Source organism: Pseudomonas sp. SDO5215_S409 (genome assembly GCF_054071325.1).
The window spans coordinates 1-83685 of sequence record NZ_JBSVWN010000023.1 but is presented as its reverse complement, the minus strand read 5'-3'; the positions used below and the strand labels follow the sequence as shown (position 1 = coordinate 83685).

General features: G+C 63.6%; 72 protein-coding genes, 1 tRNA gene and 6 pseudogenes. 46 read left to right on the top strand and 33 right to left on the bottom strand.

The window, feature by feature from the left end; genetic code table 11:
- Positions 1-56: 56 nt before the first annotated feature.
- Positions 57-257, top strand: a pseudogene (locus ACW9H9_RS14180) (transposase domain-containing protein); the annotation flags it as partial.
- Between the two features lie 63 nt (positions 258-320).
- Here the strand turns inward: ACW9H9_RS14180 and mug are convergent.
- Together mug and ACW9H9_RS14170 are read right to left on the bottom strand one after the other, a co-directional pair.
- A complete protein-coding gene (mug, locus tag ACW9H9_RS14175; protein WP_457343824.1) occupies positions 321-830 on the bottom strand; it encodes a G/U mismatch-specific DNA glycosylase in 510 nt (169 codons plus the stop codon).
- A complete protein-coding gene (locus ACW9H9_RS14170) occupies positions 827-1450 on the bottom strand; it encodes a TetR/AcrR family transcriptional regulator (protein ID WP_457343823.1) in 624 nt (207 codons plus the stop codon). Before ACW9H9_RS14170 ends, mug begins: the two co-directional genes overlap by 4 nt.
- 104 nt (positions 1451-1554) lie before the next feature.
- Between ACW9H9_RS14170 and ACW9H9_RS14165 the strand changes: the two genes are divergently transcribed.
- The 5 genes and pseudogenes from ACW9H9_RS14165 (at position 1555) to ACW9H9_RS14145 (ending at position 7365) form a co-directional block, all read left to right on the top strand.
- Positions 1555-2592 (top strand): HlyD family secretion protein, encoded by a 1038-nt coding sequence (locus ACW9H9_RS14165; protein WP_457343822.1) that lies wholly within the window; start codon positions 1555-1557, stop codon positions 2590-2592.
- Positions 2589-4043: an MFS transporter gene (locus ACW9H9_RS14160; protein ID WP_457343821.1), complete on the top strand. Its 1455-nt coding sequence runs from the start codon at positions 2589-2591 to the stop codon at positions 4041-4043. The genes ACW9H9_RS14165 and ACW9H9_RS14160 overlap by 4 nt, the downstream gene beginning before the upstream one ends.
- A gap of 18 nt (positions 4044-4061) precedes the next feature.
- Positions 4062-5428, top strand: a pseudogene (locus ACW9H9_RS14155) (efflux transporter outer membrane subunit).
- A 34-nt stretch (positions 5429-5462) separates the two neighbouring features.
- Positions 5463-6404 carry an aldo/keto reductase gene (locus ACW9H9_RS14150; protein ID WP_457343820.1) on the top strand — a complete coding sequence of 314 codons (942 nt, stop codon included), beginning with the start codon at positions 5463-5465 and terminating at the stop codon, positions 6402-6404.
- 34 nt (positions 6405-6438) lie between these two features.
- Positions 6439-7365 (top strand): LysR substrate-binding domain-containing protein, encoded by a 927-nt coding sequence (locus ACW9H9_RS14145; RefSeq protein WP_457343818.1) that lies wholly within the window; start codon positions 6439-6441, stop codon positions 7363-7365.
- Here ACW9H9_RS14145 and ACW9H9_RS14140 read toward each other — a convergent pair whose 3' ends face one another.
- Positions 7366-7782: a MarR family winged helix-turn-helix transcriptional regulator gene (locus ACW9H9_RS14140; RefSeq protein ID WP_457343817.1), complete on the bottom strand. Its 417-nt coding sequence runs from the start codon at positions 7780-7782 to the stop codon at positions 7366-7368.
- 286 nt (positions 7783-8068) lie between these two features.
- Between ACW9H9_RS14140 and ACW9H9_RS14135 the strand changes: the two genes are divergently transcribed.
- The 4 genes from ACW9H9_RS14135 to yghU are packed head-to-tail and all read left to right on the top strand — an operon-like array spanning position 8069 to position 14703.
- Positions 8069-11248: an efflux RND transporter permease subunit gene (locus ACW9H9_RS14135; protein WP_457343816.1), complete on the top strand. Its 3180-nt coding sequence runs from the start codon at positions 8069-8071 to the stop codon at positions 11246-11248.
- 1 nt (position 11249) lies between these two features.
- Positions 11250-12431, top strand: a complete 1182-nt coding sequence (locus ACW9H9_RS14130; RefSeq protein ID WP_457343815.1) for an efflux RND transporter periplasmic adaptor subunit — start codon at positions 11250-11252, stop codon at positions 12429-12431.
- Positions 12424-13851 carry an efflux transporter outer membrane subunit gene (locus ACW9H9_RS14125; protein WP_457343814.1) on the top strand — a complete coding sequence of 476 codons (1428 nt, stop codon included), beginning with the start codon at positions 12424-12426 and terminating at the stop codon, positions 13849-13851. The genes ACW9H9_RS14130 and ACW9H9_RS14125 overlap by 8 nt, the downstream gene beginning before the upstream one ends.
- Positions 13852-13869: 18 nt before the next feature.
- Complete coding sequence (yghU, locus tag ACW9H9_RS14120; RefSeq protein WP_457343813.1) at positions 13870-14703, top strand: glutathione-dependent disulfide-bond oxidoreductase; 834 nt, start codon at positions 13870-13872, stop codon at positions 14701-14703.
- A 3-nt stretch (positions 14704-14706) separates the two neighbouring features.
- On the opposite strand, the gene ACW9H9_RS14115 is transcribed toward yghU, so the two are convergent.
- The 3 genes from ACW9H9_RS14115 to ACW9H9_RS14105 all read right to left on the bottom strand — a co-directional run bounded on the left by ACW9H9_RS14115 (position 14707) and on the right by ACW9H9_RS14105 (position 17961).
- Complete coding sequence (locus ACW9H9_RS14115; RefSeq protein ID WP_457343811.1) at positions 14707-15981, bottom strand: cation:dicarboxylate symporter family transporter; 1275 nt, start codon at positions 15979-15981, stop codon at positions 14707-14709.
- An 86-nt stretch (positions 15982-16067) separates the two neighbouring features.
- Positions 16068-17282, bottom strand: a complete 1215-nt coding sequence (locus ACW9H9_RS14110; RefSeq protein ID WP_457343810.1) for a pyridoxal phosphate-dependent aminotransferase — start codon at positions 17280-17282, stop codon at positions 16068-16070.
- Positions 17283-17295: 13 nt separating this feature from the next.
- Positions 17296-17961 carry an RraA family protein gene (locus ACW9H9_RS14105; protein WP_457343809.1) on the bottom strand — a complete coding sequence of 222 codons (666 nt, stop codon included), beginning with the start codon at positions 17959-17961 and terminating at the stop codon, positions 17296-17298.
- A 112-nt stretch (positions 17962-18073) separates the two neighbouring features.
- Between ACW9H9_RS14105 and ACW9H9_RS14100 the strand changes: the two genes are divergently transcribed.
- Positions 18074-18970: a LysR family transcriptional regulator gene (locus ACW9H9_RS14100; protein ID WP_457343826.1), complete on the top strand. Its 897-nt coding sequence runs from the start codon at positions 18074-18076 to the stop codon at positions 18968-18970.
- 8 nt (positions 18971-18978) lie between these two features.
- Here the strand turns inward: ACW9H9_RS14100 and ACW9H9_RS14095 are convergent, their stop codons facing one another.
- Positions 18979-19860: a LysR family transcriptional regulator gene (locus tag ACW9H9_RS14095; RefSeq protein ID WP_457343808.1), complete on the bottom strand. Its 882-nt coding sequence runs from the start codon at positions 19858-19860 to the stop codon at positions 18979-18981.
- On the bottom strand, positions 19857-20768 hold the full coding sequence (locus ACW9H9_RS14090) for a LysR family transcriptional regulator (RefSeq protein WP_457343807.1): 912 nt from the start codon (positions 20766-20768) through the stop codon (positions 19857-19859). The genes ACW9H9_RS14095 and ACW9H9_RS14090 overlap by 4 nt, the downstream gene beginning before the upstream one ends.
- 154 nt (positions 20769-20922) lie before the next feature.
- Between ACW9H9_RS14090 and ACW9H9_RS14085 the strand changes: the two genes are divergently transcribed.
- The gene (locus ACW9H9_RS14085; protein ID WP_457343806.1) at positions 20923-22233 is read left to right on the top strand and encodes an MFS transporter; all 1311 of its coding nucleotides are present in this window, start codon (positions 20923-20925) and stop codon (positions 22231-22233) included.
- A 28-nt stretch (positions 22234-22261) separates the two neighbouring features.
- The gene (locus ACW9H9_RS14080) at positions 22262-23305 is read left to right on the top strand and encodes a hydroxyacid dehydrogenase (RefSeq protein ID WP_457343805.1); all 1044 of its coding nucleotides are present in this window, start codon (positions 22262-22264) and stop codon (positions 23303-23305) included.
- 21 nt (positions 23306-23326) lie between these two features.
- On the opposite strand, the gene ACW9H9_RS14075 is transcribed toward ACW9H9_RS14080, so the two are convergent.
- Complete coding sequence (locus ACW9H9_RS14075; protein ID WP_457343804.1) at positions 23327-23914, bottom strand: TetR family transcriptional regulator C-terminal domain-containing protein; 588 nt, start codon at positions 23912-23914, stop codon at positions 23327-23329.
- 119 nt (positions 23915-24033) lie between these two features.
- Between ACW9H9_RS14075 and ACW9H9_RS14070 the strand changes: the two genes are divergently transcribed.
- The gene (locus tag ACW9H9_RS14070; protein WP_457343803.1) at positions 24034-24594 is read left to right on the top strand and encodes a flavodoxin family protein; all 561 of its coding nucleotides are present in this window, start codon (positions 24034-24036) and stop codon (positions 24592-24594) included.
- A 57-nt stretch (positions 24595-24651) separates the two neighbouring features.
- Here ACW9H9_RS14070 and ACW9H9_RS14065 read toward each other — a convergent pair whose 3' ends face one another.
- Positions 24652-25593: an enoyl-CoA hydratase/isomerase family protein gene (locus ACW9H9_RS14065; RefSeq protein WP_457343802.1), complete on the bottom strand. Its 942-nt coding sequence runs from the start codon at positions 25591-25593 to the stop codon at positions 24652-24654.
- A 117-nt stretch (positions 25594-25710) separates the two neighbouring features.
- On the opposite strand from ACW9H9_RS14065, the gene ACW9H9_RS14060 reads away from it, so the two are divergent.
- A complete protein-coding gene (locus tag ACW9H9_RS14060) occupies positions 25711-26634 on the top strand; it encodes a LysR family transcriptional regulator (protein ID WP_457343801.1) in 924 nt (307 codons plus the stop codon).
- Between the two features lie 16 nt (positions 26635-26650).
- On the opposite strand, the gene ACW9H9_RS14055 is transcribed toward ACW9H9_RS14060, so the two are convergent.
- Positions 26651-27523, bottom strand: coding sequence for a DNA/RNA non-specific endonuclease (locus ACW9H9_RS14055; RefSeq protein ID WP_457343800.1), 873 nt, complete (start codon positions 27521-27523; stop codon positions 26651-26653).
- A 212-nt stretch (positions 27524-27735) separates the two neighbouring features.
- Here ACW9H9_RS14055 and ACW9H9_RS14050 point away from each other — a divergent pair, with 212 nt between their 5' ends.
- Both ACW9H9_RS14050 and ACW9H9_RS14045 read left to right on the top strand, forming a co-directional pair.
- On the top strand, positions 27736-28014 hold the full coding sequence (locus ACW9H9_RS14050; RefSeq protein WP_457343799.1) for a hypothetical protein: 279 nt from the start codon (positions 27736-27738) through the stop codon (positions 28012-28014).
- Positions 28015-28072: 58 nt separating this feature from the next.
- Positions 28073-28240 carry a hypothetical protein gene (locus tag ACW9H9_RS14045; protein ID WP_457343798.1) on the top strand — a complete coding sequence of 56 codons (168 nt, stop codon included), beginning with the start codon at positions 28073-28075 and terminating at the stop codon, positions 28238-28240.
- 105 nt (positions 28241-28345) lie between these two features.
- Here ACW9H9_RS14045 and ACW9H9_RS14040 read toward each other — a convergent pair whose 3' ends face one another.
- On the bottom strand, positions 28346-29248 hold the full coding sequence (locus ACW9H9_RS14040) for a LysR family transcriptional regulator (RefSeq protein ID WP_457343797.1): 903 nt from the start codon (positions 29246-29248) through the stop codon (positions 28346-28348).
- 170 nt (positions 29249-29418) lie between these two features.
- Between ACW9H9_RS14040 and ACW9H9_RS14035 the strand changes: the two are divergent.
- Together ACW9H9_RS14035 and ACW9H9_RS14030 are read left to right on the top strand one after the other, a co-directional pair.
- Positions 29419-30506: pseudogene (locus tag ACW9H9_RS14035) on the top strand (alkene reductase).
- 127 nt (positions 30507-30633) lie between these two features.
- Positions 30634-30789: pseudogene (locus tag ACW9H9_RS14030) on the top strand (helix-turn-helix domain-containing protein); the annotation flags it as partial.
- A gap of 51 nt (positions 30790-30840) precedes the next feature.
- Here ACW9H9_RS14030 and ACW9H9_RS14025 read toward each other — a convergent pair.
- From ACW9H9_RS14025 to ACW9H9_RS14010, 4 genes are read right to left on the bottom strand one after another with little or no spacing between them, the layout of a single operon-like run.
- Complete coding sequence (locus tag ACW9H9_RS14025; RefSeq protein ID WP_457343795.1) at positions 30841-32079, bottom strand: pyridoxal phosphate-dependent aminotransferase; 1239 nt, start codon at positions 32077-32079, stop codon at positions 30841-30843.
- Complete coding sequence (locus tag ACW9H9_RS14020) at positions 32069-32698, bottom strand: RraA family protein (protein ID WP_457343794.1); 630 nt, start codon at positions 32696-32698, stop codon at positions 32069-32071. Before ACW9H9_RS14020 ends, ACW9H9_RS14025 begins: the two co-directional genes overlap by 11 nt.
- Before the next feature lie 2 nt (positions 32699-32700).
- On the bottom strand, positions 32701-33366 hold the full coding sequence (locus ACW9H9_RS14015) for an RraA family protein (RefSeq protein WP_457343793.1): 666 nt from the start codon (positions 33364-33366) through the stop codon (positions 32701-32703).
- Entirely contained in the window at positions 33363-34031 is a 669-nt protein-coding gene (locus ACW9H9_RS14010; RefSeq protein ID WP_457343792.1) for an RraA family protein, read from the bottom strand. The genes ACW9H9_RS14015 and ACW9H9_RS14010 overlap by 4 nt, the downstream gene beginning before the upstream one ends.
- 302 nt (positions 34032-34333) lie before the next feature.
- Between ACW9H9_RS14010 and ACW9H9_RS14005 the strand changes: the two genes are divergently transcribed.
- The 3 genes from ACW9H9_RS14005 to ACW9H9_RS13995 are packed head-to-tail and all read left to right on the top strand — an operon-like array spanning position 34334 to position 37108.
- Positions 34334-35020 carry an SDR family NAD(P)-dependent oxidoreductase gene (locus ACW9H9_RS14005; protein WP_457343791.1) on the top strand — a complete coding sequence of 229 codons (687 nt, stop codon included), beginning with the start codon at positions 34334-34336 and terminating at the stop codon, positions 35018-35020.
- 42 nt (positions 35021-35062) lie between these two features.
- Entirely contained in the window at positions 35063-35713 is a 651-nt protein-coding gene (locus tag ACW9H9_RS14000) for a GNAT family N-acetyltransferase (RefSeq protein WP_457343790.1), read from the top strand.
- A gap of 54 nt (positions 35714-35767) precedes the next feature.
- Positions 35768-37108, top strand: a complete 1341-nt coding sequence (locus ACW9H9_RS13995) for an amidohydrolase family protein (RefSeq protein ID WP_457343789.1) — start codon at positions 35768-35770, stop codon at positions 37106-37108.
- On the opposite strand, the gene ACW9H9_RS13990 is transcribed toward ACW9H9_RS13995, so the two are convergent.
- Complete coding sequence (locus ACW9H9_RS13990) at positions 37105-38010, bottom strand: LysR family transcriptional regulator (protein WP_457343788.1); 906 nt, start codon at positions 38008-38010, stop codon at positions 37105-37107. The two genes, ACW9H9_RS13995 and ACW9H9_RS13990, sit on opposite strands and share 4 nt — an antisense overlap.
- Positions 38011-38122: 112 nt before the next feature.
- Here ACW9H9_RS13990 and ACW9H9_RS13985 point away from each other — a divergent pair, with 112 nt between their 5' ends.
- Positions 38123-38971: an NmrA family NAD(P)-binding protein gene (locus ACW9H9_RS13985; RefSeq protein ID WP_457343787.1), complete on the top strand. Its 849-nt coding sequence runs from the start codon at positions 38123-38125 to the stop codon at positions 38969-38971.
- Between the two features lie 71 nt (positions 38972-39042).
- On the opposite strand, the gene ACW9H9_RS13980 is transcribed toward ACW9H9_RS13985, so the two are convergent.
- Positions 39043-39675: a TetR family transcriptional regulator gene (locus ACW9H9_RS13980; RefSeq protein WP_457343786.1), complete on the bottom strand. Its 633-nt coding sequence runs from the start codon at positions 39673-39675 to the stop codon at positions 39043-39045.
- A 129-nt stretch (positions 39676-39804) separates the two neighbouring features.
- On the opposite strand from ACW9H9_RS13980, the gene ACW9H9_RS13975 reads away from it, so the two are divergent.
- Positions 39805-40461, top strand: coding sequence for an O-methyltransferase (locus tag ACW9H9_RS13975; protein WP_457343785.1), 657 nt, complete (start codon positions 39805-39807; stop codon positions 40459-40461).
- A gap of 3 nt (positions 40462-40464) precedes the next feature.
- Here ACW9H9_RS13975 and ACW9H9_RS13970 read toward each other — a convergent pair whose 3' ends face one another.
- On the bottom strand, positions 40465-41703 hold the full coding sequence (locus tag ACW9H9_RS13970; RefSeq protein ID WP_457343784.1) for an acyl-CoA dehydrogenase family protein: 1239 nt from the start codon (positions 41701-41703) through the stop codon (positions 40465-40467).
- A 303-nt stretch (positions 41704-42006) separates the two neighbouring features.
- On the opposite strand from ACW9H9_RS13970, the gene ACW9H9_RS13965 reads away from it, so the two are divergent.
- Positions 42007-42930, top strand: coding sequence for an ABC transporter substrate-binding protein (locus ACW9H9_RS13965; RefSeq protein ID WP_457343783.1), 924 nt, complete (start codon positions 42007-42009; stop codon positions 42928-42930).
- 18 nt (positions 42931-42948) lie between these two features.
- On the top strand, positions 42949-44268 hold the full coding sequence (locus tag ACW9H9_RS13960) for an LLM class flavin-dependent oxidoreductase (protein ID WP_457343782.1): 1320 nt from the start codon (positions 42949-42951) through the stop codon (positions 44266-44268).
- A gap of 3 nt (positions 44269-44271) precedes the next feature.
- Here the strand turns inward: ACW9H9_RS13960 and ACW9H9_RS13955 are convergent, their stop codons facing one another.
- The gene (locus tag ACW9H9_RS13955) at positions 44272-44982 is read right to left on the bottom strand and encodes a CerR family C-terminal domain-containing protein (RefSeq protein WP_457343781.1); all 711 of its coding nucleotides are present in this window, start codon (positions 44980-44982) and stop codon (positions 44272-44274) included.
- A gap of 99 nt (positions 44983-45081) precedes the next feature.
- Here ACW9H9_RS13955 and ACW9H9_RS13950 point away from each other — a divergent pair, with 99 nt between their 5' ends.
- Genes ACW9H9_RS13950 through ACW9H9_RS13940 form a run of 3 tightly spaced genes read left to right on the top strand, consistent with a single transcriptional unit; the run spans position 45082 to position 49176 of the window.
- Complete coding sequence (locus ACW9H9_RS13950; protein ID WP_457343780.1) at positions 45082-46191, top strand: HlyD family secretion protein; 1110 nt, start codon at positions 45082-45084, stop codon at positions 46189-46191.
- Entirely contained in the window at positions 46184-47764 is a 1581-nt protein-coding gene (locus ACW9H9_RS13945) for a DHA2 family efflux MFS transporter permease subunit (RefSeq protein WP_457343779.1), read from the top strand. Before ACW9H9_RS13950 ends, ACW9H9_RS13945 begins: the two co-directional genes overlap by 8 nt.
- Entirely contained in the window at positions 47761-49176 is a 1416-nt protein-coding gene (locus ACW9H9_RS13940; RefSeq protein ID WP_457343778.1) for an efflux transporter outer membrane subunit, read from the top strand. The genes ACW9H9_RS13945 and ACW9H9_RS13940 overlap by 4 nt, the downstream gene beginning before the upstream one ends.
- Before the next feature lie 16 nt (positions 49177-49192).
- Here the strand turns inward: ACW9H9_RS13940 and grxB are convergent, their stop codons facing one another.
- Positions 49193-49840 (bottom strand): glutaredoxin 2, encoded by a 648-nt coding sequence (grxB, locus tag ACW9H9_RS13935; RefSeq protein ID WP_457343777.1) that lies wholly within the window; start codon positions 49838-49840, stop codon positions 49193-49195.
- A gap of 166 nt (positions 49841-50006) precedes the next feature.
- Complete coding sequence (locus ACW9H9_RS13930) at positions 50007-51035, bottom strand: alpha/beta hydrolase family protein (RefSeq protein WP_457343776.1); 1029 nt, start codon at positions 51033-51035, stop codon at positions 50007-50009.
- Between the two features lie 249 nt (positions 51036-51284).
- On the opposite strand from ACW9H9_RS13930, the gene ACW9H9_RS13925 reads away from it, so the two are divergent.
- Positions 51285-53429: a methyl-accepting chemotaxis protein gene (locus ACW9H9_RS13925; protein WP_457343775.1), complete on the top strand. Its 2145-nt coding sequence runs from the start codon at positions 51285-51287 to the stop codon at positions 53427-53429.
- A gap of 38 nt (positions 53430-53467) precedes the next feature.
- On the opposite strand, the gene ACW9H9_RS13920 is transcribed toward ACW9H9_RS13925, so the two are convergent.
- Entirely contained in the window at positions 53468-53743 is a 276-nt protein-coding gene (locus ACW9H9_RS13920; RefSeq protein ID WP_457343774.1) for a bacteriocin immunity protein, read from the bottom strand.
- Positions 53744-54163: 420 nt separating this feature from the next.
- Here ACW9H9_RS13920 and ACW9H9_RS13915 point away from each other — a divergent pair, with 420 nt between their 5' ends.
- Together ACW9H9_RS13915 and ACW9H9_RS13910 are read left to right on the top strand one after the other, a co-directional pair.
- Positions 54164-54418 carry a bacteriocin immunity protein gene (locus ACW9H9_RS13915; protein WP_457343773.1) on the top strand — a complete coding sequence of 85 codons (255 nt, stop codon included), beginning with the start codon at positions 54164-54166 and terminating at the stop codon, positions 54416-54418.
- A gap of 168 nt (positions 54419-54586) precedes the next feature.
- Positions 54587-54748 (top strand): hypothetical protein, encoded by a 162-nt coding sequence (locus tag ACW9H9_RS13910; protein ID WP_457343828.1) that lies wholly within the window; start codon positions 54587-54589, stop codon positions 54746-54748.
- On the opposite strand, the pseudogene ACW9H9_RS13905 reads toward ACW9H9_RS13910, so the two are convergent.
- A pseudogene (locus ACW9H9_RS13905) lies at positions 54736-55100 on the bottom strand (DUF7079 family protein). The gene ACW9H9_RS13910 and the pseudogene ACW9H9_RS13905 sit on opposite strands and share 13 nt — an antisense overlap.
- A gap of 330 nt (positions 55101-55430) precedes the next feature.
- Positions 55431-55676, bottom strand: a complete 246-nt coding sequence (locus tag ACW9H9_RS13900) for a DUF6124 family protein (RefSeq protein ID WP_457343772.1) — start codon at positions 55674-55676, stop codon at positions 55431-55433.
- A 575-nt stretch (positions 55677-56251) separates the two neighbouring features.
- Here ACW9H9_RS13900 and ACW9H9_RS13895 point away from each other — a divergent pair.
- Positions 56252-56452 (top strand): annotated as a pseudogene (locus ACW9H9_RS13895) (efflux transporter periplasmic adaptor subunit); the annotation flags it as partial.
- Positions 56453-56547: 95 nt separating this feature from the next.
- Here the strand turns inward: ACW9H9_RS13895 and ACW9H9_RS13890 are convergent.
- Complete coding sequence (locus ACW9H9_RS13890; protein ID WP_457343771.1) at positions 56548-57114, bottom strand: TetR/AcrR family transcriptional regulator; 567 nt, start codon at positions 57112-57114, stop codon at positions 56548-56550.
- A gap of 204 nt (positions 57115-57318) precedes the next feature.
- Here ACW9H9_RS13890 and ACW9H9_RS13885 point away from each other — a divergent pair, with 204 nt between their 5' ends.
- The 4 genes from ACW9H9_RS13885 to ACW9H9_RS13870 all read left to right on the top strand — a co-directional run bounded on the left by ACW9H9_RS13885 (position 57319) and on the right by ACW9H9_RS13870 (position 60444).
- Positions 57319-57750: a RidA family protein gene (locus ACW9H9_RS13885; protein WP_457343770.1), complete on the top strand. Its 432-nt coding sequence runs from the start codon at positions 57319-57321 to the stop codon at positions 57748-57750.
- A 98-nt stretch (positions 57751-57848) separates the two neighbouring features.
- Positions 57849-58109, top strand: a complete 261-nt coding sequence (locus ACW9H9_RS13880; protein ID WP_457343769.1) for a bacteriocin immunity protein — start codon at positions 57849-57851, stop codon at positions 58107-58109.
- A gap of 112 nt (positions 58110-58221) precedes the next feature.
- Positions 58222-59337 (top strand): threonine aldolase family protein, encoded by a 1116-nt coding sequence (locus ACW9H9_RS13875; protein ID WP_457343768.1) that lies wholly within the window; start codon positions 58222-58224, stop codon positions 59335-59337.
- A gap of 174 nt (positions 59338-59511) precedes the next feature.
- Positions 59512-60444, top strand: a complete 933-nt coding sequence (locus tag ACW9H9_RS13870; RefSeq protein ID WP_457343767.1) for a homocysteine S-methyltransferase family protein — start codon at positions 59512-59514, stop codon at positions 60442-60444.
- A gap of 9 nt (positions 60445-60453) precedes the next feature.
- Here ACW9H9_RS13870 and ACW9H9_RS13865 read toward each other — a convergent pair whose 3' ends face one another.
- A complete protein-coding gene (locus ACW9H9_RS13865) occupies positions 60454-61314 on the bottom strand; it encodes a bestrophin family protein (protein WP_457343825.1) in 861 nt (286 codons plus the stop codon).
- Between the two features lie 237 nt (positions 61315-61551).
- On the opposite strand from ACW9H9_RS13865, the gene ACW9H9_RS13860 reads away from it, so the two are divergent.
- Positions 61552-62433, top strand: coding sequence for an MBL fold metallo-hydrolase (locus ACW9H9_RS13860; RefSeq protein ID WP_457343766.1), 882 nt, complete (start codon positions 61552-61554; stop codon positions 62431-62433).
- Between the two features lie 293 nt (positions 62434-62726).
- On the opposite strand, the gene ACW9H9_RS13855 is transcribed toward ACW9H9_RS13860, so the two are convergent.
- Together ACW9H9_RS13855 and ACW9H9_RS13850 are read right to left on the bottom strand one after the other, a co-directional pair.
- Positions 62727-63188 (bottom strand): hypothetical protein, encoded by a 462-nt coding sequence (locus ACW9H9_RS13855; RefSeq protein WP_457343827.1) that lies wholly within the window; start codon positions 63186-63188, stop codon positions 62727-62729.
- A gap of 137 nt (positions 63189-63325) precedes the next feature.
- Positions 63326-64360, bottom strand: coding sequence for an SDR family oxidoreductase (locus ACW9H9_RS13850; protein ID WP_457343765.1), 1035 nt, complete (start codon positions 64358-64360; stop codon positions 63326-63328).
- Between the two features lie 108 nt (positions 64361-64468).
- Between ACW9H9_RS13850 and ACW9H9_RS13845 the strand changes: the two genes are divergently transcribed.
- From ACW9H9_RS13845 to ACW9H9_RS13830, 4 genes are all read left to right on the top strand, one after another.
- The gene (locus ACW9H9_RS13845; RefSeq protein ID WP_457343764.1) at positions 64469-65401 is read left to right on the top strand and encodes an AraC family transcriptional regulator; all 933 of its coding nucleotides are present in this window, start codon (positions 64469-64471) and stop codon (positions 65399-65401) included.
- A gap of 210 nt (positions 65402-65611) precedes the next feature.
- Positions 65612-66208 (top strand): isopentenyl-diphosphate Delta-isomerase, encoded by a 597-nt coding sequence (idi, locus tag ACW9H9_RS13840; RefSeq protein WP_457343762.1) that lies wholly within the window; start codon positions 65612-65614, stop codon positions 66206-66208.
- Positions 66209-66289: 81 nt separating this feature from the next.
- Positions 66290-67336: a terpene synthase family protein gene (locus ACW9H9_RS13835; RefSeq protein ID WP_457343761.1), complete on the top strand. Its 1047-nt coding sequence runs from the start codon at positions 66290-66292 to the stop codon at positions 67334-67336.
- A 118-nt stretch (positions 67337-67454) separates the two neighbouring features.
- On the top strand, positions 67455-74729 hold the full coding sequence (locus ACW9H9_RS13830; RefSeq protein ID WP_457343760.1) for an amino acid adenylation domain-containing protein: 7275 nt from the start codon (positions 67455-67457) through the stop codon (positions 74727-74729).
- A gap of 30 nt (positions 74730-74759) precedes the next feature.
- Here the strand turns inward: ACW9H9_RS13830 and ACW9H9_RS13825 are convergent, their stop codons facing one another.
- Positions 74760-76151 (bottom strand): aldehyde dehydrogenase family protein, encoded by a 1392-nt coding sequence (locus ACW9H9_RS13825; RefSeq protein ID WP_457343759.1) that lies wholly within the window; start codon positions 76149-76151, stop codon positions 74760-74762.
- Between the two features lie 103 nt (positions 76152-76254).
- Between ACW9H9_RS13825 and ptrR the strand changes: the two genes are divergently transcribed.
- Positions 76255-77139, top strand: a complete 885-nt coding sequence (gene ptrR, locus ACW9H9_RS13820) for a putrescine utilization regulator PtrR (RefSeq protein ID WP_457343758.1) — start codon at positions 76255-76257, stop codon at positions 77137-77139.
- On the opposite strand, the gene ACW9H9_RS13815 is transcribed toward ptrR, so the two are convergent.
- Both ACW9H9_RS13815 and ACW9H9_RS13810 read right to left on the bottom strand, forming a co-directional pair.
- Positions 77136-77342: a hypothetical protein gene (locus ACW9H9_RS13815; protein WP_457343757.1), complete on the bottom strand. Its 207-nt coding sequence runs from the start codon at positions 77340-77342 to the stop codon at positions 77136-77138. The two genes, ptrR and ACW9H9_RS13815, sit on opposite strands and share 4 nt — an antisense overlap.
- 181 nt (positions 77343-77523) lie before the next feature.
- Entirely contained in the window at positions 77524-78720 is a 1197-nt protein-coding gene (locus ACW9H9_RS13810) for an amino acid aminotransferase (protein WP_457343756.1), read from the bottom strand.
- A 341-nt stretch (positions 78721-79061) separates the two neighbouring features.
- Between ACW9H9_RS13810 and uvrB the strand changes: the two genes are divergently transcribed.
- Positions 79062-81077 (top strand): excinuclease ABC subunit UvrB, encoded by a 2016-nt coding sequence (gene uvrB, locus ACW9H9_RS13805; protein WP_457343755.1) that lies wholly within the window; start codon positions 79062-79064, stop codon positions 81075-81077.
- A 7-nt stretch (positions 81078-81084) separates the two neighbouring features.
- Here the strand turns inward: uvrB and ACW9H9_RS13800 are convergent, their stop codons facing one another.
- Positions 81085-81606: an ecotin family protein gene (locus ACW9H9_RS13800; protein ID WP_457343754.1), complete on the bottom strand. Its 522-nt coding sequence runs from the start codon at positions 81604-81606 to the stop codon at positions 81085-81087.
- Between the two features lie 243 nt (positions 81607-81849).
- Here ACW9H9_RS13800 and gltX point away from each other — a divergent pair, with 243 nt between their 5' ends.
- Both gltX and ACW9H9_RS13790 read left to right on the top strand, forming a co-directional pair.
- Entirely contained in the window at positions 81850-83331 is a 1482-nt protein-coding gene (gene gltX, locus ACW9H9_RS13795; RefSeq protein ID WP_457343753.1) for a glutamate--tRNA ligase, read from the top strand.
- Positions 83332-83478: 147 nt separating this feature from the next.
- Positions 83479-83554: transfer RNA gene (locus ACW9H9_RS13790), tRNA-Ala, on the top strand.
- The last annotated feature ends 131 nt before the right edge of the window (positions 83555-83685 follow it).

Sequence of the window (83685 nt, the reverse complement as noted above, 5' to 3'; positions counted from 1 at the left end):
GCCTGCCTGACGGCAGGCCGTTACCGGCCCGCACACAAAAAATCTGACAGTCCCTTAAGGCCTGGCTCTTCAGCGATACCGTCAACGGTGCCAGTGCTAGCGCGAAGATCTACAGCCTGGTCGAAACCGCCAAGGTCAACGGCCAGGAGCCTTATACGTGGCTGCGCCACGTACTGGAGCGACTGCCGCACGCCTCGTCAGTAACAGACTACGAAGCCCTGCTGCCGTGGAACTGCTCGCCAGAGATGCCACGGTAAACCGTTAGCCCACTGTTGGGTAGGTGGGGTTTATGGATCGCATACATCCATCCCACCCCCCCCTCAAACAAACACCCCCCGCCTAAGCCCGCCATACACCTCCACCAACCGCTCCAAACTAAACGCCAGGTTCCTGCCACTCGGATTCGGCAATACCCACACCGACGCACCGCCGATTGTCGAGTGCTGCTCCCCCCACGCAATCTCCCGTTTGCCCGACAAGCCCGCATACGCCGCCTTGCCCAGAAAGGCCACGCAGCGCGGTGCGTGCTGCGTGATTTTGCGCTCGAACCCCTCGGCCGCGGCGGTGAATTCGTCCGGCGATAACTGGTCCGCTCGCGCCGTGGGGCGTTCAACCACGGTGGTCAAGCCGCAGCCGTATTGCAAAATCACCCGGTCGTTCTGCGGGTTAATTTCGGCAGGGGTAAACCCGGCCAAATGCAACGTGCGCCAGAACCGGTTGCTGCGGCCCATGAAGTGATGCCCGCTCGCCGCAGCGGCGAGCCCCGGGTTGATTCCGCAAAAAATCACCGCCAGGCCCGGCGCCAGGATGTCTGGCAGGCCGTCACTCACGCGCACATCACCTTGACTGCGCTGTGTGCCAGGGCGGTCAGTTCATCGCGGGATTTCCCCGCCCGCGCGCGGATGGAAATGCTGTGCAGCAACGACGACGCGAGCACCGCAAGGGCTTCGGGGTCGGTGTTGCGTTTCAGGTCGCCTGCGTCGATGGCGGCGCGCAGTCGGGTGTGCAGGTGGGTATCGAGGGTGTCGAGACGCTTCAACAGCGCGGCCCGAATCTCGGCATCTTCGACGGCGGCGCTGGGTGCGGTGCCGATGATAAAGCAGCCACGCGGTTCGCCTTCGCCCGAAAAATAGATCGACAGCTGCCCTTCGTACAGGCGTATCAGCGCGTCCGCCAAGCTCAGGCCCGGCTCGGCGAGCGCCGCGTCGATGGCGGCGCTGGCCAGGTCCCAGTACTGCTCGATGGCCTTGAGGTAGATCGCGTGTTTGTCACCAAACGCGGCATACAGGCTGGGCCGGTTCATACCGGCGGCGGCGGCGATGCTGTCCAGGGAGGCGCCGGCGTAGCCGGTGTTCCAGAACACCTCCAGGGCTTTTTGCAGCGCCGTTTGAGGGTCGTAGGCGCGTGGGCGGCCACGGCCTTTTCCTTCGGGATTCTTTTTTTGTTCCATGTCGTACAAAAATCCTTGAGTCGCGGTGGGTGGGTAGATATTCTTACATCATCGCACAAAATTAAACCCCCGACATCCAACGCTTCAAACAGGTGAATTCGATCATGACGCAAGCCCCCAGCAACGCATCGGCTCCCCGTAAACCCTGGCGTTCATGGTTGATGCTGGGGGTGCCTGTGATCGGTGCGGTGATCGGGTATGCGGTGTACCGCAGCCAGGACGGTTTGGTGTCCACCGACAACGCTTATGCCCGCGTGGCCAAGGCGTCGATCAATGCGCGGGTGTCCGGGCAAGTGGTGGAAGTGGCGGTGGACGACAACGAGCCCGTGCATAAAGGCCAGGTGTTGTTTCGCCTCAACCCCGAGCCGTTCCAGGTGGCGGTCGACCGTGCGCAGGCGCAATTGAACGTGGCGCGTTTGCGCATCGACGGGCTCAAGGCCAGCTATCGCCAGCAACAGGCCGACGTGCAGGCCGCCAGGGAATCGGCGGGGTTTGACCAAAAGGAATTCGCGCGCAAGAAGGCCTTGCTGGCCACCGAGTTTGTCTCGCAGGCGGTGTATGAACGCGCCGACACCGACCTTAAAGTCGCGCGCCAACGCATTGCTGCCCTTGAGCAACAGGTTGCCACGACGGTGGTCGCGCTGAGCGGCAACCCCGCCATCGAGGTCGACCGCCACCCCGCCGTTCGTGAGGCCCAGGCTCAGCTCGACGAGGCGCGGCTGTACTTGTCGTACACCACGGTCTACGCGCCGCAAGACGGCATCGTCGCCAAGGTGGATGACGTGCAAGTGGGCAGCTACCTGAGCAGTGGCGCGGCGGCCTTTGCGCTGTTGTCGCCCGAGCACACCTGGATCGAGGCGAACTTCCGCGAAACCCAGCTGAGCCACATGCGCCCCGGGCAACGGGCGACCATCGAGCTGGACACCTACCCCCATCACCCCTTCAAGGCCCACGTCACCAGCATGAGCCCCGGGGCCGGTGCGGACTTTGCGGTGCTGGCGCCGGAAAACGCCACGGGCAACTGGGTCAAGGTGGTGCAGCGCGTGCCGGTGCGCCTGGCGCTGGACGATGCACAGGCCGACCTGCCGCTGTTTTCCGGCACCAGTGCCACGGTGACGGTGGATATCAGGAGCGGCCAATGAACGACGCCCGCACCCTGCGCTGGGTGGCGTTGCTGGTGACCTACCTGCAAGCGATGAACCTGTCGCTGCCCAACGCCGCGCTCAGGCTTATCCAAGGCAGCCTGTCGATGAGCGACGACGAGGCGGGTTGGATCTTCACCGCGTACCTGGCCGCCAGTGCGATCACCTTGCCGCTGGCGCCATGGCTCGCCGCGCGCGTGGGCCTCAAAACCCTCTACCAGGTGGCCATCGCGGGGTTTGCCCTGGGCCTGCTGTTGGCCACGTGTGCGAGTACGACGCTGCAGTTTATCGGTGCTCGTCTGGTTCAAGGCGTCGCCGCCGGGGTGCTCGCGCCGCTGTCGATGGCCATTGCCCTGGAAACGCTGGCGCCTGCCGCCCGCCCGAAGTTCGGCCCGTTGTGGACGGTGATCGGTTTGCTGGGCATCGTCAGTGGGCCGGGCATCGGCGGTTGGGTGTGCGAGCATTTCGGCTGGCGTGCGCTTTTCTACGCGAGCCTGCCATTGCTGGCACTGATCACCCTGGGCGTGGCGCTGCTGCTGCCCGCGAAAAAGCCCGGTGCCACGCCGCCGTTTGATTTCTTCGGTTTTGCCTGTTTCACCCTTGGCATGCTCGGCCTGCAAATGGTGCTCGACCGCGGCCAGCGCCTGGAGTGGTTCGACTCGCCGCAAATCTGGCTGGGCGCTGTCGCCAGCGGGGTGGGGTTCTACCTGTTTGGCGTGCACCGGTTCACGTGTGCCGAGCATTTCATCAGCAAGGCGTTGCTGCGTGACCGTAACTTTTTGCTGTCGACGCTGATCTTTTTTGCAGTGGGTTTTGTGCTGCTGTCGACCATGGCGTTGACGTCGCCGATGCTCGATGAATTGCTCGGCTACCCACCCGACACCACCGGCCTGCTGACCGTGCCCCGGGGCGTAGGCCTGCTCGCTGCATTCTGGTTGATGAACCGGGTGCCGGCTCACCTCGATGGGCGGGCGTTCGTGGCGGTGGGCATTGCCGTGGTGGTCTACGCCAACCATTCGATGCTCGGCTATTCGCCGCTGATGGACCGCTGGCCGGTGGCACTCGCCGGGGCGATCCAGGGCGCGGGCCTTGGCCTGTTGATGCCCGCGTTGTCCCGCGTGGCCTTCAGCACCCTGGACCCGGCCCTGCGGGCTGAAGGCACGGGGCTGTTCAACCTGGTCCGGGTGTATGGCAGCACCCTGGGGGTGGCGGTGGTGCAGTGGTTTTTCTTCAACAACACCCAAACCGTGCACGTGGCGCTCGCCAGCCAATTGACCGCCCATGGGCTGCCCGCATCGATGCCGCTGGCAGCGCTGGCCGGGCTCAATGAAGCCGTCACCGGCCAGGCGGCGTTCATCGCCGTGCTCGGTCAATTCAAGATCCTGATGTGGGCGATGCTGGCCGTGAGCCCGCTGGTCCTTTTGCTGCGCAAACCTTTAGCGACTCACTAGTGTTCTGGAGTGTGCCCCATGAAACCCCACGGGCTTGTCATCTCGGCCGTTATGTCCCTGTCCGCCTGTACCGTTGGCCCGGGCTTCAGTGCGCCGCCGGTCAACACCTCGGGTTATGACACCCAGGCAACTCCGCGTGTTGCGCTTGAGCAACCGGTCGCGGTTGACTGGTGGTCGACCTTTCATTCGCAAAAGCTCGACGGCGTGGTGCGTCAGGCGCTTGCCGGTAACCTTGAGCTGACGGCCGCCGACGCCACGTTGCGCCAGGCCACGGCGTTTATGGAGGCTTCGCAAGGCGCGCTGTGGCCCCAAGTGAGCTTTGCCGCCCAGGCCGGGCGTCAACGGGTGCGTAACGGGCCGCAGCCGTCTGTGCATAACGTGTATGAGGTGGGCCCCCAGGTCAGTTTTGACCTGGACGTGTTTGGCGCCAATCAGCGGCGTGTCGAGCAGCAAGCGGCGTTCGCCGACCTGCAACGGCATCGCTATGAAGCGGCGTACTTGAGCCTGACCGGCAACGTCGCACGCCAGGCGTTGTTGATGGCCTCGGCCAGCGCGCAAATGGAGGCGGTGCAACGCGTGCTCGCCACCGATGCGCGCAACCTGGAACTGGTGCGCGTGGCCCAGCGCAGCGGCGCCACCACGGAACTCGACGTCTCGTTGGCCCGCACGCGCCTGGAGCAGGACCGCACGCTGCTCCCACCGTTGGCGCAGCAGCGCGATGTGCGCTGGCGATCCTCACCGGCCAGGGCCCGGCGGATTGGCGCGCGCCAGACTTCAACCTGGACGACTTCGCCCTGCCCGGGGTGCTCCCGCTGAGCCTGCCTTCGACGCTTGCCCATGACCGTCCGGACGTGCTGCAAGCCGAAGCCCAGTTGCACGCCGCCAGCGCCGCCGTGGGCATCGCCACCGCCAACCTTTACCCGCGTGTCGAGTTGTCGGCCTCGCTGATGCAGGCGGCGTCCGGCAATGGTGGCGCGCTGTTGTGGGGATTGGCCGGGGGGCTGACCGCGCCGGTGTTCAACGGCGGCACGCTCAAGGCCGAACGCCGGGCGGCAGAGCAGGGCTACAACGCGTCACTGGCGGACTACCGGCAGACCGTCATTGCCGCCTTTGGCCAGGTCGCCGACATCCTGCAATCGATTAACCACCACGCCGAGCAATACCAGGCCCAGGCCGCCGCGCTGCAAGCGGCCGACACCAGCCTGCGCCTTAACCAGCACGCCTTCGCCAGTGGCGAAAACGGCGTGCTGCAAGTGCTGGAAGCCCAGCGCGCTTATCAGCAGGCCCTGCTCGGGCAGATCCAGACAAGAACCGCGCAGCACCTGGACACCGTGCAGCTGTTCGTGGCGCTGGGTGGCCGTTCGGTCAACGATTTCACACGCTGAAGGGGCCGACAGGCCCCGTAACGAGAGTAAAAACATGAGCTATTACGATGCACTGCGCGATACCCGCTTTCCCTTGCAGCACGGCAGCAAAGCGATGCCGGGCGTGGGGTTCGGCACCTTGTTCAAAGACCTGTCACTCACCACCCAGGCGGTGACGCAGGCGCTGGAGGCGGGCTTTCGGCATTTCGATTGCGCCGAACGCTATGGCAACGAAGCCCAGGTCGGCGTCGCTTTGCGGCAGGCCATCGAGGCCGGAACGGTCACGCGCGATGAGCTGTTCATCACCACCAAATTGTGGAACAACAACCACCGTCCCGAGCGGGTAGTGCCGGCCTTTGAAGCCAGTTGCCGCAGGCTCCAAGTGGACGTGATCGACTGCTACATGATCCACACGCCGCATGCGTTCCTGCCTGGCGATGACCTGTATCCCCGCGATGTCTACGGGCACGTGCGTTACGACGCGGGCGTGACCCTGATCGAAACCTGGCAAGTGCTGGAACGCCTGGTGGACGAGGGCCGCTGCACGTCCATCGGCCTGTCGGCGATCAGCCTGCCCGCCCTGCGCGAGCTGGTGGCTGTGGCCCGGATCAAACCGGCGGTGGTGCAAGTGGAGTCCCACCCGTACCTGCCCGAATGGGAACTGCTGGAGTACTGCAAGCAGCAAGGCATTGTGGTGCTGGCCTTCGCGCCGCTGGGCCATGGCATGAAACCGCGCGTGCTGGATGAACCGGTGATCAACAGCATCGCCCGTCGCGTGCAGAAAACCCCAGCGCAGGTGGCGTTGGCGTGGTCGGTGCAGCGTGGCGTGGCGTTTCTCACCTCGTCAGTCACCCCGGCGCACATCCGCGAAGACTCGGCCCTCAGCGCCTTGCCGCAGGCGGCCATGCGCGAAATCGAGCGCGACATCACGACCCGGGTGCGCTTCAACCCGGTGATGGACACCGGCGTGCTGGGGTTTATCTCCCGCGAAAAATAACCCCGGCCCAGATCCTCTCGAGGGGAGTCACCCTATGGATGTCTTGCGCACCCTGCGCGTCTTTACCGCCGTGGCGCAAAGCGGCAGTTTCACCGCTGCCGCGCGGCAACTGAACAGCACCACGGCGACGGTATCCAAGGCGGTTTCCAGCCTTGAGGCGCGGCTCAAGACGCGCCTGATCAACCGCACCACCCGCCGCCTGGCGCTGACCCAGGCCGGTGCTCGTTATTTGCAGCGCTGCGAGAAAATCCTCGACGAGGTGCGCGAGGCGGACGACGAGGCGGGCATCGCCCACGTGATCCCGTCCGGGCGTTTGAAAATCCACGCGCTGTCGGCGGTGGGCAATCACTATGTGATCGAAGCCATTGCGCGTTACCGGGACCTGTACCCTTCGGTGCAGTTTGACCTGACCTTGAGCAACCGGGTGCCGGACCTGTTGGAGGAGGGCTACGACATGTCCATCGTGCTTGCGCGGGAGCTGCCCGACTCCGGCTTTGTCGCGCAGCGGCTGGGCGTCACCTACAGCATCCTGTGCGCTTCGCCGCGCTACCTGGAAAAACGCGGCATGCCCGCCACGCCGTGCGCACTCAAGGCCCACGATTGCCTGCGGGTGGTCAATACGGTGATGCCGGTGGAGAACTGGTCGTTCGAGGGCCCAGAGGGAGCAGAAACGTTCAACGTGCCCCCATCCCCCTTTCAGATCAATACCGCCGACGGCATGACCATCGCCATCAAGCACGGCATGGGGATTGGTATCCAGCCCATCGCCTCTGCATGGGACGGCCTGCGCGACGGCACGTTGGTGCGGGTGTTGCCCGAGTACCATTTCAAGGCCCTGAGCCTGTTCGCCATCTACCCGTCACGCAAGTTCGTGGATGCCAAAACCCGCTCCTGGGTGCAGTTCTTGAAGGACTCGATGCCCCACGTGCTGGCCGAAGATGAAAAACGTGTCAGCGCCTAGTCAGGCGTCTTTACCCAGCAAGGTGCGGGCAAATTCATTGGACGCGATAAAGTCCATGGCCTTGCGCAGTTCGTCAGCCGCTTGGGCGCCAAAGGCGCCGTCAAACCGGGCCGCCATTTGCCGGGACACCACCTTGGCTTGCACAAAGAGCGCCTGGCCGGCCGGTGTCAGCGAAACGCGTCGGCTGCGGCGGTCGAACTCATCCACCTGCAACACCACCAAGCCGTCGCGCACCAGCGGCTTGAGCGTGTGGCCCAAGGCTGAAAGGTCCATGACCAGGGCATGGGACAGCTCGCTCATGGTCGGTGCGTCGGCCTGCGCGATGTGGTTCATCAAGGAAAACTGTGTGGCTTTAAGCCCAAACGCCGCGAATGCCTCGTCATAGATCTGCGCCATGCGACGGGACGCGCGACGCACCGCTCCGTTCGTGCAGGTGCTGGGGCTATACGGGGTAGGTGGTGCACATTTCACGGACGCTTCACTCGCTTTTAAGAAGAGGGGGGGTAGTCATTATGACTAAATATGAATACAGACATACCTTGCAATAATTTAGTTGCATATGCCACTAAAAGCGATAAGGTGGCATATGCCTCTATCTGACCGGATGTCAGTTCACCCCGCCCGGACCTGACCGGGGCGAGGCAGGAGAGCGACGTCACTGGGCGTCATCTTCGGTATTCAACTTCCTGTCTGGATCACACCTATGCTGAGCCTCGTGCGCACCGCATTGCGGCGCCCCTATACCTTCCTGGTATTGGCTATTTTCATCCTGATAGTGGGCCCGCTCGCGGCCTTGCGTACCCCGACCGACATCTTTCCCGAAATCCGCATTCCCGTGATTGCCGTGATCTGGCAATTCACCGGGCTTGCGCCCGACCAGATGGCGGGGCGTATCACATCGCCCTTCGAGCGCGTGCTGACCACCACGGTCAATGACATCCGCCACATCGAGGCGCAATCGCTCAATGGCTACGGCATCGTCAAGGTGTTCTTCCAGCCGGGTGTGAATATCAGTACCGCCAACGCGCAAATGACCGCCGTGTCCCAGGCCATCTTGCGGACCCTGCCGCCGGGCACCACGCCGCCGCTGATCCTCAATTACAGCGCCTCCACCGTGCCGATCGTGCAACTGGCCCTCTCGGGCCAGGGCCTGAGCGAACAGCGCCTGGGCGACCTGGGCCTCAACAGCGTGCGCCTGATGCTCACCACCGTGCCCGGCGCCGCGCTGCCGTACCCGTTCGGCGGCAAGAGCCGCCAGGTGCAGATCGACCTCGACTCGGCCAAGATGCAGGCCCTGGGGTTGTCGGCGCAAGACGTCGCCAACGCCCTGGCCACGCAAAACCAGATCACGCCGGTGGGCACCCAGAAAATCGGCAGCTACGAATTCAACCTGCAACTGAACAACTCCCCGACCGATTTCCACGACCTGGAAAACCTGCCGATCAAGGCTGCCGACGGCACCACCGTGTTGATCCGCGACGTCGCCACCGTGCGCGACGGCAACCCGCCGCAGACCAACATCGTGCACGTCAACGGCAACCGTTCGGTGCTCATCCCGGTGCTCAAGACCGGGTCGGCGTCGACCTTGGGCGTGATCGCCGGGGTCAAGGAAAAACTGGCGGACAACAAGGGCGCGCTGCCGCCCAACCTTAATATCGACCTGATCGGCGACCAGTCGCTGTTCGTGCGCTCGGCCATCAGCGGCGTGGCTCGCGAAGGTTTGATTGCGGCCGCGTTGACCAGCCTGATGATCCTGTTGTTCCTGGGCAGTTGGCGTTCGACGGTGATCATCGCCACCTCCATTCCCTTGGCGATTCTGGCGTCCATCGCGACCCTGTCGGCGCTGGGTGAAACCCTCAACATCATGACCCTGGGCGGCCTGGCGCTGGCCGTGGGGATCCTGGTGGACGACGCCACGGTGACCATCGAAAACATCAACTGGCACCTGGAACAGGGCAAGGCGGTTGAAACGGCGATCCTCGACGGCGCGGCGCAAATCGTGACCCCGGCGTTTGTGTCCCTGCTGTGTATCTGCATCGTGTTCGTGCCGATGTTCTTCCTGGAGGGCGTGGCGCGTTTCCTGTTCGTGCCGATGGCCGAAGCGGTGATCTTTGCAATGATCGCCTCGTTTATCTTGTCGCGTACCCTGGTGCCGACGCTGGCCAACTACCTGCTCAAACCTCACGTGCACCACGAAGGCGGGCCCGCGCCGTCGCGCAACCCGCTGGTGATGTTCCAGCGCGGGTTCGAGAAACGCTTCGAGGCCCTGCGCGCGGTGTATCACGCCGCGCTCGACAGCGCCTTGCAGCAGCGCCGTACCGTGGTAGTGGCCATGCTCGCGTTTGTCGCGTTGTCGTTTGCCCTGGTGCCCCTGCTCGGTCGCAACTTCTTCCCCACGGTGGACTCCGGGCAGATCCTGCTCCACGTACGGGCCCCGGTGGGCACGCGGGTTGAAAGCAGCGCGCACCTGATCGCCGACATCGAAAACACGATCCGCAAAATCGTGCCGCCCCAGGAACTCAAGACGCTGGTGGACAACATCGGCCTGTCCATCAGCGGCATCAACGTGGCGTACAACAACACCGGCACCGTGGGCTCCCAGGACGGTGATATCCAGATCAGCCTGAACGAGGACCACCGGCCGACCGCCGAGTACATGCGCGAACTGCGCGAAACACTGCCGCGCCAGTTCCCGAGTGCAGTGTTCTCGTTCCCGGCTTCGGACATCGTCGGGCAGATCCTCAACTTCGGCTCCTCGGCGCCGGTGGACGTGCAAGTCAGCGGCAACAACCTGGCGGCCAACTTCACCTATGCGGGGGCCTTGCTGCGGGACATCCGCCGGGTGCCGGGCGTGGTGGATGCGCGTCTGCAGCAGTCGCGGCAGTTGCCCACGCTCAAGGTCGATGTGGACCGCACCCGTGCGCAACTGGTGGGCTTGACCGAGCGCGACGTGACCAACAGCCTGGTGGTCAACCTGGCCGGTTCCAGCCAGGTGGCGCCGACGTTCTGGCTCAACAGTGCCAACGGCATTTCCTACCCGATCGTGATGCAAACCCCGCAATACGGCCTCGACAACCTGGCCGCGCTCCACAACCTGCCGCTGAGCGGCAGCGCTGGCGGTGCCACGGACCAGACCCTGGGCGGCCTGGCAAACATCGAGCGCACCCACAGCAACTCGGTGTTCACGCAGTCGGATATCCAGCCGGTGGTGGAAGTCCTCGCGTCTATCCAGGACCGTGACCTGGGCGCCGTCGCCGCCGACATCCAAAACGTCATCGCGGCCCATGCCAGCGGCCTGCCCACCGGGTCCAAGGTGCAACTGCAAGGGCAGGTGCAAACCATGAACGCGGCGTTCAGCGGCTTGCTGTTCGGCTTGCTGGGCGCGGTGGTGCTGATCTATCTGCTGATCGTGGTCAACTTCCAGTCCTGGATCGACCCGTTCGTGATCATCACCGCGTTGCCAGCCGCGCTAGCGGGCATCGTGTGGATGCTGTTTGTCACACACACGCCGCTGTCGGTGCCCGCGCTCACCGGGGCCATCATGTGCATGGGCGTCGCGACCGCCAACGCCATCCTGGTGGTGAGTTTCTGCCGCGAACGCCTGGCCGAGCATGGCAACGCGGTGCAAGCGGCGCTGGAAGCGGGCTTCACCCGTTTGCGCCCGGTCTTGATGACGGCGATTTCGATGATCATCGGCATGGCGCCCATGGCGCTGGGCATGGGCGAGGGCGGTGAGCAAAACGCCCCGCTGGGCCGCGCCGTGATCGGCGGCCTGACCTTTGCCACCATCGCCACGTTGTTCCTGGTCCCGCTGATTTTCAGTCTTGTGCACGGGCGTCGTCAGCACGCCACGTTTGCGACCACCGCCACTCAAGGGGTTTGACATGTCTGTTTCCGTTACCAATCCGGGTTCACCCCGCCGTTCTTCCCGTGGCTTGCTCTGGCTGGTGCTGGGGCTGGCGGTGTTGGTGGCTGTCGTGGTGTTCGGCGTGAGCGTGCGCGCCAGCGAATCGCGCGACCTGGCCACCTGGACCAACGCCCAGGCGCTGCCCAGCGTCATCCTGGTGAGCCCGACCGTGCAACCCCAGGGGCCGGTGCTGAACTTGCCGGGCCGCCTCGAGGCGTACTCGCGGGCGTCGATCTTCGCGCGGGTCAGCGGCTACCTGAAAAACTGGAACGTCGACATCGGCAGCCACGTCAAGGCGGGTCAACTGCTTGCCGAAATCGACACCCCCGAACTCGACCAGCAACTGCTGCAAGCCCGCGCCGTACTGGCTTCGGCCGAAGCCGACGCGCAGCTGGCGCAAACCACCGCCAAGCGCTGGCAGGCCATGCTGGCCTCCGATTCGGTGTCTCGCCAGGACGTGGATGAACGCACCGGTGACCTCACCGCCAAGCTGGCCAAAGTGGCGGCGGCCAAGGCCAATGTGGAGCAACTGGTGGCGACCAAAGGCTTCCAGCGCCTGACCGCACCGTTTGCCGGTACGGTCACTGCCCGCTCCACCGACGTGGGCGCGCTGATCACTGCGGGCGGCACCAGCGGCAAGGAGCTGTTCGCCATCTCTGACGTCAGCCGCCTGCGGGTGTACGTGCAAGTGCCGCAGAGCTCGGCGCCACAAATCAAGCAAGGCACGGTCGCGCGTTTGAGCGTGCCCGAATACCGCGGTGAAACCTTCAGTGCCAAAGTGGTCGCCACGGCGGATGCGGTCAATGCCGCTTCCGGCAGCACCCTGGTGCAATTGCTGGTCGACAACCCGCAGGGCCGTCTGCTGCCGGGTGCCTACACCAGCGTGCAGTTCGACTTGCCGGTGCAGACCAACGTGCTGCGCCTGCCTGCCAGTGCCCTGGTGTTCGATGACCACGGCATGCGCGTGGCCACCCTGGACGCGCAAAACCATGTGCGCTTCAAAACCATCACCCTGGCCCGTGACCTGGGCGACAGCGTGGAGGTGGGCAGCGGCCTGCTCGCCACCGACCGGGTGATCGACACCCCGCCGGACGGCCTGGCCGACGATGACGCGGTGCAACTGGCGGCCAACCCGGTGGAGGCCAAACCCCATGGCTAAGCACGCAGTATGGGGGCTGCTCGCCAGCCTGAGCCTGGGCGCCTGTTCCCTGGCGCCGCCGCTGGACGTGCCCAAAACCCCGCTGGCCGAGCAGTTCCATACCCAAGGGCCGTGGACGCAGGGTACGCCCAACGACCAGTCCAGCCGCGACGGTTGGTGGCACCTTTACAAAGACGCGCAACTGGACGCGATGGAGCAGCAATTGCTGCAAAACAACCCCGACCTGAGCGCCGCCCTGGCGCACTACCAGCAATCCCAGGCGTACCTGGCGCAGGCACAGTCGGGGCTGTTTCCGAAAATCTCCGGGTTTGCCAGCGGCCAGCGCCTGCGCCAGTCGGACACCCGGCCATTGCGCTCGGCCACCTCGCCCAGCATCTACAACGCCGGTACGGCCGGGATCGAAGTCGACTACGAAGTGGACCTGTGGGGCCGCGTGCGTGACACCCTCGCCGCAGGCAACAGCGATGCCCAGGCGGCCCAGGCTGACCTGGCGTCGGTACGCCTGAGCCTGCAGGCGCAACTGGCCGACAGCTACATTAGGTTGCGCGGCATAGACCGCCAGGACCAGTTGTTGCAGCAGACCCGCGACGCCTACGCCAAGGCCTTGAGCCTCACCGAAGGCCTGCACGGCGGCGGCATCGTGTCCGGCCTGGACGTGGCGCGGGCGCGCACGCAGTTGTCCACGGTCAAGTCGCAACTGAACCAGAACCTGGTGCAACGCGCGGTGCTGGAGCACTCGATTGCAGCGATGCTCGGCGAGTCGGCGTCCACCTATGCGCTGGCGCCGAGCGTGGCCGAAATCGGCTTGCCCGCGGTGCCCACTGGCGTGCCGTCGACCTTGCTGCAACGCCGTCCGGACATCGCCGCCGCAGAACGGCGCATTGCCTCGGCCACCGCCCGCATCGGTGTGGCGCGGGCCGCGTGGTTCCCGGCGATTACCTTGAGCGGGCAGGGCGGTTATCAAAGTGACGAGTTCGCGCATCTGTTGAGCGCGCCCAACCTGTTCTGGGCCATTGGCCCCTCGTTGGTGGGTACGCTTTTCGACGGCGGCGCCCGCCAGGCCGGTGTGGACAGCGCCAAGGCGGCCACTGATGAGGCGGCCGCCAAATACCGTGGCGTGGTGTTGACCGCGTTTGAACAGGTGGAAAACAACCTGTCGACGCTCGGCGGCCTCGCCAGCGCTCTGGATGACCAGCGCGACGCCGCCGCCGCCGCCCAAGAGGCCGAGGACTTGTCCATGGCCCGCTATCGCCAGGGCGCCGTGGCCTACCTGGACGTGGTGACGGCGCAGGTTGCCTCGTTGCAGGCACAGCGTTCGGTGCTGGATTTGCAGACACAACAGCTAAGCGCCAATGTGGGCCTGATCAAGGCCCTCGGCGGCGGTTGGAACGTGGCCCAACTGACCTCGGCCTCTCGATAACCCTCAGGAGAATCAAACGTGAGTGAATACGTACCCCCGAAAGTCTGGACCTGGCAAACCGAAAACGGAGGCCACTTTGCCAAAATCAACCGGCCCATTGCCGGCGCGACACACGACAAGGAGCTGCCCGTAGGCCGCCACCCGTTGCAGCTGTATTCCCTGGCCACGCCCAACGGGCAAAAGGTCACGATCCTGCTGGAAGAGTTGTTGGCCTTGGGGCATCAGGGCGCGGAGTACGACGCCTGGCTGATCCGCATTGGCGAGGGCGACCAGTTCGGCAGCGGCTTTGTGGGGGTCAACCCCAACTCCAAGATCCCCGCGTTGCTCGACCGCAGCGGCGACACGCCGATCCGCGTCTTTGAGTCCGGTGCGATCTTGCAGTACCTGGCCGAAAAGTTCGGCGCCTTCCTGCCCACCGAACCTGCGGCGCGGGCCGAGTGCCTGTCGTGGCTGTTCTGGCAGATGGGCAGCGCGCCGTACCTGGGCGGTGGCTTCGGGCATTTCTATGCCTATGCCCCGACCAAGATCGAGTACGCCATCGACCGGTTCACCATGGAAACCAAACGCCAACTGGACGTGCTGGACCAGCAATTGGCCCGCCACGCCTACATCGCGGACGATGAGTACACCATCGCTGATATCGCGATCTGGCCGTGGTACGGCGGCCTGGTGAAGGGGCGCTTGTATGGCGCCGCCGAGTTCCTGTCGGTGCAGGACTACCCGAACGTGCAACGCTGGGCCGACGCGATTGACGCCCGGCCAGCGGTACAGCGCGGGCGCCGGGTGAACCGGGTGTCTGGCGAGCCGGCCGAGCAGTTGGCGGAGCGGCACGCGGCGTCTGATCTGGACTGACCGTCAGGCCGGCGGGTGCGCGGCACCACAGGCCTGCGATGCATCAAGCGTGCGCCGCTCCCACTTGGCAATCACCAGGGGGGCGAGCGCATTGCCCAGCACGTTCAACGCCGTGCCCGGCATTTCTATCAGCCGGTACACCCCGGCGATAAACGCAATGCCCTCCAGCGGCAGCCCGGCACTGGCCAGCGTTGCCGACAGAATCACAAACATGAACCCCGGCACCCCCGCCGCGCCCTTGGAGGTGAGCACCATCGTCACCACCAGCAGCGCCTGGTCGCTCAGGCTCAGGTCGATGCCGTACAGCTGCGCGACAAACAAGGTGCCGACGCCCAGGAACAGCGAGGCGCCATCGAGGTTGAACGAGTACCCCACCGGCACCACAAAGCTGACCAGCGAGGGCGGTACGCCGTAGGTTTCCAGCTTGCGCATCAGTTGCGGCATCACCGCCGCGGAGCTGGCGGTGGAAAACGCCAGCACCAGTTCATCCTTGATATGGCGCATCAGGGCGAACAGGTTAATCCCGCACAAACGGGCCACCAGGTTGAGCACCACCAGTACAAAAAACGCGATGGACAAGTAGCTGACCAGAATCAGCTTGGCCATGGGCAACAGCGAGCCGAAGCCGAAACTGGCCACCGTCACCGAGATCATCGCGAACACGCCAATGGGGGCGTAGGCCATGATCATCGAAGTGACTTTGAACATGGCGTCCGACATGCCGCGCAACACGCTGATGACCGGGTCTTTGCGCTCGGCGGGCAAGCGCGACACGCCCAGGCCGAACATCACCGCAAAAAACAGCACCGACAGCAGGCTGCCCTGGGCCATGGCGCTGATGATGTTGTCGGGGATGATGCCCACGATAATCTGCCCCAGGCTGTGACTGGCGCCACTGGCGGCAGGCAGGCTGATGGCAGCGGCGTGCAGGCTGGCCAGTTCAGTGCCGGCACCGGGTTTGAGCAGGTTGCCAAACACCAGGCCCACAACGATCGCCAGGCTGGTGATGCAAAAGAAATAGCCCAGCGTCTTGACGCCGATGCGCCCCAGGGATTGGCCGCTGCCGTGGCCCGCAATGCTCACCACCATGCAGGCGAACACAATGGGCACGACGATCATTTTCATCAGCTTGATAAAGATATCGCCCGCCGGTTGCAGCACGTTGTCTATCAGCCACGGGCGCGAGTCAGGAAAGTGGTGCAGCAGGGCGCCAACGGCGATGCCTGCGAGCAGGCCGATCAGGATTTGCCAGACCAGCGCGATGCGGGGTGTGTGCATGGGAATGCCTCATTGTTTATCAATGCTTATGAGTGTTGTTCTAGGCAGTCAAAAGGCAGCCATCCATGGCCGCCGGGCGGCGCGGGTCAGGCTCGGCGCAGGTGTTGGCAGGCTTCTTTGAGGCGTCGGCAGCCTTCTTCGATCACGCTCAGGGAGCTGGCGAACGAGAGGCGTACATACGGCGACATGCCGTAGGCCTCACCACTGACCGTGGCCAGGCCGTAGTCGCGCAGCAGGTACTCGGTCAGCTGGGTATCGGTGTTTATCCGGTCCCCTTTGCCGGTGACGGTGCCCATCAGCCCGCTCACGTTGGCGAACACGTAAAAGGCGCCCTCGGGTGGGGTAAAACTCAAGCCGGGCACCTGCGTCAGCAGCTCGCACATGCGGGTGCTGCGCTGGCGGTACACCTCGCGCATCCAGGCAATGGGCGCCTGGTCGCCGGCAAAGGCTGCGACGGCGGCGGCCTGGCTGACGGAGCTTGGGCAGGTGGTGGTCTGCGAGAGCAGCTTGGCGATGGCGCCGATCAACCAGGCGGGGCCTGCCCCAAAGCCCAGGCGCCAACCGGTCATGGCGTAGCCTTTGGACGCGCCGTTGACGATCAGGGTGCGCGGCTTGAGGTCGGGCGCCAGGTGCGTCAGCGGCAGGTGTCGGGCGTCGCCGTACACAAAGTGCTCGTAGATCTCGTCCGCCATCACCAGCACATGGGGATGACGGCGCAGCACCTCGGCCAGTGCCCGCAGCTCGGCCTCGTGGTACACCGCGCCGCTGGGGTTGTTCGGGCTGTTGAGGATCACCCATTTGGTACGCGGGGTGATCGCTTGCTCCAGTGCCTGGGGCGACAGTTTGAAGCCCAGGGACTCATCGCCGGGAATGATCACCGGGGTGGCATCGTTGAGCCGGGCGATGTCGGGGTAAGACACCCAATACGGCGTGTGCACCACGACTTCATCGCCACGGTTCAAGGTGGCCGCCAGGGCGTGGTAGATGATGTGCTTGCCGCCGCACCCGGCGACCACTTCATCAAGGCCGTAGTCCAGCGCGTTGTCGCGCTTGAGCTTGAGGCAAATGGCCTGGCGCAGCGCCAGGGTGCCGGTGGTGGGCGTGTAGTGGGTGTCGCCAGCGTGCATCGCGGTGTTGGCGGCGTGCAGGATGTGCGCCGGGGTGTCGAAGTCCGGCTCGCCCACGGTGAAGTTGATGATGTCGCGGCCCTGGGCGCGCAGCTCGTTGGCCAGGGCGTTGGCGGTGACGCTGGGCGAGGGCGCGATACCCAGCACCCGGTCAGACAAAAATGCAGTGCTCATGAGGGGGTGTCCTTCAGTCGGCCAGGCCTGCGTTTTTCAGCGCTTTGTCGATCCAGCTCTGATGCTTGGCGCCCGTGGCGATTTCGGCTTTGACCTCTTCTTCGTGCGCCGCATGCTGGGCGGCGCGGCGCAACACCTCGGCGGCGTCCGCTTGAGAAAACGCGACCAGCCCGTCTTCGTCACCCACCAGGATGTCGCCCGGGTTGATCAGCATGCCGCCGATGGACACCGGCACGTTGACCTCGCCGGGGCCTGTCTTGTAAGGGCCGCAATGCACCACGCTGCGGGCGTAGCAGGGGGTGTCTTCAAAGCTGGCTACGTCACGAATGGCACCGTCGATCACAAAGCCGACGCAGCCGCGTTGCTGGGCGTACAGCTTGACCAGCTCGCCGATCACCGCGTTGTTGGTGTCGCCCTGGGCGTCCACCACCAGCACGTGGCCGGGCTCGAGCATCATCATGGCCTTGTAGATCAGCAGGTTGTCACCCGGGCGGGTTTTTACCGTGATCGCGGTGCCCACCAGCTTGCCGGTGCGGTTGTAGCGGTTCAGGCCACGGGCGCCGATGTGCCGGCCCAGGTTGTCGCTGATGTGCGGGGTCACCACATGGGCGAACGCCTGCACCACGTCGGCCGAGGCCAGGGGCGGGTTGGGCAAAATACGGGAACCGGGCAAAGACATGGGGCAACTCCACTTGTTGTTCTGGATGGCCCGATCTTAGGAGTGATAAATAGATAGTTTTAGCGATATTTTATGATCTGTTATGATCGCTTTTTTTCATGAGGTGCGTGGCGTGATCACCTTCAAGCAAATTGACGCGCTGTACTGGATCGCCGAGCTGGGCAGTTTTGAAGCGGCGGCGAGCAAGTTGAACATGTCGCAATCGGCCATTTCCAAGCGCATCCAGGAGCTGGAGGACACGTTCGATGTGCAGATCTTCGACCGCAGCAAGCGCAATGCACGCCTCACCGAAAAAGGCGGCGAACTGCTCAACTACGCCAAGGACCTGCTGGAGCGGCGCGACTACCTGCTCGAGCGCGTCAGCGCCCGCGAAGTGCTGGTGCGCAGGTTTCGCCTGGGCGTCACCGAACTGACGGCGCTCACCTGGTTACCGGCGCTGGTGCAGGCGCTGCGCGAGGCGTATCCCAAGGTGCAGATCGAGCCGTCGGTGGAGCTGAGCAGCGAGCTGTTTCGCAAGCTGGAAAACGACCAGTTGGACCTGGTGATCGTGCCCGACGTGTACAGCGACGCGCGGTTTCTGGCCACGGCCCTTGAGGACGTCGAAAACGCCTGGATGTGCGCGCCCGAACTGGTGCCGGAAAACGACCCGGTGAGCCTGGCCACCCTGGCCAATTTCACGGTGCTGACCCAAGGGTCGCAGTCGGGCCCCGGGTTGACTTACGAGCGCTGGCTGGCGGCGAACAATGTGCAGCTGCCGCGCACCTTGACCAGCCACAACCTGCTGGTGCAAGTGGGGTTGACGCTGTCGGGGGTGGGGGTGAGTTATTTGCCCAAGGCCTGCCTGTCGCACCTGATCGAAGAGGGCGCGTTACGCGAGCTGATCACCGAGCCTGCATTGCCCAAGATCCAGTACGTGGCGATGCACCGGGTCGACCGCCAGTTCGGCCTGAACCGGCAGGTGGCTCAGCTGGCCCTGCAATGCTGCGACTTTTCGCGCCTGTTGCTCTGAACGAGGGGTCAACCCTGGGCGCACTCGGTCGCCAGGGCCGCCAGTGACAGCGTCAGTTCTTCGTGCCCGTGCTTGAGAAACGCCAGTTGATAATTGACCGGTACGGGGCGCACTTGCACGTCCATCTCTTGCAGTTCGCCGCGCTGGATCGCTTCGGCAAACAGGGCCCTGGGCAGGCAACTGATGCCGATCCCCGCGCGAATCAATGCCACCAGCGCAAACAGGCTGTTGCTGCCGTACACGTGCCGGGCCTCGATGCCCGCCTGCGCAAACAGGCGCTCGGAGCGCTGCGTAATACCCGAGGGCCCGCCTTGCACGATGATCGGCCACTGCGCCAGTTCCTCCAGTGACAACACCCGGCCCGGGGCAATGCTGCCGGGGGGCGCGAGCCAGGTGAAGTCCACGCTTTGCAAGGCAATGGAGGCCATCGCCGCCGTGACGTAATCCTGTGGGATCACCACCAGGTCCAGGTCGCCCGCAAGCAGTTTTTGTTGCAGGCGCGCCGACAAGTCCACCTCCGGGTGCAACGACAGCGTCGGGTGCGCCAGCCGGGCACGGGCCACGAACGTCGAGAACCAGGTGAGCGTCACCAGCTCCGTGACGCCTACGCGCACGGTGCGCTGAGGTTTGCGCGAGGTGCCGCGCAAGGCCTCCAGCCGCGCCAGGCTGTCGATCAAGCCTTCGCAGGCCTCCAGCAATTCGGTGCCCTTGGCACTCAGGTGCGCCTTGGGCCCCGCGGCCTCGAACAACGGCAGGCAGGCTTGTTTTTCCAGCGCTTGCAGGCGCTTGGTGGCGGCCGACTGGGTGATGAACAAGCGCGTGGCGGCGCGCTGCAAGGTGCCCAGTTTTTGCGTCCAGTAGAACGCTTCGATCTGCTTGATATTGATCATGTGGGCGCGCTCGCGTGGTAAGGGCGGTGGAGGTCGCAGTGGGCGCTCATCAGCTCGATCACATGCCGGTGGAACGGGCTGTAGCAGTCGGCGCGTGCCAGGGCCACATAGGGCGTCACGGGCAAGGGCGGCTCCACCGCAAGCTTGACCAACTGCCCGCTGGCCACGTGCGAGGCGGCGGTGGAGTCGGGCAGGTAGGTCACGCCCAGGCCCGACACGGTCAGGCCCACGAGTGCCGCGAGGCTGCTGCACGGGATGTGCGCGCGCGAGCCGGTCTGGTGCGTGGCCAGCCACTGGTCCACCAGCAGGCCGGAGCCGGAGAGTTTGCCCTGGGTCAGCAAGGTGCAGCCGCTCAGGTCGGCAAGGCTCAAGGTGCGGCGGTGGTCGAGCAGGCCGGGGGCGCAGAACCAGTAACTGTGCACCTGGTCCAGCGGCACTTTGACCAGGCCGTTGGAGTTGAACGCGTCGGGCACCACGATCACGTCCACCTGGCCCGCCACGAGCAAGGCATGCAGGCGCACGCTCAGTTCCACTTCCGGCTCGATACGCACCTTGGGGTAGTGCGCGGCAATCGCCTGGACCAGCCGGGGCAGCCACGTCAGTGCGCTCAGTTCGGTGATGCCGATGCGCAACGTGCGGCTGAGCACCTCGGGGCCGATCAGGCAGTCGTACACGATCTCGCGTTGCAGCAACACTTGCCGCGCCTGCGCCACCACCTCGGCGGCCTGCGGGGTGGGTTTGGCGCTGCGCCCGCTGCGGTCGAACAGGGCAAAACCCAGCCAGTGTTCCAGGTCCTGGATCTGCCGGGTGATCGCCGATTGCACCAGCCCCAGGCGGGTGGCCGCGCCCTCGAACGTGCCGTGGTCGACCACGGCCACCAGGGCTTCGAGTTGTGTGAAGGTGGCCATTTGGGCGCTCTCATCTGTATTTGGAATATTTTTAGTTCACGCAATATCCCTATGTCTACTGAAAATTCCTCGGCAATATCCGGCGCACGGCCTACCGTCATGAGTATCTGCTCCTGAGGTGGCCGACCATAAGTCCAATAAAAACGGTGACCCGATGAACGCCGAACACAAACCGACCAGCCGTTTCCGGTGGGTGGTGGCAGCCCTGTTTTTCCTTGCCTACATGGTCGCGGGAGCCGACCGTGCCAACATTGGCGTGGTGGTGCCGTTCATCAAGGAGGAATACCACCTGAGCAACACCGACATCGGTGCGCTGGCCAGCCTGTTCTATTTGACCTACGCCCTGGTGCAGATCCCGGCGGGCTACCTGTTTGGCCGCTTTGGCATTCGCAAACTGTTGACCGGCTCCCTGGTGCTGACCTCCCTGGCCACCTTGCTGATCGGTTTTACGTCCAGCGTGCTGCACCTCAAGTTGGCGCGTGCCCTGTTGGGCGCGGCGGAAGGGCCGATCAACATCGGCATCGTCTCGATCATCAACCGTTGGTTCCCGCCGAGCGAGAAGGGCCTGGCCACCGGTATCTTCATGTCGTCGATCAAGGTGGCCCCGGCGCTGGTTCCGCCGCTGTGCGCCTGGATCGTGCACGTCTATGGCTGGCGCGAGGTGTTTTACTTCTTTGCCGTGCCGGGGTTTTTCGTGGCGCTGCTGTGGTGGTGGCTGGTCAAGGACGACCCGGCGGACAGCCCGCACGTGTCGGCCAGTGAAGTGCGTCACATCCAGGGCACCCAGCCCCAGGGCCAGGCCGCTGCACGGCACGGGGTGCGTATGCCGGGGTGGGTGGACAAGCTGATCCGCACCCGCGAGGTGGCGCTGCTGGCCACCAACAAAAGCATCCTGATGTCGTGGGACGTGTGGGCCTGCGCCATCGGCTATTTCATGATGGTCGGCATCACGTATTCGATCATGACCTGGGTGCCCACCTACCTGATCACCGTCAAGCAGTACTCGGTGATGAAGATGGGCGCGGTGGCCGCAGCGCCGTGGGTGGGCGCGGTCATCGGCAATATCCTGGGCGGTTGGCTGTCGGACCGGGTGTTCGACAAGCGCCGCAAGCCCGCCATGCTGATCAGCTCGCTGGCCACCGTGTTCATGATGTACGTGCTGCTGGAATCACCAGCTGATCCGGCGCTGTTGGCGGGCGTGTTCCTGCTGGCCGGCATTTTGTTGAACATCGGGTTTTCCACGTTCCTGGTGTACTGCATGGGCCTGGTCAACAAGGAGCGCGTGCCGTTCGCGTCTTCCATCGTCAACACCGGCGGCTCGCTGGGCGGGGCGTTCGCACCGTTCGTGGTGGGCCTGTTGCTGGACAGTTTCAACTGGAACTACGTCTTCGGCTTTCTTGGCCTGAGCTCACTGATCACCTTTGTGATCGTGCTGACCATGATCGAGCCCCGCGCCAAGCCCTGACTCCCCCCACTTTTTTGAAGGATTGCGTATGAGCGTCGCGTCGCGCGTTTTGCAGGTTCGTCGGCTTGATCTGTGGATCAGCCCCGCGTTCGACCAACGGGTCGGTGGCCAGGAACACCTGGCGCTGCAGGTGCTGCCATATCGGGGTGACGATGCGCGCACCCTGGCGGGCCTGCGCCAGGCCCATGCTTACCATGTGTCGGCGGCCAAGGATGAACTGCCGTCGCCGTGGTTCGTCAACGAGGCGCTGATCCAGCAATGCCCTGACTTGCTGTGCGTGTCGTCCGGCGGTGCAGGCTTTGACACCGTGGACCTGGCGGCCTGCACCCGCGCGGGCATCGCGGTGGTCAATCAGGCCGGGGCCAATGCCCATTCGGTGGCCGAGCACATGTTTGGCTTGCTGCTGGCGGTGGTCAAACGCATCGTCGAGTCCGACGGGCGGCTGCGGCACCAGAGCGGTTTCAGCCGTGAAGACCTGATGGGCGAAGAGATCCATGGCAACACCCTGGGCCTGATCGGGCTGGGTGAAATCGGACGGCGTGTGGCCCGTATCGCCGAGGGTTTTGGCCTTGAGGTGCTGGCGTACGATCCGCACCTGAGCGCCGACGAGATCCGCGCCCGTGGCGCCCAGCCCGTGGCACTGGACGTGTTGCTGGCGCGCAGTGACTACGTGTCGTTGCATTGCCCGCTGAATGCCGACACCCACCACCTGATGGGCGCCGAGCAGTTCGCGGCGATGAAGCCCGGCGCGGTGTTCATCTCTACGGCGCGCGGCGGTATTCATGACGAAGCGGCGTTGTTCCAGGCGCTGAGCAAAGGCCATCTGAGCGGGGCGGGGCTGGATGTGTGGGCCTGCGAACCCCCGGCCCACGACGCGCCGTTGCTGAGCCTGCCAAATGTGGTCGCCACCTTTCACACGGCAGGCGTCACCCACGGCGGGCGCCGGAACGTGGCGGTGTCATCGGCCAACCAGATCATCGCCGTGCTGCGCGGCGAGCGCCCGCCACACTTGCAGAACCCGCAGGTGTGGGAGTGGGTGCGTGAGCGGGTGCTCAAGGCCGCGAGCGCGTAATGGGCGGCGCGCCGGGTTGCTTTAGGCCCCGGCGCGCAGCAGCGTTGAAACCAGCGCCACGTAGTCATCCAACGGGTCGACCGAGCGTTCCACCTTGGCCCGCAGCACGGTGCCTTGCAGCGTGTTGACGATGAAATTCGCGGTGCTTTCAGGGTTCAGGCCCGCACGAAACTCACCGTTGGCCACCCCCTCGCGCACCATCTGCGCATAGGGCGCCGCCCACTGCTCGAACAACGCGACAAGGGTGCCGCGCACGTCTTCTGAGCGGGTGGACATTTCTGCCGCCAGGTTGCCGATCAGGCAGCCGTAGTGCAGCGTGTGCTCGCCGCCACCGCCAGTCGACAGGCTGTTGAGCCCCGCAAACTTCTCCCACACCGACAGCGCCGGGTTAGCCATCAGGGCTGCCGCGTGCTCGGTCCATTGCTTGAAGTAGCCCTTGAGCGCTTCGTTGGCAAAGGCTTCCTTGGAGCCGAAATGGCCGAAAAAAGAGCCTTTTTGCATGCCGGCCTGCTCGACGATGGCGTCGACGGAAGAGCCCGCATACCCGTGGCGATGCAACACCTCGATGCCCGCTGCGAGCAAGTCGTCTTTACGTGAGGGTCGCCCCATGGCGTGCCTCCTTTCCCGAAATTATTTGAAAAGAGTTTAGGGCGCCCCCTTGACGAAGGTCAAACCGACTGGTCAGTATATTTACTCCATTTGCCCAACCTCTGACAGGACCCTTGCACATGACCCAGACAGTAGTGGTGTTTTTCTCTGGCTACGGCCACACCCGCCGCGTGGCCCAAACCGTGGCCGAAGGCGCGAATGCGCAACTGGTGGAAATCGACGAAAACGGCAACGTGCCCGACGACGCTTGGGACGTGCTTGCCGCGGCCGACGGCATCATCTTTGGCACACCGACCTACATGGCCAACAGTGCGTGGCAGTTCAAGAAATTCGCCGACGCCACCGCCAAGTGTTGGTTCACCCGGGCATGGCAAGACAAGGTGTTTGGCGGCTTCACCGTGAGCGCCAGTTTCAACGGTGACAAGCAGGTCACGCTGATCGGCCTGCAAACCCTGGCATCGCAGCACGGCGGCATCTGGGTGAGCCTGGGCTTGCTGCCCGCCAACACCCTGGCGGCCACGCGCAATGACGTGAACAACCTGGGCGGCTCGGTGGGGCTGCTGGTGCAGGCGCCGTCGGATGCCGACGCGTCGGCGATTCCGGACGGCGACATCAAGACCGCACGCTTGTACGGTGAGCGTGTGGCGACCATCGCCGGTCGTCTCAAGCAGACCGCTTGATAGTCGCGCGGTAAAACGGCGGCGCTGGCAGGCCGGCGCCGCTGTTGACGGGCAGGGTTATGGCCGGTACTCGGCCGCATGCCGACCCAGGTGTTTCTCGATGTCACCCGGGGTTTGCAGCCCTTTGCCCACCAGCGACTTGAGCCGTGCCTGGGCGCCCGGGCGCTGGACCGAGGTGATGAACGCGTCCCAGCCTGGCTGCATTTCGGCATCGGGCGGCAGGCTGGCCAGGTTCACCAGTTTCTTGGTGTCGATCAGGGCCTGATGGTCAAAGCCTGCGATGCGCCGCGCCAAGCCATCGACGAAACCGTCCAGCTCGGCATCCGGCAAGGCGCGGTTGACATAGCCGTAGCGCTCGGCCAGGTCGCCGTTGATATCGTCCGAACCCAGCAGGATCTCCAGCGCCCGACTCCGGCCCACCAGCCGAGGTAGGCGCGCCATCGGGCCACCACCGGCGACGAAACCTGCGCTGACTTCAAATTGCGACAACACCGCTTTTTCGCGGCTGGCAAAGCGCATGTCAGCCGCCAGCGCCAGCTCACTGCCAATACCGGTGGCGCGGCCACGAATCGACACGATGGTGACCACATTGAGGCGTGCCAGGCGCACCATCAGGTCGGGCACCGGGTGCATGCCGGTGGGGCCTGGGGCCATGCCGGTGGAGTCTTGTAGCGGTTTGAGCAAGTCGTAGTGGGCGATGAAATAGTCCGGCACCGCGCTGTCGAACACCACCACCTGCACGGTGGGGTCGGCCTCGATCTGGTCGACGATGCTCACCAGTTCACGCACTTCGCTGGGCCCGACGATGTTCAGGGGCGGGTTGGCAAAGGTCACTTCCCAGTAGGCCGGGGTCTTTTTGGTCAGGCGAATTTTTGCCGCTGCCGTGCTGGCGGCCGAGGCCTGGGGCCGGGCCGCAGGTGATTGCGCCAGGGCCTGGGTGGACAAAAAGACCGTCGCGCACACAAGCGCCGCCAACGTGTTGAGCGTGGTTGTTTTCATGGGGCATTCCGCTGTGAAAAGAAGGGGGGTGTTGCGCAACGTCTCCACTGTATTTATGTGGCGGATGCTGATAAATATGGCAGCGGATATTTGAGTTGATACTTGGTGTAATCAATCATGAAACGGCATTTTGAAGATTTGCAGCTAGGCAGCATCGAACTGTTTTGCCTGGCCGCCGAAGCCAGCAGCTTTACCGCCGCCGCGCAGATCGCCGGGGTCACGCCCGCGGCGGTGAGCCGCAGCATCTCGCGGCTCGAAGAGCGCCTGGGCTCGCGGTTATTTGTGCGCACCACCCGCAGCATCCGCCTGACCGATGGCGGGCGGACCTTTTTCGAGCAGTGCCGCCAGGCGCTGACCCAACTGGTGGAAGCCCAGCAAGAAATGATGGGCGCCCAGTCGGTGCCGTCCGGGCTGCTGCGCATCAGTATTCCGACCACCTACGGGCACCACCGCATCCTGCCGCTGCTGCCCAGGTTTCGCGCGTTGTACCCGCAGGTCAGCGTGGATATCCACATCAGCAACCGCAACATCGACTTCGTCGCCGAGGGCTACGACCTGGCCATCCGCGTGCGCGCCCAGCCCGACTCCAGCCTGATCGCACGCCTGCTGGAAGACGCCAAACTGGTGGTGGTGGCCACCCCGGCCTACCTGCAACGCGCCGGCACCCCGCAGACCCTCGACGAGTTACCCGACCACGAATGCATCCAGTACGAATTGCCCAGCAGCGGCCGACGCATCTCCTGGTTATTCCAGGACGGGGGCAAGGAGTGTGAGTTCTCCGGCGAAGCGGGCTACAGCTGCTCAGACGATGTACTGGGCGGTGTGACCCTGGCCAAACACGGCGCCGGGTTGTTTCAGACCTACAAGTTCATCGTCGAGGAGGAACTGGCCGACGGCAGCCTGGTGGAGGTGTTGCAGCCTTACAGCGGACGCTCACGGCCCTTTACGTTGCTGTACCCCCACGGGCGCTACCTGCCGCATCGGGTGCGGGCGTTTGTGGACTTTTTGCTGGAGCACCGTGCCGAGTGGGCTGCATTGTAGCGGTCCACGGCGATGCTCAGGTACGCCCCACCGACCCGCTCACCGGCAGATTGCCGAGCAGTTTGAGCCCGGTGGCTTTGACGAACGCGGCATAGTCCATCGGTTTTTCGATGCGGGTTTCGGCGTTGGGCAGTACGTACGCCCAGGCCCGTTTGGACGAGGCGTCGTACACCAGCTTGAACAGGCGGGTCGGCACCCAGACCTGGTTGTCGCCGATGGTGGTATAGCCCTGATCGAACAGCGGGCCGGTAAACACATACACGTCGCCACCGGCGCGCAGGGCGAACTTTCTGACGTCGGCCTCGACCTTGCTCCAGATCTTACGGTTGTTGGTGGGGTCTTGCGGGACCATGTTCGACAACGCGAAGGACTGCGCCATGGCGTTGGCGTCGGGGGCGTCGGCGGCCGGGGATTGGTGGCCACGGTCCATGGCCGGATGCTGGCCACGGTAGTCACTCAGCTCGGCGCGTGCGCCCTTGGGGATGCGCGGGTCCGGGTAGAACTGGTTGGTGCGCTCCTCGCCCTTGGCCGCCTGCAATTGGCCTGCATTCAGACGCTCGACCACCACCAGCGGGGTCTTGCTGGTTTGCGAATACAGCACCGCGAAGTGGTCGGAGCACAGCGCCATGGGTTTCATGCTGGCGGGTACGGTAGCGGTGTTGATCGGTTGTGCAGCTGGGAACAGGGCGGCGCAGCCGTCAAACGAGGCGCGTTGTTCCTGGCTGGAGTAAAGGCCGAGCGCCGCGCTCTGGCTGATCGAGCCTGAACGAGGCGCGTGTTCCTGGTGTGTGGCAGGAGGGGTGATGAGGTCCAGCAGGCCACGGGCGTGTGCGCCAGTGGAGAGCAGGGCAAGGGCTGACAGCCCCACGGCAAGGTTGCGTAGGTTCATGCGTTAAATCTTCAGAGGAAAAATGAGAGACAAGCGTGCGAGCGGGGGTTATTGACCCGAGGAATACGGATAAGTGCTGCGCTGCGTTTAGATTTTAATCGCGGCGTTTATAAAAAAGGCCAGCGTTTGCCACTGGCCCCGGCGCACGGGTCAACGCGTGACCGTGGCAATGAAGTCCCGCAGGTCCGCCAACAGCAGCGCCGGCTGTTCCCATGCGGCAAAATGCCCCCGCGCCGCCCGAAACCCCTCGGCATTCTCAAGCCGCCATTTCAGCTGCGACCGACCCTATCCTGGTGATGGGCGCTGGCGAGTTGGGGATGGCAGTGCTGCGCGCATTGGCCGTACAACCGACGGCGCGGGTGGCGGTGATGCTCCTACCGTCGAGTGTCGATGCCACGCCTGGCCACCAACGCCAGGCCCTGGGCGAGCTGAGCGCCCTGGGACTTGCGTCCAAAAACTGCCGCCGTGAGCGCGTGAGCGCCAGTCAATGATCTATCACGCCTGAGGCCGCATTGGAGTGATGACGAGCAGTACTGGGACGGCGACGGCTTGTTCATCATCCGCGCCACCTCGATTCAACACGCCAAGGAAATAGCCGCCCAAGACCCTATGCATCAGTGCGGCGCACGCACGTTTTCCGTGCGCCCGTGGTTGGTCAATGAAGGGCGGCTGAATGTGTCGGTCGAATTCTCGACCGGCAAGTTCACGTTGAGTTAACGGCCAGCGGCGCTCGAAACGGGCGCGGGTTTTCTGGCCGGACGCGGTGGCTGTGGGGCCATCGCGGGCCAGCCCGCGCACATCGGTTTCGAGGGGGGAATGCCTTCAAGGGGGAGCGGTAGCGCCGGTCCCCAAAAGCTGCTCCACATAAGCGACAAAGGCGCGGGCCTTGGCACTGGCCATGCGTCCCGTCGGGAAGATTGCCCACAGGTCCAGCGCCGGCAGTTCCCAGTCTTGCAGCACGCACACCACTTCGCCGCTCGCCAGCTCGGGGGCAAACATCCATTGCGAAGACAGCGTGAGGCTGTAGTTGGACAAGACCGCCGTACGTACGCCCTCGGCCGCATTCACCCGGATGCGGCCGCCGATCGTGACTGGCACCTGCTCTGCGTCTTTCTTGAACACCCACGCTGTACCGCCGCCGCCCATCGCATAGATCACGGCCTCGTGGTCCACCAGTTCTGCCGGTGAGGTGGGGATGCCATAGCGCTCGAAGTAAGCGGGGGTGCCGATGACCCGGCGCGGGCTCTGGGCAATTTTCCTGGCCGTCAAACTGGAGTCGCTGAGGTGGCCCATTCGCAGGGCAACGTCCACGCCTTCTTCAATCAGGTTCATGGACCGGTCGTCCAGCCGCACATCAACATCCAGCTGCGGGTGCAGGTCCAGGAAGTGTCCCAGGTGGGGAAGGATGTGCAACCTGGCAAACGTCACCGTCGTAGACACCCGCAAGGTCCCCGTCAACCCGGCCGCTTCGCCACGCGCCGCCCGTTCGGCTTCGTGGGCGCCATCGATGACTTTTTTGGCCTGTTCAAAAAACAGGGTGCCCGCCTCGGTCGGGGACAAGCCGCGGGTGGAGCGCGTAAGCAAGCGTACGCCCAGGTGGTCCTCCAGTTGCGCAATGGTTTTTGAAACAGCCGGTTGTCCCACGTTCAGGCGCTTGGCCGCCGCAGAAAAAGAACCCGTCTGCACCACATAGACAAAGGTTTCCATTGCCGCCAGCCGATCCATCTTATTCTTCCTCGGAATGAGTCATATCACCTAAAACAGTCTGCCGGTAATGCCGCAGGGCGTGCAAAATTTTTTCGGCCGGTCATCAGGCTTCGGAACAACACGCATGCCCCTTAATCGCCAGAGGTATTCACTCGTGCTGCAAGTTTTCGCGTTTGCCACAACCAATGATGAACCCCTTGTTCTCTGCCATCACTGTGGGGCCTTATCGCCTCAAACACGGCGTCGTCATGGCGCCCATGACCCGCCTGCGTTCAGGCGCGGGGGGCGTCCCGGGTGAGCTGATGGCGAAGTATTACGCCCAGCGCGCGACCGACGGTGGGTTGATCATTTCTGAAGCGTCGCCGGTTTCCAGAAACGCCTATGGCTACGCGCATGCGCCGGGCATTTATACCCAGGCCCAGGTTGAGGGCTGGCGCAACGTTGTCGCTGGCGTACACGGTAAAGGGGGGCGGATGTTCCTGCACCTGTGGCACGCCGGTCGCCAATCGCATGCCTCGCTTCAGCCCGGTGGCGGCGCCGCGGTGGCACCGTCGGCTATCCAGGCCCAAGGTGAGGCCTACGGCAACGCAGGCCCGTAGCCTTTGGCAGGCCGCGAGCGCTGGCCTTGAGTGAAATCCCGGGCATCGTCGAGCAGTTTCGCAACGCTGCGAAGCGGGCATTGGACGCAGGCTTTGACGGCGTGGAGATCCATGGCGCGAACGGCTACCTGCCGGATCAGTTCCTGCAAGACGGCACCAACCAACGCACCGACGCCTACGGCGGCCCGGTCGAAAACCGCGCACGGGTCATGCTCGAAATCACCCAAGCCGCGCTCTCGGTGTGGGGTAAGGGCAAGGTCGGCGTGCGTATCAGCCCCAGCAGCCGTTTTGGTTCAATGTTTGACAGCAACCCCAGGGCCACCTTTGGTTACCTTGCTGCTCGATTGAACAACATGGACCTTGCCTACCTGCATGTCATTGAGCCGCGCATCAGCGGCACTGAAACCGTAGACGAATATGCAGGCCCCGTGGCCGTCGAACACTTGCGTCATATTTTCAAGGGCACGTTGATCGCCGCCGGTGGTTTCAGCGGGCCTACCGCCGAGGCGCTGCTGGCCAGCGGCAAGGCCGATATGGTTGCCTTTGGCCGCGCGTTCATCGCCAACCCGGACTTGCCGATGCGCCTGCGCAACCGGCTGCCGTTGACCCTGTATGACCGCGAGACGTTCTATAGCGCGGGCGAGCGGGGGTATACCGACTATTCGTTTGCGGTATGAGGCCAGGTTTGGACACGGCAGGCACCGATAAAACGTTACGCATGGCGCAGGTCCTGCTCGACCTGCTGGAAGAAACACAGGTGCTCACCAGCTACCTGCCGAGCGCTCAAAACCCGCTGCTGCAACCACGGTGGAGGCTGTAGGGCTCGCGCTCGGCTACAGCACCTCCTCTGCGTTTATCGCGATGTTCAAGAGGGAGTGTGGTACGACGCCGGAGCAATTTCGGCGACAATTGAACAATGCCGGGGCCTCGGAACATGCGGTGGGCATGGTCCGAGGCTGAGGGGCCGCTCCCAGCTTTCTCCAGCGGTGAACGTCTCGTTCGTCGCCCCGACTAACCGGCTATCCCCACCTCAGGTGGCACCAGCGACCCACAAAACTGCCTGATCGCCTCGCACGCCCGCAGCAGCGACGCGTCATCCAGCGCATAGGCAATGCGCAGATAAGGCGCGAGCCCAAAGGCACTGCCGTGCACCACCGCCACATTGGCTTCGTCGAGCAGGGCGAGGGCTACGTCTTCATCGGTGTGCAGCACCGTCCCGGCAGGGGTGGTGCGCCCCAGCAGCCCGGCGCACGAGGCAAACACGTAAAACGCCCCCGAGGGGTTCAGGCACTCAAGGCCCGGAGTGGCGTTGAGGTGGGCGACCACTAGGTCGCGGCGTCGTTGGAACACCGCGCGAGACTGGCCGATAAAGTCTTGCGGGCCCGCCAACGCGGCAATCGCGGCGTGTTGGGAAATGGCGCTGGCGCCCGAGGTCTGCTGGCCCTGGAGTTTTTCCATGGCCTCGAGCAGCCAGCGTGGGCCGGTGCCGAAACCGATGCGCCAGCCGGTCATGGCGTAGGCCTTGGATACGCCGTTCATGGTCAGCACGCGCGGGGCCAAGGCAGGCTCTACCTGCGCCAGCGTATGGAACACCTGGCCGTCGAACAGCAGGTGTTCATAGATGTCGTCTGCCAGCACCAACACGTGGGGATGGTCCAGCAGCACCTGCGCCAGTGCATTCAGTTCGGCCTGGCTGTACACCGCGCCGGTGGGGTTGGAGGGCGAGTTGAGGATCAGCCAGCGGGTGCGCGGGGTGATGGCCTGGTGCAACGCCTGCGCCGACAGCTTGAAGCCATCCTGGTGGTCACACGCGATGATTTTTGCGGTGCCGCCACACAGCTCGACCATTTCCGGGTAGCTCACCCAGTAGGGGGCGGGCACGATCACTTCATCGCCTTCGTTCAGCGTGGCGGCCAGGGCGTTGTAGATCACCTGCTTGCCGCCGCTGCAAATGATCGTGTCCTGCCAGCTCACGTCCAGGCCGTTCTCGCGGCGAAACTTGGCCGCCACCGCTTCGCGCAGCCCGCGCACACCGGCCACCTGGGTGTAGCGGGTAAATCCTTGGTTGATCGCGTCGATACCGGCCTGGCGCACGTGCTCGGGGGTGTCGAAATCCGGCTCGCCCGCGCACAGCGAAATGATCGTGGCGCCCTCGGCGCGGCGCGCGGCCACGCGGTCGATGATGCGGTAGGTGGCCGACGGTTGCGCCTGGGCCAGGCGCGTGTTGAGTCGCTGGATATCAGGCGTCATGACGGGCTCTCCATTGCGTCAGGTTCATCAGCTCCAGAGTGGAGCGGCCCTGGCTCAGGGCGCTCATCATCTCGGCCTCTTTGTCGGCGCGGGCCTGGGCGTTGGCCAGGGTCTGGGTCACCAGGCCCTGAGGCAGGATGAGCACGCCGTCGTCATCGGCCACCACCAGGTCGCCTGCGGCCACCTGCACACCGTTGAAGTTCAATGGCTGGCCCACCGACGGCGAGCTGGCCTTGACTGTGCCCTTCATGGAAATACCCCGGGCAAACACCGGGAACTTGCGCGCGGCGAGGGCGGCGATATCGCGCACGCCGCCGTCGATCACCAGGCCCACCACGCCTGCCGCCTCGGCGGCCACGGTGAGCACTTCGCCCCAGTAACCGGCCAGGTGATTGCCGGTCGCAACCACCAGCACGCTGCCGCGTGGCACACGCTCCATGGCGATATGAATCGACAGGTTGTCACCCGGCGAGCACTCCAGCGGGTAGGCGGGGGCGGCGATAAAGGCGCCGTCCCACACCGGGCGGATCGCCGGGTCCACGGCGCAGGCAACGCCGCTGGCTTCGTAAAGGGTCGATGAGCCCAGCACTTTGATGCGCGCTTGCAGGTCGCTGAGCATGCTCATGCCTCCCTGCGTTGCAGGGTGTGATAACCCAGGGCTTCACGCGCTTGCTTGAGGGTCTTGCCCGACTCGATCTGCGTGCGGATCTGCGTCTCTACCGCTTCAATCTGACGCGCCCGCTCGGCCACCTCGGCGGCGCGGGCCCTTGGTACCACGAGCACGCCGTTGGCGTCGGCCACCACGATGTCGCGGGCGCACACACGCGTGCCGCTGATCGACACCGGCTGGTTCACCGACAGCACCTCGACCCGGTCCTTGCCGGTGCGCATGTAGCGGCCCTTGGTGAACATCGGGTAGCCATCGCCCAGCGCTTTGCTCACGTCGCGGCAGACGCCGTCGATCACGGTGCCAGCGATACCGCGCAGGCCCGCGTATTGAGTCATGATGTCGCCCCACACGGTGCAGTCGGTGCGCCCGTTATTGGCGATCACCACCACGTCTCCTGGGGTGACGTCTTCGATGAAATCGCCCACTGAGCCCGGCGGCGTGTTCGCCGACACGTACTGCACGGTAAACGCCGGCCCCACGACGGTGCCGGTGTAGTTGTCCAGCGGCATCACGCCTAGGCATTGGCCGGGGATGCCGAGTTTGTCCATGGCATCCGACACCCCGGGGGTGTCCAGGCCTTCAAACAGGGCAACCAGTTGCTGATCTTCAAGGTTCATTGGGCAGTCTCCACGCGGATGGCTTCAAATTGGCTGTCATGCATCACATCGGCGACCGAACGGCCGCTGCGCACGGCGTCCACCATGCCGGCTTCACGACGGGCGATGCGCTCGCTCAGGTCCAGGACCGCCTCGATACGCGCAGCAGGGATAAACACCGTGCCGCAGCGGTCGGCGATCACGTAGTCGTCTTCGTTCACACTCACACCGGCCACGTCGATGGCCACCCCCGAGTCGACCTGCACCACGCGGTTGCGGGCACTGATCATGGTCACGCCGCGCCCGTACACCGGGTAGCCAATGGACTCGCTGCCGTCGATGTCACGGCTGAAACCGTCGATCACCGTGCCACGGATGTTCTTCGCCACGGCTGCGTTGGCAATGATGTCGCCCCAGCAGGAAATCCCCTCGATACCGCCCGCGATCACCAACACGCGGTCTTGCGTGCAGATGGCGTCGATCACCGGCGAAATCAGGTGCACGGTGGGGGCGTCGCCGGTCTTGGGGCCCAGCTTCACGGTGCTGGCGCGGCCGACCACCTTGGGGCAGTTCCACAACGGCCGGATCCCGACCACGGCGCCGCTGAGCTGAAGAAAATCCAGCGCGTCGGAGACGGTGTTGGTGTCCAGTGCGGACAAACGTTCAAGTGCAGCGGAGGGTGTCATCGGGGCGGCCCCTGTTGTGATTGAGGTGCCAGCCTTGCAGAGGGCAAGTGATAGGTAAATTACGAATAACGAAACGAAAGGATACGCCAAACGTATGGTTGGGCCGAGCACCGGCCTGGGCCTCTTTTTGCGCAGAAGACGGCCTGGGCGGGTGTTCGCGCGCTGATAGAGCGCGGGTAAACGAGGCGGGGGGATCCTTGATTGCCGGTCATATCTCTCATGATCGGTGCGTCATTGAAGCCCCGTGAGCCGCAATGGTTCACTGCCGCTCACTTGATCACTGAGCGTTGAGGCAACCCTGCATGAGTAGCAACACCTGTTTGATCGTGGGCGCGTCCCGCGGGCTGGGCCTGGCCCTGGCCGAAGAATATTGCGCACGGGGCTATCAGGTGATCGCCACCTCCCGTGGCGATTGCGCAGCACTTGAGGCGCTCAAGGCGCAGTACGCCGCGCAACTGGCCCTGGAACACGTGGACATCGCCGACCTGGCCTCGGTGCGCGCACTCCAGGCCCGCTTGAGCGGGGTGCGGCTGAACACCTTGTTTGTCAACGCTGGCATCTGCAAGGCCAATGAGCTGTCGACGCTGCAAGTCGACGAGCAAGACTTCGTCGACATGCTGCTCACCAACGCCCTCAGCCCCCTGCGCGTGGTGGAACTGTTCCACGGCCAGCTCGAACAGGGCGGCGTGGTGGCGGTGATGTCATCGGAGCTGGGCAGCATCGGCGCCAACCCCGGCGTGTGGGAACTCTACAGTGCCAGCAAGGCCGCGCTGAACATGCTGATGAAAGCGTTTTGTGCGCGTCATCAAGACGACACGCTGGCGTATCGGTTGGTGGCGCCGGGCTGGGTGCGCACCGCCATGGGCGGCCCCAATGCGGTGCTGAGCATCGAGCAGAGCATTCCGTTCGTCGTGACCACCTTGCAACAGCAGGCCGGTGTTCCTGGCCTTAAGTTCATCGAGCGCCACGGCGCCACGTTGCCCTGGTAACCGCCACCATCGCCAGGGACGGCCCGCCACGAGAACTTGCTCATGATGCCCTGGCCGGAGCTTGACCACTTGCCGCCCGACCCGCTGTCGCCACCGGCCTATGAATGGGAACGTTTGCAGCGCCGGGACATTGCCCAGGTCTGCGCCAACTTTCGTCGCTGGTATCCCGACATCACCGTGGGCACGGCGCGTTATTTCTGTGACCCGGCCTACTACGCCGCCAGCGTGTGCCTGGCCGGGGAGGTCGACAGGGACGTGATCATCTTCGTCGGCCGCTACGCCGGGCAAATCGTCGCGGCCGTGGCCCTGCAAAAGAACCCCGACAACCACGTGCTCTACAACCGCGTGGGCGCCTGCCACCCCGACCACCGTGGCACCGGCGCGTCGAGTTTCATGCTGTACATCATGGACGCGCTGGCGCTGCACATGGGCTTTGCGATGGTCTACAACAGCGTCACCCTCAAGTCTCGCGCCGCCCAGCGCCTGATCGAGCGCGCCCACTACACGCCGGTGGGCATCGTGCCGTATTCGGACCGCGAGCTGAACGCGGCGGGGGAGGTCAACCATGTCAGTGAAATCATCTACGTAAAGCTGTTCCACACTGCCGTGCCGCTGTCGCCCGTCAGCCCCGAAAACATGACCGACAAGGTGCACGCCCTGTGGCAAAGCCTGGGCGGATTGCCCGGCGCATGACCTTAATGAAACCGCTGTAAAACGCCCGCCATTGACCTCTGCAAGGACACCCCGATGCCTACTCCCGAGCTGCAACGCACCCTGTTCAAAGGCGGCACCGTCCTGACCCTGGACCCCCACCTGGGCGATTTTTCCAGCGCCGATGTGTTGGTGGAGGGCACGCGTATCCGCGCGGTCGGGCCTGACCTGAGCGCCGACGGTGCCGACGTGATCGACGCCACCGGCAGCATCGTGCTGCCGGGTTTCGTGAACCCTCACCAACACGCCTGGCTGGGCCTGCTGCGCGGCCTGATGCCCAATGTCGATAACCTCGGCGACTACATGCAAGCCATCCCGCTGGCCCTGGGGCGTCACTACCGCCCGCAGGACATGTACGTGGCCACCTGGCTCACCAGCCTGTCCTGCTTGGACGCTGGCATCACCACGGTGCTCGATGCGTCCCACAACACCCTCACCCCGCAGCACAGCGACGCCGCCCTGGCCGCCTTCGATGCCGCCGGCATGCGCGCCTTGCACATGGTGGGCAAGCCTGTGGGGCTGGCGGTAGAGCATTGGCCCGCCGACCTGCAGCGCCTCAAGCGCGAGGACCAGGCGCGGGTGAACGTGGGCCTGTTCGCCCAGATCCCCGACGCCGATCAGTGGCACGTGGCGCGGGACCTGGGTGTGCGCATTCTCACGGAGTTCGTTGCAGGCGAGGGCGAGTCGCCGCTGCCCGCCCTGCACGCCAAAGGGCTGCTGCGCGCCGACAACATTTTCAACCACTGCTGCCGCCTGAGCGACACCGACTGGCAGATCCTGGCCGAGGCCGGGGTGCAAGTCACCGTCAACCCGCGCTCGGACGCGTTGTTCGCCCTGGAAACCCGCGGCTTTCCCTACCAGATCGCACGCGAGCATGGCCTGCGCCCCGCGTTGGGTATCGACATCGACACGGCGCAGGGCGGCGATATGTTTGGCGAGATGCATGCCGCCTTCCTGCAACAGCGCAGCTTCGTGCAGAGCCGCCGCAGCCAGGGCGGCCCGCACCCGGCTAAGCCCATTGATGTGCGTGCCATTTTGCAGGCGGCCACGCTGGACGGTGCCCGCTGCATGGGGCTTGAAGACCGTATCGGCAGCCTCACGCCCGGCAAGCAGGCGGATGTGATCATGATCCGTACCGATGGCATTGGCGTGTTCCCGTCTCACAACGCCGTGGGCAATGTGGTGCACATGGCCCAGCGCGCCGATGTCGACACGGTGATGGTGGCGGGGCGGTTGCGCAAGCGCTGGGGGCGGTTACTGGCGGTGGACATGACCGACCTGCGCCAGAAGGCGCAGGCCTCGCGTGACTACCTGTTCAGCGCCACGGGCTATCGCCCGGATGCGCTTGAGGCGCGGTTTGCGACGCTGGGCGGCTAGCGACTCAAGGCCACCACAAACTCCAGAAACGCCCGCACCTTGGCGGGTGGCAGGTGGCGTGAAGGGTACAGCGCGTACAGCGGGAACCGTTCGTTCGGCCAGTCGGCAAACAACTCCACCAGCCGGCCCTCCCGCAGGGCCGGCTCGATCCCCAGTTCCAGCACTTGCGCCACCGCCTGGCCGGCTTCGCAGATGCGGTGCAGGGTGCCCACATCGTTGACGATCAGCCGTTCGGGGGTGGCGATGGTCAGGCGCTCGTTGTCACGCTGGAACTCCCACACAAACGGCTTGCCGGTCTGAAAATCACGAAAGTCGACGCACAGGTGCTGGCCGTTTTCCAGCTCCGAGGGGTGCGTGGGGCGGCCGTGTTTGGCCAGGTAGGCGGGCGACGCCACGGTCAGCACGCGGGTCCTGAGCAACTGGCGGCCGATCATGTTGGACGACGGTGGCTCGCCAAACCGCACCGCCAGGTCCACGCCGTCGGCCACCAGATCGCCCAGGTGTTCGCGGGTCACCAGGTCCAGCGAGACTTCGGGGTAGCTGGCCATGAAGTCGCCCAGCGCAGGGGCCAGGATCAACCGCGAAAAATAGGGATCGACGTTCACCCGCAAGCGCCCGCGCACTGCCGTGGCACTGCCGGAGGCGGCGCTCGCCAGCTCCTCGAGCCCCGTCAGCAACGGCATGGCGCCTTCGTAGAGGCGCCGACCTTCGTCGGTCAGGGTGACCGAGCGCGTGGTGCGGTCGAACAGGCGGATACCCAGTTGGGCCTCCAGCCGCGCAATGGCCCGGCTCACGCCGGACTGGGTCATGTCCAGCGCCTCGGCAGCCTTGACGAAACTGCCGCTGTCCACCACCGCCGACAACACGCTTATGCCGCTGACCAATCGCCCGTCCAGGCCCATTGATGATTTTCCGTCATGAAAGTGATGCTGGCCATGCTATCGCACTCGCGGGCCTTCAACGCAATACTTTCTTCAGGGCGGCATTGGGTCGCCACCAAACGGGAGATTGACGATGTACACGATCATGGGTGTTACCGGCCAAGTCGGCGCTGCAGTTGCACGTACATTGCTGGCCGCTGGCGAGCAAGTGCGTGTGGTGGTACGCGACGCCGACAAAGGCGCAGCCTGGGCGTTGCAGGGGTGCGACGTGGCGGTGGCCGACGCCACTGACAAGCGCTCGCTGAGCCAGGCGTTCAAGGACAGCAAGGGGGTATTCATCCTGCTGCCCCCCAACTTCGACCCGGTGGAAGGCTTTGCCGCCACCCGCGAACTCATCGGCAACTTTCATGACGCGCTGTCATCGAGTCGCCCGGGCAAAGTGGTGTGCCTCTCCACCATCGGCGCGCAAGCGGTGCAGCCCAACCTGCTGAGCCAGTTGCAACTGCTGGAAACCAGCCTGCGCACCCTCGACCTGCCGATCACTTTTTTGCGCCCGGCCTGGTTCATGGAAAACCACCAGTGGGACATCGACGCCGCCCGCAGTGGGGTGATCCCAAGCTTCCTGCAACCGTTGGACAAGCCGGTGCCCATGATCGCCACCGCCGACGTCGGCCGCACCGCCGCCGAGCTGTTGCGTGAAACCTGGCAGGGCAAGCGCATCGTCGAGCTGGAAGCCAGCCAGTCGGTCACCCCCCAGCTCATCGCCCAGACCTTTGGCGAATTGCTGGGCCAGCCGGTGCGCGTGGAAGCAGTGCCGCGTGATACCTGGCAAACGCTGTTCCATTCCCAGGGCATGAACAACCCGCTGCCGCGCATGCAGATGCTCGACGGGTTCAACGCAGGCTGGATCTGCTTTGAAGGGGTTCCGCGCACCGGGCGTGTCACGCTCAAAGAGGTGCTGGCGGGGTTTTTGAAGCAGTAACGCAGCGGCGTATCGGTATCCACTTTCTGCGGGTGTCCAACCGGGTGGCTCGCGAGTGTCTGTGAGCGGCCTCAGCGCCCGCCAAGGGTGTGCACGTACGCGCCGAGCATCGCTGTCATGGCCTCGCAATAGCGGGCAATTTCGTCTGCCGTTCGCGGGCTGCCAGAGAACGTCTTGCCCACCGAACTGAGGGTGGTGAGGATCAAGTCGCACGCCAGCTCGCGATGCTCCGGCGGTGCCTGGGGCAGCCATTCCAGCATGAATGCCTGGAAGATTCGCTGCCCCTGGGCGCGCACCTCATGGGCCTGCGGCGCATCGCGGTACAGCGGCGCTGAGTCGCTTAGCGCGATGCGCATCTGCGCCTCTTCGCATTCGGAGCGGATGAACGCGTGCACCAGGGTGCGCAGGCGCGTCAGTGGCGGCTGATGGGTGTCTTGCAAAATCTCGCTGAGCATCTGCGAGGTCTGCTGCCATTCATCACTTTGCAAACGGAACAGAATGGCCGCCTTGTTGGGGAAGTACTGATACACCGAGCCCACGCTCACCCCGGCTCGTTCTGCCACCCGGGCGGTGGTGAAACGCGGGGCGCCTTCCTGGGCCAAAACCTGAGTGGCCGCTTGCAAAATCGCTGCGACCAGCTCGGTGGAGCGGGCCTGCTGTGGCTGCTTGCGCGAGGTAATCCGGGTGGTCGGGCGTGTGGTCATGGGCGGTGGCTGAGCCTTGGGGGAATGCGAATAGCGAATGCGACGAATCACTCGCATACTTTTAATGCGACGAATGAGTCGCATATTAGCCCCGCACCCAGCAGGGCTCAACCTCACGGAACCCCCGTTATGACGACCCTGACAACGACCCCCATGGCCGCGCTGATCGAGCGCCTCTACACCCAGGCCAGCGCCGCCACCAGCCCGCTGGTGGCGGCAATAGGCACCGAAGAACGCGAACGCCTGATGCGCAGCAAGACCGAATACCTGGCGCTTTACGGATTGCTCAAGGACCTGTGGCTACCCGTCTCGCGGGACACCGGCCGGTTGCTGTACCTGCTGGCGCGCAGCAGCAAGGCGCGGGCGATGGTGGAGTTCGGTACCTCGTTCGGGCTGTCTACCCTGCACCTGGCGGCGGCGCTGCGTGACAACGGCGGCGGTGTATTGATTGGCAGCGAGTTCGAGCCGGCCAAGATCGCCCTGGCGCGCGAGCACCTGATTGAAGGCGGGGTGAGCGACCTGGTGGAGATCCGCCCGGGCGACGCACTGGTGACCCTGGCCAGCGGCTTGCCCGATACCATTGACCTGGTGTTGCTGGACGGTGCCAAGGCGCTTTACCGCGATGTGCTCGGGCTGCTGGAACACCACTTGCGGCCCGGCGCGGTGGTGCTGGCCGACAACACCGACTACTGCCCCGACTACCTTGCGTATGTGCGCTCGCCCGGCAACGGCTACCTGTCGGTAGCCGTGGGCGAGGACGTGGAGTTATCGGTGCGCCTGGGCTGAGCCTCAGTTTTTGGCCACGCCCACCCGCCACTGCGCCGGTGGCAGCAACCCGTTGACCAGGTAGTTGCCGACAATGCGCGACTTGTACACCCGCGGGTTGTGGTTGGCCAGGGTGCGGGCGTTGCGCCAGAGCCGGTCCAGGGCTTTGTCGCGGGCCGTGGCGCTGGCGCCGAGGGCGTCGAACAGCGCGGTGGTGGCCGCCAGGGTGGCGTCGACCACCGGGTTGACCGCCAGGCACACTTCCAGTTCGGCCAGGGCAACCTGTTCGTCGTCATCGCGCAGGGGCGCATCGTGGCCGACCACGTAGTGCGCGGTGAGCGTCAGGCGCTGCGCCGCCTGTTGGGTAATGGCTTGCGCGGCATAGGCTTGGCTGGCGACTTCGCCGATCACTTGCAACAGCTGCACATCGTGCGCGGCCTGGTCGGCGTTGCCGGTGGAAAACGTACGGGCGCGCCTGGCCAGTTCTTCGGCGCCACTGATCGCCGCGCGGCGGGCGATACCGGCCAGGGTCGCCAGGTGATACAGCTGATAGAACGATTGGCCATGGCCAAAGCGGTGATCGGCGGGGCGTGGCTCGTCCTCCACCACGGCGTTATCAAAGATGCACGTACCGCTGGCGGTGAGGCGTTGGCCAAAGCCGTTCCAGTCATCCAGGATCTGCACGCCAGCGGCCTTGAGGTTGACCACCACGCTGTACACCTCGCCGTCTTCGCCGGTGGCGATGGTGTTGATCAAGTCACTGTAGAGCGCGCCGGTGGTGTAGAACTTTCTACCGCTGATGCGCAGCGTGCCGTCGGCGTCGCGGTGCAGGCGGGTTTCGAATTCGCCGCGGGTCTGGCCGCCGACCTCGGTGCTGCCCGGCGACAGGAGGGCGCCCTGGCCGAGTGTGTCCAGCCAGTGCGCTTGCCATTCGGGGTGCTTGGCGGCCAGCACTTCTTCGCAAAACCCAAAGTGCCCGCGCAGGGCCTGGGTGAGGTTGGAGTCGGCGGCGGACAGTTCGGCGAGCAAGGTGAACAACTCGACCAGCGTGGCGTCGTGGCCACCAAACTGCACGGGCAAGCGCCAGCGTGGCAGGCCCAATGCGTTGAGTTGCTGGATGACCGCCGCCGGGTTAGTGCGCGACTGGTCGGCCTCGGCCGCTTGCGCGGCGATCTGCGCAAACAAAGGGCGAAACGGTGCGGCCAGTTGCTCGTAGCGGGCCGTGGGCGCGGCGCCCCAAATGTTCAAATCGGGAGTGGACATGCGATGGACCTTACTGGGCTGCGTGGGGAAGGGCGCAGGTGCTGATGATTGATGCGAGTGCGGGGCCCAGTGGTCTGGTGACGCCACCCTAACCCAGCGGCGGCCAATTTTTTAATACGAAAATTAGCTATCGAGCTGCCATACGGTTTTATCGATATTCGTTAAAAGTATTATTGGGCGCGGTTTTATTGCGTTAGCTTCCAACAGCGCCAAGCCCGGCGACCGTCCCGAACCTCTTCGCTCCCACCAGACTGCATGCCTACAGATGGTCGAGTTTGCCCTTACTTCTGTGGGTGTCCTTGCATGATCAACCGTCGAAACCTCCTGGGCCTGATGGGCCTGGCTTCTCTTGCGCTGCACAGCCCGGCGGGGTGGGCGGCCACGCCACCGACCCTCACGGTGGGCGATCAATTCTTTTCCAACCGCATCGTGCTGGAGCTGTCCGGCGAGCTGAAGGACTTGCCCTACCACATCGATTTCAAACGCTTCAACACCGGCTCGCCGGTGGCCTCGGCCGTGTCCAGCGGCGCGTTGGATGTGGGCATCGTGGGCGACACGCCGGTGATCAGCCTGGCCGCCAACGGCGCGCCGGTGAAAGTGGTCGCCAGCACCCAGACCAGCCTGGACGGCGTGGGCATTGTGGCGCGCCCGGGCATTCATTCGGTGGCCGACCTCAAAGGCAAAACCGTCGCCATCTGGAACGGTTCGTGGAGCCAGCAACTGGCGTACAAGGCGTTGGATGAAGCCGGTGTACCGCGTGACAGCGTGCACTTCAAATTCCTGCTGCCGGCCGAAGCCAGCCTGGCGCTGAGCCAGGGCAACATCGATGCGTTCGGTACGTGGGAGCCCTACGTGTCGCTGCAGGAAAAAGAAGGCAGCACCCTGATCCGCAATGCCAAGGGCCTGATGAGCGCGCCCACCTACGTGGTGGCGTATGAACCGGCCTTGGCGCAAAAAGGCCCGCTCATCAAAGACTTCATCGCCCGCCTGACCCGGGCCCGCGTGTGGAGCAACAGCCACGTCGACGAATACGCCGAGGCCTGGGCCAAGGCCAACCAGTCGGCGCCCGACATCGCCAAGGTGTGGTTCAAGCGCGACGCGATCAAGGTGTTGCCGATCTCGCCGACGATTGTCAGCGACGCCCAGGCCACGTCGGACTTTCTCTACAGCGCGCAGTTGCTCAAGCAGCCGTATAACGTCGCGCCTTTGTTCGACCACCCGCTTTAATCGCTGAGGAGTCGTTTCATGCCCAAGCAAATGGCGCTGGCGGGGTTCATGTTGTCGGGCCCCGTGGTGCACAGCCATGCGGTCTGGCGCCACCCGGACACCCACGGCCACTTTCTGGACCCCGATTACTACCGCGACATCGCCAAGACCCTGGAAGACGGCTGTTTCGACCTGCTGTTTTTTGCCGACCGCCTGGCCGTCGGCGACCAGGCCGGGGCCTCGCGGGCGCGCTCTTTTGAGCTGGGCGCGCAAGATGCCACGCGGCTCGACCCACTGCCGATCCTGAGCCTGCTGGCCGGGCACACCCGGCACATTGGCCTGGGGCTGACGCGCTCCACCACCTACTACCAACCGCCGCACGTGGCGCGGGCGATTGCCTCGCTGGACCACCTCTCCAAAGGCCGCAGCGCGTGGAACATCGTCACCTCGATGAACGACAGTGAAGCGCGCCTGTTCGGCCACGCGCAGCACTTGCCCCACGAGCAGCGTTACGCACGGGCCGACGAGTTTGTGGAGCTGGTGCTCAAGCTGTGGAACAGCTGGCAGCCAGACGCGCTGTTGCTGGACAAGGTGCGCGGTATCCTGGCCGACCCGAACAAGATCGACGCCTTCAAGCACCACGGCACGTATTTCGAGTGCGAGGGCCCGTTGAATATTCCGCGTGTACCGCAAGGGCAGCCGGTGCTGATCCAGGCGGGCGCATCCGGCCGCGGCCGGCAGTTCGGCGCACGCTGGGCCGAGGTGATCTTCAGCATCAACAGCCGGGTGGAACGCATGCTGGAGTTTCGCGAGGACATCCACCGGCAAATGCGCGCCCAGGGCCGGGATGTAAATGAGTGCAAAATCCTCACCGCCGTCATGCCCTTTATCGGCGGCACCGAGGCCGAGGCGATCAAAAAGCGCGACGAGCACAACGCGCTGGCGAACCCGGAGCTGGGGATTATCACGCTGTCCACCCAGTCGAACTTCGACTTCACCCCGTTCGGCCTGGACACCCGCCTGCATGAGATTGCGCAGCACTCGGCCACCCCGGACGTGATCGCGCAAAAGCTGCGGCTGGAACGCGACATCACCCTGGGTGAATACGGCGCGATCATGGCGTCGAGCATTCGCGTGCCGCAACTGGCGGGCACCGCCGAAGGGGTGGCGCAGCAGTTGATCGACTGGCTGGAGCAGGGCGCCTGCGACGGGTATGTGGTGTCACCCGCGTACCTGCCGGGCACGTTCAGCGAGTTCACCGAGTCGGTGGTGCCGATCCTGCAGCGGCGCGGTTATCTGCGCCGGGCGTATGAGCACACCACGCTGCGTGGCCACCTGGGGCTGGCGGCCAAAGGCTGATGTTCAGGACGGGCGCGAGTCCCGCTCGCGCACCAGCCCTTCGAGGGTGAAGCGCGCCTGTTTGAGCACCACGTCGCGCACCGCTTCCATTTCGTCCTGACCCACCTGCGTCCACTTCAGCGCGCTGAGCAGCTTGGGTTTTTGCACCCGAAAGGCCAGGCCTTGGGTGAACAGGGCCATGGAATGGATCACCGTGCGCTGGTCCTCCACGGCAAAGCCTGCCAGGCGGGCGATCAGCAGGCGGATCGCCACGCCGATGCGGGCCTTGAACCGTTCTTCGAACGCAAGCGTGGCGCTTTCCGGGCACAGGCCTGCCTGGTGCCTGTCCAAAAAGGCGCGCCATGCACTGGTGTGGGGGCTGTCCTGGATCGTCGACACTATGGTGCCCAAAATGCCCAAGGACGCCTCGATCAGCGCTTGATCGCTGCTGTTCGCATCCGCCAGGGCCCGTTCTGCCGCTTCCACGCTGGCGCCCATTTTGAGCCACAGCAGGGCGATCAAGTGCTCGACGCACGCCAGGTACACCCCTTCCTTGCCATCGAAGTAGTACTGGATCGCGGGCGCATTCACGCCCGCGGCGGTGGCGATGTCGCGGGTGGACGCGCCTTCGTAGCCCCGTTCGCCAAACACCGCGATCGCGGCCTCGACAATCCGGGCACGGGTTTCTTCGCCACGCTGGTAGCCACCTTCGGCGGCGGGTTTATGTCGTGCCATGAGCTGCTCCAGTCCCAAACCCGGACCAAAATATACCAGTTGACAAAAATTCGCGAACGGACGAATTTATTCCACGCGATATAAATTTGGAGTGACCCGATGTCCGCTGCACCGCCCCCCTCTCAGGTCGTTCCTGATACCCGCGTTGACGCCCAGCGCGGCAATGCCCGCAAAATCCTGCTCACCCTTGCCGTCGTCGCCGCATTAGTCGGGCTGGCGTGGGGCGCGTGGTGGTGGCTCAGCGGGCGCTTTTTCCAGAGCACCGACGACGCTTACCTGCAAGCCGACAGCATCAGCGCCGCGCCGAAAATCAGCGGCTACGTGGCCGAAGTGCTGGTGGCCGACAACCAGCCGGTAAAACGCGGCGATGTGCTGGTGCGCCTGGATGCGCGCAAGTACCAGGCGGTGAGTGACGAAGGCTCGGCCACCATTGCCGCCCGCACCGCCGACTTGGCCAAGGCCGACGCCGACCTGGTGCAACAGGACTCCACCATCGCCGAAGCCCGCGCCCAGTTGCAGGGCGCCGAGGCCGACGCCCGGCACGCGCAAACCGAAGTCACCCGTTATGCGCCGCTGGCCCGCTCCGGCGCCGAACCCGAGGAGCGCCTGGCCCAACTCAACAACCAACTGGCCCAGGCCCGCAGCACCGTGGCCGCCAAGCAGGCCGCGCTGCGCTCCAGCCAGACCCGCTACGGCACGCTGCAGGCCCAGCTCAAACAGGCCCAGGCCCAACTCGGCGTGGCCCGTGCCAGCCAAGCGCAAAGCCAGTTGGATGTAGACGACGCTGTCATTCGCAGCCCGCTCGATGGCCGTGTGGCAGACCGCGGTGTGCGGGTGGGCCAGTACGTGCAGCCTGGCACGCGCCTGTTGACGGTGGTGCCGGTGAGCGCGGTGTACCTCACGGCCAACTTCAAGGAAACCCAGATCGGCGACATGCGCCCGGGCCAGGCCGTCACCGTGGAGGTGGATGCGCTGCCGGGCCGTGAGCTGCACGGCCAGGTCGACAGTCTGGCGCCCGGCACGGGCGCGCAGTTCGCCTTGTTGCCGCCGTCGAACGCCACCGGTAACTTCACCAAAATAGTGCAGCGCGTGCCGGTGCGCATCACCCTGCAGGTGCCGGATGAGCTACGCCCGGCGCTGATGCCGGGCCTGTCGGCCACGGTGAAAGTCGACACCCGCGCCCCCGAGGCCAACGCCCATCATGGCTGAAGCCCTCGCCACCGCAGCGCCCACCGAAGCCCCGCGCAACGCCTCGCTCACCGACTGGATCGCCGTGGCCGCAGGCTCCTTGGGGGCGCTGCTGGCGGCGTTGGACATCTCGATCACCAACTCCGCATTGCCGCAAATCCAGGGGCAGATCGGCGCGACCGGCAGCGAAGGCACGTGGATTTCCACCGGCTACCTCATGTCGGAAATCGTCATGATCCCGCTCGCCGCGTGGCTGACCCGGGTCTTCGGCCTGCGCCGCTTCCTGATCGGCACCGCGCTGCTGTTCACCTTTTTCTCGATGTTCTGCGGGCTGTCCACCAGCCTTGGCGCGATGATCGCCGGGCGTATCGGCCAGGGGTTTGCCGGCGGCGCGATGATCCCCACCGCACAGACCATCGTGCGCACACGCTTGCCCGCGCATCAGTTGGCCATCGGCACCACGATGTTTGGCATGACCGTGATCCTGGGGCCGCTGCTGGGCCCGGTGATCGGGGGCTGGCTGACGGAGAACATCGACTGGCGCTGGTGCTTTTTCCTCAACCTGCCCATCAGCATCGCCCTGATCACGTTGCTGATCACGGGCCTGCCGAGCGAACGCATGAACCTTCAACACTTCTTCAAGGCTGACTGGCTGGGCATTCTGGGCCTGGCCATGGGCCTGAGTTCGCTGGTGGTAGTGTTGGAAGAAGGGCAGCGCGAGCACTGGTTCGATTCGCGGCTCATCCTTTGGATGAGCGCAGCCACGGTGGCTGGGTTCTTTCTGATCGCGGTGGGCCAGGTGCGTTCGAGCACGCCCATTTTGCGCCTGCAACTGTTGCTCAATCGCCGCTTTGCGGGTGTGCTGTTTATCGCCACCACGGTGGGGGCCGGGCTGTATGGCACGGCGTACCTGGTGCCGCAATTTCTGGGGATTTTGTCGGGCTACAACGCGCAGCAGTCGGGGTCGATCATGTTGCTGTCGGGCATTCCGGCGTTTTTGTTGATGCCGGTGCTGCCCAGGATGCTCGGCCGCTACGACCTGCGCTTGATGGTGGGGCTGGGGCTGCTGATGTATTGGGCCAGCTGTTTTCTCGACACCCAACTGACCGCCCAAAGCGTGGGGCATGACTTTTACCTGTCCCAGTTGCTGCGCGGGTTTGGCCAGATCCTGGTGATGATGCCCCTCAGTCAGTTGTCGATGCGCTCGGTGCCGGTGCACGAGGCAGGCGATGCGGCGGGGCTCTACAACATGTCGCGCAACCTGGGCGGTACGTTGGGGCTGGCACTGCTGGGCGTGATGATGGACCGGCGCAGCCATTTTCATGACGACGCGCTGCGCGAAGGCATCCAGGCCAACAGCCAATGGGTGCAGGACCAAATGGCAGGCAGCACCGCCCGTTACCTGGCCCAGACTGGCGATGCTTCCACCGCGCCGATGCAGGCCCTCGCCCAGTTGGCGAACGATATCGCCCAGCAGGCCTCAGTGATGGCCTACAACGACGCATTCTACGTGCTGGGGCTCGCCATGCTGGCGTGCCTGCCGCTGATCTTCATCCTTAAACAGCGCTCGGCGCAGGCAGGTCCACGACCATGATTGACCGCTCACTTGTCCTCTTGTTGACGGCCTCGCTGCTGGCCGCCTGCACCGTGGGCCCCGACTACCACGGCGCGCCGGACGTCGCCGCAAAAACCCTCGCCGCCGGGCGCTTGCCCCACGCCGACCCGGCGGCGGTGCCCGCTGTGGCGCAGTGGTGGCGGGCCCTGGGCGATACGCAACTCGACGAACTGGTGGCCCTGGCCCTGCAAAACAGCCCCGACATCGCCACCGCCCGGGCCCGCCTGGCGCAATCGCGCGCCAGCCTGAGCAGTGTCAGCGCCAACGCCCTGCCCACCGTCAGCGGCGATGCGGCGATGCTCAAACTGCGCTCCCCCGACACCTCCGCACTGGGCGGCAGCGGTGGCGGCGGGCGCGGGCCCTTGAACCTGTACCTCGCCGGGTTTGACGCCAGTTGGGAAGCCGATGTGTTCGGCGGCACCCGGCGTGCGGTCGAAGCGGCGCAGGCCGAGGCCCAGGCCTCGCAGGCGCAGTTGGCCGATGCCCAGGTGCAACTGGCGGCCGAGGTGGTGCAGGCCTATGTGGACCTGCGTGACCAGCAAACCCGGCTTGCATTGGTGGACGCCAGTGTGGCGATCGAAAACCAGGCCGTGGACCTCACCCAGCAACGTCGCAGCCGTGGCGTGGCCTCGCAGTTGCAGCTGGAGCAAGTGCTGACCCAGGCGCAAAACACCCAGGCCCAGCGCCTGCCGTTGCAGGCGTCGACGGTGGAGTCGATGGACCAACTGAGCCTGCTCTGCGGCCTGGAGCCCGGCGAACTCGACGCCCGCCTGGCCACGGCCCGCGCCTTGCCAGCCATCGCGCTGCAAGTGCCGCTGGCCGACCCGGCAGCCTTGCTCAAAGCCCGCCCGGACATCCGCGTGGCCGAGCGCAAGCTGGCGTCCAGCAACGCCCAGATCGGCGAAAAAACCGCCGACTGGTTTCCCAAGGTGAGCCTGATGGGCGACTTGTCGTTCTCGGCCGCCGACCCCGGGCACCTGGCGCGCAAGGACAGCGCCACCTGGCTGCTGCTGCCCCGGCTGAGTTGGAACGCGCTGGATTTCGGCCGCGTGGCCGCCAGCGTCAAAGGCGCCGAAAGCGCCCGCGATGAAGCCCTGGCGCAGTACAAAAGCGTGGTACTGAGCGCGCTGCGCGACGCCGATGTGGCGCTGGCGCGGTATGGCCACCAGCGACAAAACGTCGTGCTGCTGCGCGACGTGGAAGCGTCCGCGATCCGCGCCGCCGACCTGACACGCCAACGCTACCGCGCAGGCACTGCAAGCACCCTGGACTGGCTGGACGCCGAACGTACGCGCTACGAGGCGCAAGAAAGCCGCATCTCCGGCGATGCGGCGCTGCTCAAGGACTTTGCCTCGCTGCACAAGGCATTGGGGCTTGGGTGGACGTTGTGAGTGGGGGTGGCAGCCGTTACAACGCGCAGTCGAAAAACAGCGGCACGTGGCTGCGTTCGCTCAGCGACCGCACATAACGTTCGACCCGCGGCGGCCACGTGGCGGCTTTCACGATGCTGACGTTACGTAAAAAGGCAAACAGGTTCACATCGTCCAGCGACAGCTCGCCATTGCACGCCTGGGTCGACACCAGCAACCCGTCCAACTGCGCAAGGCTTTCGTTGAGCGCAGGGAGCCATTCGCCAGAGCGGGCGAATTTATCGTCCAGGTCGCCAATCACCTGTGTTTCTTTGTGTCGATAGGCGGCGCGCGCCTCGGCGGTGGCCAGTTCGGCAAAGTCGGTGTGGGCGAAGCGCGGGTAGGTGAGGTTTTTCAAGAACACCCGCAACGCCGCGATCCATTCGGTGATGGCCGGGTTCAGCGGGCCTGTCAGCAACGGGCGTTCGTCCAGGCGGTCGAGGTAGGCGACGATGTCCAGGCTTTCGGTCATGGCGCTGTCGTCGTCCTTGACCAAGATCGGCACGATCTTTTTGCCCACCAGGCCCACCGGGGTGGCCTCGTCATCCGCCATCACCACCTGCAAGGACACGGGCAGGTTTTTCAGGCCGAGAGTGAAGCGCACCTTGGCGCAAAAAGGGCAGTGTTGGTAGTAGTAGAGCTGCATGGCAGGAGCCTCTGGGTGGGGACCGTTTCAACGGCCAGCATGCAGGGGCAGGGGGGAGGGGAGTTGGATAAAGTTACGCAGTTTATGGACGCAGCGCCTGGGGTTGTGAGGGACACCCATCAACAACAGGCACTGCCTTTTCGTACGGCCGCCAGCGCAGGCCTTGTTAGTGAGCCGGGTGTTGCAGGAACGCGTCGATCAACGCGGTGACCTGCTGCTGAATCACCGGCCGGGTCCGGGCGCCTTCGCCTGGGCCATCCTGGCAAATAATCCCGTCGCCTGGCACGTCTTCTTCCAGCAACGACACCGCCCCGGGCTTGCACAAGGGCAGGAAGCTGAAGTGACTCGCATCGCTGATTTCGACATAACGCGTGGAGGCCGTGGGCAAGCGTCTTGCCAGGTCGGCTGACTCCACCTGCGCCGGAAGGTCTTCGGACGGCACACCTGCGGCGATGATCAAGGTCGGGACCTTGAACGCGGCGAGGCTGGCGTCGGTGAAGCCGCGGGAAAGGCCCAGGTCCAGCGACACAATCGCGCTGACGCGTTTGTCCGAGAGGTCCCCGGCCAATGGCGCGCGCTCGGGGTTCATCCGGGTGTACACCTGGCAGGGCGCCAGTTTGACGTGGACCTTGCAGTCGGCGTCAAAACGCTCGGCGTCAAAGCGCGCGCCGCCGATTTCGAGTGCCGTCCAGCCGCCGAGCGAGTGGCCCACTACTGCAATGTTGCGCGGGGCCACCGCGCCAAAACGGCTCGGCTCGGCCAGCACCGCGTCAATCGCCCGGCGGACATCACCGGGCCGCTGCCACAGCTGCGCCGCCGCTGCCGGGCTGCGGTCATGGGTGGTGGAACCGGGGTGGTTCACCGCCGCGACGACATAACCTTTGTGCGCCAGGGCCGTGGCCAGCCACGCCTGGCTGCTCCAGTTGCCCAGGTAGCCGTGGGAGATCACCACCAACGGATGCTCGCCGCCCGCCGGCGGCGCGTTAGTGACCGCGTTTACGCCGACAAACGCCGGGTTATCGGCAATCAGCTGGGGCTGGGCGGTGCTCGGCGTGGGATACCACACGACCATTTCCAGCGGCCGCTCATGGGCGCTGTCTTGCAGGGTCATGGTCTGGAAACCGATGGGCGGGTCGTTGGCCAAGGCAGTGCCGGTGAGGCCGATGAGCAGCAGGGCGGCGGAGAGTCCTTTCATGGGGGTGTTGATTCCTGGAGGTGGGGGGGCGCTTTTGGCGTGGGGGCTCTAGAGGTTGCGCGATGATGCCAAATGAATGGCCAGCCGTCACCGACACACCGCTCCCCCCGGTGACAGTCCTGCCCTGACCCTTGAGTGGTTTTGCCCCATTTTTGTGCATACCCCCTCGTGTTCTTCGCGCCGCCCCGGCTGTTTTCGGCCCTGCGCAGCGGCGGTCCGTTTCTTGCTTGCGCCAGACTTATCAATGACATGGCATTTTGCCGTCAGTGTATTTCAAGGCCGCATCCGCCGTTGCACTCTATTGCAGCGTCGGGTGGTCAAAGGGAGTCGTCGGGCATGCAACGTTTATTATCGCCAGGAGTCCGCCTGCTCGGACGCTTCGGGTTCGCACGCAAATTCCAGATCCTGTTTTTCCTGTTCATGCTGCCCCTGGCCGGCAGCCTGTGGATGACCGGGCAAGACTTTCGCAACAAGCTCACGGTGATCTCACGCGAGCAGTCCGGCGTGCACCAATTGCTGGCCCTGGACACGCTGGACGGCCAACTGACCGCCCAGCGCAACCTGGCGGCGCGCTGGAAAGCCCTCGACATCCTGCATGCCCCCACCCCCGCTGCCAAAGCCGCCATGGCCCTGGTCGACGCCAATAACCCGCTTATCCTGCAAAGCCTGCAAACCCTGGGCGAGGCGCTCAAGGCCCAGGACGCCAGTGCCGACACCCTGTCGCGTTTTGACGCCTTGCAAGCCTCGGTCAAGGGCATGGACAGCCAGGCCCTGCGCACGGTGGGGTGGTGGCCGGACGGTTATGACCGTTTCACCGCCGCGCTCACCGCCCTGCAAACCCTGCGCGAGCAGATCACCATCGATAGCGGCCTGATCCTGGACCCGCGCCTGGAAACCTACCAGCTCATGCAGATCGCCACCCAGCAGGCGCCCGAGCTGATCGAGCGTGTGGGCCGCATGGCCAGCGTGGGCGAGTCGTCCATTGCCTCGGGGCAGTTCACGCTGCAAAGCCGCCTGCAACTGCGCGACCTGCGCGGCCGCATCGGTGATGCCCGCGACCAGTTGGTCAAGGCCGCCGCGTCCCTCAAGGCCAAGCCATTTCCCGCCCTCGACACCTGGCTGACGCAGTACGACAGCAGCCTGCAACAGCTCGAAACGGAACTGAAAACCCTCGACGACGGCGTGTTTGGTGGCACCATCAAACTCGACCTGGGGGCGTTCGACCGCAGCGTTGACAGCATGCTCGGTGCCTTGGGCACCCTGCGCAGCCAGTCGCTCACCTCGTTGGACGCCCGCCTGGGCCACTACCACAGCCGCGCGTTCAGCCAGTTCATTCCCATGGCTGCCACCTTTGGCGTCCTCGCCCTGGCGGCGCTGTACCTGTTTGTGTGCCTGCAATCGTCCATCCGCCGCAGCGCCAGCGGCATCACCACGTTGGCCGAGTCCTTGCGCGACGGCAATTTGTGCGTGGAAGTGGCCGTGGAAGGCCGCGACGAACTCGCCGCCATCAGCACCGCCCTCAACGTGGCCGTGGTGCAACTGCGCGCGAGCCTGCTGGGCGTGAACCACGAAACCCGGCAACTGGGCTCGGCGGTGCACACCCTCAACGCCCAGTCGGGCAGCACCCTCACCGAAGTCGAAGACCAGCAACAGCAAATCAGCCAGATCGCCGCCGCCGCCACCCAATTGGCGGCCACCTCCCTGGGCGTGGCCAAAAGCTGCGAACAAGCGGCCGATAGCGCCCAACACACCCGCCGCATCGCACAAGACAGCAGCCGCGACAGCCAACGCACCACCGCGAGCATCCAGCAACTCAACAAACGCCTCACCGACACCGCCGACGCCCTGGAACAGGTGAGCCAGCAGGGGCAACAGATTCAGTCGGTGGTGGACACCATTCGCGGCATCGCCGAACAGACCAACCTGCTGGCCCTGAACGCCGCCATCGAAGCCGCCCGCGCGGGCGAGCAGGGCAGGGGCTTTGCCGTGGTGGCCGACGAAGTGCGCAGCCTGTCGCAACGCACCCAAGCCTCCACCGCACAAATCGCCGGCACCGTGGACAGCCTGCGCGCCACTGTGACCCAGGCGGTCAACCTGATGGGCGTGGCGTGTGAACAAGCGGTCAACGACGCCGAAGCCGTGACCGGCCTGGGCAACCGCCTGGGCGAAATCGCCGGCGCGGTACAGGCGGTGACCGACACCCTGGCGCAGATCGCCGCAGCGGTGGAAGAACAGGCCGCCACGGCGGACGAAGTCAGCGGGAATATCCAACAAGTGGACCAGGCGGCAGGACGGTTACTGGAAGGCGCGAGGGCGGTGAACCGCGCGGCGGATGTGTTGAGCGGCGGGAGCAGGGCGTTGAGTGAGAACACCGAGCGGTTTCGGTTGGGGTGAGGCGGCGCCCGGGTAGGGCGCGCGGGGCTGTGGCGGGTTTAGAGGGGGGATTTGAAGCCGGGTAGCCCGTTTGCTGCTCGCCAGGTTTTGAGGGTTTGGGTGATGCCCTGCGGGCTGGTGTCCGCACCGGGTTGCGGGTGGTAGATCAGATCTGCACCGGCCGGGTGGCCAATGATTTTTCTGAAATGGAACAGGAGCAGGTCGGCGCGGGTGTCTGTGGGGGCGATGTCTGCTTTGAAGAGTTCTTCCAGGAACTGGATGAATTCGTGTTCGGTGTAGTCGGGGAGGGTGGGTTTGATAAAGGGATCGTTCATGGTTTTGACCTTAAATCTGATGGTTTTCCCGGTTATTCGAGGCCTTTCCTGCGTTTATTTCGGACCATTCCCACGCCTTCTGAGTTAGCGTCTCAAGTAAAGTCACGCGGGTTCAAATACGACTGCTTTGCTTATAGCCTCCTTTAACTGGAGGCTTTTTTGTAGACGAAACAAGGATGTCTTATGGCAAATAATCAGGGCCCTGGCCCGATGCCGAGCGTCTTACGGCGCGCGCCGATAAATGGCCCACCCAAACGTACGCCGGATGTTCCAGCGCCTCAAACCCGTGAATATACGCCACCTCCAAAGCCGGTTCCTGTGGAAAAACCGATACCTGTGGGGTGTTCGTTTACCAAACCTTGCTAAGGGTTAATACCCCGCGAAATTATATTGACCTTCACAGAAAATAGTAGGCACAACATGACAAGTATTTCTGATTTTACGGAAGCGGAATTTATTGGGTTTATCAAAAACATACGAGTCGTGAACAAAGGTGGAACAGATGAAGCATTGGGCGAGTTGCTCGAACAATTTAGCCAGCTGGTTGGCCATCCAGAGGGTTACGATTTAATTTTCCATCCTGAATCAGGGGCTGATAATTCTGCGGAGGGTGTGACGCAGACGGTCAAAGCTTGGCGTGCAGCCAATGGTTCACCAGGCTTCAAAGACGCCTGAGGCCATACTTTTCGGTAATTTCCAGTCATTCACCTCAACCTCCGTGCCGATATCCGACTACGCCGACCCCATCTAACGCCCAATAAAAACCCCGGCGATCGACGGACCTCTGGGTTTTTTTTGCGTGGGCAAGAAAGGGGTGCATGTTTTTACAGGTGCTGAGTGAACATGTTGACATTACCCGTCAAGCGAAGCGCCAAGATAGTGAGCAGGGTTGTCGGTATGAAGCTTGCCAGTAGCTTAAAAAGTAAAGCTTTTGATTTTTTTGTTTATCCAGCAGCAATTAATATTATGTCGCTAGAGCGTGTTTTTAACGACTATCGGAGTTGATTGAATTTCATGAGCTCTTTCCAGATATAACCGTAGCTGTAGCGTAGCCATCTGACTTTTAACCGGTCGAAGCGACGTCGTAGCCAACTGCTTTCGCGTGCTTTGAGCTCTTTGGCTATTTCATCGAGTAACCATTCATCCTGAAAACCGGTCCAAACAGGAGGGACGGGGGTTTCAAGGTTGCTGAAACATACGGATGCGACCTCTGAATATAAGATCTCTTCAACGATCTTTGGGTCATAGCCCCGGACTCGTTTTGCGATAGAGCGTAGTCGACAAAGCTGTCTACAAACGCCTCTGCCAGCGCGATCTGGATGTTCGCTCGTTCCGCAGGCGTCAAAATATCTCCCAATGGGCCAGCTCCTCTAACTCTGCATCGAACGTATCAGCCGCGACGCCGCCCGCAATACCGCCAGAACAACTGCTATGGCACAGGCCGGAGCTCCAGAACCACAAAGAGTCGATATGCCCTGGCATACATGCACCTCTCTTGCTCATGTTATGCCCGAACACAAAATTTCTGACACCCTCACGCATCTCGTTGCTGAACTTTGTCGCGTCCTCAACGCTGATATTGCCGGCTCTGACCTCAGGTCAATAACAATCTAGTCGCCGTGCCGGTGTCTACCACACACACCGCCACGGCAACCCCTTCGCGACGTCAGCTAAAAACCAAACCCGCTCAACGACACGGCACTTCCCGGTCCATCAATTTCCCCATCAGCAGCACCCCCAACTCACTCAGTTGGTGAATCGCCAGCGCCACATCGCGCGCTTTCCCGTCCAGATCGTCGGACAGGTCGAGCAGCAAGGCGCTCACCGAGGTGAAGGTTTCGTAGCCGTTGGTAATGAGGGTTTCGGTGCTGGCGTCGTCGATGACGCTTAACAGCGCAGGGGCGCTGGGGATATTGGGTGTGTCTTTGCACATACTCAGATTCCTTGCTGGGGCCACAACCCTTTCGCTACTAAACGAAAGGGTGGCAGCTGTACGCAGGTTAGTAGACCGGGGAATCCAAGCGAAAGCCGGCGCGCCCGAAGGCGCCCTGCGCACAGCCACCATCGAGCACAAACAAAAATGTCCGAAGGATGATGTGTATGCACTTGCTTGGATACCTCAGGCTACTAAACCCGATCCCCGAAAAGTCGGCGACCGAGCAACCTTAGAGATGCCTTCCCAGGTGCACAAGCCAGCGGATTCTGACGTAACTGTAGGCAAAGGGGCAAGGCGCCGAGCTGTGCGCGGGCCAGCGTACGCCATCTGCTGCCCCTGCGCGGTCAAGCAACACCCCGAAAAATCCAGGTCTGGACCGGAGGCGTGAATTTTTTACTAAGCCTAAAAAATCCAAATGAATCATAATTGACTCATTGGGTGTTAATTAGTATCGTCCGCTTTGTTTTAATTCGGCTCGCACGAACGATGAGCAATTTGCAGGCTTTAGGGATGACATGGCCGTGGGCGCAGTAGTTGCGTTGCTGAGGTGTGGGCCGCAGTTGAAGAGGCGGGTGAAAATCGAGGTGATTAGCCAGCAGGATTTCGACAGCGCCACGGCAGATTCAAGCGGCGCTCGGGCGGTGGTTCGTTCGGCTCAGGCCAGCCTGGACGCGGCGGGTTTGAATCTCGGGTACGCCTCGGTGAACGCGCCGATTTCTGGCCGGGTGGGGCGTGCCTTGGTGAGCGAAGGTGTGTTGGCCGCGAGTCAAGAACGTAGAGCTCCTTTGGTTGGCTTATCCAACCTTTTTTGTCCTGTGGGTTTCGGCTCACAGGGCTCCTTTTATCCATGCGTCGCTGGTCGGTAATGTTATGGGCTGGGTTTTGCGCCGACGGCGCCGTGCAAAAACATCTTTTCCAGTACATCGATCGAGTGGGCACTCGCCGCTCGCCCACGACGCTCGGCATCGACCATCGCAAAGATCATGGTGAGGAACAGTTCGGAGTAAACAGCGGCCGTGATATCGATGCGAAAAGCCCCCAATCGTTGACCGTGCAGGAAAAATTCATCCAAGGCATTTATGTAGGAGAGCCAGCGATCACTTTCACCCCCGGTGCCGACCGTGTCGGAGCGGTATTGAAACAGCAGGAACGCGAGCATTTCGCGATGCTCCAAGTGCTCGCTGATCAAGCTACGCAACGTCGCAAGAGGGTCTGGGTTGCTCAGATCGATGCCATGGACAACCTGGTTTAACGCGGCCTCGCCACGTGCCTCGAGAACCTGGACGAGGTTATCGCGAGTGCTGCAAAAACGATGAAGGGTCGCCTTGCTGACGCCAGCGGCTTCAGCCAAGTCCTTGAGCGTCGCGCGCGGGCGATCCACGATGGCTCGGGCCAACGCTCTAATCAGCCGTTCGTCTTGGGGCGTTGGGTCCATGGCTTGAGCTCTGTGTTGGATAAAAGAGGCCCACATGGTGCCGCAAAAATGAATAGCGTCAACGAAAAAATGAGGGAAAAAACCACCAAATGAATCCCGATTAACTCAACACCGCAAGTGCTCTACAACGGGTGCAGCATCACGCCCAAGGCACCCACGGTTAGCGACAAGCCGACTTTTCCACGACCTACAAGGATACCGAGTATGACCCTTACAACCTCCATTCAAGCCAACGCGATTACCTGCCTCAACCCACCGACCTTGCTCGACACCTCAGCCTATGGGTTTGCACAGGTGGTCGTGGCGCCTAACCGTGGGCACACGGTGTACCTGTCGGGGCAGTCCAGCAGCGATACGCAGGGCAACATCGTGGGCCAAACAATGGCTGAACAAATTGCGCAGGCGTTCAAGAATCTCAAGTGTGCCATTCAAGCGTCCGGCGCCAAGCCCGAGCACGTGGTGAAGGTCCAACTGTTGGTGGTGGATCATCAAGAAGATTATGTGGGCTGCCTTCAAGCGGAGCTCAAAGCGCTGTTTGGCAATCATCTACCTGCCAGTACATTGATTCCGGTTCCTCGCCTGGCCCTGGACAGCATGCGGTTTGAAATAGACGCTACGCTGGTGATCCTCGATTAAGGCATGCTCAACGACGTTTTCAGCAGGATCGGCCGATGGCGCTTATTTAAGTCGGAAAACAAGTCCGTCCCCGTTTTGCCCACACCGGAAAAAGTCCAATGAGAAAGAGCATTTCTGACTACACCGAAACGCAATTTGTTCAGTTTCTTCAAGACCACCTAGATGCGTCTGATAAGGGAATGTCGGAAGAGGCCTTAAACAATTTCCTGTACGAGTTTTGCGAGCTTACCGGGCACCCTGACGGGACTGATTTGATTTACTACCCGGAACCCGGTGCAGATGATTCCGTCGAAGGCATTACCCAAACGGTCAAAGCTTGGCGTGCGGTCAATGGTCTGCCGGGCTTCAAAGACGCCTGACTCCGGCGACTGACTGCGGAGCATCAAGTCCTACGGGCTCGACAGTTTAGGGATACGCTCACGGGATCCGGACATTCCAGGACCTATTTTCTACCTGCGCAGGCCATCTACCGTGATACCAAACATCGATGAAGAACGCCGCCAGCTCAGGGCGGCTTGTGCTGTCCAGATCAGTGGGTTTGCAGAACCTACACCCGCCCAGTGGTTCCAGGAAATGGCGGATTGGGCACAGGCCAACGCTGTGTCCCATGATCACTATGGCAGCGGTACGTTGATCGAAGGCTTCGAGGCCAAGATTGCCGAACTGTTGGGCAAGCCATCTGCTGTCTTCATGCCCAGCGGCGTGATGGCGCAATTGATTGCGGTCAACATCTGGAGCGAGCGACGCGGTCTGCCGCGCTTTGGTATGCATGCCTCCTCACATTTGCAACTCCATGAAGAGCAGGCGTCTCAAGCGTTGCTGCGGCTGCATGGGGTGATGGTGGGCCATCGTTTACGTCCCATCCTCGCCGAAGACCTTTGCGCGATTGCCGAGCCCTTGAGCTGCCTGGTGGTGGAACTGCCGGCACGCGAGATCGGTGGGCAACTGCCAGAGTGGAACGCGTTGGAAGCCCTCAAAGCCACCGCTACGGCCTCCAATACCCCCCTGCACATGGACGGGGCCCGGTTGTGGGAAACCCGGGCCTATTACCAGCGTTCCTACGCCGAAATTGTCGAAGGTTTCGCCTCTGTCTATGTCTCTGCCTACAAAGGCGCGGGCGGTATTGCGGGTGCGCTCCTGGCGGGCGACAGCGACTTTATCGAACAAGCTCGCCTGTGGCGCAGACGGCTGGGCGGCACCTTGATCAAGCAGAGCCCCCTGGTGGTCTCCACGGCCATGCGCTTTGATCAACGCCTGGCAATGTTGCAAGCCTGCTATGAGCGCACGCTGAGCCTAGCGACCTGCCTGCGGTCGATTCCGGGCATTCGTGTTTTGCCGCGCACGCCTCAGGTGAACATGCTTCACGTGAATTTCGACGCAGAGCGGGTGGCCTTGCTCAGCGCGCGCGATGAGATTGCCCGGCAGCATGGGTGCTGGTTGTTCACGCACCTGGAGCCCACCGAGGTGCCGGGGTGGTGCAAGACCGAGGTTTATGTCGGTGACCGTTTGTTGGGCGTGGCGGATGCGCGAATTGTGCAGCTGTTCACGGAGTTGATGACGCAAGCGACTCAAGACCCCAGCCACTGACTAAAGCCCTCATCGCGTCCCAAAAAAACTCAAGTATACAACCGTATACTTTTTTGCTATCTAATACCCCCTCGCCCCGCACGGGGCGGGGCGCAAGCACAGCAATGCGGAGCATCCCCAGGCTTTGGAGGGCCGAAAACCCAGTGTTTCAGCCATCACAAGAGAGAGAGTCCAATGGACGTTGTTGCATTGATCAATCGCGCCAAGGCGATCCTGACCGAAGGCGCGGTGGTGACTCGCCTGGTGTACGAGCATCAGCTTGAGGTCCCGGAATCCGCCGCCTTTGTGCACTTGTTCAACCCCGCCGGTCGGGCGGCGTTGACCACCATTTATCGCAGTTACCTGGCCATTGCCGCCGAGTACAACGTGCCCATGCAGGTGGGCACGGCCACGTGGCGCGCGCACCCCGAGGCGTTGCAGCGCCTGGGGTTCAACGGGCCCGATGACTTGATGCGGGTCAACCGCGAGGCGGTGACGTTTCTGCGCGAGTTGCGCGCCGAGATGGGCCTTGAAAGCAGTGTGTACATCGCCGGTGTGATCGGCCCGCAATATGACGGCTACGACCCCGCCGTAGCGCCGGGCAGGGCGGATGCATTGCGTTACCACCAGGCGCAGGTCGATTGCCTGGCCCAGAGTGGCGTGGATCTGTTCTATGCACCCACCTTTGCCAGCACCGAGGAACTGATCGGCGTGGCTCAGGCCCTGGCCACCACGGGGATTGCCTATGTGCTGGCGCCGATCATCGACAGCCATGGCCGTTTGCGTGACGGCATCGAGCTGGGCGATGCCATCGCGCAGATCGACGCCGCGGCAAGCGTTGCGCCGCTGTTTTATGCCATTGGCTGCGTGCACCCCAAGCACCTGCGCGAGGCCAGCCAGACGCCCGCGTGGCCGCTGTCCAACCGGGTGATCGGGTTGCAGGGCAATGCCTCGGAGTTGCCGCCGGAGGTGCTGGAAAAACTCGACCACGTGGCCCAGGGCGAACAGCAGTGTTTTGTGGATGAAATGATGAAGCTGCACGAAGGCGGGCTGAAGATCATCGGCGGGTGCTGCGGGACCAGCGAGGGGCATATCCGGGCGCTGGCCCAGCGGATTGTGTCGGCGTAGCGGCCGGGTTCATGCAGCGGTGGGTGCGCCGTCCAGCGCATCGCGCTGCATGGAGTGCAGGTTTTTCTCGATGGTTTCGCACAGGGTTTCCATCTGGATCTGATGCTCGCTGTGGCGAAACGGGCTTTGCAGGTCGGTGCCGATGCGCTCGATGGCCAGCAGCATGAACCCCACCACGGTGGAGGCCAGCGGCGTGAACCATTCCAGTGACTCCACCAGCCCCACCGGCACGATCAGGCAAAACAGCGTGATGAACAGTCGGGGAAAATACACATAGGGGTAGGGCAGCGGCGTGTTGGCGATGCGCTCCATGCCGCCCTGGCTGTTGGACAATTCCACCAGCGTCGACTCCAGCCGCGCCAGGCGGATGCTGTCCAGGTGCCCGGCCTGGTACTCGCGCGCCAGCAGGGCGGCCGAACCGTTGAGCAAGTCGTTGCAAAAATTGTTGGTGGTGGCGCTGCGTGCAAACTCGTCGCCTGGAATGAACGCACTCACCTCCTGCGGGCAAGGACGCCCTTGCAGGTGCGCCGCCAGGCAGTTCACATAAGCCACGTGGCGTCGCAGCAAGGCGGCTTTGACCGGGTTCACTTGCCCCTCGGGATCGTCCAGCAGGGTCAGCACTTGCCGGGCAAAACTGCGCGAATGGTTGACCATCGCCCCCCACAACGTGCGTGCTTCCCACCAGCGGTTGTAGGCGCTGCTGTTGCGAAAGCTGATCAGCACCACCAGCGCCGAGCCGAGCAAGGTCAGGGGCATCAGCGGCAGGTTGATCTTGCTGTTGAGAAACAGCATGAAGTCCACAGTCACGGCAATGTCCCACAGCAGCAGCCAGAACAGCGACCAGCCAACATAGCCGAGGGTTTTGAACATCAGGCGGTACTTGTTCAGAAGAAAGGCTTTCACAGGACACTCTCGCGGTGAGCAGGGGGATGTAGCTCGGACGCGGTTCAAGGGGTAAAGGTTCGCCAACGGTGGGTTGCCCTGCGTGGGGCCGTACCGATCACCCACGCTTATACCCCCTATTTCAAACTTGGATTTCACCACCGCCAAGCCCCGCGATAACCTCGGTGCCATCCGAGGTTTTTCACCCAGTCAGAGACAACCCACATGCTCAAGCCTTTAGCGTTCGCCCTTTTAATGGCCGCTGGCGCCACCCCGGTGGCCTTCGCCCAAACCGCACCGGCCGATGGGCCCGCCGCCCAAACCTTTCACCTGGGGGCCCTGACCGTCACCGCCCTGCATGACAAAAACCACCCCCTGCCCAACGACGGCAAAGTGTTTGGCAGCACGGTAGGCCCGCAAGCCGTTGCCCAGGTGCTGGCGGCCGCAGGCGCACCGACCGACCCAATCTCCCTGAGCGTCGACGCGCTGCTGGTCAAAGAGGGCAAGCGCACCGTCCTGCTCGACACCGGCCTTGGCCCCAGCGTGCAGGGCCTGTTGCTGCCGAGCCTGGCCAAAGCCGGCTACACACCCGAGCAGATCACCGATGTGCTGATCACCCACGTGCACAGCGATCATATCGGCGGCCTGGCAACCGCCGAAGGCACGCCGGCGTTTCCCAAGGCCGTGGTGCGTATTTCCAGCCCGGACTGGGAGTGGTTGCACACCCAGCCTGCGCTGGCGGCACTGGTGAAGATCATCACGCCGCAGGTCAAGACCTTCACCCCGGGCGACAGCGTGACCCCGGGCATCCGCTCGGTGCCGCTCAAAGGGCACACGCCGGGGCATGTGGGGTATCAGATCGTGTCGGGCAAAGACCAACTGCTGGACGTGGGCGACCTGGTGCACAGCTCGATCCTGTCCTTGGCCAAACCCGACTGGCCCATCACGTTCGATAACGACAAGGACGAAGGCGTGCAGACCCGTCGCGCCGAGCTTGCGAAACTGGCGGCCAGCCACGAGACAATTTTTGCGCCGCACTTTCCGTTCCCGGGTGTAGGAACGATCGCTGCCGAGGGGGATCACTTCGTCTGGCAACCGGCGCAGTAAGCCCCGGCGTCCACGCCGCTGCTCACGCCCGGGCAGCGCGAACGACTCCAGGGTGTGGGCATACCGCGCCGAATACCAGTACTGGCTGGACCAGATCGGCCAGGACGGGTTTGGCAGCGTGCTGCCGGTGATCAAACGCGCCAGGCGCTGATCGTGCACGCCGACGACGACCGCGACTGCCCGCTGGAACTGTCGCGTGCGGTGTTTGCCAACCTCACTCACGCCGCCACCGGCGCTGGGTAGGAATTGGCGAGGGCACCCACAGCGTGTTCATGGAGCGCAACCGGTGGCCTTCAGTTGCTAGGCCGCTGCTTGGTCGCGTCCAGCTCGGCCTTTTTGCCGGTGGAGATTTCGGTGATTTTCGCCGACTTGGCAATCGCGAAATCAAAGGTTTCCTGCATCTTGGCAATGGCGTCCGTGGGGGTGCCGTTCAGCCCGCCGCTGGCCGCCCAGTCGAAGTTCCACACGCCGGACAGGTTGTCGGCACCGGCCACGTCATGGGTTTCGATGGCGGTGAACACGTCCGGATTGCGCTCCATGTAGCGGGCAGCGTCGATGACATCCTTGGGCACCTTGCCCGAGGTGTCGTTGGCGAGCTGCGTGAGCTCTTGCTTGGTGATGGCCGACTTGCCTTTTTGCCGCATGTAATCGGCAATGGTCTTGCTGGACTTGGCGGTGTCCAGCTTGGCGTCGAACGCCTGCGAGGTGGGTTTGGGCGTGCTCGGCCCATTGGCGGCAGGGGATACGGTGGACATCGGCGCTGCTCCTTCAAGGGATGGGATGACAACGCCGGGGACGGTAGCATGGGCCATTGGCTATTACGTTGCAGCTTCACAACAATTCACAACGGTGGGCCCATTGCGCGGGTTTGGCGACCCAAGGTGCGGGGCGGTCAGTGGTTCAGCAGCCCCAACTGCACCAGGCTCTGTACGGTGGCCACAATCGCGTCTTCGCTGGAGCGCGGCGCCCAGCCCAACAGGCGGCGGGCCTTGTCGCCGCAAGCGTTGAGGTTGACGTCCAGCAGCGTCACGATTTCTTTCATCCTGGGGTTGCGCAGGGCCATCAGGCGCACCAGCCAACTGGGCAGCACGCGGGTCGGTACGTGGCGGGCGGCGGTGCCCAGGCGCTGGCGCAAGATGCGGGCGATGTCGGCGATCCACAGGCTGTCACCGGCGGTGGCCAAAAAGCGTTCACCGGCGGCGGCGGGGTGGGTCATGGCCAGCAGGTGCAAGTCGGCCACGTCGCGCACGTCCACCACACCGCAGTTGATCTTGGGGCTGCCGCGCTGGCCGTCCATCAGGTTCTTGATCAGGCGGATGGAGTGCGAATAGTCGCTGCCCAGTGCCGGGCCCAACACGGCGACGGGGTTGATCGCCGACAGTTCAAGGCCGCGTCCCTCGCGGGCGATGAAGTCCCAGGCGGCGCGTTCGGCGAGGGTTTTGGACTTTTGATAAGGCCATACCCGGCCGCTCAGGTTGCTCCAGTCGTTTTCGTTGAACGGCCTGCCCATCGCCGGGTGCCCCGCGCAGATCGCGCCAAAGGCCGACGTCAACACCACACGCTTGACGCCCGCGCCACGGGCGGCGCGCAGCACGCGTAAATTGCCGTCCACCGCCGGGTTGATCCAGTCTTCATCGTTGGCGTAGTTACCCGACGGCGTCGGCGATGCACCGTGCAGCACGTAGGTGCAATCGGCCGCCGCCTGCGCCCACCCTGCATCGGTGCCCAGGTCGGTGGCGATGAACGACAGGCGCTCGCCGGGCTTGGCGCCGCCTGCTTTGAGCTGGGCCCGTACCAGGGCTTCACGGTCCAGCGAGCGCACGGTGGTGCGCACGCGATACCCGGCGCTCAATAACGCCAGGATGCAATGTTGAGCGATGAAACCGGTGCCGCCGGTCACCAGTACTTGGGTGTCTTGCTGAGGCATGGGGGGCTCCAAAAAGGCAAGTGATGAATCATTGGCTGGGCATGATAAAGTCCGATTTGTGAACGTTGAATATCTGTAAATTCAAATGAATTGCTTGAGCGTACAAAAATGAACGGCGATCCGTTTTCCGACATCCTCAAATTTACCCAGGCCCAATCGCTGGTCACCGGCGGTTTCACGGCGGGCGGCCCGTGGGCCATTCGCTTTCCGGCGCCTCAGACCATCAAGTTTTTTGCAGTGTTGAAGGGCCAGTGCGTGGTCAGCATCGACGGCGAAGCCGAGCCGCTGCATTTCGAGGCGGGCGATGTGGGCCTGTTGACGGCGCAGCGTGCCTTTGTGCTGGCGAGCGCGCCGGGGGTGGCGCCGGTCGAGGCCATGAGCCTGTTTTCGGTCGCTGGCAAAAGCACCGCGCAGTTGGGGGATGGCGCCGACTTTGCCCACCTCGGCGGCCATGTGCTGCTGGATCCGGCCAGTGGGCGCCTGTTGGCCGATGTGTTGCCGCCCTGGATCCACGTGTCGGCGCGCTCACCCCAGGCAGCGGCGCTGCGCTGGTTGCTGGACCAACTGGCGCAAGAGCAGGCCCACCCGCTGCCCGGTGGGCAACTGGCCTCGGCGCAACTGGCGCAGCTGTTGTTTATCCAGATCGTGCGGGCCCACCTGAACACCGCCAGCGCCTTGCCCGCCAGCTGGCTGCGGGCCTTGAGCGAACCGCGCATCGCCCCCGCCTTGCGCCTGATGCATGGCGACCCCGCGCGCACCTGGCACCTGGAGGAATTGGCCAGGGCCTGCGCCATGTCGCGCACCAGCTTTGCCGTGCATTTCAAGGCCGTCGCCGGTGTGGCGCCGCTGGCCTATTTGACCGAGTGGCGCATGCACCTGGCCGAGCGCAGCTTGCGCGAGGGCCGAACACCGGTGGCGGTGATCGCGCGTTCGCTGGGGTACGCGTCCGACAGCGCGTTTAGCACCGCCTTCAAGCGGGCTCGGGGTGAGGCGCCCAAGGTGTACCGCAGCGCTACAAAGTCGTCCGCCTCTTCGCGCTGATCAGATTGAGGTGATTCACAAGGGCACGCAGGCGGATCGAGCCGAGTGCTTTGATCAATCAGCTACGCTGCCTGAAGAGGTTCAAGGGGTTAAAGGGCACCCGGCGATCATTTTGTTCTGTGCATGCGCAACAAGTGACTGTGTAGTCACAAAAGTGACAGCTTTTTTACACGGAACTATTCAAGAACTGGCCCCCACTCACCCCCTTATGTGTTTCACCTGACGCCTTCAAACAGGCTCATGTATGCGGGGATGGGTATGGTTGAAGAACAATTGATTTTGGTTGACCGGCAAGACAACCCGATTGGCCTGGGTGCAAAAAACCAGGTGCACTTGGACGGGGCACTTCACCGTGCGTTTTCCGTCTTTGTGTTTAACCGTCAGGGCGAACTGTTGGTGCAACAACGGGCCGCAGGCAAATATCACTCGGCGGGGCTCTGGGCGAATACCTGTTGTGGGCACCCGCGGTTCGATGAAACCAACGAAAGCGCGGCACGTCGGCGGTTGCGCGAAGAAATGGGCTTTGAATGCGCATTGTCTTACGTGACGCATTTCATTTATCACGCCGTTGTTTCCGAGACGATGATCGAACATGAAATCGACCACCTCTACATTGGCCGGTTCGACGGTATTCCCTGCGTCAATCCCGATGAAGTCAGCCAATACCAATGGTTGAGCCTGGGCGAAATCGAACGGCAACTTCAGGCCTGTCCCGAACACTTCACTCAATGGTTTAAACAGATCATGCGTGATGCACCCGCGTTGGACCCGGGTGAATGGGCCCGGCAAATGATGCTCGGCGGTTAGACCGCGCCCCATAGTGATTTCTGATAGCGACGCGCAGGGGCAACCCGTGCCTTGTCCGGTTAATAACGCGAGTGTTCAACGATGCCTTCTTACAGTCTTCCGGTGTTTTATTGCCCGTTTTCAACCCACCTCAATATTCACCACGACCACAGTTGGGCTTGCTCACGCGAGTGGCTGCGCCAGGTGGGACTGCTTCAGGGCGAGCGGGCGGCGCAGCGGCTGGAGCGCTCCGGGTTCTCTCAACTCACGGCCTTGGCGTACCCCTATGCCAACGCCCACCAGTTGAAAGTGGCGATCAATTGGCTGATCTGGCTGTTCCTGTTTGATGACCAACTGGACGAGTGCTACCTGGGCCATCAAAAGCACGCCGCCGCTGAAGTGATTGACCGGCTGATCGCCCACGCCCGGCTTGCGCTGCACCCGCGCACCCGTACGCAAAGCCCGGTTGAAAAAGCCTTCGTGGCGCTCTGGACCGAGTACGCCGCGGACCTGAGCCCGGCGCAGCAGCGCCGGTTCATGCAGAACATCCGCAACTACCTGAGTTCATTGCGCTGGGAAGTCGAGAGCCGCGCCGACGGCACCGTGCCCAGCCTGATCACCTTTGTGGAACTGCGGCGCAACACGGGGGCGGTGCGGTTGGCGATCGATCTGATCGAATACAGCCTGCACGCGGAAATCCCGGACGTGGTGGCCAACAGCACCGAAATGGAGATGTTGAAAAACTGCACCAATGACGTCATCTGCATGAGCAACGACCTGTTTTCATTTGAAAAGGAACAGGCGCGGGGTGACGTCAACAACCTCTTGGTGGTGTGGCAGAAAAACCACGGCTGTTCCCTGGACGTCGCCGTCGCGGCGATTTATGCGTTGATCCTCGAACGTCAAAACCAGTTCATTGAAACCCGTCAGAAGTTGGTGTCGCTGGTGGCGTCGCTTGCACTGGACGACGCCTGCCGCTTGCGCATCGAGCATTACGTGACGGGGATGGAACACTGGATGAAAGCCAACCTTGAGTATTCGTTATCCACGCCCCGTTACTCGGATATCGAAGCCAGCCAGCAAGGTCTTCCGGTGAGCTGGGTCGAGAACATCAGCGCCATGCCCAGCGCGGTGTTCGTCGCGCCTTGAGGCGCGTAATACCGGGCGGATAAGCCGGTAAAACTGTCCCTGTTTGCGGTTACAGACAGGGCCCATAGCCGATGTTTTGATCTTTGCAAGATCAACCCATACGGACTTGGAGCCCTGCATGAATCAACGTGTCGACCTGTCGCAAACGTACCCGCTGACCGCCGCGCAACACGACATCTGGCTGGACCAGATGACGCAGGGCGACTCCCCCCTGTACACCATCGGTGGGCACATCGAGATCAAGGGCCACCTGGACCTTGCGCGTTTTCGACAGGCCGTCGACCTGCTGATTCAAAAGCACGACGCCCTGCGCACGGTGCTGCTGGCGGACGAGCATGAAGGCGGCTCGCCGATGCAGGAACTGGCCGCTGTGTTGCCGGTGCCGCTGGGGGGGCACGACGTGCGCGGCCACGCGGACCCGCACGCCGCTGCCCAGGCCTGGATGCAGCAACAGATCCAGATCCCGTTCGCGTTGTATGGCGGCCCGCTGTTGCGTTTTCACCTGCTGCAGCTTGCCGACGCGTCGTTCTATTTTGTGGCCCATGTTCATCACCTGATCCAGGACGGTTGGGGGATGAGCCTGATGTTCGACTCGCTCGGCGAGCTGTACAGCGCGCTGGAAAAGGGCGCGCAGCCCGCGCTGTCGGCACCTTCTTATGCGCAGTTTGTCCATGACGATGCCCATTACCGTGAGTCCCCGCGTTATGGGCGGGACCAGGCCTACTGGCTGAACAAATACCGCGAGGTGCCCGCGCCGTTGTTTGTCGCGCGCTACCGCGACCAGTACCCCGATCGCAAGGCGCCGAGCTGGGAGGTGGTGCGGCGTTATCGGCAGGCCTTGAACGTGCAAATCGACGCCTTGGCGCAAGCACTCCGGGTGTCGCGCGTGCAGGTGCTGCTGGCGGCGCTATGCGTGTATTTTGCGCGCACGTGCGGGCGTGACGAGCTGGTGATTGGCCTGCCGATTCTCAACCGTTCCAACGCGATGTTTCGCAACACCTTGGGGTTGTTCACGCAAGTCAGCGCCGTGCGGTTGGCGTGCCAGGGGCCGCTGTCGTTTGCCGAACTGGCCCAGCAGATCGCGCGCACGCTCAAGCAGGACTATCGCCACCAACGCTACCCGCTCAGCGAGATCAACCGTTCACTGGGGCTGCGGCGTCAGGGCCGTGCGCAACTGTTCGACCTGGGCTTCTCCTACGAGCAGGTTGACCGTCAGTTCCTATACGGGGCGGCCCCGGCCAGTGTGGTCAAGGGCTCCAGCCACCATGAGCAGACGCCGCTGACCCTGCACCTGCGCACCAACCCTCACGATGAAACGGCGTGGCTGCATTTCACCTACAACCAGGCGTATTGGCAGCACGCCGAGGTCGAGGCCATGGCCGAAGGCTTCATGCAGGTGCTGGAGCAGGGGTTGGCCGACGACCGCTTGGCGCTGCAGGACTTTGTTTTACCGGCCCCGGCCGAGCCCGCGGGCGAGGCACCCGCTACAGGCCTTTACCCCGCTGGCAACCTGGCAGGCTCAGCGACGCTGCCGGTCGGCGAGCGCCACAGGGTGTTGGTGGACTTCAACGCCACAGCCGTGCAGTACCCGTCTGGCCATACCATTCATGGGTTGTTCCAGGCGCAGGCCGCGCGACAACCCGAGGCTATTGCGCTTCGCCAGGGTGACCAGCAACTGAGCTTTCACGCGCTCAACCAGCGTGCCAACCAGTTGGCGCACTGCTTGCTCGAACACGGCCTGCGCCCGGACGACCGGGTGGCGATCTGTGCTCGGCGCAGCCTGGAAAACCTCATCGGCATGCTGGCCGTGCTCAAGGCGGGCGCGGCCTATGTGCCGATCGACCCGGCGTATCCACCGGAGCGCATCCGCTACCTGCTGGAGGACAGCGCACCGGTGCTCATCCTGGCGCAGGCCAGCACGCGAACGCTGGTGGCGCACAGTGAGTTGGCCGTGATCGAACTCGACAGCGACCACTGGCATCGCCACCCCACGGTCAACCCGGACGTGGCCGACCTTACCCCGGCGAACCTGGCCTACGTGATCTACACCTCCGGCTCCACCGGGCAGCCCAAAGGGGTGATGGTGGAGCACCGTACCCTGGAGAACCTGGTGCACTGGAACAGCGCGGCCTTCGACTTGTGCGCCGGTCGCCATGCCTCAAGCGTGGCCGGGGTGGGCTTCGACGCCGTGGCCTGGGAGGTCTGGCCTGCGTTGTGCGGCGGTGCGACGCTGCACTTGTCGCCCGCGCAACAAGACCATGAAAACATCGATGCGCTGCTGCAATGGTGGGTGGCCCAGCCGCTGGACGTGAGCTTCTTGCCCACTCCAGTGGCGGAATACGCGCTGAGCCAGGGCATCGAACACCCTACGTTGAAAACCTTGCTGGTGGGCGGGGATCGCCTGCGCCACTTCAGCACGCCGCAACGTTTCCAGTTGGTCAATAACTACGGCCCCGCCGAAACCACGGTGGCGGCGACGTCCGGCCTGATCGAAGCGGGCCAGCCGCTGCACATCGGCAAACCCATCGGCAACACCCAGGTCTACGTGCTGGATGCGCAGAGGCAACCGGTGGCGCAAGGGGTGGTCGGTGAGGTGTATGTCGGCGGTGCCGGTGTGGCGCGCGGTTACCTGAACCGGCCGCAAATGACCGCCGAGCGTTTTCTCAAGGACCCGTTCAGCCCTGACCCGCAGGCGCGCTTGTACCGCACCGGCGACCTGGCGCGTTGGCTCGAAGACGGCAACCTGGACTTTCAGGGCCGCAACGACGACCAGGTGAAAATCCGCGGTGTGCGCATCGAGTTGGGCGAAATCGAAACCTGCCTGGGGAAACACCCGCACATCGCGCAAGCCGTGGTGCTGGCCCGCGATGAACGCCTCGTGGCGTATTTCACCGAGCACCAGGCGGTGAGCCTTGAAACCCTGCGCGATTGGTTGCAGGCGCACCTGCCGGGCTACCTGGTGCCGGCGGCCTATGTGCGCCTGGACAGCCTGCCGTTGACCGTCAACGGCAAGCTGGACCGCAAGGCCCTGCCGGAGCCTGGCCCGGACGCGCTGCTGCGCCGTGCTTACGAAGCGCCGCAAGGGGCGGTGGAAACGGCCCTGGCGCAGATCTGGGCCGAGGTGCTCAAGGTCCGGCAAGTGGGGCGCCATGACAACTTCTTTGAGCTGGGCGGGCATTCGCTGCTGGCAGTGAACCTGATCGGGCGCATGCGTCAGGTCGGGTTGAGCGCCGATGTGCGCGTGCTGTTCGGCCAGCCGACCCTGGCCGCGCTGGCGGCGGCGGTGGGCGGCGATCACGAGGTGGCGGTGCCGGCCAACCGGATCAGCGCCGATTGCACGCGGATCACCCCCGAGCTGCTGCCGTTGGCGAACCTGGACCAGGCCAGCATCGATCGTATTGTGGCCAGCGTACCGGGCGGTACGGCCAATGTGCAGGACATCTACCCGCTGGCGCCGTTGCAAGAGGGCATTTTTTATCATCACCTCAGTGCCGAGCAGGGCGATCCCTATTTGTTGCAGGCCCGCTTCAGTTTTGCCGACAACAGCCGCCTTGAGGCGTTTGCCCAGGCGTTGCAGGCGGTGATCGACCGTCACGATATCCTGCGCACCAGTATTGTCTGGGAAGGCCTGAGTACACCGATGCAAGTGGTGTGGCGCACGGCGCGACTGACGGTGCGGGCCATTGAATTAGATGCGGCGGACGGCGACGTATTGAGCCAGCTGCAAACGCGTTTCGACGCCCGCCAGGTGCGCCTGGAGGTCACCCAGGCCCCCTTGATGCAGCTGCTGTACGCCCAAGACCCGGTCAACCAGCGGGTGGTCGGGGTGCTGCTGTTTCATCATTTGGCCCTGGACCATGTCGCGTCGAAAGGGCTCTGGCAGGAACTGCAAACCCGCCTGGCGGGCAACCCTCATCAACTGGCCGCATCGGTTCCCTACCGCAATTACGTGGCCCAGGCGCGCCTGGGGGTCAGTGAGCAGGCGCACGAGGCGTTCTTTTGCGAGCAGCTTAAAGACATTGACGAACCCACGCTGCCGTTTGGCCTGCAAGAGGTGCAAGGCGATGCCCGCGGCATTGAAGAGGCCACTCACACGGTGGGCAACGCACTGAGCCTGCGCCTGCGGGCTCAGGCGCAACGGCTGGGCGTGAGTGCTGCCAGCCTGTTCCATCAGGCATGGGCGAACGTGTTGGCCACGACCTCGGGCCAGACCACCGTGGTATTCGGCACGGTGCTGTTGGGCCGGATGCGCGGCGGGGAAGGCGCCGAGCGGGCATTGGGCATGTACATTAATACCCTGCCGTTGCGCATTGAGGTGGGGCGTGAGGACGTGCGCACCGGTGTTCGGCAAACCCACGCACGCTTGACGGCGCTGCTGGGGCATGAGCATGCGCCGCTGGCGTTGGCCCAGCGCTGCAGCGGGGTGGCGGCGCCATCGCCGTTGTTCAGCGCCTTGCTCAACTACCGCCACGGTGTGCTGGCGGATGCGGGGGAAGAGGCCGTACACGCCTGGCGTGGCATCGAGTTGGTCGGTGCGCAGGAGCGCACTAACTACCCCCTGACATTGAACGTCGACGACACCGGCGACAACTTCTCGCTCACCGCACTGGTGACCACGCCCATCGACGCCGAGCGCGTCTGCGGGTATATGCAGGTGGCGCTGGACAGTGTGGTGACGGCCCTGGAAACCGCGCCACACACCGCGCTGCAGGATCTGGCCGTGCTGCCGCTGGCCGAGCGTCAGCAAGTGCTGCGCACCTGGAACACCACCGACGCGTTCTACCCCCATGACGCATTGGTCCACCAGCCGTTCGAAGCCTGGGCCAGGGTGCAACCCGATGCCGTGGCGGTGGTGTACGAAGACCGTCACCTGACCTATGGCGAGCTCAACGCCCGCGCGAACCAATTGGCCCACCAATTGTTGGCACTGGGGGTGCGCCCGGATGACCGGGTGGCGGTTTGCGTGGCGCGCGGGCTGGACATGATCGTCGGCCTGCTGGGCATTTTGAAGTCCGGCGCCGGTTACGTGCCGATCGACCCGGCGTCCCCGGCCGAGCGCATTGCCTACATGCTCGATGACAGCACACCGATGGTGCTGGTGACTCAAACGCCGTTGCTCGATCAACTGCCGGTGCTGGACCTGCCCACCTTGCTGCTCGATGCCAGCCCCGACGCTGGCATGGCGCAGCACAACCCGCAGCCCGCCGGCCTGACGTCGCGCCATCTGGCCTATGTGATTTACACCTCGGGCTCCACCGGGTTGCCCAAAGGCGTGATGGTGGAGCATCGCAACGTTGCCCGCTTGTTTTCGGCGACGCAGCCCTGGTTCGACTTCGGCCCGCAGGACGTGTGGGCGTTGTTTCATTCCTTCGCGTTCGACTTTTCGGTGTGGGAGATCTGGGGGGCATTGACCCACGGCGGCCGCCTGCTGGTGGTGCCGCAACTGATCAGCCGTTCGCCGCCGTCCTGCTATGCGCTGTTGTGCGAGGCCGGTGTGACCGTGCTCAACCAGACGCCCAGCGCGTTCCGCCAATTGATCGCCGCCCAAGGTGAAAGCGACCTGAAGCATCGCCTGCGCCAAGTGATTTTTGGTGGCGAGGCGCTGGAAACGGGCCTGCTCAAACCCTGGTATGCCCGCGAGGTGAATGCCCATACGCAGCTGGTCAACATGTACGGCATCACCGAAACCACGGTGCACGTCACGTACCGCGCCTTGACTGCCGCCGACGCGCAGCATGTGGGGGGCAGCCCCATCGGCGGGCGTATTCCCGACCTGCAACTGTACGTGCTGGACGCCCGACGTGAACCGGTGCCCGTCGGCGTGACGGGTGAGCTGTATGTCGGCGGCGCCGGGGTGGCGCGGGGTTACTTGAACCGCCCGGCGCTGACCGCCGAACGCTTCCTGCGTAACCCGTTCAGCAGCGACCCGGACGCCCGCTTGTACCGCACGGGCGACCTGGGGCGCTGGCTGGCCGACGGCAGCGTCGAATACCTGGGGCGCAATGACGAGCAGGTGAAAATCCGCGGTTTCCGTATCGAGCTGGGCGAGATCGAAGCCCGCCTGGCCGCCTGCGACGGCGTGCGCGAGGCGGTGGTGATCGCCCGTGAGGATGAGCCGGGAGACAAGCGCCTGGTGGCGTATGTCATCGCCCGGGAAAACACCGAACTGGCGGTGGCCGACCTGCGCCGCCAGCTGCTGCTGAGCCTGGCCGATTACATGGTGCCAAGCGCGTTTGTGCAGCTTGATGCCTGGCCGCTGACCACCAATGGCAAGCTGGACCGCAAGCGCTTACCGGCGCCGGGTCAGGCGGCGGTGGTCGCGCGTGACTATGTGGCCCCGCAGACCGCGCAAGAGCAAACCCTGGTGGCGATCTGGCAAGACATCCTGAACGTGCCGCAAGTGGGCCTGCAGGATGATTTTTTTGAGCTGGGCGGTGACTCGATCCGCATCATCACCTTGATCTCACGGGTGCAGAAAGCGTTCCCGGCCAGCCGGGTGTCGATCATGGCGTTTTACCAGGCGCCGACGGTGCAGGGCCTGGCCGCATGGCTGACGCAGGAGGCCGACCTGCCCCACGAGTGGTTGCCAGAGTTGACCCGTGGCGCGCACGACCCTGAGCTGGCGTTGGTGTGCGTGCCTTATGCGGGGGCGTCGGCCATGGTCTTCCAGCCGCTGGCCGACCAGTTGCGCCAGCGCCTGCCCTCGGCCCGTGTGTATGCCGTGGCGCTGCCGGGCAATCAGATGGAAACCCGCTTTGATGACAGCCTCGACCTGATGGGCATCGCCCGTGCCTGCGTCGAGCGCATTGGCCAGCGTATTGCCGGGCCGGTGAGCATTTACGGGCATTGCGCGGGCAGCGTGCTGGCGATGGAGATCGCCCGGCAGCTTGAGCAGCAAGGGCGCGAGGTTCGGTTTGTCATGCTGGGGGGGACCTTTGCGCCGCCGGGCTGGATCAAATACATCCCGTGGAACAACCCGTGGCGCTGGCACAGCGACCTGGCGTTGCGTCGCCGGATGACGGCCTGGGGCAACACCTCGGCGATGGGGACATTAAACGAGGCGGAGTTGACCGGCCTGTTGCGCAGTTTCCGGCGTGATTCGGGGCTGGCGCTGCAGCACCTCAAGCGCCAGGGGCTGAGGCAGATAGTGGCGCCGATTGTCAGCGTGTTGAGCCTGGACGACCCGCTGACGCACGGCAAAGAGGCGCGCTACCGGGTTTGGGGGCGCTATACGCAGGCGGTGCACGGCGTGCTGCTGGCCGATGGCGGGCACTATTTTGTCGGTAGCCGGGCGGCCGACGTGGCCGAGGTGGTGCTAGACACCCATCAGCACCGCGACCGGCTGATGTCGACACCGACAACCTTGCGCACCTGGCCAGGCGCTGAGCGCTGAAGCCAGGTGCAGTCGAGGGGCGCGGCAGGCTTAGCGGCGGTCGAGCCACACGGTCTGGGCGTTGCAGAATTCGCGCACACCAAAGTGCGAAAGCTCGCGCCCGAACCCGCTTTTTTTCACGCCGCCAAACGCCACCCGTGGGTCGGACACGCTGAACGCGTTGACAAACACCGCGCCGGTTTCCAGCTGCTCGGTAATGCGGCGGGCGTGTTCCGGGTCGGTGGTGAACACGCTGGCCGTGAGGCCGAATTCGCTGTCATTGGCCAGTGCCACCGCGTGTTCGGCGTTGCGGGCGGTGATGATCGAGGCCACGGGGCCAAACAGTTCCTGTTTGAACGAGGTCATCTGGTCGGTGACGTTTGCCAGCACGGTAGGTTGGTAGAAGTTACCGGCACCGTCGACCTTGTCGCCGCCCAGCACCAGGGTGGCGCCTTCGGCCAGGGTGGCCTGGACCTGGCCGTGCAGTTCGTCGCGCAGGTCGAAGCGGGCCATGGGGCCTACGTAGGTGTCTGCCGACGCCGGGTCGCCCATCACCAGCTTTCGCGTTGCTTCGACGAACTTGGCGGTGAAGGCTTCGACCACGCCCTCTTCGATGATCAGGCGCTTGGCGGCGGCGCACACTTGGCCGGAGTTCTGGAAGCGGCCGATCACGGCGGCTTGCACGGCGTCGTCCAGGTTCGCGTCGTTGAGCACGATGAACGGGTCGGAGCCGCCCAGTTCCAGCACACATTTTTTCAGCGCCGCGCCCGCCTGGGCGCCGATGGCGATACCGGCGCGCACGCTGCCGGTGAGGGTGACGGCGGCGATGCGGGGGTCGGTGATGGCCTTGGACACGCCTTGCGGCGTGACGTTGATCACTTCAAACAGGCCGTCGGCGAAGCCGGCTTTCTTGAACGCTTGCTGGATCAGGTAGGCGCTGCCCATGACGTTGGGCGCGTGTTTGAGCACGTACGTGTTGCCCGCGAGCATCGTCGGCACCGCGCCGCGCAGCACTTGCCACACCGGGAAGTTCCACGGCATCACCGCAAGGATCGGGCCCAGCGGGCGGTATTCGATGTGGGCAGTGCCGTTGGTGACCAGGGTAGGCTCGGGGGCGAGCATGGCCGGGCCATGGGCGGCGTACCACTCGCTCAACTGGGCGCATTTTTCGATCTCGGCGCGGGCCTGGGCGATGGGTTTGCCCATTTCCAGGGTGATGGTGCGGGCCATTTCTTCGGCCTGCTCACGCAGGGCGCCCGCCAGGGCCAGCAGCGCTTGGGCACGTTCAGCCACTGGCACTGCGCGCCAGGCGCGAAAAGCGTTGTGGCTGCGGGCGAGGGCGGCGTCCAGGGCAGCGTCGGATTCAAAGGCGTAGTGGCCCACCGTGTCGCCATTCAACGGGTTGATCGACAAGGCGTGGGTGAGCGGAGAAAGCTGAGTCATGGCACCGTCCTGCTGTATGGGTGGGATGGCGCCAGCGTACGGGGCTGCATCTTTTTCGCAAACTGAATAATATTAAGCGATACGTTCACGATTGGAGAATGCTGTGGATCTGGTCCAGTTGGAGATTTTCAAAGCCGTTGCCGAACAAGGCAGCATCAGCGCCGCTGCGCAGTTGATCCACCGAGTGCCGTCGAACCTGACCACGCGCATCAAGCAATTGGAGCAGGACCTGGGCGTGGACCTGTTTATCCGCGAGAAGAGCCGCTTGCGCCTGTCCCCGGCGGGGTGGAATTTCTTGGGGTATGCACGGCGCATTCTGGATTTGGTGCAGGAAGCCCGCGCGACAGTGGCAGGGGAAGAACCTCAGGGCGCGTTTGCCCTGGGGTCGTTGGAGAGCACCGCCGCCGTGCGTATCCCGGGGTTGCTGGCGGCGTATAACCAAAAGCACACCAAGGTCGAGCTGGACCTGAGCACCGGGCCGTCCGGGACCATGATCGAAGGGGTGTTGTCAGGGCACCTGACCGCCGCGTTTGTCGACGGCCCGGTGTTGCACGCCACGCTGGACGGCGTGCCGGTGTTTGAAGAAGAGATGGTGGTGATTGCGCCGCTGCATCACGCGCCGATCACGCGGGGGGCGGATGTGAACGGGGAGAGCATTTACACTTTTCGTTCCAACTGCTCGTATCGCCATCATTTCGAGCGCTGGTTTTCTCAGGACGGAGCGGTGCCGGGCAAGATCTTCGAGATGGAGTCTTACCACGGCATGCTGGCCTGCATCAGCGCCGGTGCGGGCTTGGCGTTGATGCCACGCAGCATGCTGGAGAGCATGCCGGGGTTTACGGCGGTGAGTGTATGGCCATTGGCCGACGGCTTTCGCATCCTGCACACCTGGCTGATCTGGCGACGGGGCACGGTGTCGCAGAGCTTGAGCAGTTTTGTGCGGTTGCTGGAAGAACGCGGAGCCATCAGTGAGGCCGCGAAGGGTTAGCCGCCGAACTGAAGGGTGCCGGTGGCGAGCTTGGCCAACAGGGCGCCAGCGCCCAACTGCACCAGCCACAGGGCCAGGCCACCGAGGAACACGCCCAGGGCAACTTGCAGGACCAGGCTTTTCTGGCGCTTGGGTTGAGGGCGGGAAGGGAATGCGTCGAGCTCGTCGCGGTCGGCGCGAAGGTCCAGGTCGTCGTTTTTCATAGGGCACTCAGGGGAGGGGAAGCGTCGGCCGCCAGTTTAAGGCGCCAGGCATGGCCTGTCTTGCGTTCATGCAACAACAACGGGGCCATCATCAAGCCCACCCCCTTGACCTGTTTTGCGCTGAAAAAAACGGTGGGGGCAGCCTGGCTCGTGGCGGCCCCCACTCTTAGCGCCCTTGGGCTTACAGCACCTGAACGATGGCCTGCGTGACGGCGCCAATGTTGGACTGGTTCAACGCCGCTACACAGATACGGCCGGTGTCCAGCGCGTAAATGCCAAACTCGCTGCGCAGGCGGGTGACTTGCTCGACGGTCAGGCCGGAGTAGGAGAACATCCCGCGCTGGCGACCGACAAAGCTGAAGTCATGGCCAGGCGCTGCCTTGGCAAGCTCGGCAACCATCTGCTCGCGCATGCCACGGATGCGCAGGCGCATTTCGGCCAGTTCCGCTTCCCAGTTGGCCCGCAGCTCAGGGCTGTTGAGCACTGCGGCCACGATGGCTGCGCCGTGGGTCGGTGGGTTGGAGTAGTTGGTGCGGATCACACGCTTGACCTGGGACAGAATGCGCGCGCTTTCTTCCTTGGACTCGCTGACGATCGACAGCGCGCCCACACGCTCGCCGTACAGCGAGAACGACTTGGAGAACGAGCTGGACACAAAGAAGGTCAGGCCCGATTCGGCGAACAGGCGCACGGCGGCGGCGTCTTCGTCGATGCCATCGCCAAAGCCCTGGTAGGCCATGTCGAGGAACGGCACCAGGTTTTTCGCCTTGACCACCTCCAGCACGTTGTTCCAGTCGGCCGGGCTCAGGTCGACGCCGGTCGGGTTGTGGCAGCACGCGTGCAGCACCACGATGGACTGGGGCGGCAGGGCGTTGAGGTCTTCGAGCAGGCCGGCACGGTTCACGTCATGGGTGGCGGCGTCGTAGTAGCGGTAGGTCTGCACCGGGAAACCGGCTTTTTCAAACAGCGCCTGGTGGTTTTCCCAGCTTGGGTCGCTGATGGCGACCACGGCGTTTGGCAGCAGTTGCTTGAGGAAGTCTGCGCCGATTTTCAGGGCACCGGTGCCGCCGACCGCTTGGGCGGTGATCACGCGGCCTGCGCTGAGCAGTGGCGATTGGGCGCCGAACAGCAGCTTTTGCACGGCCTGGTCATAGGCGGCGATACCGTCGATGGGCAAGTAGCCACGGGCGGCGTGTTGTGCCACGCGAATGGCTTCTGCTTCGGCTACCGCGCGCAAGAGTGGAATTTTCCCCTCCTCGTTGCAGTAAACGCCTACGCCAAGGTTCACCTTGGTTGTACGGGTGTCGGCGTTGAATGCTTCGTTGAGGCCCAGGATAGGATCGCGGGGTGCCATTTCGACAGCGGAAAACAGGCTCATTTTTGCGGCAGCTCTATAGAGAGTGGAGGGACGTGTGGCGCTCCAGCCGAATGCACTAGAGCGGTGCACAAACGGGGAGCTAGTATAGAGGCCATCATCGCTCACCGCGACAACCGAAACGGCTTTTCGGCCAAGTTTTTCTGTTTATTTGTTGACCGTTAGTCTTATTGCCACCTTGCCGACTGGGGGCATGTAGGACGATTGCCTTGAAAGCGGTCGTATTCGCCACCACTTCTACAGCTATCATGGTTTTTTCCTGCAACTTGCGAAGCTAATTCGCGGGTCGCGGCTTTTTTCGTCCCGACAGGTGTGATGGTCTGGGGTGACACCACGAGGTACGTATGTCGCAATTCCAACTTGTCACCCGTTTTGAACCTGCCGGTGACCAGCCGGAAGCCATTCGTCTGATGGTCGAAGGCATCGAGGCCGGCCTGGCGCACCAGACCTTGCTGGGGGTGACCGGCTCGGGCAAGACGTTCAGCATTGCCAACGTGATCGCCCAGGTGAACCGCCCGACGCTGGTGCTGGCGCCCAATAAAACCCTCGCCGCGCAGTTGTATGGCGAGTTCAAGTCGTTCTTCCCCAACAACGCGGTGGAGTACTTCGTTTCTTACTACGACTACTACCAGCCCGAAGCCTACGTGCCGTCGTCCGATACCTTTATCGAGAAAGACGCGTCGATCAACGACCACATCGAACAAATGCGCCTGTCGGCGACCAAGGCGTTGCTGGAGCGCAAAGACGCGATCATCGTGACCACCGTGTCGTGCATCTATGGCCTGGGCAGCCCGGAAACCTATCTGAAGATGGTGTTGCATGTCGACCGCGGCGACAAACTCGACCAGCGCGCCTTATTGCGCCGCCTGGCGGACCTGCAATACACCCGTAACGATATGGATTTTGCCCGCGCCACCTTTCGCGTGCGCGGTGATGTGATCGACATTTACCCGGCAGAGTCGGACCTCGAGGCGATCCGCATCGAGCTGTTCGACGATGAAGTGGAGAGTTTGTCGGCCTTCGACCCGCTGACCGGCGAGGTGATCCGCAAGCTGCCACGCTTCACCTTCTACCCCAAAAGCCACTATGTGACCCCGCGTGAAACCCTGCTGGACGCGATGGAAGGCATCAAGGCCGAGCTGGCCGAGCGCCTGGAGTACCTGCGTTCCAACAATAAGCTGGTGGAAGCCCAGCGGCTGGAGCAGCGCACGCGCTTTGACCTGGAGATGATCCTGGAGCTGGGGTACTGCAACGGCATCGAAAACTACTCGCGCTACCTGTCGGGCCGCGAGTCCGGCGCGCCGCCGCCGACGCTGTATGACTACCTGCCAGCGGACGCGCTGCTGGTGATCGACGAGTCCCACGTGAGCGTGCCGCAAGTCGGCGCCATGTATAAGGGCGACCGGTCGCGCAAGGAAACCCTGGTGGAGTACGGTTTTCGCCTGCCCTCGGCGCTGGATAACCGGCCGATGCGCTTCGACGAGTGGGAAAGTATCAGCCCGCAGACCATTTTTGTGTCCGCCACCCCGGGCAATTACGAGGCCGAGCACGCCGGCCGGGTGGTCGAGCAGGTGGTGCGTCCCACGGGCCTGGTGGACCCGCAAGTGGAGATCCGCCCGGCGCTGACCCAGGTGGACGACCTGCTGTCGGAAATCAACAAGCGCGTGGCCGTCGAGGAGCGGGTGCTGGTCACGACGCTGACCAAACGCATGGCCGAGGATTTGACCGATTACCTGGCCGACCACGGCGTGCGGGTGCGTTACCTGCACTCGGACATCGACACCGTCGAGCGCGTGGAAATCATCCGCGACCTGCGCCTGGGCACCTTTGATGTGCTGGTGGGGATCAACCTGCTGCGCGAAGGCCTGGACATGCCGGAAGTGTCGCTGGTGGCGATTCTGGATGCCGACAAAGAGGGCTTCTTGCGCTCGGAGCGCTCGCTGATCCAGACCATTGGCCGGGCCGCACGTAACCTCAATGGCCGGGCGATTCTGTATGCCGACCGCATCACCGGCTCCATGGAGCGGGCGATCGGCGAAACCGAGCGGCGCCGGGACAAGCAAATCGCGTTCAACCAGGCCAATGGCATCACGCCCAAAGGCGTGTTCAAGGACGTGGCCGACATCATGGAAGGCGCCACCGTGCCGGGGTCGCGCAGCAAGAAGCGCAAAGGCATGGCCAAGGCCGCCGAGGAAAGCGCCAAGTACGAGAACGAACTGCGCTCGCCGAGCGAGATCACCAAGCGCATTCGTCAACTGGAAGAAAAGATGTACCAGTTGGCGCGGGACCTGGAGTTCGAAGCGGCGGCGCAGATGCGCGACGACATCGCCAAATTGCGCGAGCGACTGCTGGCGGTGTGACCGCGGGTTATTCGGTGGTGGCCTCGTTCAGTTCGATGAGTCGGGAGGAGGCCCACACGCGGTATTTGAGGCGGATGTCGAATCTCTCCTTGAGCGTGGCGAAGTGTGTGTCGTCCGGCACATAGATGACCAGGGGTTGCTTGCTGTCGTAGTCGAGCATGAAGTTTTCGCCCTCCAGCACCACGTTGTCTTCCTGTTGGCGTGGGCGCTCGCAACCGCGCCGGGTGCCCCAGCCGGGTCGCAGGTAGTAATAGGTGTGAGCGCTGCCCGGAATGTGCCGGGCTTCAAAGCGGCCGTTTCGCCAGTGCCCGTTGCAGTCGAGTTCGTTGTCGGAAAAAGTGGTGATGCTGGTAAGAATCTCGACCTTGAGCTCGCTTTCCTGTGGGTGCCTGGGCAGGCGAATGACCTTGCGGATAGCGCCCGTTTCGGCGGGCGGGTACGGCGCGAGGTCATCGGTGCCTGGGCAGTGGGCGTGCACAGTGATGCCAGCCAGTTGCAGCAGAAAGTCAGCGGAAAAGAAATTGAGCATGAGCGCTTCTCTGAAAGGGGGTTGCACGACGCGGTGTGCGTTGCGCGGTCCACATTAAGCGGGCGCCGTGCGCACGAGTAGGCGGCGAGGGCAGCAGCGCCGGTGGGGCAAGGGCGAAAAAATGCGTGGAAATGCGCCTGCACGCCGTCAGGTGCCGCCCCGTGCTGGAGCCTGGGGGCCTGTGGCTGTTACCATTCGCCCCTTGTTTGACTTTCAGTTTCATTGCCCATTCCGAGACTCGCCATGACCACCGTCCGCACGCGCATTGCGCCATCGCCTACTGGGGATCCCCACGTCGGCACTGCCTACATCGCCTTGTTCAACTACTGCTTTGCCAAGCAGCATGGTGGCGAATTCATCCTGCGGATCGAAGACACCGATCAATTGCGTTCCACCCGTGAGTCGGAACAGCAGATTTTCGACGCCTTGCGCTGGCTGGGCATTACCTGGGCCGAAGGCCCGGACGTCGGCGGCCCGCACGGCCCGTACCGCCAGAGCGAGCGCAGCGAGATCTACAAGCAGTACACCCAGCAACTGGTGGACATGGGGCACGCCTTCCCGTGCTTCTGCACCGCCGAAGAGCTGGACCAGATGCGCGCCGAGCAACAGGCCCGGGGCGAAACCCCGCGCTACGACGGCCGTGCGCTGCTGCTGTCCAAGGACGAAGTGGCGCGCCGCCTGGCCGCTGGCGAGCCGCATGTGATCCGCATGAAAGTGCCGAGCGAAGGCGTGTGCGTGGTGCCGGACATGCTGCGCGGTGAAGTCGAGATCCCGTGGGACCGCATGGACATGCAAGTGCTGATGAAGACCGACGGCCTGCCGACGTACTTTCTGGCCAACGTGGTGGACGACCACTTGATGGGCATCACCCACGTGCTGCGCGGTGAAGAATGGCTGCCGTCGGCGCCCAAACTGATCCTGCTCTACGAATACTTCGGCTGGGAACAGCCGCAGCTGTGCTACATGCCGCTGCTGCGCAACCCCGACAAGAGCAAGCTGTCCAAGCGCAAGAACCCGACCTCGGTGACGTTCTACGAGCGCATGGGCTTTATGCCCGAAGCGATGCTCAACTACTTGGGCCGCATGGGCTGGTCGATGCCCGACGAGCGCGAGAAGTTCTCACTGCAGGAAATGGTCGACAACTTCGACCTGTCTCGCGTCTCCCTCGGCGGGCCGATCTTCGACATCGAGAAACTGTCGTGGCTCAACGGCCAGTGGTTGCGTGACCTGCCGGTGGAAGCGTTCGCCCAGCGTCTACAGCAGTGGGCGTTGAACCCCGAGTACATGATGAAGATCGCGCCGCACGTGCAGGGCCGGGTCGAGACGTTCAGCCAGGTGGCTCCGCTGGCCGGGTTTTTCTTTTCGGGCGGCGTGAACCCGCAGGCCAGCCTGTTTGAGTCCAAGAAGCTCTCGGGCGACCAGGTGCGCCAGTTGATGCAACTGATCCTGTGGAAACTCGAAAGCTTGCGTCAGTGGGAGAAGGACGCCATCACCGCGACGATCCAGGCGGTGGTCGAGTCCCTTGAGCTTAAGCTGCGCGATGCCATGCCGCTGATGTTTGCCGCGATCACCGGGCAAGCCAGTTCGGTGTCGGTGCTGGATGCGATGGAAATTCTCGGCCCGGACCTGACGCGCTTCCGTCTGCGCCAAGCCATTGATTTGCTTGGCGGTGTCTCCAAGAAAGAAAACAAAGAGTGGGAAAAGCTGCTGGGCGCTATCGGCTAAGCACGCGGTTGTAACGGCCAAACCCCGGTTTTACGGGGTTTGGTCGGTAAGTGATTGTTATCCCGGCAAAAAATTTTGAAAATTGTTGAAAATAAATTTGACAGCTTTCCAATACGCCCTTAAGATTCGCCCCGTCCTCACCGACGAGGGGCTATAGCTCAGCTGGGAGAGCGCTTGCATGGCATGCAAGAGGTCAACGGTTCGATCCCGTTTAGCTCCACCAATTTACAGCTTCAAGGTCTGGCCACACCGGCCTTGAATCGATCAGAACTCAGGCTGATCACGTTGTTAGAAGGGTTTGTGTCCCCTTCGTCTAGTGGCCTAGGACACCGCCCTTTCACGGCGGTAACAGGG

What these genes read in the sequence shown, in the direction of transcription:
- ACW9H9_RS13945 (WP_457343779.1), top strand. Translation starts at nt 46,184, where the DNA reads ATGGCTGAAGCCCTCGCCACCGCAGCGCCCACCGAAGCCCCGCGCAAC.
- ACW9H9_RS13995 (WP_457343789.1), top strand. Translation starts at nt 35,768, where the DNA reads ATGCCTACTCCCGAGCTGCAACGCACCCTGTTCAAAGGCGGCACCGTC.
- uvrB (WP_457343755.1), top strand. Translation starts at nt 79,062, where the DNA reads ATGTCGCAATTCCAACTTGTCACCCGTTTTGAACCTGCCGGTGACCAG.
- ACW9H9_RS14015 (WP_457343793.1), bottom strand. Translation starts at nt 33,366, where the DNA reads ATGAACCTTGAAGATCAGCAACTGGTTGCCCTGTTTGAAGGCCTGGAC.
- ACW9H9_RS13990 (WP_457343788.1), bottom strand. Translation starts at nt 38,010, where the DNA reads ATGGGCCTGGACGGGCGATTGGTCAGCGGCATAAGCGTGTTGTCGGCG.
- ACW9H9_RS13985 (WP_457343787.1), top strand. Translation starts at nt 38,123, where the DNA reads ATGTACACGATCATGGGTGTTACCGGCCAAGTCGGCGCTGCAGTTGCA.
- ACW9H9_RS13930 (WP_457343776.1), bottom strand. Translation starts at nt 51,035, where the DNA reads ATGAAAGGACTCTCCGCCGCCCTGCTGCTCATCGGCCTCACCGGCACT.
- ACW9H9_RS14025 (WP_457343795.1), bottom strand. Translation starts at nt 32,079, where the DNA reads ATGACGCCTGATATCCAGCGACTCAACACGCGCCTGGCCCAGGCGCAA.
- ACW9H9_RS13910 (WP_457343828.1), top strand. Translation starts at nt 54,587, where the DNA reads ATGTTGACATTACCCGTCAAGCGAAGCGCCAAGATAGTGAGCAGGGTT.
- ACW9H9_RS13970 (WP_457343784.1), bottom strand. Translation starts at nt 41,703, where the DNA reads ATGTCCACTCCCGATTTGAACATTTGGGGCGCCGCGCCCACGGCCCGC.
- ACW9H9_RS14020 (WP_457343794.1), bottom strand. Translation starts at nt 32,698, where the DNA reads ATGCTCAGCGACCTGCAAGCGCGCATCAAAGTGCTGGGCTCATCGACC.
- ACW9H9_RS13800 (WP_457343754.1), bottom strand. Translation starts at nt 81,606, where the DNA reads ATGCTCAATTTCTTTTCCGCTGACTTTCTGCTGCAACTGGCTGGCATC.
- ACW9H9_RS13920 (WP_457343774.1), bottom strand. Translation starts at nt 53,743, where the DNA reads ATGAACGATCCCTTTATCAAACCCACCCTCCCCGACTACACCGAACAC.
- ACW9H9_RS13885 (WP_457343770.1), top strand. Translation starts at nt 57,319, where the DNA reads ATGACCCTTACAACCTCCATTCAAGCCAACGCGATTACCTGCCTCAAC.
- ACW9H9_RS14065 (WP_457343802.1), bottom strand. Translation starts at nt 25,593, where the DNA reads ATGAAAACAACCACGCTCAACACGTTGGCGGCGCTTGTGTGCGCGACG.
- ACW9H9_RS14150 (WP_457343820.1), top strand. Translation starts at nt 5,463, where the DNA reads ATGAGCTATTACGATGCACTGCGCGATACCCGCTTTCCCTTGCAGCAC.
- ACW9H9_RS13845 (WP_457343764.1), top strand. Translation starts at nt 64,469, where the DNA reads ATGAACGGCGATCCGTTTTCCGACATCCTCAAATTTACCCAGGCCCAA.
- ACW9H9_RS14105 (WP_457343809.1), bottom strand. Translation starts at nt 17,961, where the DNA reads ATGTCTTTGCCCGGTTCCCGTATTTTGCCCAACCCGCCCCTGGCCTCG.
- ACW9H9_RS13825 (WP_457343759.1), bottom strand. Translation starts at nt 76,151, where the DNA reads ATGACTCAGCTTTCTCCGCTCACCCACGCCTTGTCGATCAACCCGTTG.
- ACW9H9_RS13865 (WP_457343825.1), bottom strand. Translation starts at nt 61,314, where the DNA reads ATGTTCAAAACCCTCGGCTATGTTGGCTGGTCGCTGTTCTGGCTGCTG.
- ACW9H9_RS14040 (WP_457343797.1), bottom strand. Translation starts at nt 29,248, where the DNA reads ATGGATCGGCTGGCGGCAATGGAAACCTTTGTCTATGTGGTGCAGACG.
- ACW9H9_RS14050 (WP_457343799.1), top strand. Translation starts at nt 27,736, where the DNA reads ATGCGGCAAAATGCCCCCGCGCCGCCCGAAACCCCTCGGCATTCTCAA.
- ACW9H9_RS14005 (WP_457343791.1), top strand. Translation starts at nt 34,334, where the DNA reads ATGAGTAGCAACACCTGTTTGATCGTGGGCGCGTCCCGCGGGCTGGGC.
- ACW9H9_RS13940 (WP_457343778.1), top strand. Translation starts at nt 47,761, where the DNA reads ATGATTGACCGCTCACTTGTCCTCTTGTTGACGGCCTCGCTGCTGGCC.
- ACW9H9_RS14000 (WP_457343790.1), top strand. Translation starts at nt 35,063, where the DNA reads ATGATGCCCTGGCCGGAGCTTGACCACTTGCCGCCCGACCCGCTGTCG.
- ACW9H9_RS13975 (WP_457343785.1), top strand. Translation starts at nt 39,805, where the DNA reads ATGACGACCCTGACAACGACCCCCATGGCCGCGCTGATCGAGCGCCTC.
- ACW9H9_RS13980 (WP_457343786.1), bottom strand. Translation starts at nt 39,675, where the DNA reads ATGACCACACGCCCGACCACCCGGATTACCTCGCGCAAGCAGCCACAG.
- ACW9H9_RS13880 (WP_457343769.1), top strand. Translation starts at nt 57,849, where the DNA reads ATGAGAAAGAGCATTTCTGACTACACCGAAACGCAATTTGTTCAGTTT.
- ACW9H9_RS13900 (WP_457343772.1), bottom strand. Translation starts at nt 55,676, where the DNA reads ATGTGCAAAGACACACCCAATATCCCCAGCGCCCCTGCGCTGTTAAGC.
- ACW9H9_RS14165 (WP_457343822.1), top strand. Translation starts at nt 1,555, where the DNA reads ATGACGCAAGCCCCCAGCAACGCATCGGCTCCCCGTAAACCCTGGCGT.
- ACW9H9_RS13955 (WP_457343781.1), bottom strand. Translation starts at nt 44,982, where the DNA reads ATGGCACGACATAAACCCGCCGCCGAAGGTGGCTACCAGCGTGGCGAA.
- ACW9H9_RS13860 (WP_457343766.1), top strand. Translation starts at nt 61,552, where the DNA reads ATGCTCAAGCCTTTAGCGTTCGCCCTTTTAATGGCCGCTGGCGCCACC.
- ACW9H9_RS13855 (WP_457343827.1), bottom strand. Translation starts at nt 63,188, where the DNA reads ATGTCCACCGTATCCCCTGCCGCCAATGGGCCGAGCACGCCCAAACCC.
- ACW9H9_RS14090 (WP_457343807.1), bottom strand. Translation starts at nt 20,768, where the DNA reads ATGGCCACCTTCACACAACTCGAAGCCCTGGTGGCCGTGGTCGACCAC.
- ACW9H9_RS14170 (WP_457343823.1), bottom strand. Translation starts at nt 1,450, where the DNA reads ATGGAACAAAAAAAGAATCCCGAAGGAAAAGGCCGTGGCCGCCCACGC.
- ACW9H9_RS14135 (WP_457343816.1), top strand. Translation starts at nt 8,069, where the DNA reads ATGCTGAGCCTCGTGCGCACCGCATTGCGGCGCCCCTATACCTTCCTG.
- ACW9H9_RS13925 (WP_457343775.1), top strand. Translation starts at nt 51,285, where the DNA reads ATGGCATTTTGCCGTCAGTGTATTTCAAGGCCGCATCCGCCGTTGCAC.
- ACW9H9_RS13835 (WP_457343761.1), top strand. Translation starts at nt 66,290, where the DNA reads ATGCCTTCTTACAGTCTTCCGGTGTTTTATTGCCCGTTTTCAACCCAC.
- ACW9H9_RS14055 (WP_457343800.1), bottom strand. Translation starts at nt 27,523, where the DNA reads ATGAACCTACGCAACCTTGCCGTGGGGCTGTCAGCCCTTGCCCTGCTC.
- ACW9H9_RS13960 (WP_457343782.1), top strand. Translation starts at nt 42,949, where the DNA reads ATGCCCAAGCAAATGGCGCTGGCGGGGTTCATGTTGTCGGGCCCCGTG.
- ACW9H9_RS13830 (WP_457343760.1), top strand. Translation starts at nt 67,455, where the DNA reads ATGAATCAACGTGTCGACCTGTCGCAAACGTACCCGCTGACCGCCGCG.
- ACW9H9_RS14070 (WP_457343803.1), top strand. Translation starts at nt 24,034, where the DNA reads ATGACCCAGACAGTAGTGGTGTTTTTCTCTGGCTACGGCCACACCCGC.
- ACW9H9_RS14130 (WP_457343815.1), top strand. Translation starts at nt 11,250, where the DNA reads ATGTCTGTTTCCGTTACCAATCCGGGTTCACCCCGCCGTTCTTCCCGT.
- ACW9H9_RS13890 (WP_457343771.1), bottom strand. Translation starts at nt 57,114, where the DNA reads ATGGACCCAACGCCCCAAGACGAACGGCTGATTAGAGCGTTGGCCCGA.
- ACW9H9_RS14080 (WP_457343805.1), top strand. Translation starts at nt 22,262, where the DNA reads ATGAGCGTCGCGTCGCGCGTTTTGCAGGTTCGTCGGCTTGATCTGTGG.
- gltX (WP_457343753.1), top strand. Translation starts at nt 81,850, where the DNA reads ATGACCACCGTCCGCACGCGCATTGCGCCATCGCCTACTGGGGATCCC.
- ACW9H9_RS14075 (WP_457343804.1), bottom strand. Translation starts at nt 23,914, where the DNA reads ATGGGGCGACCCTCACGTAAAGACGACTTGCTCGCAGCGGGCATCGAG.
- grxB (WP_457343777.1), bottom strand. Translation starts at nt 49,840, where the DNA reads ATGCAGCTCTACTACTACCAACACTGCCCTTTTTGCGCCAAGGTGCGC.
- ACW9H9_RS13870 (WP_457343767.1), top strand. Translation starts at nt 59,512, where the DNA reads ATGGACGTTGTTGCATTGATCAATCGCGCCAAGGCGATCCTGACCGAA.
- ACW9H9_RS14115 (WP_457343811.1), bottom strand. Translation starts at nt 15,981, where the DNA reads ATGCACACACCCCGCATCGCGCTGGTCTGGCAAATCCTGATCGGCCTG.
- ACW9H9_RS13950 (WP_457343780.1), top strand. Translation starts at nt 45,082, where the DNA reads ATGTCCGCTGCACCGCCCCCCTCTCAGGTCGTTCCTGATACCCGCGTT.
- ACW9H9_RS14110 (WP_457343810.1), bottom strand. Translation starts at nt 17,282, where the DNA reads ATGAGCACTGCATTTTTGTCTGACCGGGTGCTGGGTATCGCGCCCTCG.
- ACW9H9_RS13815 (WP_457343757.1), bottom strand. Translation starts at nt 77,342, where the DNA reads ATGAAAAACGACGACCTGGACCTTCGCGCCGACCGCGACGAGCTCGAC.
- ACW9H9_RS14060 (WP_457343801.1), top strand. Translation starts at nt 25,711, where the DNA reads ATGAAACGGCATTTTGAAGATTTGCAGCTAGGCAGCATCGAACTGTTT.
- ACW9H9_RS13850 (WP_457343765.1), bottom strand. Translation starts at nt 64,360, where the DNA reads ATGCCTCAGCAAGACACCCAAGTACTGGTGACCGGCGGCACCGGTTTC.
- ACW9H9_RS14125 (WP_457343814.1), top strand. Translation starts at nt 12,424, where the DNA reads ATGGCTAAGCACGCAGTATGGGGGCTGCTCGCCAGCCTGAGCCTGGGC.
- ACW9H9_RS13915 (WP_457343773.1), top strand. Translation starts at nt 54,164, where the DNA reads ATGACAAGTATTTCTGATTTTACGGAAGCGGAATTTATTGGGTTTATC.
- ACW9H9_RS13965 (WP_457343783.1), top strand. Translation starts at nt 42,007, where the DNA reads ATGATCAACCGTCGAAACCTCCTGGGCCTGATGGGCCTGGCTTCTCTT.
- ACW9H9_RS14095 (WP_457343808.1), bottom strand. Translation starts at nt 19,860, where the DNA reads ATGATCAATATCAAGCAGATCGAAGCGTTCTACTGGACGCAAAAACTG.
- ACW9H9_RS14085 (WP_457343806.1), top strand. Translation starts at nt 20,923, where the DNA reads ATGAACGCCGAACACAAACCGACCAGCCGTTTCCGGTGGGTGGTGGCA.
- ACW9H9_RS14145 (WP_457343818.1), top strand. Translation starts at nt 6,439, where the DNA reads ATGGATGTCTTGCGCACCCTGCGCGTCTTTACCGCCGTGGCGCAAAGC.
- ACW9H9_RS13810 (WP_457343756.1), bottom strand. Translation starts at nt 78,720, where the DNA reads ATGAGCCTGTTTTCCGCTGTCGAAATGGCACCCCGCGATCCTATCCTG.
- ACW9H9_RS14160 (WP_457343821.1), top strand. Translation starts at nt 2,589, where the DNA reads ATGAACGACGCCCGCACCCTGCGCTGGGTGGCGTTGCTGGTGACCTAC.
- ACW9H9_RS14010 (WP_457343792.1), bottom strand. Translation starts at nt 34,031, where the DNA reads ATGACACCCTCCGCTGCACTTGAACGTTTGTCCGCACTGGACACCAAC.